This is a genomic window from Plantactinospora sp. B6F1 (assembly GCF_040120695.1).
In the GTDB taxonomy this organism is placed as follows: Bacteria; Actinomycetota; Actinomycetes; order Mycobacteriales; family Micromonosporaceae; genus Plantactinospora.
The window spans coordinates 1-115,343 of record NZ_JBEEAC010000018.1 but is presented as its reverse complement, the minus strand read 5'-3'; the positions used below and the strand labels follow the sequence as shown (position 1 = coordinate 115,343).

General features: G+C 71.2%; 98 protein-coding genes and 1 pseudogene (1 of these 99 running past the window's edge). 46 read left to right on the top strand and 53 right to left on the bottom strand.

Annotated features, from left to right (window positions below):
* Positions 1 to 298, bottom strand: partial view of a glycosyltransferase 87 family protein gene (locus ABNF97_RS22300; RefSeq protein WP_130463883.1) — the 5' portion only. It extends 1,295 nt beyond the left edge of the window; only the first 298 of its 1,593 coding nucleotides appear in the window; the start codon lies at positions 296 to 298; its stop codon lies beyond the left edge, outside the window.
* Between the two features lie 751 nt (positions 299 to 1,049).
* Between ABNF97_RS22300 and ABNF97_RS22295 the strand changes: the two genes are divergently transcribed.
* Positions 1,050 to 2,210 (top strand): CorA family divalent cation transporter, encoded by a 1,161-nt coding sequence (locus ABNF97_RS22295; protein ID WP_130463884.1) that lies wholly within the window; start codon positions 1,050 to 1,052, stop codon positions 2,208 to 2,210.
* 176 nt (positions 2,211 to 2,386) lie between these two features.
* A complete protein-coding gene (locus ABNF97_RS22290) occupies positions 2,387 to 2,701 on the top strand; it encodes an SMR family transporter (protein ID WP_130463885.1) in 315 nt (104 codons plus the stop codon).
* Between the two features lie 130 nt (positions 2,702 to 2,831).
* Here ABNF97_RS22290 and ABNF97_RS22285 read toward each other — a convergent pair whose 3' ends face one another.
* Both ABNF97_RS22285 and ABNF97_RS22280 read right to left on the bottom strand, forming a co-directional pair.
* Positions 2,832 to 3,953: a 5-methyltetrahydropteroyltriglutamate--homocysteine S-methyltransferase gene (locus ABNF97_RS22285; RefSeq protein WP_349339670.1), complete on the bottom strand. Its 1,122-nt coding sequence runs from the start codon at positions 3,951 to 3,953 to the stop codon at positions 2,832 to 2,834.
* 159 nt (positions 3,954 to 4,112) lie between these two features.
* A complete protein-coding gene (locus tag ABNF97_RS22280; protein WP_349339669.1) occupies positions 4,113 to 4,874 on the bottom strand; it encodes a FadR/GntR family transcriptional regulator in 762 nt (253 codons plus the stop codon).
* Positions 4,875 to 5,024: 150 nt separating this feature from the next.
* On the opposite strand from ABNF97_RS22280, the gene ABNF97_RS22275 reads away from it, so the two are divergent.
* From ABNF97_RS22275 to ABNF97_RS22245, 7 genes are all read left to right on the top strand, one after another.
* Positions 5,025 to 6,293, top strand: coding sequence for an ABC transporter substrate-binding protein (locus ABNF97_RS22275; protein ID WP_349339668.1), 1,269 nt, complete (start codon positions 5,025 to 5,027; stop codon positions 6,291 to 6,293).
* A 70-nt stretch (positions 6,294 to 6,363) separates the two neighbouring features.
* Positions 6,364 to 7,290: a carbohydrate ABC transporter permease gene (locus ABNF97_RS22270; RefSeq protein WP_349339667.1), complete on the top strand. Its 927-nt coding sequence runs from the start codon at positions 6,364 to 6,366 to the stop codon at positions 7,288 to 7,290.
* The gene (locus ABNF97_RS22265; protein WP_130463888.1) at positions 7,290 to 8,114 is read left to right on the top strand and encodes an ABC transporter permease subunit; all 825 of its coding nucleotides are present in this window, start codon (positions 7,290 to 7,292) and stop codon (positions 8,112 to 8,114) included. Before ABNF97_RS22270 ends, ABNF97_RS22265 begins: the two co-directional genes overlap by 1 nt.
* 64 nt (positions 8,115 to 8,178) lie before the next feature.
* Positions 8,179 to 9,327 carry a galactonate dehydratase gene (dgoD, locus tag ABNF97_RS22260; RefSeq protein ID WP_130463889.1) on the top strand — a complete coding sequence of 383 codons (1,149 nt, stop codon included), beginning with the start codon at positions 8,179 to 8,181 and terminating at the stop codon, positions 9,325 to 9,327.
* Between the two features lie 55 nt (positions 9,328 to 9,382).
* Positions 9,383 to 10,612 (top strand): D-mannonate dehydratase ManD, encoded by a 1,230-nt coding sequence (gene manD / locus ABNF97_RS22255; protein ID WP_130463890.1) that lies wholly within the window; start codon positions 9,383 to 9,385, stop codon positions 10,610 to 10,612.
* On the top strand, positions 10,602 to 11,180 hold the full coding sequence (locus ABNF97_RS22250; RefSeq protein ID WP_130463891.1) for a gluconokinase, GntK/IdnK-type: 579 nt from the start codon (positions 10,602 to 10,604) through the stop codon (positions 11,178 to 11,180). The genes manD and ABNF97_RS22250 overlap by 11 nt, the downstream gene beginning before the upstream one ends.
* A gap of 86 nt (positions 11,181 to 11,266) precedes the next feature.
* Positions 11,267 to 12,403: a DUF5685 family protein gene (locus ABNF97_RS22245; RefSeq protein WP_349339666.1), complete on the top strand. Its 1,137-nt coding sequence runs from the start codon at positions 11,267 to 11,269 to the stop codon at positions 12,401 to 12,403.
* 108 nt (positions 12,404 to 12,511) lie between these two features.
* Here the strand turns inward: ABNF97_RS22245 and ABNF97_RS22240 are convergent, their stop codons facing one another.
* A complete protein-coding gene (locus ABNF97_RS22240; protein ID WP_130463892.1) occupies positions 12,512 to 13,777 on the bottom strand; it encodes an SGNH/GDSL hydrolase family protein in 1,266 nt (421 codons plus the stop codon).
* Between the two features lie 323 nt (positions 13,778 to 14,100).
* On the opposite strand from ABNF97_RS22240, the gene ABNF97_RS22235 reads away from it, so the two are divergent.
* Positions 14,101 to 15,153, top strand: coding sequence for an Atu2307/SP_0267 family LLM class monooxygenase (locus ABNF97_RS22235; RefSeq protein ID WP_130463893.1), 1,053 nt, complete (start codon positions 14,101 to 14,103; stop codon positions 15,151 to 15,153).
* A 279-nt stretch (positions 15,154 to 15,432) separates the two neighbouring features.
* On the opposite strand, the gene ABNF97_RS22230 is transcribed toward ABNF97_RS22235, so the two are convergent.
* The 5 genes from ABNF97_RS22230 to ABNF97_RS22210 form a co-directional block, all read right to left on the bottom strand.
* Positions 15,433 to 16,671, bottom strand: a complete 1,239-nt coding sequence (locus tag ABNF97_RS22230; RefSeq protein ID WP_349339665.1) for a glycoside hydrolase family 1 protein — start codon at positions 16,669 to 16,671, stop codon at positions 15,433 to 15,435.
* Between the two features lie 74 nt (positions 16,672 to 16,745).
* Entirely contained in the window at positions 16,746 to 17,366 is a 621-nt protein-coding gene (locus ABNF97_RS22225; protein ID WP_130463895.1) for a response regulator, read from the bottom strand.
* 107 nt (positions 17,367 to 17,473) lie between these two features.
* A complete protein-coding gene (locus ABNF97_RS22220) occupies positions 17,474 to 18,313 on the bottom strand; it encodes an ABC transporter permease (RefSeq protein ID WP_130463896.1) in 840 nt (279 codons plus the stop codon).
* Entirely contained in the window at positions 18,310 to 19,149 is an 840-nt protein-coding gene (locus ABNF97_RS22215) for an ATP-binding cassette domain-containing protein (protein WP_130463897.1), read from the bottom strand. Before ABNF97_RS22215 ends, ABNF97_RS22220 begins: the two co-directional genes overlap by 4 nt.
* 163 nt (positions 19,150 to 19,312) lie before the next feature.
* Positions 19,313 to 20,161: a hypothetical protein gene (locus tag ABNF97_RS22210; protein WP_349339664.1), complete on the bottom strand. Its 849-nt coding sequence runs from the start codon at positions 20,159 to 20,161 to the stop codon at positions 19,313 to 19,315.
* 242 nt (positions 20,162 to 20,403) lie between these two features.
* Here ABNF97_RS22210 and ABNF97_RS22205 point away from each other — a divergent pair, with 242 nt between their 5' ends.
* On the top strand, positions 20,404 to 21,699 hold the full coding sequence (locus tag ABNF97_RS22205) for an aldehyde dehydrogenase family protein (protein WP_349339663.1): 1,296 nt from the start codon (positions 20,404 to 20,406) through the stop codon (positions 21,697 to 21,699).
* Between the two features lie 125 nt (positions 21,700 to 21,824).
* On the opposite strand, the gene rhaS is transcribed toward ABNF97_RS22205, so the two are convergent.
* The 4 genes from rhaS to ABNF97_RS22185 all read right to left on the bottom strand — a co-directional run bounded on the left by rhaS (position 21,825) and on the right by ABNF97_RS22185 (position 26,553).
* Positions 21,825 to 22,886, bottom strand: coding sequence for a rhamnose ABC transporter substrate-binding protein (gene rhaS / locus ABNF97_RS22200; protein ID WP_349339662.1), 1,062 nt, complete (start codon positions 22,884 to 22,886; stop codon positions 21,825 to 21,827).
* Between the two features lie 76 nt (positions 22,887 to 22,962).
* Positions 22,963 to 23,991, bottom strand: a complete 1,029-nt coding sequence (locus ABNF97_RS22195; protein ID WP_349339661.1) for an ABC transporter permease — start codon at positions 23,989 to 23,991, stop codon at positions 22,963 to 22,965.
* The gene (locus ABNF97_RS22190; RefSeq protein WP_349339660.1) at positions 23,981 to 25,039 is read right to left on the bottom strand and encodes an ABC transporter permease; all 1,059 of its coding nucleotides are present in this window, start codon (positions 25,037 to 25,039) and stop codon (positions 23,981 to 23,983) included. The genes ABNF97_RS22195 and ABNF97_RS22190 overlap by 11 nt, the downstream gene beginning before the upstream one ends.
* Entirely contained in the window at positions 25,036 to 26,553 is a 1,518-nt protein-coding gene (locus ABNF97_RS22185; protein WP_130463902.1) for an ATP-binding cassette domain-containing protein, read from the bottom strand. Before ABNF97_RS22185 ends, ABNF97_RS22190 begins: the two co-directional genes overlap by 4 nt.
* A 315-nt stretch (positions 26,554 to 26,868) precedes the next feature.
* On the opposite strand from ABNF97_RS22185, the gene ABNF97_RS22180 reads away from it, so the two are divergent.
* Positions 26,869 to 27,897 carry a LacI family DNA-binding transcriptional regulator gene (locus tag ABNF97_RS22180; protein ID WP_349339659.1) on the top strand — a complete coding sequence of 343 codons (1,029 nt, stop codon included), beginning with the start codon at positions 26,869 to 26,871 and terminating at the stop codon, positions 27,895 to 27,897.
* Between the two features lie 170 nt (positions 27,898 to 28,067).
* Here ABNF97_RS22180 and ABNF97_RS22175 read toward each other — a convergent pair whose 3' ends face one another.
* The 3 genes from ABNF97_RS22175 to ABNF97_RS22165 form a co-directional block, all read right to left on the bottom strand.
* Entirely contained in the window at positions 28,068 to 29,492 is a 1,425-nt protein-coding gene (locus tag ABNF97_RS22175) for an MFS transporter (protein WP_349339658.1), read from the bottom strand.
* A 124-nt stretch (positions 29,493 to 29,616) separates the two neighbouring features.
* A complete protein-coding gene (locus ABNF97_RS22170) occupies positions 29,617 to 30,354 on the bottom strand; it encodes an isocitrate lyase/PEP mutase family protein (RefSeq protein ID WP_349339657.1) in 738 nt (245 codons plus the stop codon).
* Positions 30,351 to 31,013 carry a hypothetical protein gene (locus tag ABNF97_RS22165; protein WP_130463905.1) on the bottom strand — a complete coding sequence of 221 codons (663 nt, stop codon included), beginning with the start codon at positions 31,011 to 31,013 and terminating at the stop codon, positions 30,351 to 30,353. The genes ABNF97_RS22170 and ABNF97_RS22165 overlap by 4 nt, the downstream gene beginning before the upstream one ends.
* Positions 31,014 to 31,077: 64 nt before the next feature.
* On the opposite strand from ABNF97_RS22165, the gene ABNF97_RS22160 reads away from it, so the two are divergent.
* Both ABNF97_RS22160 and ABNF97_RS22155 read left to right on the top strand, forming a co-directional pair.
* Complete coding sequence (locus ABNF97_RS22160; protein ID WP_130463906.1) at positions 31,078 to 31,776, top strand: helix-turn-helix domain-containing protein; 699 nt, start codon at positions 31,078 to 31,080, stop codon at positions 31,774 to 31,776.
* 95 nt (positions 31,777 to 31,871) lie between these two features.
* Positions 31,872 to 32,918 carry an SEC-C metal-binding domain-containing protein gene (locus ABNF97_RS22155; protein WP_349339656.1) on the top strand — a complete coding sequence of 349 codons (1,047 nt, stop codon included), beginning with the start codon at positions 31,872 to 31,874 and terminating at the stop codon, positions 32,916 to 32,918.
* 3 nt (positions 32,919 to 32,921) lie between these two features.
* On the opposite strand, the gene ABNF97_RS22150 is transcribed toward ABNF97_RS22155, so the two are convergent.
* Positions 32,922 to 33,500 (bottom strand): TetR/AcrR family transcriptional regulator, encoded by a 579-nt coding sequence (locus ABNF97_RS22150; protein WP_349339686.1) that lies wholly within the window; start codon positions 33,498 to 33,500, stop codon positions 32,922 to 32,924.
* A gap of 209 nt (positions 33,501 to 33,709) precedes the next feature.
* Here ABNF97_RS22150 and ABNF97_RS22145 point away from each other — a divergent pair, with 209 nt between their 5' ends.
* Entirely contained in the window at positions 33,710 to 34,639 is a 930-nt protein-coding gene (locus ABNF97_RS22145; RefSeq protein ID WP_349339655.1) for an alpha/beta hydrolase family protein, read from the top strand.
* Positions 34,640 to 34,693: 54 nt separating this feature from the next.
* On the opposite strand, the gene ABNF97_RS22140 is transcribed toward ABNF97_RS22145, so the two are convergent.
* The gene (locus ABNF97_RS22140) at positions 34,694 to 37,237 is read right to left on the bottom strand and encodes a polysaccharide lyase family 8 super-sandwich domain-containing protein (protein ID WP_349339654.1); all 2,544 of its coding nucleotides are present in this window, start codon (positions 37,235 to 37,237) and stop codon (positions 34,694 to 34,696) included.
* A gap of 168 nt (positions 37,238 to 37,405) precedes the next feature.
* Positions 37,406 to 38,641 (bottom strand): beta-ketoacyl-ACP synthase II, encoded by a 1,236-nt coding sequence (locus ABNF97_RS22135; RefSeq protein WP_130463910.1) that lies wholly within the window; start codon positions 38,639 to 38,641, stop codon positions 37,406 to 37,408.
* A gap of 69 nt (positions 38,642 to 38,710) precedes the next feature.
* On the opposite strand from ABNF97_RS22135, the gene ABNF97_RS22130 reads away from it, so the two are divergent.
* The gene (locus ABNF97_RS22130; protein WP_130463911.1) at positions 38,711 to 39,304 is read left to right on the top strand and encodes a TetR/AcrR family transcriptional regulator C-terminal domain-containing protein; all 594 of its coding nucleotides are present in this window, start codon (positions 38,711 to 38,713) and stop codon (positions 39,302 to 39,304) included.
* Positions 39,305 to 39,316: 12 nt separating this feature from the next.
* Here ABNF97_RS22130 and ABNF97_RS22125 read toward each other — a convergent pair whose 3' ends face one another.
* Positions 39,317 to 40,708, bottom strand: a complete 1,392-nt coding sequence (locus ABNF97_RS22125; RefSeq protein WP_349339653.1) for an FAD-dependent oxidoreductase — start codon at positions 40,706 to 40,708, stop codon at positions 39,317 to 39,319.
* Positions 40,709 to 41,183: 475 nt separating this feature from the next.
* On the opposite strand from ABNF97_RS22125, the gene ABNF97_RS22120 reads away from it, so the two are divergent.
* Positions 41,184 to 42,521 (top strand): cytochrome P450, encoded by a 1,338-nt coding sequence (locus tag ABNF97_RS22120; protein ID WP_349339652.1) that lies wholly within the window; start codon positions 41,184 to 41,186, stop codon positions 42,519 to 42,521.
* A 180-nt stretch (positions 42,522 to 42,701) separates the two neighbouring features.
* Here ABNF97_RS22120 and ABNF97_RS22115 read toward each other — a convergent pair whose 3' ends face one another.
* Positions 42,702 to 44,231: a family 43 glycosylhydrolase gene (locus ABNF97_RS22115; protein WP_349339651.1), complete on the bottom strand. Its 1,530-nt coding sequence runs from the start codon at positions 44,229 to 44,231 to the stop codon at positions 42,702 to 42,704.
* A gap of 443 nt (positions 44,232 to 44,674) precedes the next feature.
* On the opposite strand from ABNF97_RS22115, the gene ABNF97_RS22110 reads away from it, so the two are divergent.
* A complete protein-coding gene (locus tag ABNF97_RS22110; protein WP_349339650.1) occupies positions 44,675 to 46,177 on the top strand; it encodes a family 43 glycosylhydrolase in 1,503 nt (500 codons plus the stop codon).
* Positions 46,178 to 46,232: 55 nt separating this feature from the next.
* Positions 46,233 to 47,750 (top strand): family 43 glycosylhydrolase, encoded by a 1,518-nt coding sequence (locus ABNF97_RS22105; protein ID WP_349339649.1) that lies wholly within the window; start codon positions 46,233 to 46,235, stop codon positions 47,748 to 47,750.
* An 84-nt stretch (positions 47,751 to 47,834) separates the two neighbouring features.
* Here ABNF97_RS22105 and ABNF97_RS22100 read toward each other — a convergent pair whose 3' ends face one another.
* Positions 47,835 to 49,121 (bottom strand): endo-1,4-beta-xylanase, encoded by a 1,287-nt coding sequence (locus tag ABNF97_RS22100; protein ID WP_349339648.1) that lies wholly within the window; start codon positions 49,119 to 49,121, stop codon positions 47,835 to 47,837.
* A 109-nt stretch (positions 49,122 to 49,230) separates the two neighbouring features.
* Between ABNF97_RS22100 and ABNF97_RS22095 the strand changes: the two genes are divergently transcribed.
* A complete protein-coding gene (locus tag ABNF97_RS22095) occupies positions 49,231 to 50,115 on the top strand; it encodes an ABC transporter substrate-binding protein (protein WP_349339647.1) in 885 nt (294 codons plus the stop codon).
* A 34-nt stretch (positions 50,116 to 50,149) separates the two neighbouring features.
* Here the strand turns inward: ABNF97_RS22095 and aceB are convergent, their stop codons facing one another.
* Both aceB and aceA read right to left on the bottom strand, forming a co-directional pair.
* Positions 50,150 to 51,751, bottom strand: a complete 1,602-nt coding sequence (gene aceB, locus ABNF97_RS22090; protein ID WP_349339646.1) for a malate synthase A — start codon at positions 51,749 to 51,751, stop codon at positions 50,150 to 50,152.
* Positions 51,751 to 53,118 carry an isocitrate lyase gene (gene aceA / locus ABNF97_RS22085; RefSeq protein ID WP_130463925.1) on the bottom strand — a complete coding sequence of 456 codons (1,368 nt, stop codon included), beginning with the start codon at positions 53,116 to 53,118 and terminating at the stop codon, positions 51,751 to 51,753. Before aceA ends, aceB begins: the two co-directional genes overlap by 1 nt.
* A 243-nt stretch (positions 53,119 to 53,361) precedes the next feature.
* Here aceA and ABNF97_RS22080 point away from each other — a divergent pair, with 243 nt between their 5' ends.
* Positions 53,362 to 54,759 (top strand): short-chain fatty acyl-CoA regulator family protein, encoded by a 1,398-nt coding sequence (locus tag ABNF97_RS22080; protein ID WP_349339645.1) that lies wholly within the window; start codon positions 53,362 to 53,364, stop codon positions 54,757 to 54,759.
* A 22-nt stretch (positions 54,760 to 54,781) separates the two neighbouring features.
* On the opposite strand, the gene ABNF97_RS22075 is transcribed toward ABNF97_RS22080, so the two are convergent.
* Positions 54,782 to 56,365 carry a phospholipase D-like domain-containing protein gene (locus ABNF97_RS22075; RefSeq protein ID WP_130463927.1) on the bottom strand — a complete coding sequence of 528 codons (1,584 nt, stop codon included), beginning with the start codon at positions 56,363 to 56,365 and terminating at the stop codon, positions 54,782 to 54,784.
* A 171-nt stretch (positions 56,366 to 56,536) separates the two neighbouring features.
* Between ABNF97_RS22075 and ABNF97_RS22070 the strand changes: the two genes are divergently transcribed.
* From ABNF97_RS22070 to ABNF97_RS22060, 3 genes are all read left to right on the top strand, one after another.
* Positions 56,537 to 57,001 (top strand): hypothetical protein, encoded by a 465-nt coding sequence (locus ABNF97_RS22070; RefSeq protein WP_165436816.1) that lies wholly within the window; start codon positions 56,537 to 56,539, stop codon positions 56,999 to 57,001.
* A 123-nt stretch (positions 57,002 to 57,124) separates the two neighbouring features.
* A complete protein-coding gene (locus ABNF97_RS22065; RefSeq protein WP_130463930.1) occupies positions 57,125 to 57,643 on the top strand; it encodes a SigE family RNA polymerase sigma factor in 519 nt (172 codons plus the stop codon).
* On the top strand, positions 57,643 to 58,251 hold the full coding sequence (locus ABNF97_RS22060; protein WP_130463931.1) for a hypothetical protein: 609 nt from the start codon (positions 57,643 to 57,645) through the stop codon (positions 58,249 to 58,251). Before ABNF97_RS22065 ends, ABNF97_RS22060 begins: the two co-directional genes overlap by 1 nt.
* 92 nt (positions 58,252 to 58,343) lie before the next feature.
* Here ABNF97_RS22060 and ABNF97_RS22055 read toward each other — a convergent pair whose 3' ends face one another.
* Positions 58,344 to 58,907 (bottom strand): MarR family winged helix-turn-helix transcriptional regulator, encoded by a 564-nt coding sequence (locus tag ABNF97_RS22055; RefSeq protein WP_349339644.1) that lies wholly within the window; start codon positions 58,905 to 58,907, stop codon positions 58,344 to 58,346.
* Between the two features lie 155 nt (positions 58,908 to 59,062).
* Here ABNF97_RS22055 and ABNF97_RS22050 point away from each other — a divergent pair, with 155 nt between their 5' ends.
* Together ABNF97_RS22050 and yaaA are read left to right on the top strand one after the other, a co-directional pair.
* Positions 59,063 to 59,722 (top strand): FMN-dependent NADH-azoreductase, encoded by a 660-nt coding sequence (locus ABNF97_RS22050; RefSeq protein WP_349339643.1) that lies wholly within the window; start codon positions 59,063 to 59,065, stop codon positions 59,720 to 59,722.
* 86 nt (positions 59,723 to 59,808) lie between these two features.
* Positions 59,809 to 60,606, top strand: a complete 798-nt coding sequence (gene yaaA / locus ABNF97_RS22045; protein WP_349339642.1) for a peroxide stress protein YaaA — start codon at positions 59,809 to 59,811, stop codon at positions 60,604 to 60,606.
* Here the strand turns inward: yaaA and ABNF97_RS22040 are convergent.
* The 4 genes from ABNF97_RS22040 to ABNF97_RS22025 form a co-directional block, all read right to left on the bottom strand.
* On the bottom strand, positions 60,593 to 61,918 hold the full coding sequence (locus ABNF97_RS22040; RefSeq protein WP_349339641.1) for an adenylosuccinate synthetase: 1,326 nt from the start codon (positions 61,916 to 61,918) through the stop codon (positions 60,593 to 60,595). The genes yaaA and ABNF97_RS22040 overlap by 14 nt on opposite strands.
* Positions 61,915 to 62,877, bottom strand: coding sequence for a hypothetical protein (locus ABNF97_RS22035; protein ID WP_349339640.1), 963 nt, complete (start codon positions 62,875 to 62,877; stop codon positions 61,915 to 61,917). The genes ABNF97_RS22040 and ABNF97_RS22035 overlap by 4 nt, the downstream gene beginning before the upstream one ends.
* Before the next feature lie 29 nt (positions 62,878 to 62,906).
* On the bottom strand, positions 62,907 to 63,884 hold the full coding sequence (locus ABNF97_RS22030; protein ID WP_349339639.1) for a protein kinase family protein: 978 nt from the start codon (positions 63,882 to 63,884) through the stop codon (positions 62,907 to 62,909).
* A gap of 131 nt (positions 63,885 to 64,015) precedes the next feature.
* Positions 64,016 to 64,768: an NUDIX domain-containing protein gene (locus tag ABNF97_RS22025; RefSeq protein WP_130463937.1), complete on the bottom strand. Its 753-nt coding sequence runs from the start codon at positions 64,766 to 64,768 to the stop codon at positions 64,016 to 64,018.
* 202 nt (positions 64,769 to 64,970) lie between these two features.
* Between ABNF97_RS22025 and ABNF97_RS22020 the strand changes: the two genes are divergently transcribed.
* Positions 64,971 to 65,789 (top strand): SAM-dependent methyltransferase, encoded by an 819-nt coding sequence (locus tag ABNF97_RS22020; protein WP_130463938.1) that lies wholly within the window; start codon positions 64,971 to 64,973, stop codon positions 65,787 to 65,789.
* Between the two features lie 310 nt (positions 65,790 to 66,099).
* Positions 66,100 to 68,889: an AfsR/SARP family transcriptional regulator gene (locus ABNF97_RS22015; protein WP_349339638.1), complete on the top strand. Its 2,790-nt coding sequence runs from the start codon at positions 66,100 to 66,102 to the stop codon at positions 68,887 to 68,889.
* Positions 68,890 to 68,916: 27 nt separating this feature from the next.
* Here the strand turns inward: ABNF97_RS22015 and ABNF97_RS22010 are convergent, their stop codons facing one another.
* Entirely contained in the window at positions 68,917 to 70,176 is a 1,260-nt protein-coding gene (locus ABNF97_RS22010) for an epoxide hydrolase family protein (protein WP_349339637.1), read from the bottom strand.
* Between the two features lie 117 nt (positions 70,177 to 70,293).
* Entirely contained in the window at positions 70,294 to 71,133 is an 840-nt protein-coding gene (locus ABNF97_RS22005; RefSeq protein ID WP_349339636.1) for an amphi-Trp domain-containing protein, read from the bottom strand.
* A 255-nt stretch (positions 71,134 to 71,388) separates the two neighbouring features.
* Between ABNF97_RS22005 and ABNF97_RS22000 the strand changes: the two genes are divergently transcribed.
* Positions 71,389 to 72,405 (top strand): NAD(+)/NADH kinase, encoded by a 1,017-nt coding sequence (locus tag ABNF97_RS22000; protein WP_130463942.1) that lies wholly within the window; start codon positions 71,389 to 71,391, stop codon positions 72,403 to 72,405.
* Between the two features lie 52 nt (positions 72,406 to 72,457).
* Here ABNF97_RS22000 and ABNF97_RS21995 read toward each other — a convergent pair whose 3' ends face one another.
* Positions 72,458 to 73,942 (bottom strand): DivIVA domain-containing protein, encoded by a 1,485-nt coding sequence (locus ABNF97_RS21995; protein WP_130463943.1) that lies wholly within the window; start codon positions 73,940 to 73,942, stop codon positions 72,458 to 72,460.
* Positions 73,943 to 74,206: 264 nt separating this feature from the next.
* Here ABNF97_RS21995 and ABNF97_RS21990 point away from each other — a divergent pair, with 264 nt between their 5' ends.
* The 9 genes from ABNF97_RS21990 (at position 74,207) to ABNF97_RS21950 (ending at position 82,369) form a co-directional block, all read left to right on the top strand.
* Complete coding sequence (locus ABNF97_RS21990) at positions 74,207 to 74,752, top strand: SigE family RNA polymerase sigma factor (RefSeq protein WP_130463944.1); 546 nt, start codon at positions 74,207 to 74,209, stop codon at positions 74,750 to 74,752.
* Entirely contained in the window at positions 74,749 to 75,918 is a 1,170-nt protein-coding gene (locus ABNF97_RS21985) for a TolB-like translocation protein (protein ID WP_349339635.1), read from the top strand. The genes ABNF97_RS21990 and ABNF97_RS21985 overlap by 4 nt, the downstream gene beginning before the upstream one ends.
* Positions 75,919 to 76,231: 313 nt before the next feature.
* Positions 76,232 to 77,275: a calcium:cation antiporter family protein gene (locus tag ABNF97_RS21980; protein WP_130463946.1), complete on the top strand. Its 1,044-nt coding sequence runs from the start codon at positions 76,232 to 76,234 to the stop codon at positions 77,273 to 77,275.
* Positions 77,276 to 77,367: 92 nt separating this feature from the next.
* Complete coding sequence (locus ABNF97_RS21975; protein WP_349339634.1) at positions 77,368 to 78,177, top strand: SAM-dependent methyltransferase; 810 nt, start codon at positions 77,368 to 77,370, stop codon at positions 78,175 to 78,177.
* A 109-nt stretch (positions 78,178 to 78,286) separates the two neighbouring features.
* Positions 78,287 to 78,445 carry a hypothetical protein gene (locus ABNF97_RS21970; RefSeq protein ID WP_349339633.1) on the top strand — a complete coding sequence of 53 codons (159 nt, stop codon included), beginning with the start codon at positions 78,287 to 78,289 and terminating at the stop codon, positions 78,443 to 78,445.
* Between the two features lie 114 nt (positions 78,446 to 78,559).
* The gene (locus tag ABNF97_RS21965; protein WP_349339632.1) at positions 78,560 to 79,522 is read left to right on the top strand and encodes a phosphatase PAP2 family protein; all 963 of its coding nucleotides are present in this window, start codon (positions 78,560 to 78,562) and stop codon (positions 79,520 to 79,522) included.
* Positions 79,523 to 79,545: 23 nt separating this feature from the next.
* Positions 79,546 to 80,238, top strand: a complete 693-nt coding sequence (locus ABNF97_RS21960; RefSeq protein ID WP_130463949.1) for a response regulator — start codon at positions 79,546 to 79,548, stop codon at positions 80,236 to 80,238.
* Complete coding sequence (locus ABNF97_RS21955) at positions 80,235 to 81,743, top strand: ATP-binding protein (protein ID WP_349339631.1); 1,509 nt, start codon at positions 80,235 to 80,237, stop codon at positions 81,741 to 81,743. Before ABNF97_RS21960 ends, ABNF97_RS21955 begins: the two co-directional genes overlap by 4 nt.
* Positions 81,740 to 82,369, top strand: coding sequence for a hypothetical protein (locus tag ABNF97_RS21950; protein WP_349339630.1), 630 nt, complete (start codon positions 81,740 to 81,742; stop codon positions 82,367 to 82,369). The genes ABNF97_RS21955 and ABNF97_RS21950 overlap by 4 nt, the downstream gene beginning before the upstream one ends.
* Positions 82,370 to 82,375: 6 nt before the next feature.
* Here the strand turns inward: ABNF97_RS21950 and ABNF97_RS21945 are convergent, their stop codons facing one another.
* From ABNF97_RS21945 to ABNF97_RS21930, 4 genes are all read right to left on the bottom strand, one after another.
* Positions 82,376 to 83,380 (bottom strand): D-alanine--D-alanine ligase family protein, encoded by a 1,005-nt coding sequence (locus ABNF97_RS21945; RefSeq protein ID WP_349339629.1) that lies wholly within the window; start codon positions 83,378 to 83,380, stop codon positions 82,376 to 82,378.
* Positions 83,377 to 84,735 carry an alanine racemase gene (gene alr / locus ABNF97_RS21940; protein ID WP_349339628.1) on the bottom strand — a complete coding sequence of 453 codons (1,359 nt, stop codon included), beginning with the start codon at positions 84,733 to 84,735 and terminating at the stop codon, positions 83,377 to 83,379. The genes ABNF97_RS21945 and alr overlap by 4 nt, the downstream gene beginning before the upstream one ends.
* A 168-nt stretch (positions 84,736 to 84,903) precedes the next feature.
* Positions 84,904 to 85,728, bottom strand: a complete 825-nt coding sequence (locus ABNF97_RS21935) for an SAM-dependent methyltransferase (protein WP_349339627.1) — start codon at positions 85,726 to 85,728, stop codon at positions 84,904 to 84,906.
* 55 nt (positions 85,729 to 85,783) lie between these two features.
* Complete coding sequence (locus ABNF97_RS21930; RefSeq protein WP_130466159.1) at positions 85,784 to 86,638, bottom strand: Sco1979 family transcriptional regulator; 855 nt, start codon at positions 86,636 to 86,638, stop codon at positions 85,784 to 85,786.
* A 391-nt stretch (positions 86,639 to 87,029) separates the two neighbouring features.
* Between ABNF97_RS21930 and ABNF97_RS21925 the strand changes: the two genes are divergently transcribed.
* Positions 87,030 to 88,445: a substrate-binding domain-containing protein gene (locus ABNF97_RS21925; protein ID WP_130463952.1), complete on the top strand. Its 1,416-nt coding sequence runs from the start codon at positions 87,030 to 87,032 to the stop codon at positions 88,443 to 88,445.
* Between the two features lie 42 nt (positions 88,446 to 88,487).
* Here the strand turns inward: ABNF97_RS21925 and prfH are convergent, their stop codons facing one another.
* The 5 genes from prfH to ABNF97_RS21900 all read right to left on the bottom strand — a co-directional run bounded on the left by prfH (position 88,488) and on the right by ABNF97_RS21900 (position 92,556).
* Positions 88,488 to 89,180, bottom strand: coding sequence for a peptide chain release factor H (gene prfH, locus ABNF97_RS21920; protein WP_130463953.1), 693 nt, complete (start codon positions 89,178 to 89,180; stop codon positions 88,488 to 88,490).
* Entirely contained in the window at positions 89,177 to 90,370 is a 1,194-nt protein-coding gene (locus tag ABNF97_RS21915; protein ID WP_130463954.1) for an RNA ligase RtcB family protein, read from the bottom strand. Before ABNF97_RS21915 ends, prfH begins: the two co-directional genes overlap by 4 nt.
* 217 nt (positions 90,371 to 90,587) lie before the next feature.
* Entirely contained in the window at positions 90,588 to 91,706 is a 1,119-nt protein-coding gene (locus ABNF97_RS21910) for a Gfo/Idh/MocA family protein (RefSeq protein ID WP_130463955.1), read from the bottom strand.
* The gene (locus ABNF97_RS21905) at positions 91,676 to 92,386 is read right to left on the bottom strand and encodes a ThuA domain-containing protein (protein WP_130463956.1); all 711 of its coding nucleotides are present in this window, start codon (positions 92,384 to 92,386) and stop codon (positions 91,676 to 91,678) included. Before ABNF97_RS21905 ends, ABNF97_RS21910 begins: the two co-directional genes overlap by 31 nt.
* Before the next feature lie 2 nt (positions 92,387 to 92,388).
* Entirely contained in the window at positions 92,389 to 92,556 is a 168-nt protein-coding gene (locus tag ABNF97_RS21900) for a hypothetical protein (protein WP_349339626.1), read from the bottom strand.
* Between the two features lie 15 nt (positions 92,557 to 92,571).
* Here ABNF97_RS21900 and ABNF97_RS21895 point away from each other — a divergent pair, with 15 nt between their 5' ends.
* Both ABNF97_RS21895 and ABNF97_RS21890 read left to right on the top strand, forming a co-directional pair.
* Complete coding sequence (locus ABNF97_RS21895) at positions 92,572 to 93,267, top strand: fibronectin type III domain-containing protein (protein ID WP_130463957.1); 696 nt, start codon at positions 92,572 to 92,574, stop codon at positions 93,265 to 93,267.
* Between the two features lie 290 nt (positions 93,268 to 93,557).
* Positions 93,558 to 95,657, top strand: a complete 2,100-nt coding sequence (locus tag ABNF97_RS21890; protein WP_349339625.1) for a cellulase family glycosylhydrolase — start codon at positions 93,558 to 93,560, stop codon at positions 95,655 to 95,657.
* Here ABNF97_RS21890 and ABNF97_RS21885 read toward each other — a convergent pair.
* The 4 genes from ABNF97_RS21885 to ABNF97_RS21870 form a co-directional block, all read right to left on the bottom strand.
* Entirely contained in the window at positions 95,612 to 97,609 is a 1,998-nt protein-coding gene (locus ABNF97_RS21885; RefSeq protein WP_165436819.1) for a beta-L-arabinofuranosidase domain-containing protein, read from the bottom strand. The genes ABNF97_RS21890 and ABNF97_RS21885 overlap by 46 nt on opposite strands.
* Positions 97,606 to 98,520, bottom strand: a complete 915-nt coding sequence (locus tag ABNF97_RS21880; protein WP_349339624.1) for a carbohydrate ABC transporter permease — start codon at positions 98,518 to 98,520, stop codon at positions 97,606 to 97,608. The genes ABNF97_RS21885 and ABNF97_RS21880 overlap by 4 nt, the downstream gene beginning before the upstream one ends.
* Before the next feature lie 3 nt (positions 98,521 to 98,523).
* Positions 98,524 to 99,456 (bottom strand): carbohydrate ABC transporter permease, encoded by a 933-nt coding sequence (locus tag ABNF97_RS21875; protein WP_349339623.1) that lies wholly within the window; start codon positions 99,454 to 99,456, stop codon positions 98,524 to 98,526.
* A 120-nt stretch (positions 99,457 to 99,576) separates the two neighbouring features.
* Positions 99,577 to 100,878 carry an extracellular solute-binding protein gene (locus tag ABNF97_RS21870; protein WP_130463959.1) on the bottom strand — a complete coding sequence of 434 codons (1,302 nt, stop codon included), beginning with the start codon at positions 100,876 to 100,878 and terminating at the stop codon, positions 99,577 to 99,579.
* Between the two features lie 1,074 nt (positions 100,879 to 101,952).
* On the opposite strand from ABNF97_RS21870, the gene ABNF97_RS21865 reads away from it, so the two are divergent.
* The 3 genes from ABNF97_RS21865 (at position 101,953) to ABNF97_RS21855 (ending at position 106,767) form a co-directional block, all read left to right on the top strand.
* A complete protein-coding gene (locus ABNF97_RS21865) occupies positions 101,953 to 103,530 on the top strand; it encodes a pectate lyase family protein (protein WP_349339622.1) in 1,578 nt (525 codons plus the stop codon).
* A gap of 685 nt (positions 103,531 to 104,215) precedes the next feature.
* Positions 104,216 to 105,937, top strand: coding sequence for a hypothetical protein (locus ABNF97_RS21860; protein ID WP_349339621.1), 1,722 nt, complete (start codon positions 104,216 to 104,218; stop codon positions 105,935 to 105,937).
* A 47-nt stretch (positions 105,938 to 105,984) separates the two neighbouring features.
* The gene (locus ABNF97_RS21855; RefSeq protein ID WP_207230582.1) at positions 105,985 to 106,767 is read left to right on the top strand and encodes a nucleotidyltransferase domain-containing protein; all 783 of its coding nucleotides are present in this window, start codon (positions 105,985 to 105,987) and stop codon (positions 106,765 to 106,767) included.
* Between the two features lie 181 nt (positions 106,768 to 106,948).
* Here the strand turns inward: ABNF97_RS21855 and ABNF97_RS21850 are convergent, their stop codons facing one another.
* The 5 genes from ABNF97_RS21850 to ABNF97_RS21830 form a co-directional block, all read right to left on the bottom strand.
* Positions 106,949 to 107,503, bottom strand: a complete 555-nt coding sequence (locus tag ABNF97_RS21850) for an ATP/GTP-binding protein (protein ID WP_130463962.1) — start codon at positions 107,501 to 107,503, stop codon at positions 106,949 to 106,951.
* Positions 107,504 to 107,519: 16 nt separating this feature from the next.
* Positions 107,520 to 107,885 (bottom strand): DUF742 domain-containing protein, encoded by a 366-nt coding sequence (locus ABNF97_RS21845; protein ID WP_130463963.1) that lies wholly within the window; start codon positions 107,883 to 107,885, stop codon positions 107,520 to 107,522.
* Positions 107,875 to 108,312 (bottom strand): roadblock/LC7 domain-containing protein, encoded by a 438-nt coding sequence (locus ABNF97_RS21840; protein ID WP_349339620.1) that lies wholly within the window; start codon positions 108,310 to 108,312, stop codon positions 107,875 to 107,877. The genes ABNF97_RS21845 and ABNF97_RS21840 overlap by 11 nt, the downstream gene beginning before the upstream one ends.
* Entirely contained in the window at positions 108,309 to 110,687 is a 2,379-nt protein-coding gene (locus ABNF97_RS21835; protein ID WP_349339619.1) for a sensor histidine kinase, read from the bottom strand. Before ABNF97_RS21835 ends, ABNF97_RS21840 begins: the two co-directional genes overlap by 4 nt.
* A gap of 592 nt (positions 110,688 to 111,279) precedes the next feature.
* A complete protein-coding gene (locus ABNF97_RS21830; RefSeq protein ID WP_349339618.1) occupies positions 111,280 to 112,140 on the bottom strand; it encodes an alpha/beta fold hydrolase in 861 nt (286 codons plus the stop codon).
* Positions 112,141 to 112,611: 471 nt separating this feature from the next.
* Between ABNF97_RS21830 and ABNF97_RS21825 the strand changes: the two genes are divergently transcribed.
* Together ABNF97_RS21825 and ABNF97_RS21820 are read left to right on the top strand one after the other, a co-directional pair.
* Positions 112,612 to 113,139, top strand: a complete 528-nt coding sequence (locus ABNF97_RS21825) for a hypothetical protein (protein WP_349339617.1) — start codon at positions 112,612 to 112,614, stop codon at positions 113,137 to 113,139.
* Positions 113,140 to 113,343: 204 nt separating this feature from the next.
* Positions 113,344 to 113,871: a GNAT family N-acetyltransferase gene (locus tag ABNF97_RS21820; RefSeq protein ID WP_130463966.1), complete on the top strand. Its 528-nt coding sequence runs from the start codon at positions 113,344 to 113,346 to the stop codon at positions 113,869 to 113,871.
* A gap of 123 nt (positions 113,872 to 113,994) precedes the next feature.
* Here ABNF97_RS21820 and ABNF97_RS21815 read toward each other — a convergent pair whose 3' ends face one another.
* Positions 113,995 to 114,396 carry a DUF805 domain-containing protein gene (locus ABNF97_RS21815; protein WP_130463967.1) on the bottom strand — a complete coding sequence of 134 codons (402 nt, stop codon included), beginning with the start codon at positions 114,394 to 114,396 and terminating at the stop codon, positions 113,995 to 113,997.
* 270 nt (positions 114,397 to 114,666) lie between these two features.
* A pseudogene (locus ABNF97_RS21810) lies at positions 114,667 to 115,212 on the bottom strand (helix-turn-helix transcriptional regulator); the annotation flags it as partial.
* Positions 115,213 to 115,343 lie beyond the last annotated feature (131 nt).

Genomic DNA, 115,343 nt, shown 5'->3' with positions numbered 1-115,343 from the left:
TGGCGGCGACCGCCGCGCAGGTCAGCGCCAGCCAGCAGAGTTGGAGTACGCCCTCGGGCAGCAGGCCGATCGGCGAGAGGACCAGTGCGGCGAAGGGCGGGTACGTGAACGGTCCGCCGTTCTCGGCGACGAATTCGTAGAGCGGCTGGCCGGCGTGCAGGTGCCGGATGGCGCCGTAGTAGATGTGCAGGTCCGACAGGCGCTCCCAGGGCGGCCGGCGGAGCACGAGCATCGACGAGACCGCGGCGATGGCGGCGAAGACTCCCCAGAGCGCGATCGTCCCCCTGCGACTGCCCATCGGGCGAGTCTAGACAGCCGGGCTCCGGCGGGAGATCGACCGACACCGTACGGAGTCCTTGTCGTGACCGAGGCGATCCCTCGCCACCCGCGTCCGAACTGCGGGTTTTGTCGGTGCCGCTCGGCATACTGGCCGGCGGAGATCAACGGCGTACGTCCGATCGGAGAAGTGATCACTGCGTCCGGGCCGCGGAGGTCTGAGCGGATGGTCACCGTCATCGTGCCCGCCGCGCTGCGCGGCGAGACGGCCGGTGCCAGTCGGCTCGACGTCGCCGCGGCGGGCACCCTCCGAGCCGTCTTCGACGAGGTGGCCGCCGAGTGGCCCCGGTTGATCCGGCGGATTCGGGACGAGCAGGGACAGCTACGCCGATACGTCAACGTGTACGTCGACGGCAAGGACCGCCCGCTCCGGTACCGGCGGCCTCGACACGCCGGTACCGGAGCGGGCGGAAATCCGGGTCATCCCCTCCGTCGCCGGAGGCTGACCAGCCGCCCCGCCGTTCCCGCTCGGTCGACCCGGTTGGCCGGCCGGCCCGGCGTTGTCCGCGACTCGGGGTGCGAAGGGTCGCGCGGACGCCTACCGTGGGGGTTGGTCAACATTTCCGTGCTGTTGGCCAGCGGTCGGTCGTGCTCGGCCGGGGGCGGGCGTGGGATGGGACGACGGCCCGAGGGTCCCGTCGACCGGTTGTGCGATCCACTGTTTCGTGGGGCCCCGCACGTGTCGCTCGACGGTTTCGCTGTGGAGGCTGCCCATGTCCGACTGGCGTTCGCGCGCCCTCCGTCCGGCGAAGCGGGCCCTGCGCCGCTCCCAGGACCGGTACCCGCAGTCGCCGCCGGAGTTGTCGATGGACCCGAGGGCGGCCGAGGAGCCCAGCGTGCCGCCTCCGGCGGAGGAGAGTGTGGTGACCTCCGCGATCTACCGGGACGGTCACCGGGTCGACGGCTCGCCGAACCTCGCCGAGACCTGTCAGCGGCTGCGGGAGCACCCCGGCACGATGGCGTGGATCGGCCTGTACCGGCCGACCGAGGGGCAACTGCTCACCGTCGCCGAGGAGTTCGGGCTGCATGAGCTGGCCGTCGAGGACGCCATCGTCGCGCACCAACGGCCGAAGCTCGAACGGTACGGCGACACGCTCTTCGTGGTGCTCCGGGCCGCCCGTTACCTGGACGATGTCGAGGAGGTCGACTTCGGCGAGGTACACGTCTTCGTCGGGGCCAACTTCGTGCTGACCGTACGGCACGGGCAGGCGCCCGACCTGAATGCCGTACGTCGCCGGATGGAGAACGACCCCGACCTGCTGCGGCGCGGCCCGGAGGCGGTGCTGTACGCGATCCTGGACAGCGTGGTCGACGGGTACGCCCCGGTCGTCGGCGGGCTGCAGAACGACATCGACGAGATCGAGACCGAGGTCTTCCGCGGTGATCCCCGGGTGAGCCGGCGGATCTACGAACTCTCCCGTGAGGTGATCGAGTTCCAGCGGGCCACCCGGCCGCTGCTGGACATCCTCCAGGGGCTCACCGCCGGGTTCGAGAAGTACGGCACCGACGAGGAACTGCGGCGCTATCTCGGCGACGTGGCCGACCACGCCACCACCGCCTCGGAGCGGGTCAACGAGTTCCGCCAGATCCTGGCGGACATCCTCACCCTGAACGCCACCCTGGTGTCACAGGCGCAGAACGAGGAGGTCAAGAACCTGACCGTGGCCAGCTACACGCAGAACGAGGAGATCAAGAAGATCTCCGCCTGGGCGGCGATCCTGTTCGCGCCGACCCTGATCGGCACGGTGTACGGGATGAACTTCGACTACATGCCCGAGCTGCACTGGGTCCTCGGCTATCCCTTCGCGCTCTTCCTGATGCTGGTGGTCTGCACCACCCTCTTCGTGATCTTCAAACGCCGCGACTGGCTGTGATCGCCGGTGATCGGCGCGGCAGTCGCAGGCGCGCCGTGAATCCTGTGCGGTGCATGCCGCCCGCCACATCCGTGAGCTAACCTCTAGGACGATGCCGCGCCGAAGCGGACATCCCGGACGAGGACGTGTCGTACCCGGCCTGCAAAGACGACCGATGTGGAAGGCGGTCGATCGTCGTGGCGTGGTTGGTCCTCATTCTCTCCGGACTCCTGGAGTCGGTCTGGGCGCTCGCGCTGAGCCGCTCCGCGGGCTTCACCCGGGTCGGCCCGTCCGTGGTCTTCACCGTCGCCCTGGTGCTCAGCATGGCGGGCCTCGCCTACGCGCTGCGGAGCATCCCGGTCGGTACCGGCTATGCGGTGTGGGTCGGCATCGGGGTTGCCGGCACCGCGCTGGCCGGCATCCTCCTGTTCGGCGAGTCGGCCAGCGTGCCGCGGATGCTGTCGCTGGTGCTGCTGCTGGCCGGGGTGGTCGGCCTCAAGGTGTTCCACTGAACCTTTTTCAACCTCCCCTTGCGGTCCGACGGACTGCAAGGTCGGACGCGGTGCATGAGCGCCGCGCGGTTCAGGTTGAAAAAGGTTCACTGACCGACCGGCCCCGGCGCGGACCTCGGTGTGCCGGTGGTCAGTCGCCCCAGACCTCCTGCGCGGTCTCCACGATCAGCCGCAGCTTCGCCATCTGCTCCTCCCGGGTCAGCGCGTTGCCCTCCACGGTCGAGGAGAAGCCGCACTGCGGCGAGAGGCAGAGCTGTTCCAACGGTACGTAGCGGGCCGCCTCGTCGATCCGGCGCTTGAGCGTGTCCTTGCTCTCCAGCTCACCCCGCTTGGTGGTGACCAGTCCGAGCACCACCCTCTTGCCCGGCGGGACGAACCGCAGCGGCGCGAAGTCGCCGGAGCGCTCGTCGTCGTACTCCAGGAAGAACCCGTCGACGTCGAGCTGGCCGAAGAGCGCCTCGGCGACGAAGTCGTAGCCACCCTCGGCTGCCCAGGAGGACCGGAAGTTGCCCCGGCACATGTGGGTGGTCACCGCCAGATTCGCCGGCCGGCCGGCCAGTGCGGCGTTGATCTGCCGGATGTAACGCTCGTGCTGGTGCTCCGGGTCGCCGCCCTGGGCGGCCACCATCTCCCGCTGCCGGGGATCGTTCAGGTACGCCAGGCTGGTGTCGTCGAACTGGAGGTAGCCGCAGCCGAGGTCGGCGAGCCGGCGCACCTGCTCGGCGTAGGCGGCGCTGAGGTCGGTCCAGAACTGGTCCAGCTCGGGGTAGACGGCGGTGTCGATGGCGGCCCGGCCGCCCCGGTAGTGCACCATGCTGGGCGACGGGATGGTCAGCTTCGGCGTGCCCGTCGTGACCTGTTGCTTCAGGAAGGTGAACGCGTCACCGAAGATGGTGTCGGTCAGCTTCACCCGGTCGTGCACCCGCAGCGCCGCCGACTGGAACTCCAGCTTGCCGGAGGCGTTGAAGAACTGCACGGTCAGCTTCTCGTCGGCCGGGTCGATCCCGCCGAGCTGGTAGATGAAGTCCATGTGCCAGGAGGTACGCCGGAACTCGCCGTCGGTGACGGTTCGCAGTCCGATGCTCTCCTGCAGGCGTACCACCTCGCGGATCGCGTCGTCCTCGACGGCGCGCAGTTCCTCGGCGGAGATCCGCCCGGCGGCCCGGTCCGCCCGGGCGGTCAGCAGCCGCGCGGGGCGCAGCAGGCTGCCGACGTGGTCGGCGCGGAACGGCGGACGGGATGGTGTGTCCATGGTGGTCCCCTCTGTTCCTGGTACGGGCGCTCGGTCGGCACGCGCCGCCGTCGGTACCGCCACGGCGCGGTCCCGGCCAACGATAGTCCGCCGGCCCGGCCCGATGATCTAGGAACGACACCGCCGCCCGGGCTGACCGTCCATTGACGGAAATCGGTCTCAGGAGGCCGGATCGGGGCCGGTCTGCGCCCAGATGGCGCTCATCTCCGTCATCGCCTGCTCCATGATCTGCACCATGGCGGTCTTGGCCCGCTCGCCGTCGCGCCGCTGGATCGCCTGGGCGACGTCGGCGTGCAGTTGCAGCGCCTCCTCGTGCGGATAGTGCGGCATCAGGTCGTAGTGGTGCCGGCCGGCCAGCACCTCGGCGACCAACTCGTGCAGCTTGACGAACATCTCGTTGCCGGAGTCGACCAGCACCTGCCGGTGGAACTCGATGTCGAGCCGGAGGAACTCCGGCTCGTCGCCGGCCTTGCCCGCGGCCCACATCTTCGCGGCGAGGCCGACCAGCTCGCTGGCCTCCTGCGGGGTTGCCCGCAGCGCGGCGAGCGAGGCGGCCTGCGGCTCGACGGCGGTACGCAGTTCGGTGATGGAGCGGAGCTGGGCGATCCGGCCGGCCGAGGCGAGTCGCCAGCGGATCACCTGGGGGTCGAAGACGTTCCAGTCGCCCGCTGCCCGGATCAGGGTGCCGACCCGCCGACGGGACTCGACGAGTCCCATCGATGCCAGCACCCGCAGCACCTCGCGGACCACCGACCGGGAGACGGCGTACTGCTCGACAAGATCGTCGATGTAGAGCACGGAGCCGGGCGCGAGCTGGCCGGCGCAGACGGCCGTGCCCAGTTGATCGAGCAGCTGGGCGTGCAGCCCGGACTCGCCGGCGTCGAGCCGGACAGACGTGACCTCGGGTGACGGCATGGCCATAAATAAAGCCTATCAGTGAGTAGCCTGGTATTGCTTAAGTCAGGTTTATCGGCCTAGCATCCGGCATTAGGCGGACGTAGGAGTCCGCGGGCGGCGCCCCAACGGCGGGTCGTCGCGAGGGAAGGGGAGATGGACGTGTTACGTCGCTCAGTGATCGGAACATCTCTGGCCGTGGTGGCTGCCCTCGGCCTGTCCGCCTGCGGAGGCGGCGGCGATGACAGCGGGTCGGACACCCTGCGGGTGACCCTGGTGAACCACGTCTGGACAGACAACATAAAGCAGGTCCTGTCGGAGTTCGAGCAGCAGAGCGGCCTGAAGGTCGAGGTCACCCAGCTCGGCGAGGACCAGCTCTCCGACCAGTACAACGTCAAGCTGAACGCTGGCTCCAGCGACATCGACGTGATGATGTACCGGCCCCTCCAGGAGGGGAAGCTCTTCGCGAAGAACGGCTACCTGACCGATCTCACCGACAAGGCCAAGGAGGACTCGGCGTTCGACATGGCCGACTTCCAGGCGCCGCCGGTGCAGGCCACCACCTACGAGGAGAAGCTGGTCGGCATCCCGATCATCACCGAACAGGAGGTCCTCTACTACCGCAAGGACCTGCTGGAGAAGTCGGGCTTCAGCGCACCGCCGAAGACCCTGGACGAGCTGAAGACGATGGCTGCCAAGCTCGAGGCCGACAACCCGGGCACCGCCGGCTTCGTGGCCCGGACCGGCAAGGCCGCCGCGGTCACCCAGTTCTCCAGCTTCCTGTACAGCTTCGGCGGCGACTTCGTCGACGGCAGCGGCAAGGCCAGCGTCAACACCGAGCAGGCCCGGCAGGCGTACGAGTACTACGGCGGACTGCTGCGCGAGCACGGACCGGCGAACATCAGCACCGACATGAGCTGGTCCGAGGCGATGGCGATCTTCACCCAGGGCAAGGCGGCCTTCTACACCGAGGCCAACTCGCTCTACAAGAACGCCACCGACCCGGCCAAGTCCAAGGTCTCCGACACCGTCGGGTTCGCGCCGTTCCCGGCCGGCCCGGCCGGCTCCAAGCCGTACAACATCCCGTCCTGGGCGCTCGGCATCAACGAGGGCTCGAAGAACCAGAGCAACGCCTGGAAGTTCATCCAGTGGGCGGCCGGCAAGGACCAGACGCTGGCGCAGCAGAAGGGTGGCGTGCCGGGGGCCCGTACCTCGGTCTGGGCCAACCCGGAGGGTGTCGCGACCTACCCGACGGACCTCGCGGAGGCCATCAAGGTCAGCACCGAGAACGGCGTCGGCCACGACCGGCCGCTGGTCGTGAAGGTCGCCGAGGCCCGGGAGCTCGTCGGTCAGCCGATCGTCGACGCGATCACCGGCAAGGACGTGGCCGGCTCGGCCGCGGCGGCGAACGAGGCGTTCCAGAAGCTCCTCGACGACGAGAAGTAGGCCATCGCGCGGGGTGACGGAGCGATCCGTCACCCCGCGCGGCGGATCCGCCGACCGGAAAGACCACCCCATGGCATCTCTGGCATCCCCCCAGCCGTCCGGCGAACTGACCGGCTGGACCCGCTGGGCGAACAACCACCGCAAGTGGCTCTTCGCCGCACCGGCCATGACGTTCGTCGGTGCGCTGATCATCTTTCCGCTGGCCTGGACGATCTACCTCAGCCTCACCGACGCCGAGGGATCGGTACGGGCCGAGTCCGAGTTCATCGGCTTCGCGAACTACCTCGAGGTGCTCTCCGACACCAGCCGGTTCTGGCCCGCCGTGCTGCGTACGGTCGGCTTCACCGGGGTCGCGCTGCTCTTCGAGGTCGTCCTCGGCATGGCGATCGCGCTGCTGCTGTGGCGGCCGTTCCGCGGGGAACGCTGGGTCCGGGTGGCGATCCTGCTGCCGCTGGTCGCCACCCCGGTCGCCGTCGGCATGATGTGGCGGCTCATCTTCGACCCGAACATCGGAATGGCCAACCAGATCCTCAGCTGGGTCGGGATCGGACCGCAGCCCTGGCTGGCCGGTCAGCACAGCGCGCTGCCGACGACCATCTTCATCGACGTCTGGCAGTGGACCCCGATGGTGACGCTGATCCTGCTGGCCGGGCTCACCTCGCTGTCGAACGAGCCGGACGAGGCGGCCCGGGTCGACGGGGCGAGCGCCTGGCAGCGGTTCCGGCACGTCACCCTGCCGCTGCTGATGCCGACGGTGATCGTGGCGATCCTGTTGCGCGGCATCGACGCCCTGAAGACCTTCGACATCCTGTACGCGACCAAGGGGCGCGGCGGCGGCTCGTTCCACGAGGTCGAGACGCTGAACGTCTACGCGTACGGGCTGAGCTTCGACTACAACGAGTACGGCGTCTCGTCGACCGTGCTCATCATCTTCTTCCTGATCATCATCGGTTCGATGTGGGCGTTGACGTCCCGCCGCAAGAAGGGCGCACAGTGATGGCCCGCCGCAAGCGTCGCACCCCGTACCAGGTCTTCCGGGCGGTGGCCCTGGCCGTGGTGGTGGTCTCGCTGATCGCCCCGCTGCTCTGGATGGTCGCCGCCTCGTTCAAGACCAACGTCGACATCTACGACTCCGGCAGGGCGTTCGTGTTCACGCCGGTGCTGGAGAACTACTCCAAGGTCCTCGACCAGGCGAACTACCTCCAGTTCGTCGGCAACAGCCTCTGGGTGGCGTTCGCGGCCACCGTACTGTCGCTGATCCTGGGCGTGCCGGCCGCGTACTCGATGAGCCGGTTCAACATGCGCAAGTCGGCGCTGGTGGTGCTGATGGCCCGGGTCATCCCCGGCGTCTCGCTGCTGGTGCCCTGGTACTACGTCTTCTCCAACCTGCGGCTGGTCGGCGGTTTCACCGTGCTGATCCTCAGCCACATGTTCGTGTCGCTGCCGCTGGTGGTCTACATCCTGATGGGCTTCTTCGACAGCCTGCCGCTGGAGTTGGAGGAGTCGGCGCAGGTGGACGGGCTCACCCCGATCGGTGCTTTCCGGCGGATCACCCTGCCGCTCTCCGCGCCGGGCATCGCGACCGCCGGCATCCTGTCGTTCATCTTCTCCTGGAACAACTTCATGTTCGCCCTGGTGCTCTCCGGCGCCGACACCAAGACCCTGCCGGTGGCGATCTTCGACTTCGTCGGCTACGCCAGCATCGACTGGGGTGGCCTGATGGCCGCGTCCACCGTGGTCACCCTGCCGATCATGCTGATCGCCCTGTTCGTGCAGAAGTACGTCGTCTCCGGCCTCACCGCCGGCGCGACCAAGGGCTGAGGACGGACGGCGTGCCGGAGATGCCGAGGACGGAGACCGTGACAGAGATGCTGAGGCGGGCGGCGTGACGAAGATCGAGCGGGTGGAGACCTTCCTCGTGCCACCCCGGTGGCTGTTCGTGCGCATCGAGACCGCGGACGGGACCGTCGGCTGGGGCGAGGCGACCTGCGAGGGCCGGTCGGAGACCGTACGCACCGCCGTGCACCAGCTCAGCGAGTTGCTGATCGGCCAGGACGCGCTGCGGATCGAGGACCACTGGCAGGTGATGACCAAGGGGTCGTTCTACCGGGGCGGGCCGATCCTGGCCAGCGCCGTCTCCGGCCTCGACCAGGCGCTCTGGGACATCGCCGGGAGGCACTTCGCCGCTCCGGTGCACCAGTTGCTCGGCGGCCCGGTCCGGGACCGGATCCGGATGTACGGCTGGGTCGGCGGCGACGAGCCGGCCGAGGTCGCCGACCACATTGCCGCGCAGGTGGCGGCGGGGCTGACCGCGGTCAAGATGAACGCCTCCGGCCGGATGAGCCCGGTCGCCTCGGTCGCCGAACTCGACGGGGTGGTCCGCCGGGTCGCCGCCGCCCGAGAGGTGCTCGGCGAGCACCGGGACGTCGCCGTCGACTTCCACGGCCGGTTCACCCTGGCCAACGCCCGCCGGGTCGCCCCGCTGCTGGAGCCGTTCCGGCCGTTCTTCCTGGAGGAGCCGGTCGTACCGGAGAACTCGCACCTGCTCGGCGAGTTCGTCCGGTCGACCAGCACCCCGGTCTCCACCGGAGAGCGGCTCTACAGCCGGCAGGAGTTCCTGCCGGCGCTCCAGGCCGGCATCGCGGTCGCCCAGCCTGACCTGTCGCACGCCGGTGGGATCACCGAGGTCCGTAAGATCGCCGCGTTGGCCGAGGTGTACGACGTACAACTCGCACCGCACTGCCCGCTCGGACCGATCGCGCTGGCCGCCTGCCTCCAGGTCGGTTTCGCGACCCCGAACTACCTGATTCAGGAGCAGAGCATCGGAATCCACTACAACGCCGACGCCGAGGTGCTGGACTACCTGGTCGACCGGACCCCGTTCGGATTCGCCGACGGGTACATTCACCGGCTCACCGGTCCCGGGCTCGGCATCGAGATCGACGAGAATGCCGTACGCCGGGCGGACGAGCGCGGGCACAGCTGGCGCGGACCCGTCTGGCGGCACCCCGACGGCTCCTTCGCGGAGTGGTGAGCCGGCCCCTCGGTCCGCCGCTCCCGTCCACCACCCCAGCGCAGAAAGGCATGTCGTGAAGATCGTCGCGGCAGACGTGATCGTCGCCAGCCCCGACCGCAACTTCGTCACACTGAAGATCACCACTGACGACGGGATCACCGGGCTCGGCGACGGCACCCTGAACGGGCGGGAACTCTCGGTCGCCTCCTACCTGGCCGACCACGTCGTACCGCTGCTGATCGGACGGGACCCGCACCGGATCGAGGACACCTGGCAGTTCCTCTACCGATCGGCGTACTGGCGGCGCGGCCCGGTCACCATGGCCGCGATCGCCGCCGTCGACGTGGCACTCTGGGACATCAAGGCGAAGGCCGCCGGGATGCCGCTCTACCAGCTCCTCGGCGGGGCGTCCCGGACCGGCATCATGGCCTACGGGCACGCGTCCGGCCGGGACGTCCCGGAGCTGTTCGACTCGATCCGCCGCCACCTGGAACTCGGCTTCAGGTCGATCCGGGTGCAGACCTCCGTCCCCGGCATCAACGCGGTCTACGGGGTCGCCACCCAGCCCAGTGTGGACGGGAAGCGTTACGACTACGAGCCGGCGCAGCGCGCACCACTGCCCGCCGAGGAGGACTGGGACACCCGGGCCTACCTGCGGCACCTGCCGGAGGTCTTCGAAGCGGTCCGCAACGAGTTCGGCCCCGAGCTGCCGCTGCTGCACGACGGGCACCACCGGATGACCCCGATCCAGGCCGCCAAGCTCGGCAAGGCGCTGGAGCCGTACGACCTGTTCTGGCTGGAGGACTGCACCCCGGCGGAGAACCAGGAGGCGCTGCGGCTGGTCCGGCAGCACACCACCACCCCGCTGGCGATCGGCGAGGTCTTCAACACGGTCTGGGACTACCAGACGCTGATCCGGGAACAGCTCATCGACTACGTCCGCTCCGCGGTGACACACACCGGCGGGATCACCGCGATGCGCAAGCTGCTCGACTTCGCCGCGCAGTACCAGATCAAGTCCGGGATACACGGGCCGACCGACATCTCCCCGGTCGGGATGGCCGCCGCGCTCCACCTGGACCTGGCGATCCACAACTTCGGCATCCAGGAGTACATGCGACACGGTCCGTTGACCGACGAGGTGTTCCGGCAGTCCTTCACCTTCACCGACGGCTACCTGCACCCTGGAGAGCAGCCCGGCCTGGGGGTGGAACTCGACGAGGAGGCGGCCGCCCGGTTCCCGTACCAGCCGGCGTACCTGCCGTTCAACCGGCTCAAGGACGGCACCGTCCATGACTGGTGAGGGCGGCTCCGGCCCGTCGCGCGGCGCCGGGCCGATTCGGTCCACCCGGCACGTGGTGGTGATGGGAGTCTCCGGATCGGGCAAGACCACCGTGGCGGTGGGGATCAGCGAGCTGACCGGGCTGACCTTCGCCGAGGCGGACGAGTTCCACCCTGAGTCCAACGTGGAGCTGATGCGGGCCGGGGTGCCGCTCGACGACACGCACCGCTGGCCCTGGCTGCGCGAACTCGCCGGCTGGATGGCCGAGCGCGCCGCCGAGGGGGTTTCCACGGTACTGGCCTGCTCGGCGCTGCGGCGCTCCTATCGGGACGTACTCCGGCAGGGGCCGCCGAGCGTCGACTTCGTCTTCCTGGACGGGGCGGCGGAGGTGATCCGGGAACGGCTTTCCCAGCGGGCCGGGCACTACATGCCGGCCAGCCTGCTCGACTCGCAGATCGCCACGCTGGAACGGCCGGCACCGGACGAGCGGGTCCTCACCCTCGACGTCGCGGCGACCCCGGAGGAGCTGGTCGAGGCAGCGGTCGAGGGCCTCGACCTGGACCGGCAGGCGGGTCAGCGTACGTCGTGACCGAGCGGAACGCTCCCGTTCCGTCCCCGCTGGCAGGTGCACCGGGCCGCTAGGCTGACGCAGCAGCCGGATCGATCTGGGGGGACGTGTTGTTCGGGATCGTACGGCCGTGCCGGCACCGGATGTGCGGGAAGCTGCACGCAGCCTGGCTCGGCCACCTCTGCGGGCTCTGTCTGACCCTGCGCGACGAGCACGGACATCGGGCCCGGCTGGCCACCAACTACGACGGCCTGCTGGTCTCCGTACTCCTGGATGCGCAGCGCCCGGCCCCGGCCTCGTACCGCCCGGCGGCGCCGTGCGCACTGCGTGGCTTCCGGCGCGGCTCGGTGCTCTCCTCGGACGATCCCGGCGCCCGGCTGGCGGCCGCGGTCTCGCTGGTCCTCGCCGCCGGCAAGACCCTCGACCACGTCGCCGACCGGGACGGCGCGTTGCGGGTCCCCGCCCTGGCCGGAGTCGCCGGCCGGCTGGCCGACGGTTGGGCCGAGGCCGGCGCCCGGACCGGTGACGGCGTCGGCTTCGACACCGGCGTGCTGTTGGCCGCGGTGGCCCGGCAGTCCGAGCTGGAGTCCAGGATCGTGCCGGGCGTGCCGGTGCTGCTCGCCACCGAGCCGACCGAGACCGCCGTGGCGGCCGCGTTCGCGCACACCGCGACGCTGGCCGGCCGGCCCGGCAACGCCGCCGGGCTGGCCGAGGTCGGCCGGTACTTCGGCCGGATCGCGCACCTGCTCGACGCGGTCGAGGACTACGCCGACGACGTCGCGCGGGAGGCGTTCAACCCGCTGCGGGCCAGCGGCACCGACCTGGCGCAGGCGCGCCGGTTGTGCGAGGACGCGCACCACGGCCTGCGACTGGCCCTGGCCGACCTGGAGTTGCGGGACCGGAGGCTGGTCCGGGCACTGCTCGACCGTGAGGTCTCCGACGCCATCGAGCGGACCTTCGCGCTGGCGGGTGCGCCGATGGACCGTCCGGCCACCGAACACGGGGTGCCGCTCGTCCCGCAGAATCGGGCGGCACAGCCGGTGTGGCATCCGGAGTCGAGGCCGGACGGCTGCGGCGGACGGCTGGTGATCGGCGGTGCCTGCGTCCTCACCACCTGCACCTGCGGGCTGTGGCAGCCGCGCTGGAGCAGGTACCGCCGCAGCAGCCGCGGCGACCGCTGCTGGTGCACCAGGCACTGCGACTGCGACTGCTGCAGTTGCTGCGACTGTTGCGACTGCTGCTGAGCCGGTGCCGACAACCGCGCTGCCCCGGCCGCCGGTGAGACGACGGTCGGGTCCGCACCGGGATCCCGCCGCCGGTGCGGACCCGACCTGCCGGATGGGCGGCCCGACTCAGCTGACGGTGATCACACCGGTGCCGGAGCGGACGCACGCCACGGCCCGGTTCGAGGTGGCCGCCGCCCCCGCGAGGCACCGTCCGAGCACCGCGTGCCCGGCCGCGTTCGGGTGCCAGGACTCCTGGCAGGTCTGGAAGTACGTGACGCAGGCGTTGGCGATCCGCTGAATGGCAATCTTGTCGTAGCCGGAGAGGCTGGTCACCGGGACCCCGGTCGGGCCGTCCTGCAGGCGGATCGGGGTGGCGAGCGCGCCGGTCGGGCTGGACCCCGTCTCGCAGAGCCGGGCGCCGTCGAAGGCCCGCTGCACGTTCAGGTAGACCAGGTCGTCTCCGGGGAACTCGGCCCGCATGGTGCCGTGCACCGACCGGACCAGGGTGCCAAGATTGGCGGAGAAGAGATGCCCGGCCGCCAGGCTGGCCCGGTGCACGGGACAACCGGCGGCGTACCGCTCGGCGCCCAGGGCCCGGAACTTGTCCCGGCTGTCGTTGCGGTTGTCCTCCTCGTGGAACCGGGACTCGAAGTCGAACGGCAGCGGGTTGGTGTAGTCCTGGAAGACGATCCGGTGCTGCCCGTCGGCGTCGACCTGGTCCAGGGTGGTCAGCAGTTGCCGCACCGCGCTGGTGGTCTCGGCCGTCGCCGCCGCGAACTCGGCCTGGGTGCCGAGGTCGTCACCGGCACACGGCGACTGCTCGACCGGCCCGCCGAGGTACGCCCAGAACTCCCACCAGCCGGTCCAGGCGTCCGCGATGAACCGGTTGGCACAGTCCGAGGCGACGTCGCCGAACGTGAACGAGCTGTTGTTGGAGCCGAGCCCGAGCAGTACCAGGTCGATGTCGTGGGTCTGCGCCACCGCCCGGAGCTGGTCGAGCTGGGCCGCCACCGTACGCCCCTTGGCCCGGCTGGCGGAGGCGTTGGCGATGTCGTACGGCTGGCCGCCGGAGCAGGCGAGGTTGAACCGGGCCGAGATGCCGGGCAGGTTCGCCTGGTGCAGCGAGGCGTTCGCCGACCGGTGGCAGAAGAAGGCGTTGCTGTTCGGCGCGGACCAGCCGGGGAAGCTCTGCGGGGTACCGTTGACGTCCACCACCGGCTGGTATCCGCCGGCGCCCTCACCGCTGACGAAACTGTCCCCGAGCGCGACCGCGGCCGTCGGCAGCGCGGCGGTAGCCGTACCCGGTGCGGTGGCAATGCCCGACAGCGTGCCGGCGGCGGCGAGGGTGAGCGCCAGCGCCGCGGCGAACGCGGGTCGACGGAATCCGACCATCTCCGACCCCCAAGGTCTGATCGAAATATCGAAGCTTCTTCGCGTTCGGGCATCAGATCACGCACCCGAACCGGGGTCAACGGATGGCACGGATCCCGGCCGGCAACCCACGACCGGAAGTCGTACCTGAGTCCCGCGGCGGGCCGCGTCACCGTACCCGGAGCAGCAGCGGACCTGATAAGCCCGTCCGAGCGACCGGCGTACCGGTCAGCGGTGGCGTTTCGCACCCGCGCGGGCGGGAATGCCGCCCTCGGCAGCGCCGTTACCGCCCGGAGAGCCGGTCGCACGGGTACGACGACCGGCAACCGGTGAAGGAGGACGACATGGCGACCGCCGTGGAATTCGGTCTGGACAGCTTCGGCGACGTGACCGCCGACGCCGAGGGCAACCCGGTGCCGTACGCCCAGGTGATCCGCGACGTGGTCGAGGAGGCCGTCCTCGCCGACCGGCTCGGCATCGACGCTTTCGGGCTCGGCGAGCACCACCGGGACGACTACGCGGTCTCGGCCCCCGAGATCGTACTGGCCGCCATCGCCGCCCGGACCGAGCGGATCCGGCTCGGCACCGCGGTCACGGTGCTCAGCTCCGACGACCCGGTACGCGTCTTCGAGCGCTTCGCCACCCTCGACGCGCTGGCCCGGGGCCGGACGGAGATCACCCTGGGCCGCGGCTCGTTCATCGAGTCCTTCCCGCTCTTCGGGTACGACCTGACCGACTACGACCGGCTCTTCGAGGAGAAGACCGAGCTGATGTCGCACCTGCTCACCGAGGACGCGGTCACCTGGCAGGGCACGGTACGCGCATCGCTGGAGAAGCAGCACGTCTATCCGAAGACGGAATCGGGTCGGATCCGGACCCGGATCGGTGTCGGTGGCAGCCCGGAGTCGGTGGTCCGCGCCGCCCGGTACGGCTTTCCGCTGGTGCTGGCCGTGATCGGCGGCGAGCCGGCCCGGTTCGCCCCGTACGTGCAGCTCTACCACCGCGCGCTCGCCGAATTCGGCCGGCAGCCGCTGCCGGTCGCGGTGCACGCGCCCGGCTTCGTCGGCGAGACCGACCAGGCGGCGGCCGACCTGCTCTGGCCGCACGTCCGGGTCCTGTTCAACCGGATCGGTGCCGAGCGCGGCTGGCCGCCGATGACCCGGAGCCGCTTCGACGCCGACATCGCCAACGGCGCCTGGCATGTCGGCTCCGTCGAGACCGTCGCCCGCAAGGTCGCCCGAACGGTACGGGTGCTCGGGGTGCAGCGCTTCGACCTGAAGTACTCGGCCGGCACGCTGCCGCACGAGCACCTGATGGAGACGATCGAGCGGTACGCCACCCGGGTGGTCCCCCGGGTCCGGGAGCTTCTCGCCGCGGACGGCGATCCGGCATCCTGACCAGGGGCGGCACCGCTGGGCACCACCGCGGGCGAGGCGGGAGCCGGGTGCCAACCGCCGTTCTCCGGGTAATGGGCACCTCTGCTCGACCTTGCTTCGATCAGGCGTGCCCTGGCCGAGGACGAAGCGCTCGGGTACGCGGCCGAGCACGCCGGCATGGACTTCGTGGGACTCGCCCAGGCGTATATCGGCCACCCAACCGTCAACCCGCATCACGGCCTCGGCACCGCCATCGCGCAGCCCTGCCTGGCTCCGCGCTCGTTGCGGGCGGGAGCCGACTCAGTTCAGGCTCCGGCTGGCCGCGATGGCGGCGTACCTGCTCGTGCTCGGTTTCGGGGTACGAGCGAACGTCTTCCTGTCCACCGTGTGTAGCCCGAAGCGGAAGGCATCGTAGCCGGCGGCCCACTCGAAGTTGTCCAGCAGGGTCCAGTGGCAGTAGCCGAGCACCGGTACGCCGTCGTCGATCGCGTCGAGCAGGCCGGCCAGCGACGATTCGATGAAGGCCGCCCGTAGGGCGTCGTCGTCGGTGCCGATGCCGTGCTCGGTCACGAAGACCGGCACACCGCTGATCTCGTGTGCGTACCGCACGGCGCCGCCGAGCGACTCCGCGTCGATCGTCGAGCCCAACTGGTTGAGGGTGGCCCCCTGCGGCGGCGGCAACAGCCCCTCGGCGTCGTAGACCGCGCTCTCGTAGTTCTGGATGCCGATGAAGTCGTCCCCGCGTGCCAGCCGCAGCCAGTGGTCGTACACCTCGGCGCGCTTGCGGTCGCGCAGCGTCGCGTTGCCGCCGGCCACACGGTCGTCCACGATGGCGATGGACAGGCCCACGGGCAGGTCGGGCCGCTCAGCCTTGAGCGCTGCCCGGGCGGCAAGGTGGCCCGCCGTCATGCCATCCCGCATGGCGTCAAACTCTTCCGGCAGCATGATGTTGCTGACGCGGTAGCGGGGCACGCCCGCGGCGGCGCTCGCCGCCTCCAGCATGGTCCGCTCCAACTCCCTGACGGATGCCGGCGTGCCTGCCCAGGACAGTAGCTGCGGCAGGTTCGGTTCGTTGAGCGTGACGACTGCGGTGATCCGGTCACCGAAGTGGTCCATCATCTTGGCGCAGTACCGGGCGAACAGCGCGGGTGCGGCGGCATCGAGCCAGCCACCACGCTTGGCGAACCAATGTGGACAGGTCATGTGGTTGACGGTCACGACCGGAGCCACACCCCGTTGCGAACAGCTGTCGACAACCGCCGCATAGTGATCCAACGCCTCGGTGGAGAAGCTGCCCTCCCGCGGCTCGACCCTGGCCCACTCCACGGAGAACCGGAAGGCGCCAAGTCGCATGGACTCAACCAGATCAAGGTCCTCCCGCCACCGGGTCCAACTGTCGCAGGCACGACCGGAGCGTTCGGCGAAGACCGTCGGCCGGACGTTCTCCAGGAACCAGGTGTCGCTGCTGGTGTTGTCCCCCTCCGTCTGGTGACCGGAGGTGGCGACACCGAACAGGAAGCTGTCAGGGAAGCGCCTCATGCGGTCAATCATCCCTCGACCGCCCAGAATCGAATGTACTGAGTGCGGACCGTTGACCACGGCGGGCGGTACAGCTACCCGAGCAGCCCCAGACCCATCGCGGTGGTCACCGCGGCGGTCCGGTCGGAGACGTCGAGCTTGCTGAAGGTGCGCAGCAGGTGCGTCTTGACCGTCGCCTCGCTGATGTGCAGTGCCCGGCCGATCTCGGCGTTCGTCCGTCCCTCGGCGACCAGGCCGAGCACCTGCACCTCCCGGGCGGAGAGCGCCGGGGTGGCCGGAGCCCGGACCCGCCGGACCAGCCGACCGGCGACCGACGGCGCGAGCGTCGTCTCGCCCCGGGAGGCGGCCCGGATCGCCGCGGCGAGTTCCACCCTGGTGGCGTCCTTCAGCAGGTAGCCGATGGCGCCGGCCTCCACCGCCCGCAGGATGTCGGCGTCGCTCTCGTACGTCGTCAGCACCACCACCCGGCTGGACCGCGACTCGCGCAGAATCTCCCCGGTGGCCTGTACCCCGTCCATGCCGGGCATGCGCAGGTCCATCAGGACCACGTCCGGCCGGTGCACCCGGGCCAGCGCGACGGCCTCCTGGCCCGACCCGGCCTCGCCGACCACCTCCAGGTCGGGCTCGGTGTGCAGCATGCCGCGCAACCCGTCCCGGACCACCGGATGGTCGTCGACCAGCAGCACCCTGATCACCGGTCCACCTCCCGAGCCACCGTCCACCACCCGCACCGGACGCCGGTTCCCGTCGCGCGGGCCCGCCGAGGGTGCCGGCACCCCGCGGGGGTCTCCGGACCGCACGGTCAGCGGCCTTCGCGTCCGCTCCACCGAAACGTGAGCAGGCAGAGCAGCAACCCTCCCACGCACCAGGCACCGAGCACCAGGGCCGTCGTCCCGTGCTCCCACGAACCCGCCGGCTCCCGCGCCATCATGCTGTCCGGCAGGAACACCGACCGGAACCCCTGCCCCATCCACTTCACCGGAAAGAACGATGCCACCGTCACCATCCGGTCCGGCAACGCGTCGTTCAACACGAAGATCCCGGAGACGAACTGGAGCGCGATGGCCGGCAGGTTCAGGACCGCCGGGGCGCTTTTCGCCGAGCGGGCCAGCGAACTGGCCGCGATGCCGAGCAGCGTACAGGCGACGACGGAGAGCACCAGCAACCAGCCGAAGGTGAGCCACCGCCCGGGATCGGTCGGCAGCCGCAGGTCGAACAGGAGTACCCCGACCGCCAGCAGCAGGGCGATCCCGCCGGCGGTGGAGACCGCGACCAGCAAGATCTTGCCGAGGAAGTACCCGACCGAGGTGGCCGGCGTGCCGCGCAGCCGCTTCAGCGTGCCGTCCTCGCGGTCGAGCGCGATCCCCACGCCGACACTGATGAAGGCGGTGGAGACGATCCCGTACGCGATCATCCCGACCACGAAGACCTGGCTGATGACGACCCCCGGTGCGTCGTGCACCGGCTCGTCGAAGATCAGCCCGAGCATCAGCGCGATGAAGGCCGGGAAGGCGAAGGTGAAGACCACGGCGTCGCGTTGCCGGAAGAACTGCTTCAGCTCGACGGCTCCGCGCGCAAGGCCGACCCGGAGGGTGGACGGCAGCCGTACCGCCGAGGTCGGTGCGCCGGTGGTGGCGGTCATCGGTCTTCTCCGATCAGGTCGAGATAGATGTCTTCGAGGCTGGGCCGGTGCACCCGGAGGTCGGTCAGGGTCCCGCCGGCCCGGGCGGTCAGCCGGGCCACCAGGGCGACCGGGTCGGCGGTCTGCTCCCGGTGGTCGCCGTCGGCGTCCCGCCAGCTGACGGTGGCCGCCACACTCGCCCGGCCGCCGATGGTCTCCGGGGTGCCCTCGGCGATGATCCGGCCGGCGGCGAGCACCGCGAGCCGGCCAGCCAGCGCCTCGGCCTCGTCCAGGTAATGGGTGGTGAGCAGGATCGTGCCGCCCTCGTCGGCGAGCCGGCGGATCAGCGTCCAGAACTGCCGGCGCGCCTCGGGGTCGAATCCGGTGGTCGGCTCGTCCAGGAAGAGCAGTTCGGGCCGACCGACGATGCCGAGGGCCACGTCGAGCCGGCGTCGCTGGCCGCCGGAGAGGGTACGGATCCGGGCGCCGGCCTTCCCGGTCAGCCCGCACACCTCGATCACCTCGTCCGGGTCACGGGGATCCGGGTAGTAGCCGGCGAGGTGCCGCACCATCTCCCGCACGGTCAACTCGGCGGCGTCGGTCGCGGTCTGCAACACGATGCCGAGCCGGGCCCGCCACCGCCGGCCGGCCGTACCCGGGTCCTCGCCGAGCACCGAGACCGTGCCGCCGTCGCGGCGCCGGTGCCCCTCCAGGATCTCGATCGTGGACGTCTTGCCCGCGCCGTTCGGTCCCAGCAGCGCGAACACCTCGCCACGGTTGACGGTCAGATCGATACCGTCCACCGCCACCCGGGCGCCGTACGTCTTGCGCAGCCCGTGCGCACTGATGACTGTCATGCCTCGATGCTTCCGCCGGCCGGATCGGCCGGGGACGACCACAGGACGGAATCCGGCTGTCCACCGATCGGTGGACAGCGACGGCGCGATGACGGGCCAGCCGTGGTTGCCCCGACCCGGGCCGCTGCGTCACCGCTCGGGAAGGGGTCGCCGGGGCCCGGGGTCAGGTCCGGCCGGCCACCCCGGTGGCGGCCAGGTAGTCACCGATCGAGGCCGGTGCGACGAGGGCGATCCGGCACCAGTCGACGAGCAGCAGGTCCGCCTCCCGCATCGCCTGCTCCAGCGCGGCCGCCAGCCGCGGCTCCGGCTCGGTGTCCGGTCCCGGCTCACCCTGCACGGCCAGCACGGCCAGTACGGCGAGCGCGTCATTGTCGGCCAGGCCATACAGCAGCACCCGTCCGACCGTCACCGCGAACGAGCTGGGCACGATCCCGCGCTGGCCTCGGAGGCCGATCCCGCCCCGGTTCCGGGCGCCGGGCGGCAGCAGGCCGAGCAACCGGCTCCGGGACACCGGCCCGGACAGCGGTCGGACCGGCTGGCTGCGGACGTGGATGCCCTGGAAGCCGTAGACCCGGCCGTGCTCGTCACGGCGGGCGTGCTGCTCGAAGCTGCGGCGTACCGCCCGGAGTTCGGCCTGGACCTCGTCCGCGAGGTCGGCACTGACCAGCTCCACCTGGCGCCAGTCGTCCTCGTGCAGTTCGACGCGGTCGGCACCGGCCGGTGCCGGGGCGACCGCGGGCAGGGCGGCACAGAGCGTCGGCAACGAGTAGAGGATGCCGCCGGGCGGAACGGACTCGATCCGCCGCAGCGTCAGGGTGAGGGTGCCGGTCGCGCCGAACTGCGCCGCCGTCGGCGGCTCGGCCCGTTCGACCGACCAGGTGGCGCCGGACATTTCCAGCGTTGTCGTCGGCTGGAAGCTGTCCGGAAGTTGCCCGAGCGGCAGTTCGCTCCCGCCGATCCGGGCTCCGGTGTCGGCGTCGAGGAAGGCGACCCGCACCCGTTTCTTCGACATGGCGGGACCCTATCCGTACGCCGACCATGCTCGGCCGGAGCCCCTCGGCAGCCGGCCGGGCGGCGTCGACGGGCCTGCACGCCAGACCCGGCCGCCCGGGACGCGGGCGTACGACCCCGAGCGGTCCTGAATAGCGGACACCATTGCTCACTCGTTGAACAAACGTGCCAGACTCGGTGGCCGCTGCCACCGGCACCCGGCATACGATGGCGGCGGACGAGAACGGCGAAGGAGACCGGCAGATGGTTTCGATCGAGGCGACCGACGCAGTTCCGGACGGGCCGGACGACCGCGTGCATGCCCTGGTCGCCGAGTGCGGCCGGCGAGCGCGGGCCGGATCCACCGGGTTGACCGAGGCACCGGACTCGGTGATCGACGCCGCGCTGACCGCGATGGCCGACCGTCTGGTCGCCGCCGAGAGCGAGATCCTCGCCGCCAACCAGCAGGACGTCGAGGCGGCCAGGGCCGCCGGGATGAGCCCGGCGCTACAGGACCGGCTCCGGCTCGACGCGGCCCGGTTGAAGGGGATGGCCGACCAGCTGCGGCTGCTCGCCGAGGCGCCGTTTCCGGCCCGCGAGACCCCGCTGCGGTCGCTGCCGGGTGGGCTGCGGCTCTCCGAGCGCCGCCGGCCGGTCGGGGTGATCGGGGCGAACTTCGAGGCCCGGCCGAACGTGACCGTCGACGTCGCCTCCCAACTGGTCAAGTCCCGTAACGCCGGCGTGCTGCGAACCGGGTCCGCCGCGCTCACCTCGGCCAACGCCCTCCACCAGCACGTCATCACCGCAGGGCTGCGCGACGTCGGCCTCGATTCGGACGCGATCCAACTGCTGCCGGACGCGAGCCGGGCGAGCGCCGTCGCCCTGGTCCGGCAGACCGACCTGATTCCCCTGGTGATCCTCCGGGGCAGCGGCGACGCCACCCGCTCGCTCGGCGCCGAGGCGGCCCGGCATGGTGTCCGTACGCTGGCACACGCCGACGGCGGCGGAGTGCTCTACGTCGACGCGGCCGCCGACCTGGACCGGGCGACCGAACTGCTGGTCGCCGGGCTGGACCGGCTGGGCGTCTGCAACCGGGTGAACCTGCTGCTGGTGCACCGGGACGTCGCCGGAACGGCGCTCCCCCGCTTCGAGACCGCCCTGACGGAGCGGGGCGTACGCGCCTCGCTGCCGCCGTACGACCATCCGCTCGGTTACGAGTGGGCGCTGGACGGCGGCCGGGAGGCGACGGTGACCATCGCCGAGGTGGCCGACCTGGCCGAGGCGGTGACGATCGCCAACACCGAGACCTCGGGGCTCGCCGCGACGATCGTGACCGAGGACCGTGCCGCCGCCGAGCGGTTCATCGCCACCGCGATCGGCACCGGCGTCTTCTGGAACGCCTCGACCCGGCTGCTCGACGGCTTCAAGCTGCACGGCGTACCGGAGACCGGGATCAACGTGGACCATGTGCCGGGCCCGCGCGGCCCGGTCACCTTCCAGGACCTCTACCTGCGGCAGTACGTCGTCGTGCCGGAGGACGTGCCCGGCGTCCCCGGCTGACCCGGCGCCGCGTCCATCGGTGCCGAAGCCGGCGCCGCGTCGATCCGTGCCGAAGCCGGCGCCGCCGCCGGCCGGCTGGGCGGGTGGACCGCCGGCGGCCGACGGCGGTGCCGGGACGGTACCGCCTAGAAGTCGAACTGGTCGATGTTGGACGCGTCGAAGACGGTCGGCGGACCGAGCACCACCACACCGTCGGCGCCGACGGTGTACTCACCGAGCTTGCCTGCGGTGAAGGTGTCGCCCTCCTTACCGGTGATCATCCCGGAGGCGAGGGCGGCACCGGCGTACGCGGCCAGGTAGCCGAGGTCCGCCGGGTTCCAGAGCGCGAAGCTCTGCACCGTGCCGTTCTTGACGAACTCGCGCATCTGATTCGGGGTGCCCAACCCGGTCAGCGCCACCTTGCCCTTGTACCGGGAGCCGGAGAGGTAGCGGGCGGCCGCCGCGACACCGACGGTGGTGGGCGAGACGATGCCCTTCAGGTCGGGGTGGGCGGAGAGCAGACCCTGGGTCTCCTGGAACGACTTCTCGTCCTTGTCGTCGCCGTAGACCGTGGCCACCAACTGGATCCCGCTGTACTCCGGCTTCTTCAGCTCGGCCTTCATCAGCTCGATCCAGGCGTTCTGGTTGGTCGCGTTGGCGGTCGCCGACAGAATCGCGATCTTGCCCTGCCCGCCGATCGCGTCCGAGATCAGCTTCACCTGGTTCTCCGCGATCCCCTGCCCGGTCACCTGGTTGACGAAGAGGTCCCGGCAGTCGGGGTTGGTGTCGGAGTCGAAGGTGACCACCTTGGCACCGCCCTGCCGGGCCTGGTTGACCGCGCCGCAGATCGCGTTCGGGTCGTTGGCCGACACGACGATCACGTCGCTACCCTGCTGGGTCAGGGTGTTGAGGTAGCTGACCTGTGAGGACGCGCTCGCCTCGGAGGGACCGACCTCCTTGTACTCGCCCTTGAACTCCTGCACCGCCGCCTTGCCACCGTTGTCCGCGACGGTGAAGTACGGGTTGTTCACCTGCTTGGGCAGGAAGGCGACGCTCAGCCCCTCCTTGATCGAGCCGCCGCCACCGGCGGAGGAACCGCCCGACGGGGTGCCGTCGTCGTCGCTCGCGCAACCGGCGCCGAGCAACAACGCGGTGAGCGTCGCGGCGGCGGCAGCCACCCGTACGCCTCTGGATCTCATGACGGTCATGACCGGTCCTCTCTCGGATAGAACTGCCCATCTCGCGGGCCGGTGGGAATCGGGGTGGTTACAGGGGTGGGAGTGGTCAGGCGCCATCGGCGCCCGCCACCGGCGGTGCGGCAGGTCGTCGCCGTCGCATCCGCGCCCGGAGCATGCCGGCCGCGTTCGGCCCGACGACGGAGATGATCAGCAGGGTGCCGGTGACCACGGTCAGGGTGTCGGCCGGCACGTCGGCGAGTTGCAGGGCGTTGCGCAGGGTCATCAGCAGCAGTACCCCGGCGAGGACGCCCATCAGGGTGCCCCGGCCGCCGAAGATGGAGACGCCGCCGAGCAACACCGCCGCCACCACCGACAGTTCGAGCCCGGCTCCGTTGTCGGCGCGGGCGCTGGCGTACCGCATGGTCCAGAAGACTCCGGCGAGGGCGGCCACCGCGCCGGTGACGACGAGAAGCCAGAACTTGGTCCGGGCCACCGCGATGCCGGCGAAGGTGGCGGCCTGGTCGTTGTTGCCCATCGCGTAGAGGCCGCGACCGATCGGGGTGGCGTGCAGCAGTACCCCGAACCCGATCGCCAGGACGGCGAGCGGCACCACCACCCACGGCACCGTCGTGCCGGGCAGCGCCTCGATGGACTTGCCGGTCCAGCCGATCGGGAAGTCCGCGACCGCCCGGTCGCCGAGCACCACGTACGCCAGTCCCCGGTACAGCGCGAGGGTGCCGATCGTCACCGCCAGGGACGGCAGCCCGAACCCGGCGACGAAGAGCCCGTTCACCGCGCCGAGCAGGGCGCCGAGCAGCACCACCAGCGGTACGGTCAGCGCCAGCGGCAGGCCGGTCACCCAGAGCTGGCCGAGCACCGCGCTGGCCAGTCCCAGCGTGCTGGCTACCGACAGGTCGATCTCGCCGGTGATCACAACAAGCGTCATCGGCAGCGCGATCAGCGCGATCGGGACGACATCCAGCAGCAGGAAGCCCCAGAACCGGGCGGTGGCGAAGCCCTCGACCAGTACCGATGCGCCGATCACCACCACGGCCAGCACGACGATCACCAGCACGTCCCAGGTGCCGAACGTGGAAACCCAGCGGGCCGGCCGGCCCGTTCTCTCAGGCGCCACGGGCCTTCCTTCCTCGTAGCCGGCGGGCCACCCGTGCGGCGAGCGCCCGGTCCAATCCGATCGCGGCCAGGATCAGCGCCCCGACCACCGCCTGCTGCCAGAACGGATTCACCTTCAGCACCGGCAGGGCGCTGCCGATGGTGCTCAGCAGTACGGCGCCGAGCGCCGCCCCGTACACCGAGCCGCTGCCGCCGAAGATCGCCACTCCGCCGACCACCACCGCCGCGACCACGTTCAGCTCGATCCCGCTGCCGGCGGCCGCGTCGAGGGTGCCGTACCGGGCCGCGTAGAGCACCCCGGCCAGGCCGGCGAGCCCGCCGCTGACCACCAGCGCCCCGAACACCCGCCGGCCGACCGGGATCCCGTGCAGCCGGGCCGCCACCGGGTCGGAGCCGATCGCGTACAGTTCCCGGCCGCTGCGGTAGGACCTCAGGTAGAAGCCGGCGACGACCAGCACCGCCACCGCGAAGAGGGCGAGCAGGGGGATTCCGAGCAGGTCGGCGGTGCCCATCGACTTGAAGCCGTCGGGCATGTCGGCGGCGTTGATCTGCTGTCCCGCCGCCCACGAGTAGTCGACGCCCCGGAAGACGTAGAGGGTACCGAGGGTGACCACCAGGGCCGGCACCCGGGCCACCGCGATCAGCGCCCCGTTGACCACGCCGCAGAGCACGCCGAGTCCGACCCCGACCAGCACGGCGAGCGCGATCGGCGCGTCCGGCATCGCCAGGAACAGCTTTCCGGTCGCGAACGCGGCCAAGCCGAGCACCGACCCGACCGAGAGGTCGACGTTGCGGGTGATGATGACGATCGCCTGGCCGACCGCGAGCACCACCAGGATGGTGGCGCCGAGCATCAGGTCCCGGCGGCCCTGTCCGGAGAGGAATCTCGGGTTCACCGCCGTGGTCACCGCGATCAGCAGGATCAGCGCGAGTCCGATGCCGACCTCGCGGGCCACGAAGAGCCGGTGGCCGAGCCGGGTCCCGGGCCCGCCACCGCGGGCCCCGACCGCGGCGTCCGGCCCCGGGTCCGGGCGGGTCGTGGTCGTCACGGCGTCCCTCCCTGCCCGGTCGCGGCCAGCATCACCGACTCCTCGGTCGCCGCGTCCCGGGCAATCTCGCCGACCACCCGGCCCTCGTGCATCACCAGCACCCGGTCCGCCATGCCGAGCACCTCGGGCAGCTCGCTGGAGACCATCAACACCGCGACCCCCTCGCTCGCGAGCTGCGACATCAGCCGGTGCACCTCCGCCTTGGTACCGACGTCGATCCCCCGGGTCGGCTCGTCGACGATCAACACCTTCGGCATCGTGGCGAGCCACTTCGCCAGTACCACCTTCTGCTGGTTGCCGCCGGAGAGCGTGGAGACCGGGTCGTCGAGCCGTCCCGCCTTCACCCGCAACCGCCGCGTCCAGGTCCGCGCGGCGGTTCGTTCCGCGCCCCGGCCGAGCAGACCGCACCGGGCCAGCGGCCAGCGCCGGGTCAGCGTGGCGTTCCGTTCGATCGACAGCTCCATCACCAGCCCGTGCTGGCGGCGGTCCTCGGGCACCAGCGCCACCCCGGCGGCCATCGCCGCCGCCGGCCGGCTCCGGGGCAGCCGTACGCCGTCGACAAGCACCTCGCCCGCGTCGTACGGATCGATGCCGAAGACCGCCCGGACCACCTCGCTACGCCCCGCCCCGACCAGGCCGGCCAGCACCACGATCTCGCCCCGGCGTACCTCAAAGCCGACATCGGCGAAGACGCCGCGCCGGGTCAGCCCGCGCACCCGGAGGATGACCTCGCCGGCCTCGGTCGGCTGTTTCGGGTAGAGCTGCGAGATCTCCCGGCCGACCATCCGGCGCACCACTCTGGCCACGTCGAGGTCCCCGGTCGGGTCGGTCGAGACCCAGCGCCCGTCCCGCATCACGGTGATCCGCTGGCTGAGCGCGAAGACCTCGTCGAAGCGGTGCGAGATGAACAGGATCGCCGCGCCTGCCTCCCGCAACGACCGGACGACCGCGAAGAGTCGCTCCACCTCGATCCCCGACAGCGCCGCTGTCGGCTCGTCCATCACCAGCACCCGGGCCTCGAATGAGAGCGCTTTGGCGATCTCCACGAGCTGCTGGTCGGCGATGGAGAGCCCGCGCGCCGGCCGGTCCGGATCCAGCGGTACGCCGAGCCGGGCGAACAGCTCCGCCGCGCGTCGGCGCATCGCCGCGGAGTCGATCCGGCGCAGACCGCGCAGCGGTTGCCGACCCATGAAGATGTTCTCCGCCACGGACAGGTCCGGAAAGAGCGTCGGCTCCTGGTAGATCACCGCGATCCCGGCCGTCCGGGCATCGGCCGGACCGGTCAGGGCCAGCGGTGCACCGTCCATCGTCACCTCTCCGGCGTCCGGGGCGTGCACCCCGGCCAGGATCTTCACCAGGGTCGACTTGCCCGCGCCGTTCTCCCCGACCAGCGCGTGCACCTCGCCGGCCCGCAGTTCGAGGCGTCCGTCGGCGAGCGCCTGCACGGCGCCGAACGACTTCCGTACGCCGGACAGGGCCAGTCTCGCCGTACCCGGATCTGCGCGCTCGGGCATCCGGCCCTCCAGCCATGAAACGTTTCATCTCCAATGTGATGAAGACGCTAAGGGCCGACTTCCCGGCCGGTCAAGTCCCTGAAGGCGGTTACCGAATCGTTACTCCGAGGTAAGGCCTTTCCTTGCACCGAAACACCGCCCTGGACTGCACCGATGCCACGAGCGCCGACCCCGAACTCCCGGTCGGCGTCGAACGTCGGCGCCGGACAGGCCAGATTTGGTCAGGTACCCCCCGCCGCCAGAGCCGCCAGGAGTCCTTGACACGATTCAGTCGAGCGCGTCGACGCGGAGGAGGACAGCCGTGCGGGAGACCTCGTGGTGAGCATCCGCGACGTCGCCAGCCACGCGGGGGTCTCGATGGGCACCGTCTCCAACGTGCTCAACCAACCCGACCTGGTGTCGAGCGCGACCCGGGCCCGGGTCCTCGCGACGATCGACGAACTCGGCTTCGTACCCAACCACGCCGCCCGGCAACTGCGCCGGGGCCGGAGTCGGACCGTCGGCCTCGTCGTACTGGACGTGGCGAACCCGTTCTTCACCGACCTCGCCAAGGGCGTCGAGGACACCATCGGCACCGCCGGGATGGCACTGATCTTCTGCAACAGCGACGGCGACCAGACCCGGGAGGACGCCTACCTCGACCTGCTCAGGGAGCAGCGGGTGCGGGGCGTACTCATCACCCCGGTCGACGACGCCAGCGCCCGGCTGCTCCGGCTGCGCGACCGTGGCGTCCACGTCGTACTGCTGGACCGGCGGTCCCGCAACGCCGACCTCTGCTCCGTCTCAGTGGACGACCGGCTCGGCGGCGAACTTGCGGTACGTCACCTGCTGGAGGCGGGGCACCGACGCATCGCCTTCGTGGGCGGCCCGGTCCGGCTGCAACAGGTACGCGACCGGCACGCCGGTGCGATCCGGGCGATCACCGACGGCGGACTCGACCACGACAGCCTGCTCTGGCTCGACACCTCGGCCTCGACCGTCACCGCCGGCCGGGACGCCGCGGCCCGGCTGCTCGGCGCACCCAGGGAGAACCGGGCCACGGCGGTGTTCTGCGCCAACGACCTGCTGGCGCTCGGCGTCCTCCAGGAGCTGACCCGGCAGCGCATTCGGGTCCCCGAGGACATCGCCCTGGTCGGCTACGACGACATCGAGTTCGCCGCCGCGGCGGCCATACCGCTGACCTCGGTACGCCAACCTCGGCAGCGGCTCGGCCAGACCGCCGCCGCGCTGCTGCTCGGCGAGGTCGACGAGGCGGCCGCACACCGGCACCAGCAGGTCGTCTTCGAACCCGAACTCGTCGTCCGGGAATCCAGCCACCGCCTGGCCGGCCGGTCTGGCGGGTGACCGCTGTTGATCTTCCACGTCGCGTCCACGGCCGGTGTGGTTCGATGCTGCTCACTCGTCGACGGGTAACACCAACGGCGCGGTGCGGCGCGTGCTCTGAGATGCGCGCACGGCGACGACGCGACCGGTCGCCCCGGGGTCAGCCACGGCCTCCGGGTGGCCGGTCGCCGCTACGGGGCGACGCCGGACGGATTCAGCTCCGGCTCGCCCGACCGCGTCCCGGTCGCCGGCCCCGCCATGAACCGCCGGCTCAACCGCCGGTACGGGCCACTGCGCAGCGCCAGTCCGGTGGCGACCAGGCCGACGATGCCGGTCAGCACGAACACCAGGGCGAGTCCACGGTCGGCCCCGGTGCCGAACCAGTCGCCGATCAGTCGGGCACCGGACCCGTCGGTCATGAACGGGATGAAGACGAACTGTGCGATCGGAGAGATCAGGAACGCGGTCAGCGGCGAGGCGGCCTGCTCGACGCTCTGCGCGAAGCCGAAGACCCGACCCTGCCGCTCGTACGGCACCACCTTCTGCAGGATCGTCTGCTCGGCGGCCTCCGCGTACGGGACGACCAGCATGTAGACGTAGAGCCCGACGACGAGCAGCACGATCGAGGATCGCAGTGGGAACAGCATGGTGACCGCCCACAGCACCAGGTTGACCAGCAACAGCAGCCGGAGCGGGTTCCGGCCCAGGCCGGTCCGGGCGATGAGCAGCCCGCCGACGATGAAGCCCGTGCTCAACAGCCCCCAGAGCAGCCCCCAGGTCTGCACCGAGACCAGCGACAGCCCGTACGCGTCCATCAACGCCATGAAGACGCCACCCAGCAGGTTGTTGAAGGCCGAGAAGAGAATCAGGGCGGTCAGCCCCGGCACCTCGCGGACCACCCGGACGGTGCCGCGCAGGTCCACCGCGCGCTTCGGCGCGGCCGCCGGCTCGGCGGTGACCAGCGGTTCCCCGGGTACCGCCGGCCCGGCGGCGGGGGCCGGCGCCGACGGCCGGTCCGGTACCGGGACGAGGGCCAGGTGCAGTACGGCGAGCCCGATCACCGTCAGTGCCAGGACCAGCACCCAGAACATCCCGCCGATCGCCACCAGTACGCCGCTGATCACCGACGTCACCAGGAAACCCACCCCGGTGGTACTGCCGACCAGGCCGTTGGCCCGGTCCCTGGTCTCCTCCTCGATCAACACGGTGACCAGGGTCGGCAGGGCGATGGTCCGGATGTTGCCCGCGATGACCCCGATCATCACCAGCACGACCAGGATCCAGAGCGGCACGCTCGCCGGGTCGCCGAACGAGCCGTGCGGGGCGAGCCGGTACACCACCATGGCCACGGTGTACAGCGCGAGCGACACCACCGCCGACGCCTGCATCACCGTCTTCTTCCGGTGATGGTCGACCAGGCTGCCGAACCAGATGCCGGTCAGCGCCGTCAGTACCAGGAAGATCCCGGAGATCACCCCGGTGGCGAAGACCGATCGGGTCTCCAGGTAGACGTAGAAGGTGATCGCGAACCAGACGGTGTAGTTGACCACCGACACCAGCAGCGTGTTGCCGAGTAGCTGGTAGAAGGTGGTTCGGTCCCCCCGGATCGCGCTCATGCGGACGACCCTACGATCTGAACCTAACTTGATGTCGAGCCTTTTCCGACCGCTCCGGCCCCGAGCCGCCGGCGTCCGTCACCCCGCCGCCGGCCCGGCGTTCACCCTGCCGCCGGCCCGGCGTTCACCCTGCCGCCGGCCCGGCGTTCACCGCCGCGTACGACGGCAGGTCCGATCGGACGGCGAGGCCGTCGCGAACCGCCACCGCGGTCTGCGCGGAGGCGGCCAGGGCGGCCCGGAAGATCAGCGAACCGGTACTGATCCGCCGTACCCCCAGATCGGCCAGGGCGGTGACGGTGTGCCGGCCGGGCAGGAAGAGGACGTTGACCGGCACGTCGACCGCCGCCACCACGGCGGCGATGTCGGCCGGCTCGGTGAGGCCGGGAACGAAGACGCCGTCGGCGCCGCTGTCCGCGTACCGCCGCACCCGGCGCAGCGTCTCGGCCAGGTCTCCGGGCCGCTGCCAGAACGTGTCGGTCCGGGCGTTGACGAACAGGTGCGGCACCTCCCGCTTCACCGACCGGATCAACGCGGCGTGGTCCGCCACCGGGCCCATGGCGTCCTCCAGGTTGACCCCGACCGCCCCGGCCTCGGCCACCGCGGCCGCGGCACCGACCGAGCCTCCCTCGAGGTCGACGCTGAGCAGTACGGGAAGCGCCGCCAGGCTGCGGGCGAGGCGCAGCGTCCCGGCCTCGGTGGCACCGAGCCCGTCCGGCAGGCCGGCCGCCGCCGCGACGCCGAGACTCGTGGTGCCGATCGCGGAAAAGCCGGCGGTGACCAGGGTACGGGCCGAGGCCACGTCCCAGGCGTTCGGCAGCACGAGCGGGGCACCCCTGCGGTGGAGTGCGGCGAAGCCGGTCACCGCAGGGCCGCCTCGACGAGGGCGAGGGCGTGCGCCCGGCCGGGGCAGCGGCGCGCTCCGGCGCCGAAGGCCAGGTCGCCGGCGAGGCCGACCCACACCACCTCGCCGGCTTCGATCGTGACGCCGCCGACGGTGGTGGTGACCAACGCCTGCCGCCTGGTCTGCGGAACCGGCGGCTCGTCGCGCAGTACGTCCTCGACCCGGCGGTGCCGGGCCCGTTCGGTCAGCGCGACGGTGGCCTCGCACGCCTGCACCAGCACCCCGATGCGGGCCGCGGTCGGCTCGTCGCGGAGACCGCCAAGCAACGTGACCAGCCGGTCGACGGCGGCGTCGGCCCGGGGCTCGTCTCCGGTGCCCGGCTGGTACGCCTGCGCGACGTCCCGAACCAGCTCGACCACCGGCCCCTCGATGCCCATCCCACGGGCGAGGATGGCAACCGGATGCGCCGGGCCGGCGGCCCGGAGGATCTCGGGCGGGATCGCGTCCAGGATGGCGACGGCCAGTGCCCGCCGTCGCCGGTGTGCCTCGCCGGTGCTGAACCGGCCGACCGTGGCGCGGAGCCAGCCGACTCCGGTGCGGGCGGGCGGGACCGGTGGCACCACGAAGGTCGGGTCGGTCAGGACTGCGAGGGCGGCGTCGTGGCCGCTGATCCGCTGCATGAGCCGCAACCTACGGCCACCATCGTTCGGCGGCGGCCGAAGTATCGCCGCCTAGACTGGGTGGGTGATCTCGGCCTCGAACCTGGCGTCGCTGGCGGGACTGCTGGCTGACGAGACCCGGGCCGCCATCTGCCTGGCGCTGCTCGACGGCCGCGCGTGGACCGCCGGCGAGCTGGCCGCGCACACCCGGGTCGCGCCCTCCACCGCGACCGGGCACCTGCACCGCCTCGTCGACGGCGGCCTGCTCGTGCAACGGCGCCAGGGACGGCACCGGTACGTGCAGCTCGCCGATCCCTCGGTCGCACATCTGCTGGAGAGTCTGGTGGCCGGGCTCGACCTCCGCCCGGCCCCGCCGCGAGGTCTGCGGGCGGCGACCGCGAGCGCCGCACTGCGGCGCGGCCGGACCTGTTACGACCATCTCGCCGGACGGCTCGGCGTCGCGGTGACCGACGCGATGACCGGGGCCGGGCTGCTGGACCAGCGCGGCGGTTTCGCCCTGACCCCGGCCGGGCTCGGCTGGCTCACCGAAACGCTCGGCGTGCGTCCGGCAGCGCTGAGGTCCGGCAATCGGCCCCTCGCACGTGGCTGCCTGGACTGGACGGAACGGCGGCAGCACCTCGCCGGGTCGGCCGGGGCGCGACTCTGCGAGACGTTCCTCGGCAACGGCTGGATAGCCCGGATCGGGTCCGGCCGCGCGGTGCGCCCCACCCCGAGCGGCCGGGCCGCGCTGCGGGACCTCCTGGGGCTCACCGACCTCGACTGAGGTGGTCGTCCCGCCGACACCCCGCCCGCCTCCCGTGCGGCGGGTTACACCCTGACCAGGCCGGTCGTGGCGTCCTGCCGCAGTACCGTGAAGCCGTGCCGACGAAAGACATTCTCACCAGTGCAGACCTGAGCGATCTGCGACGGTCCGCGCTCGGCTCGGCCGACCCGCTGGGCATCGCCGCCGAGTTGGCCGAGGCGGTCGAGCAGGGGCGGCTCGCGGATCCGGCGGACGCCGGTCGGGCGCTGACGCTGGCCGCCGAAATCGCCGAGACCCGGGCGAAGCTCGACGCCGCGCGGCGGTACGCGGACCGCGCCGTCGCGGCGTACCGGGACAGCACCGAGCCGGACGCCGGTTTCGCCCGGGCGCTGCACGCGCGGATCCTGTTCCGGACCGGCCGTGCCGACGAGGCGCTCGCCGAGCTCACCTCGCTACGGCCGCTCCTTGATTCCCAGCCCGACGCGGCCGCGTACCTCAGCGCGGCGCTGGACGTCGGCGGCCGGACCGACCTGGCCGAGCAATGGCTGACCGAGGCGGTGGAAACCGCGCTGCGCAACCGGGCCACCCCGAACGCCACCGCGACCGCCGAGGCCGACGACACCACCGCGACCGCCGAACCGGGCATGCGGGAAGCCTCCGGGCTCCTCTTCTTCCTGTTGCAACAGCGCCACCGGGTACGCCGTGAACTCGACCTGCCGCACGACCAGAACGACAACCTGGCCGACCGGCTGGAGAACGAACTGTTCCGCGAGGCGACCACGGCGGCGGAGTCGGGCCCGGAGGCCCGGCTCTTCCTGCCCGAGGGCGAGTTCGACCTCCTTCGGTCGCGCTGGCCCGAGCTGGCCGAGAGGCTCGGCCAGGACTGGGCTGGGCACCGGGCCCGGGTCCAGCGGGAACTGGTCCGGCTGACCGAATCGGGCCGGATCGGACTCGGCCCGCTGCGCGGCTCGACGGAGGGACTGGCCGGATACGCCGAACGCACCGGCGCGGACCCGACGAGCGAGCCGGCCCGGGCCGGCTACGCGGCGGAACTCGCCGGGCGGGGTGACGAGCTTCCCTGGCCGCCGGAACGGAACGAGGCGTGCTGGTGTGGATCGGGCAGCAAGTACAAGAAGTGCTGCCTGCCGCGTAGCCGCGGCTGACGGTCAGGTAAGGCGCAGCCCGGCGAGGAGAACCTCGACCATCCGACGGGCGTCGTACCGCGGGTCCCGGTCCGCGCCGATGCAGAGGTTGCCGACCCCCCGCATCAGGGCGAAGGCCTCGATGCCGGAACCGATCTCCCCTGCCCTGACCGCGGCGTCGAGCAGCTCGGCGCAGACCGGCACCAGCCGGTCGAGGAAGTAGGCGTGCAGGGTCGCGAAGGCGGCATCGTCGGACTGCAGCGCCTCGGCAAGCCCGTGCTTGGTGACCAGGAAGTCTACGAAGAGATCGATCCAGCGGACCAGGGCGCCGTGCGCCGAGCCGCCGCTCGCCAGCAGGGCCGGGCCCGCCTGGACGCATGCCTCGACCTGGTGCCGGTAGACCGCGACGATGAGATCGGCCCTGGTCGGGAAGTGCCGGTAGATCGTGGCGACGCCGACGCCGGCCCTGGCCGCGATGTCCCGTACGGGCACGTCGACGCCGGAGGCGACGAAGGCCGCGGCGGCCGCTTCGAGCAGGGTCCCCTCGTTGCGCCGGGCGTCGGCCCGCTTCGGACGGGCCGCCGATGCCGGTCCGCTGCCGATCTCAGTCACTGCGCCGTTGCCTCCGTCACTCGGCTTGCTAATCGGAACACTGTTCCGTATCGTCTAAACGGAACATGGATCCGGTACCCATGCTGCCAGAGCGGCCCTCCCCTGACCAACCGGGCCTCGCAGCGTCACCACCGACCGCACCCCTCGAACCGCACTCCCCGCACCTCACTCCCCGCACCTCGGCTCGCAAGGAGAATCCCATGTGCCACCCCGACGAACTCGTCAGCGTGCCCGTTCCGGTCGTCTCGATCCGCCCGGTACCGCTGCCGGCCCCGGGCCGCGACGAGGACCTCCGGGTGCGGGTCTCGGCTCCCACGACCGGCGACGGACTGCCCGTCATCGTCTTCTCCCATGGCTTCGGCGGATCGCTGGACAGCTACGCCCCGCTGGTCGACTTCTGGGCCGCACACGGTTTCGTGGTCGTCCAGCCCACCCACCTCGACTCGCGGACCCTGGATGTCCCGCCGGACGACCCACGCCACCCGCTGATCTGGCGGTTCCGGGTCGACGACCTGATCCGCGTCGTCGACCACCTGGACCGGATCGAAGCCGCCGTTCCCGGCCTCGCCGGACGCATCGACCGCAGCCGCGTCGCCGCAGCCGGCCACTCGTGGGGCGCCCAGACGGCCAGCATGCTGCTGGGCGCACGGGTCCTGGACGCCCGGGGCGTGCCGGGCGAGGATCTGGCCGACCCGAGGATCCGGGCGGGCGTACTGCTCGCCGCACCCGGCACCGGTGGCGCCGACCTGACGCCGTTCGCCGCCGAACACCTCTCCTTCATGAACCCGGACTTCACCGGGATGACCACACCGGCCCTGGTGGTCGCGGGCGACAAGGACCGGTCCGCCCTGACCGTCCGGGGGCCCGAGTGGTTCACCGATCCGTACTTCCTGAGCCCTGGCCCCAAGAGCCTGCTCACCCTCTTCGGCGCGGAGCACTCGCTGGGCGGAATCTCCGGGTACGACTCGACGGAGACGACGGACGAGAGCCCCGAACGGGTCGCCCTGGTCCAGCGGCTCAGTTGGGCCTTCCTCCGCAGCACGCTGTACCCCGCCGACCCCAGCTGGTCGGTGGCAAGTGCCAAGCTGACCGAGCGCACCGATCCGCTGGGCCATGTCGAAGCCCGGTGACGCTCGGAGCGCCCGGACGGGGCCGATCCCGGAGGCAAGCGCGCCCGACGTGGGTCAGCGCAGCTCAACCCGGAGGCTGCGGCCGTACGCCTGCCGGGTGTGGGCCTCGATCCGGGTGCCGCCGGCAACCCGGCGGATCCGGATCCCGTCGTCTGCCGAGACCACCCGGCGCCAGCGACCGCGCAGCGTCACCGAGACCGTGTCGCGGTCCGTGGTCGGGTCCGCGACCGCGACCGCGACGCTGCCGTCCCGGGCCTGCCGGAACAGCACCGAGGCCGGGCCGTCGACCACCAGCCGGTCGGCGGCGTGCCGGCCGGGCGTGAAGGCGTTCGCGGCGACCAGTCCCAGCCCGGCGTGCCGGACGGCCTGGAATCGGGTGTCGTTCGCCAGCACCCGGACCGGCCCGCCCCGGTACGCCCGCAGCCGGTGCTCCGAGGCGTTCGGCACCAGGGCGTACGCCAGCGAGCCGAGTGGCGCACCGGCGGCCTGCTCCACCGAGACGGAGAAGACCCGCTTGCGCACCATCGTGTCCGGGTTGGCGGTCCGGACCACCCGGCGACTGCGGGTCACCACCTCGGTGCTGACCGTCGGCGGCGGCCCGGCCAGGAAGACGTAGCCCACCGAGGCCTGCCCGGCGGCGTTTGCGTAGCGCAGCCAGGCCAGCGGGGCGGTACCGGTGCCGGTGAAGGGCCGGCCGTCGCGCAGCCGCCCGCTCACCGTCACCGGATCGGACTCCTCGGCGATCCGGCTGTCGATCGTCGTGCTGACCGCCCGGCCGGCCGGATCGCCGACCCCGGCGGCGAGCACCACGATCTCGTCGTCGAAGAGGAACCACGACTTGGTGGCACTGGCGTTGCGGTACGCGACGAAGTCGTCCGGGAGCTGACCGGCCCGCTTCGCGGCGTACGCGGCGTCGTCGGACTGGACCAGCCCGGCGGCCCCGTAGCTGTCCAGGGTGGCGCCGCCGGAGTAGCGGTTGGTGCCGCGCGGGAAGTAGACGTAGGTGTTCTGCGACTCCGACGACGCGGTGAAGCCGCGCGCCGGGTTGTCGTACCAGGCGGTGCCGTACAGCTCGGGGACGGTGTGCCGGTGCTCGACCGGCGCGGTGACCCCGGCCAGCCGGTACGGCGAGACGGTGGTGAAGTAGTCCACCCCGTACGCCTGGGTCTGGTCCTGCCCGGCGAGGTAGAGGTAGTACGCCCCGTCCCCCTGGAACCACGGCCTCAGGTTCTCGCCGCTCATGTACTCGTACTTGCTGATCCGGTCGGAGCTGCGGGCGAGCGCGAAGGCGTAGCCGGGGCGGCGGTGCACGGTCCGGTCCATGGCGTTGAACGCGACGCTGCGCCGGGCGGGGTTCAGGTCGGCCGCCGGGATCGCGGCGTCGGCCATGATGTCGGCGTACCGGGCGATGCTGACCGGGGAGACGAAGGTGCTCGGGTCGAGCGCGGCCCGCGAGGTCTGCCGGACGAACTTGACGTAGCCGGCCAGCGCACGGGCGTCGGCACCGCTGGCGTGGCCGGAGAGGTCGACGACCGCCTCCAGCACGCCCGCCACGTCGGCGTAGCCGGTGGTGGTCCGGGAGACCGCCCGGCCCTTGACGATCTCCATCATCCAGCCCTCGAAGATCAGCGGGGCGAACCCGTCGACCACCCAGCCCCGGACCACGTCGACCAGCTCCGCACCCTGGACGTAGCCGGTCCCGTGCAGGATCTTGACGGTCTGCACCACCCGGGCCAGCAGGTTCCGGCCGTACGAGCCGGTGTAGGCGACCGAGGCGTGCTGGATGAACGACCCGTCGGCGTAGTAGCCGTCGGTGACGCCGTGCACCAGGGCGTACGGGTCGATGGTGGCGAAGACGGTGAACTGGTCGGCCAGTGCCTTGCTGATCCGGGCGTCGTCGCCGAGGACGGCGCCCTGGAGGACCCGGTTGGTGGTGATGTCGGCGAGGTTGGCGCCGGTGTGGAACCGCGAGTCGAGGTCGACGTCACCGTCCTTCCCGTTGCGCAGGTACGCGTCCATGGCGGTCACGTAGGCCTCGACCAGCTCCGGCCGGTACGCCGCCATCTCGTCGGCGAGCAGCACGAGGGTCCGGCTGACGTGGTTGGAGATCCCGATCTCCCAGCTGTACCAGTTGCCGTAGTAGCCGGCCGCCTGGTCGCCGTAGTAGCGCTCGTACAGCCAGCCGAGTCCGTCGACGACCCGGCGTCGCAGGGCGGTGTCACCGTCGAGGCTGCCGCCGGGGACCCGGGTGGCAAGGGCGATCTCGTAGAGGTACCGGAACGACGTGGTCAGGTTGGGATCGCTGCTGCCCAGCGGTACACCCTGGAACAGCTCCCCCGGTCCGGCGCCCGCCCAGGCGTCGAGCCTTGCCCGGGCCGTCGAGTCGATGGCCGCGAGCTTGGCGGCGACCTCGGGCCGGGTGTTCGAATCGGCGGTACCGGCGAAGATCGCGACCGTGTTGCCGAGCAGTACGTCGTGCTCGGCCGCGGCGGGCCCTCGATCCGGCGGGGTCGCGGCTCTCGCCCGCAACGGCGTGACCAGCGCCAGCAGGCCGGCGGCGGGGATCGTCGACAGGACGGCGCGGCGGGAGACTGGCACGGCGAACGCTCCAAGATCGACGGTAAAGTCTTGCCGAATTCAACCAACCTCCGTGAAACTTTTCAACCTTCCGGGGTCGCGTGGTTGCCGTCGTTCGACGTGGGGGCGTGTCCGTCAGACGGCAGGTTCGCCATGCACGGTCGATGTCCCGTCGGCCGGAGCCGACGGTCAGTTGGCGGTGAACAGCAGCGAGACGTTCTGTCCCCCGAACCCGAACGAGTTGCAGATCGCCGCGTCGAGCCGCTGCTCACGCGGCCCCTCGCTGGCCACCTCCAACCGGACCTCGGGATCCTTGCGGTCCAGGTTGAGCGTCGGCGGGATCACTCCGTTGGCGACCGAGAGCAGGGTGAGGATGCCCTCCACGGCGCCGGCCGCGCCGACCAGGTGACCGAGGCTCGACTTCGGCGCGGTGAGGATCACGTCGTCGCCGAGCGCCTGCTGGATCGCGCTCGCCTCCCCGACATCGCCGACGACCGTGGAGGTGGCGTGGCAGTTGACGTGCCCCACATCGCCCGGTCGCAGCCCGGCGTCGGCCACCGCATTGCGGATCGCCCGGATCTGCCCGGCACCGGTCGGGTCAGGACCGGTGATGTGGTGCGCGTCGGCGGTGATGCCGTAGCCGGCGAGCCGGCCGAGCACCCGGGCATTCCGGCCCGCCGCGAAGTCCGCCCGCTCCAGGACCATCATTCCGGCCCCCTCGCCGAGCACGAAGCCGTCGCGGTCCACGTCGAACGGTCGGGAGGCCCGTTCCGGCTCGTCGTTGCGCTTGGACAGGGTGCGCGCCTGGGCGAAGCCGGCGATGGTCAGTGGGGTGATCGCCGCCTCTGCACCACCGGCGATCACCACGTCGGCCTCGCCGGAGCGGATCAGCCGGACGGCCAGCGCCAGGGCCTCGGCGCCGGACGCACAGGCCGAGACGGTGGTGTAGACGCCGGCCCGGGCGCGGAACTCCAGGCTGACCCAGGCCGCCGGCCCGTTCGGCATCAGCATCGGCACGGTGAGCGGGGAGATCCGGGCCGGACCTCTCTGCTCCAGCAGGTCATCCTGGTCGAGCAGGGTGTTGACGCCACCGATCCCGGTGCCGATCACCACGGCCAGGCGGAGCGGATCGACCTCCGGACTGCCGGCGTCGGCCCAGGCCTGCCGGGCGGCGACCAGCGCGGCCTGCTGACAGCGGTCCATCCGGCGGGCCTGCACCCGGGTCAGCGCCGAGTCCGGCGAGACGGTCATCGGAGCGGCGATCCTGGTCGGCAGGTCGTCGCTGTGCGCGAACGACGCCACCAGGTCGTCGATCCGGCGTACGCCGGAACGCCCGTCGAGCATGCCCTGCCAGAGGGAGTCGACGTCCCCACCGAGCGGGGTGGTGGCGCCGAGTCCGGTGACGACCGCCTCCCGGCCGCTCATGCTGACTCCTCCTCGTCGTCGCGGTGTGCCGGCTTGCCTGCCGTTAGTTGTATCCCATACAACTATGACATGGCCACCGAGCCGCCCCGGGCCCGTGGCCGGCGCACCCGGGCACAGATCCTCGATCACGCCGCGGCGCTCTTCGCCGAGCGCGGCTTCGACGCGGTCAGCGTGGCCGAGATCGCCGCCGCCGCCTCGGCCCACCCGCACCAGATCACCTACTACTTCGGCTCCAAGGACGGGCTGTTCGTGCATGCCGCGTTCATGCTGCTGCTCCGGGACGCCGAACGGCTGGAGCCGGTCGGCCGGCGCCGGCGCACCCCCACCGCATTCCGAACCGCACTGGCCCGGAGCGCGCTGACCCTGCCCGCGGTGCCGATCGCGGTGCAGGCGATGTCGATCACCCGACGCCGCCCGGAGCTGCGACCGGTGGCCGAGCAGAGCCTCACCGTGCTGTTCCGCAAGGCGCAGAGCTATCTCGTCGCGATCCTCGACCGGCACGGCTGGGTGATCGACCGTCCCGCCGACGTCGAGGCCCGCACCTTCTGGAGCACCGTCCTCGGCGCCCGGCTGATCTCGGAGTCCGGCTTCGACGGCCGCGCCGACGACATCGACCTGGCCGGTGTGCTCACCGTCCGGGCTCCGGCCGACCCGGCACGGTGACGGCCAGGCCGCTCACCCTCCGGATGCCGGCCGATCCGGCACCGTGACGGGCGGGGCCGACAGTGGCGGGCGGGTCGGGCCGCGTAGCACCCGCAGCGCCACCCTCGGATGCGCCAGCGCGGCCGGTGGCCGGACCAGGTGCTGCACGTCGGTCAACACCCGCAGCACGTACGGGTCACGGTCGGCTACGTCGGAGGCCCGGTCCAGATACCAGTGGGAGAGCCGGCCACGCCGCCCCGGCCGGACGGCGTCGGCCGAGAATCGCAGGTCGCTACCGGTGGCGATGGTCCAGGCGGTGGCGCTGCACCCGGCCACGGCGGCCTGGGCGGCCCGGCCGAACCGCCCCCGGTGAGCCCGCAGGTGCTCGCCGAGCACCACCGCGGTCTGCGCGGCGACGCTCATCCCCTGGCCGTAGACCGGGTTGAAGGCGCAGGCGGCGTCCCCGACCACCAGGAACCCCTCCGGCCAGCGCGGCATCGTCTCGTAGTGCCGGCGGTGGTTGCCGGTCCGCCGGAACCCGTGGATCGGTCCGTCCGGCTCGGCGTCCCGGATCGCCTCGTAGATCAACGGGCTGCGCAGGTTGCGGGTGAACTCCAGGAAGCCCGCTTCGTCGGTGGGCGGGGTCTCGTCGCCGAACCCGCCGAGGGTGACCATCCAGCGGCCGTTCTCGATCGGATAGAGCACCCCGGCCCGGGAGACCTGCGGCGGCTTCGGCATCACCATGATGTTCTTCCAGCCGTCGGCGACGCCCGGCGCCAGCCGGTACCGCCGGCTCGCATAGCCCAGCCCGGCATCGATCCTGGTCTCCTCCGGCCGGCCGTAGCCGAGCGCGGCCAGCCACTCCGGGGTACGCGAGCCGCGCCCGCTCGCGTCGACGACCAGGTCGGCCGCACACCGGTGGACCTCGCTCCCGCCGTTGCGGACCCGCAGTTGCACCCCGGCAACCGAGGCGCCGTCCGCACCGGAGCAGAGTCCGACCACCTCCCGGGCGGTCTCGAACCGGATCCGCCCGTCGGCGGCGAGCCGCTGCCGGATCGTCCAGTCCAACAGCTCCCGGCTCGCCCCGACCAGGGTGTGCGTGGCCGGGAAGCGCTCCCGCCAGCCGTTCGGGCTCAGCGACAGCAGGTCGGTCGGGGCGGCGACCGGGACGGCGCCGCGGTCGTACAGCTCGGCCATCAGGCCGGGAAAGAGCCGGTCGAGCGCCCGCTGGCCCGAGGTGACCAGGACGTGCAGGTGGCGTGCCTGCGGAATGCCCGTACGCAGCACCGGCCCGTCCGGAAAGCGGTCCCGGTCGAGGACGGTCACCCGCTCGACGAAACCGGCAAGGGTACGCGCGATACAGAGGCCGGCGAAGCTCCCTCCGATGACCACGGCATGACGGGGCTTGGACAGTGGCGAAGGCATGCCTCCATCCTTACCGACACCGGCGCTCACCAGGCGAAACTCGTTCGGCAAGCTGCCGGTTAGTCAGGATCACGACTCTGCCGCGCGTCGGCGTACGCCACGCCCGGCCGACCGGTGTCGCTGAGTCACGCCACGCCCCCTGTCCCGAACGAATCCGCACAGATCCGAACGGTGAATTGATCACTCGGACCAGCTCCGGATGGCAACGTGAAGGTCACTCGCGACGTGACTACGACCGGGGGAGGTGAAGTGCGATGGCGAAGCTCGCTCTGATGAGTCTTGCCCGCCTGGTGCGGCTCGACCGCGGCCGGATGGGCGGACGCTACCCGTGGGAGCCCTGATCCAAGGAGGACGGTGGCCGGCCGGCCAGGCGGCCACCGTCGCGGGTACGCCGTGTGGCGCGGGCCAGCACCGCGGCGGCCGGACCGCCGCCGCCCAGACAGTCCGGGTTGTCCAGACGCGAGGGATCACGAACATGTCCACAGGCGGGTACCCGGCCGGTCCGCGCGGGCGGCGCCTGGTCGGCAACCGGTACGACTACGAGCAGGACCGGATCGGGTTTCTCCGACGGTGCCAGCACGAGTACGGTGACGTGTTCGCGTTCAGCCCTCGGGCGAGCGTGGTGGCCGACCCCGTCCTCGTGCACGAGATCCTGGTACGCACGAACACCGACTTCGGTATCGAGGTCGCCCTCTTCGACGACGCCCCGCCCGAGGAGATCGCCCGACAGACCCCGACGGCGATGGCCGGGCGGAAGAAGAGCCGACCAGGTGTGAGCCGGGCGGCGGTCGACGCGCACAGCCAGCGCCTGGTGGACATTTTCCATGCCCAGCTGGGCCGGATACTCGACCGTGAGGTCGACGTCGCGGCGGTGATGAGGTCCTTCATCATCCACGCGACCACGGACTACTGCCTCGGCGGCGAGGTCAGAAAGGTCAGCGCCGGGGAGAGCGCCGACGTCGACGCGGTAGCCGCCGCCGAGGAGGTTGCCGCTGCGGTCGCGGCGGCAGCGGAGCGCTCGACCGCCCTGATGTCGAGTTCGCTGTCCCTGCCGAGTTGGCTGCCGGTCCGCGCGGTCCGCTCGGCGAAGGCGGCCAATCGGCGGCTCGCCGAACTGCTCCATCACCTCATCCGGCAGCGGCGCGCCCAACGCCGGGACACGGTCGACGATCTGCTCGACACCATGCTCGACGGCGACGTCGAACCGCTTGACGACGAGGCCGTCTACCGGACCCTCTCGGTGATGCTGCGGACCTCGCACGGCGTACCAGGCACGGCCCTCGCCTGGGCGGTACTGGTGCTCGCGCGGGAACCGGGAATCGCCGCCCGGATCCGCGTCGAGGCGGAGGTACTGGCGGAGCGGGCGCACCGCGCGATCACCGTCGACGACCTCCCCTACACCGAAGCGGTGGTGAAGGAACTGCTGCGCGCGTACATCCCGACCTGGCTCCTGGGCCGGGAGGTGCGTACCCACACGACACTCGGCCGGTGGACCTTCCAGCCCGGCCAACAGATCATGATGCCCGTCTATCTGATGCACCGGGACCCGAGGTGGTGGGAGAGCCCGGAGGAGTTCCTGCCCGACCGGTGGCTCGGAACGCAGCAGCCGCACGCCCGGTTCGCGTACCTGCCGTTCGGGGCCGGACCTCGGATCTGCCTGGGCAACCAGCTCGGTCTGCTCCAACTGGTGCTCGCCGTCGCCGCGCTGGCACGCGACTACGACGTCTCGGTGGTCGATCGGGAGACGGTGGTCATGCGGCCGGAGGCGCTGTTGGTACCGGCCGGGCTGCGTGCCCGGTTCGTCCGCAGATAACACCGCCCTCCGCTCCAACCGACATCCGTGGGCCGAGGTGGAAGGTCCAGTTGGTCCAGCCACCGTTGGCTACGGGCTGGACCGAGAGGCCAGCCCACTGCGGGAACCGGTCGGCAACAAGCCGACGCACCTGATCGACGTCGACGGCAATGCGTTGGGGCCAGGGACCGAGGTGGTGTCTCATTCGAGGTGGAGGGTGGCGGACGCCTGCTCGGCGGTGGAGGTCACCGGCTCGATGTAGAGCAGACCGGAGCGGTGCCGCAGGTACCGGCCGGGAAAGTTCTGCGCCTCCAGCGAGATGCCGGCGCTGGCGGCCAGGCCGGTACGCCGCAGGAAGCTGGCGTCGGCCCGGAACTGCGCCGAGCCGTCGTTGCGCTCGACGTAGACCTCGTAGTTGCGGTGCCGGAGGTAGTAGCCGGGGAAGTTGGTCGACTCCAGCGACACCGTGCCGGAGCCGGCCAGGCCGGTCACGATCCGGAACTGCGAGTCGGCCAGCGGTGCCACGTCGGCGTCGACCCGGACCCGGTAGTCGTAGTGCCGCAGGTAGGAGGCGGTCAGGTCGTGCGGGCGGAGCCGGACCGGGGTCGCGCCGTCCGGCACCGGGATGCCGAGGTTCGGGGTGCCGTCGGAGTTCCAGTACAGCTTCTGGATCCGGGTGCGCCGGTTGGGGTCGTTCAGCGGGTCGCCGTTGATGTCCCGGTAGTTGCGGTCGTGGTAGACGAGGATGTCGCTCTGACCGTCCTCGGAGACGGTGAAGGAGTTGTGCCCGGGGCCGTACTGGCCGGTCGCGGCGTTGCTGGTGAAGATCGGGTTCGGGCTCTTGGTCCAGGCGGACGCGGAGAGCAGGTTCGCGGTCGCCGAGGCGGTCAGCATGCCGAGGCAGTAGTTGGCGTCGGTGGCGCTGGCCGAGTAGGTCAGGAAGATCCGGCCGTTGCGCTGGATCACCGCGGGTCCCTCGGCCACCCGGTAACCCCGGGTCTCCCAGTCGTACGTCGGCACGGTCAGCCGGGTCACCGTGCCGGTGATCTGCCACGGGTTGGCACCCATCCGGGCCAGGTAGAGGTTGGAGTTCGTCGAGATTCCCGGTTCGGACTGGGCCCAGACGAGATAGCGGACGCCGTTGGCGACGAAGGTGGAGGCGTCCAGCGCGAAGGTGTCCCATGGGGTGCTGATCCGGCCGCGTTCGGTCCACGATCCGGTCAGCGGGTTGGCGCTGGCGTTCTCCAGTACGTACATCCGGATCCGCCAGATGTCGTCGGTGCGGCCGGCGGCGAAGTAGACGTACCAGCGGTTGTTTATGAAGTGGATCTCGGGTGCCCAGATGTGCGCGCCCATCTCGCCGCTGGTGTGCCGGCGCCAGATCGTCGTCTCGGCGGCGCTGGCCAGCCCGGACAGCGTGGTCGCCCGGCGCAGCACGATCCGGTCGTACTGCGGCACGGTGGCGGTGAAGTAGTAGTAGCCGTCGGTGTGTTTGAAGATGTGCGGGTCGGCGCGCTGGTTCGCCAGCGGGTTGCTGTAGTTGACCGCCGGCGAGGCGGCAACGGCCGGCACCGCCGGCAGCAGGCCGGCCAGCAGCGCGAAGACCGTGGCCAGCGCGGCGAAGGCCGGCGCGGCCAGCCCTCGGTCGGGGCGGCGGGCGGTCGACCCGGCGCCCTCGGCCGGGCCGATGCCGGGCATCCGGAGCGACTGGCGGAACATCCTGCGCGGCATCGGCTTCATTACCTGCGACCCTTCGTCGATCCCAACGGGCGTCAGCGGTTACGGCGGTCGACAGCGGCCGGTCCGTGTCGGTCACGAACAGGTGCTAGAAGGCATAGTGTGATCGTTAACATAGATGCTCGTCAAGACTTGTCCGGTGGATGAGGAAAGCGTATTCCACCTTGACATCGACCGATGTTAGCGTAAACATCATCGATACGCCCGGGCCGAGCCACCCGCACAACGCCGGCCGCGCGTACCGGGCATCCGGGCCCTGCGGCAGGCGCCCGCCGGCACGCTGTTCCGAGCCGGCGGCCAGCGCTACCCCACCGAACGCAGGCCGATCCAGCACCACGACCGCACTGTCAACCCGCGGGACCGTCGTCCCACCGCACCGTGGGCTCTCGGCACCATCCACCTGACGGATCCCGGACCGGACCGACGGAAGGAAGACGATGGGAACACCTGCTTCCCCCCGAACCGCAACGCCGGGTCGTACCCGGCTCGTCCGTACCGCCCTCGTGACCGCGGTCGCCGCCACCCTCGTCGGCGCCGCCATCGCCGTACCGGTCCGGTCCGCCTCGGCCGCGACCGTCGACCCGAACGCCTGGTACGTCCTGGTCTCCCGGCACAGCGGCAAGGCCCTCGACGTCTACGACCGGTCCACCGCCGACGGTGGCCGGATCGTGCAGTGGGCCCGCAACGACGGTGCCTGGCAGCAGTGGCAGTTCGTCGACTCCGGCGCCGGCTACCACCGGCTCCGGTCCCGGCACAGCGGCAAGGTCCTCGACATCCGGGACTCCTCCACCGCCGACGGCGCCGAGGTGATCCAGTGGACCGACCAGGGCAGCACCGACCAGCAGTTCCGGCTCGCCGACTCGGACGGCGGGTACGTCCGGTTGATCAACCGGAACAGCAACAAGGCCCTCGACGTGTGGGAGTGGTCCACCGCCGACGGCGGCCGGATCAGCCAGTACACCGACTCCGGCGGCGCCAACCAGCAGTGGCAGTTGGTCCGGGTCGGCTCGGACGGCGGGCCCGGGACCCCGACCCCCACCCCCGGCACGCCGCCGGCCGGGTACCCGGCACCGATGCGGGTGACCGGGGACGTCGGGGTGCACGACCCGACCATCGTCCGCCGCCCCGGCGGCGCCTACCTGGTGGCGCACACCGGAAACAACATCTCGCTGAAGACCTCGACCGACCGGGTCGCGTACCGCAACGCCGGATCGGTCTTCCCGAACGGCGCGCCGTGGACCACCGCCTACACCGGAGGCAGCCGCAACCTCTGGGCGCCGGACATCTCGTACCGGAACAACCAGTACTACCTGTACTACTCGGCCTCCACCTTCGGCTCCAACCGGTCTGCGATCTTCCTGGCCACCAGCCCCACCGGCAACTCCGGCAGTTGGACCGACCGGGGGCTGGTGATCGAGTCACAGAGCTCCGACAACTTCAACGCGATCGACCCGAACCTGATCGTGGACGACCAGGGCCGCTGGTGGCTGGCCTTCGGCTCGTTCTGGTCCGGGCTCAAGCTGGTCGCCCTGGACCCGGCCACCGGCAAGCGCTCGGACAGCACCATCCGGGCCATCGCCGGCCGGGGCGGCGGCGCGATCGAGGCGCCGACCCTGGTCAGGCGGGGTGGCTACTACTACCTGTACGTCTCCTTCGACCGCTGCTGTCAGGGCGCGTCCAGCACCTACCGGGTGATGGTGGGGCGCTCCACCAGCGTGACCGGACCCTTCGTCGACCGGAACGGCACCGCGCTCACCTCGGGCGGCGGCACCCAGGTGCTCGCCTCGCACGGCGACATTCACGGGCCGGGTCACCAGACGGTGCTCTCCGACACCGACGGCGACCTCCTCGTCTACCACTACTACGCGAACAACGGTGCCTCGCTGCTCGGCATCAACCGGATCGGCTACGACGCCGCCGGCTGGCCGTACGTCTACTGAGCCGGCTGGCCGTACGTCTACTGACCGCATCCCCATCCACCGTAGGGAGCATCCCGTGACACCCTCGCATCCGCGTCGGGTCCGCTGGCAGGCCGCGCTCGCCGTCGGCGTCACCGCCCTGGTCGCCGGCACCGGAGTCCTCGTCGCCGCCGGACCGGCCTCGGCGGCCACCGCCGACCCGAACATCTACTACGTGTTGGTCAACCGGCACAGCGGCAAGGCCCTCGACGTCTACAACCTGGCCACCAACGACGGCGCCCCGATCAACCAGTACGCCCGCAACGACGGCAACTGGCAGCAGTGGCGGTTCCTGGACGCCGGCGGCGGCTACTACCGGGTGCAGTCCCGGCACAGCGGCAAGGTGCTGGAACTGCCGAACTCGAACGACGGCGTGCAGTTGGTGCAGAACGCCGACAGCGGCAGCAGCCGGCAGCACTTCCGGCTCGCCGACTCGGCCGGTGGCTACGTACGCCTGATCAACCGGGCCAGCGGCAAGGCGCTGGACGTCTGGGAGTGGTCCACCGCGGACGGCGCGATGGTCTCGCAGTACCAGGACCTGGACGGCGCCAACCAGCAGTGGCAGATGGTCGACGTCGGCTCGGTCGGCGGCGGCAACCCGACTCCCGGCACCTTCACCAACCCGATCAAGCGGAACGGGCCGGACCCCTGGCTCCAGCACCACAACGGCTACTACTACCTCGCCACCACCACCTGGAACTCGACGATCACCATGCGCCGGTCGGCCACCCTCGCCGGCCTGGCCAGCGCCCCCGACCAGGTGGTCTTCAACCTCGCCAACCGGCCGAACGGCTGCTGCAACATGTGGGCGCCGGAGTTCCACCTGATCAACGGACCGAACGGCAACCGGTGGTACCTGTACTACGTGGCCGGGCAGAACGTCAGCGACTTCAACCCGACGCAGCGGCTGCACGTACTGGAGAGCGCCGGCACCGACCCGATGGGCCCGTACACCTTCAAGGCCGACCTGGGCGGCGACTGGCAGCTCGACGCCAGCGTGCTGCGGGTGAACAACAGCCTCTACCTGCTCGGCACCTACAACGCCGGCGGCAGCTACGGGCAGAGTCTGTTCATCACCCCGCTGAGCAACCCGTGGACGATCAGCGGGTCGCGGGTCCGGCTCACCTCGCCGACGCTGAGCTGGGAGCGGCAGACCCACCCGGTGACGGAAGGTCCCGAGCCGCTCTACCGCAACGGCCGGACGATGGTCGTCTACTCCGCCAGCGCCTGCTGGGGACCGGACTACAAGCTCGGCCTGCTCACCCTGACCGGCAGCAACCCGCTGAACGCGTCGTCCTGGACCAAGAGCCCGAACCCGGTCTTCCAGCGCAGCGACGCCAACAGCGTCTTCGCGCCCGGCCACAACGGCTTCTTCAAGTCACCGGACGGCACCGAGGACTGGATCGTCTACCACGCCAACGACTCGGCGGGCGGCGGCTGCGACATGAACCGCTCGACCCGGGCCCAGAAGTTCACCTGGAACAGCGACGGCACCCCGAACTTCGGCACCCCGGTCCGGCTCGGCGTGCAGCTCACCGCACCGTCCGGCGAGTAGTCGGGCGACCCGCCCGGGGAACCGACGCCGTCCGTCGGTTCCCCGGGCACCGGCACCGGTCCGGGCGGATTCGCGGCCGGACGGTCAGAGCGCCACCTCCAGTGCTGTCGCCCCCGGCTCGTCGAGCCGGAACGTCGCGGTACGGCCGCCGGCCGTCACCTCGTACTCGCCGAGGAAGCCGGTGAACCCGACCCGCCCCTGCGGGTCGGTGCCCAGCCGCGTCGGCGGGAGCCACCACTCCCCCCTGACCAGCGCGCGCAGCGCCTCGTAGGAGGGCTTCGGCGTACCGTCGGCCCGGACGAAGCCGCCCGGCGCGCCGAGCCAGCCGCCGTCCACCATTCCCCAGTAGGTGCTGGCCCGCACCGCCGGGTGCGCGAGCAGGGTCTTGTAGTGCCGGACGATCTCGTCGGCCTGCCGCTGCTCCCCCTCCGGGGTACTGGGCCACTCCGGGACCTGGTAGTCGTTCAGGTCGACGATCTCGGCCGGCATGAGCTGCCCGGAGAGCAGGGTCGTCTCGGTGAAGTGGATCGGCAGGCCGTACCGGGCGAACCGGTCGATGATGCCGAGCGTCTTCTCCTCGCCCCAGTAGCCCTGGTGCATGTGGCTCTGCAGGCCGAGCGCGTCGATCCGGATCCCCGCCTCCAGCACCCCCTCGATCAGGCACTCGTACGCGGCCGACATGTCGAAGTCGTTGAGCAGCAGGGTGGCGCCGGGATTCGCCTCGCGGGCCGCGTCGAAGACCATCCGGACCAGGGGGATCCGCCCCAGCTCCCGGCAGATCCGGGTGAGCCCGTTGTCGTACTTGTCGAAGATCGGCATGATCACGACCTCGTTGATCACGTCCCAGGTGTCGATCACCCCGGCGAAGTCGGACACCTCCCGGCGGATCCGGTCCAGTTGCACCCGGGCGATCTCCGGGTTGGTCAGCTCGGTCAGCCACTCCGCGCTGACCGTGTGCCAGGCCAGCGGGTGGCCCTTGACCTGGCAGCCCCGGTCGGCGAACCAGCGTGCCGTCGCCTGGAGGCGCCGGGTGTCCGGCCGGCCGCGCTCGGGCTCGAACCGTCCCCAGTAGAACGGCAGGGTGGCGAAGTTGAACAGGTCGAGCCAGAGCTCCGCCAGCCGTTCGACCCGGGTGATGTCGGCCTCGCCCAGCGAGCCCGGCTCGCCGCCCGGGCCGCTCGCCGAAGCCGCCGTCAGCTCGCCGTTGGCCAGCGGGATGAACTCGAATCCGGTGCAGCCGAACAGGAACGCGTGGTCGCGCTGGGCGATCGTCACCTCGCGGTCGGCGAGCGGCGCGCCGTCCTCGGTCACGGTCAGCGTGACCTGCGCGGTCCGGTGCTGCCTGATTGCCGGGTCGGGGTCGGATGGCATCGAACATCCTCCAGCGGTCTGGGGTGGGCGGCGTGGAAGATGCCACCGTACGCGGGATGCCCCGGTGCGCGGTTTGCCGCGGGTGGCCGGTCGTCGGGAGGATGGCGGTATGCGCATGGTGTCGTTGCTGCCCTCCGCGACGGAGATCGTCTACGCCCTCGGACTCGGCGACGACCTCGTCGGCGTGACCTTCGAGTGCGACGAGCCGCCGTCGGCCCGGACCGACAAGGCGGTCGTGGTCGGCGGTCGGGACACCCGGGGGATGACACCCGCCGAGATCGACGACTACGTGAAGGCACAGATGTCGGCGGGGGGCGACCTCTACACCCTGCACGCCGACGCCCTCGCCGGGCTGGAGCCGGAGCTGATCCTGACCCAGGACCTCTGCCGGGTCTGCGCACTGCCGTCCGAGCACGTCGAGGACGCCCTCGATCATCTCGGCTGCCGGGCCGACGTGCTGTCGCTCGACCCGTACTCGCTGGAGGAGGTGCTGGGGACGATCCTGGCGGTGGGCGCGCGGGCCGGCGTGCCCGATCGGGCCGAGGCGCTGGTCGGCGCGCTGCGGGACCGGCTCGCGGCGGTGGCCTCGGCGGTCCGGGGCCGGCCCCGCCCCCGGGTCGCGGTGGTGGAGTGGGTCGAGCCGCCGTTCACCGCCGGACACTGGGTGCCCGATCTGGTACGCGCGGCCGGCGGCGAGCCGGTGGCCGCCCGCCCCGGGGCGCGGTCGGTGCAGACCACCTGGCAGGAGTTCGCCGACGCCGAGCCGGAGATCGTGCTCGTCACCCCGTGCGGCTTCCACCTGGACGGCGCCGCCCGGCAGGCCGAGGTCGTCGCGCGCCGGCTGCCCGGGGTCGCGGTCTGGGCGGTCGACGCGGACGGTCTGGTGGTCCGCCCCGGTCCGCGCCTGGTGGACGGGATCGAGGCGATCGCCGCGATCCTGCACCCGGGCACCGTGCCCGAGCCGCCCGGCGGAGCCGTCGCCCGGATCGCCTGACCGACGACCCGGAGCATTCGCGGGCGCCGATCCGCTACCGGGCGGACACCGCCGGGGTCACCAGGTGCCGGGCGTACGCCTCGGTGGTGAAGAAGGCCGGCAGCTCCTCGCCGAGCGCGGTCCGGACGAAGATCTCCGCCGCCCGGGTCAGCCGGTCCCGCTCGGTGACCGACCGCTCCGCGGCCAGCCGGGTCACCTCCTCGACCAGGATCGACCGGACCAGTTCCTCGGTGACCCGGCCGCCCTCGGCCAGCGGTGTCGCGTGGTGCAGCCACTGCCACACCTGGCAGCGGGCGATCTCGGCGGTGGCGGCGTCCTCCATCAGGTCGAAGATGGCCGCCGCGCCGGTACCGCCCAGCCAGGCGTCGAAGTACCGCAGCGCCACGGCGACGTTGCCGCGCAGTCCCGCGCCGGTGACCCGGCCCGGGGTACGGTCGACCGACAGCAGATCGTCCGCGCCGACGGTGACCTCGGGGCGACGCCGGTCGAGCTGGTGCGGACGGTCGCCGAGGACGGTGTCGAAGGCATCCCGGCAGATCGGGACCAGCCCGGGGTGGGCCACCCAGGAGCCGTCGAACCCGTCGGCGGCCTCCCGCTCCTTGTCCGCCCGGACCCTGCCGAGTGCGACGGCGTTGACCTGCGGATCCCGGCTCGGGATGAAGGCGGCCATCCCCCCGATCGCGTGCGCGCCCCGCCGGTGACAGGTTCGGACCAGCAGTTCGGTGTACGCCCGCATGAACGGCACGGTCATCGTCACCTCGGCCCGGTCCGGCAGTACGAAGTCGTCCCGCCAGCCGAAGTTCTTGACGATGCTGAAGATGTAGTCCCACCGCCCGGCGTTCAGCCCGGCGCAGTGCTCGCGGAGTTCGTACAGGATCTCGTCCATCTCGAACGCGGCGGTGATGGTCTCGATCAGCACGGTGGCCCGGATGGTTCCCTGCGGGATGCCGAGGTAGTTCTGCGCGAACCGGAAGACGTCGTTCCACAGCCGTGCCTCGCGGTGGCTCTCCAGCTTCGGGAGGTAGAAGTACGGGCCGCTGCCGGCGTCGAGTTGCCGACCGGCGCAGTGGAAGAGGTAGAGCCCGAAGTCGACAAGGGTGGCCGAGATGGCCCTCCCGTCGACCACGATGTGCTTCTCGACCAGGTGCCAGCCGCGCGGCCGGACCACGATGGTGGCGAGCTCCTCGCCGAGGACGTAGCGCTTGCCGCCGGGCGCGGTGAAGTCGATCCGGCGGTCGATCGCGTCGACCAGGTTGAGCTGCCCGCCGATCACGTTCTCCCAGGTCGGCGCGAGCGCGTCCTCGAAGTCGGCCAGCCACACCCTCGCGCCGGAGTTCAGCGCGTTGACCGTCATCTTCCGGTCGGTCGGCCCGGTGATCTCGACCCGCCGGTCGTGCAGGCCCGGTGCCGGCGGCGCCACCCGCCAGCTCGGGTCGGCTCGGATCGCCTCGGTCTCCGGCAGGAAGCCGGGGAGCTGGCCGTCGGCGTAGCGGGCCCGGCGGGCCCGGCGGGTGTCCAGCAGGGCCACCCGGCGGGCCGCGAACTCGCTGTCGAGCGCGACCAGGAAGTCCAACGCCTTCGGGCTGAGAATCTCGTCGTACCGCTCCCGCAGCGGCCCGGTCACCACGATCCGCATCAGAACTGCTCCTCCTCGGTGGAACCGCGCAGGGCGGTGGTCTCGGCGGCCGGGTTCAGCACCGTACTGACCAGGTCGAAGTAGCCGGTGCCGACCTCGCGCTGGTGCTTGACCGCCGTGTAGCCGTACGCCTCGGCGGCGAACTCCCGCTCCTGCAACGACACGTACGCCGGCATGCCGTCGGTGGCGTAGCCCCGGGCCAGGTCGAACATCGAGTAGTTCAGCGCGTGGAAGCCGGCCAGGGTGATGAACTGGAAGCGGTAGCCCATGTGCCCGAGCTCGCGCTGGAACTTGGCGATGGTGGCGTCGTCGAGATGCCTGCGCCAGTTGAACGACGGCGAGCAGTTGTAGGCCAGCAACTGGTCCGGGTACACCGCCCTGATCTCCTCGGCGAACCGGCGGGCCAGCTCCAGGTCCGGGGTGCTGGTCTCCATCCAGAGCAGGTCGGCGTGGGGGGCGTAGGCGAGTCCCCGGGCCACGCAGGCGTCGAATCCGTTGCGGACCCGGTAGAAGCCCTCGGCGGTCCGCTCGCCGGTGACGAACGGGCGGTCCCGCTCGTCGACGTCGGTGGTGAGCAGCGTCGCCGCCTGCGCGTCGGTACGCGCGATGATCACCGAGGGGACCCCGGCGACGTCGGCGGCGAGCCGGGCGGCATTGAGGGTCCGGATGTGCTGTCCGGTCGGCACCAGCACCTTGCCGCCGAGGTGCCCGCACTTCTTCTCCGATGCGAGCTGGTCCTCCCAGTGCACCCCGGCCGCGCCGGCGACGATCATCGCGCTCATCAGCTCGTACGCGTTCAGCGGGCCGCCGAACCCGGCCTCGGCGTCGGCGACGATCGGTGCGAGCCAGTCGATGCCGGCGTCGTCGCCCCCGCTGCCACGACCGTCCGCGGTCCCGATCCGGCCCTCTGCGGTCCCGATCCGGCCCTCTGCGGTCCCGATCCGGCCCTCTGCGGTCCCGATCCGGCGCTCTACGGTCTCGATCTGGCCGGCGCGCAGCAGCGCGTTGTTGATCCGGCGTACCACCGCCGGCACCGAGTTGGCCGGATAGAGACTCTGGTCCGGATAGGTCTGCCCGGAGAGGTTGGCGTCGGCGGCGACCTGCCAGCCGGAAAGGTAGATCGACTTGAGTCCGGCCCGGACCATCTGCACCGCCTGGTTGCCGGTGAGTGCACCGAGCGCCGGGACGAAGTCCTCCCGGTGCAGCAGTTCCCAGAGTCGCCGAGCGCCCCGGTCGGCGAGGGTGTGCTGCTCCTGCACCACGCCGCGCAGCCGGACGACGTCCTCGGCGCGATAGGTGCGCTCGACGCCCCGCCAACGCGGGTCGGTGGCCCATTCGGTACGCAACCGCTCTGCCGGCGTGCTCATGGAAGACTCCTCCGAGGTTCGGTCGATAATCGACGACTCACCGTCCACCAGGACTTGTCGAAACTGTGGCATGGGCGTGACTGACGGGTCGAGACACGGAAGCAGCCAACTATTGAAAAGTCCCGGGCGCATTTTGCGAAGTTGCAAATGGGCTTCTTTACAGGTGTGTTAATGTGACTGGATCCGGCGGCGGCGGCGCCGGAGGAGGAGGAAGGGCAGGACGGGACGGGGAAGGGAGATGCCGTGGCCAAGACGTTCGCGGGTGCGCGGCTGCGTCGGTTGCGCGAGGAGCACGGGATCAACCAGATCGAGCTCGCCCGGCAGCTCGCCATCTCGCCCAGCTATCTCAACCAGATAGAGCACGACTCCCGCCCGCTGACCGTCCCGGTGCTGATCCGGATCACCGAGGTCTTCGGTGTCGACACCACATACTTCGCACCGCACGACACGCCCCGGCTCGTCGCCGAGCTGCGCGAGGCGCTGCCGACCCGGGCCAGCCTGCCCGATCTCACCGAACTCGCCGGCAAGTTGCCCGAGGTGGCGGAGGCGGTGCTCGACCTCTACCGGCGTTACCGCCAGGTCGACGACCAGCTCGCCGAGGTGGTCGGCGACCGGGGGCTGATGCCCGGTCGCAGTCCGCACGACCAGGTCAGCGACTTCTTCTACCGGCGGCAGAACTACGTCCCCGAGCTGGACGAGGCGGCCGAGGCGCTAGCCGGGCAGATCGGGATCCGCCGGGGCGAGACCCGGGCCGCGCTGAGCGACCGGCTGGCCGGCCGGCACGACATCCGGATCGTCCGGCAGGACCCGGACTCACTCGCCGGCGACCTGCACCGCTACCGCCCGGAGACCCGCACCCTGCACCTGTCGACATCGCTGCGCTCGGGCCAGCGGGCGATCCGGATGGGTGCGCAGATCGCGCTGCTGGAATTCGCCGACGTCATCGACGAAATCATCGAGGAGGAAAACGTCGCCGACCTCCAGACGCAGATTCTCATGCGGGTCGGGTTGGCGAACTATTTCGCCGCCGCGCTGATTCTGCCGTACCGGGAATTCCTCACCGCGGCCGAGACGATGCGCTACGACATCGAGCTGCTGACCGACCACTTCGCGATGGGCTGGGAAAGCGTCTGCCACCGGCTGAGCACCCTGCAACGGCCGAGGGCGCGCGGGGTGCCCTTCTCGTTCGTCCGGGTGGACCGGGCCGGCAACATGTCCAAGCGCCAGTCGGCGACCGGCTTCCCGTTCTCCCGCTCCGGCGGCACGTGTCCACTCTGGAACGTCTACGAGGCGTTCGGGGCGCCCGGCCAGGTGATGACGCAGGTGGCGGCGATGCCCGACGGCCAACGCTACCTGTGGATCGCCCGCACCGTGACCCGGCACCATGGCGGGTACGGCCAGCCCGGCAAGACGTTCGCGATCGGGCTGGGCTGCGAGACCCGGCATGCCGGCCGGCTCGTCTACTCCGCCGGGATGGACCTGCACGCCACCGAGGCGGCCACCCCGATCGGGCCCGGTTGCAAGACCTGCGAGCGGATGACCTGCCCACAGCGGGCCGCCCAACCGATCGGCCGGCAACTCGACCTCGACGAGAACCGGAGCACCTTCATCCCGTACCCGCTGCGGGAACGGGACGGCTAGTCCACAGCGGGCATGGTCTGGTCTACCAGTTGCCGGCGCGGCGGTCCCGCCAGGCTCGCCCGTCCGGGTCGTAGACCAGCCGGTACGCCGGGACGGCCCAGAGCCGCTGATGCCACGGTAGCCGGCTGGTTTCGTGCGGAACCAGCCGGCCCGGCGGCCGGGAACCGTGCCGACCACCCGCGTGCCAGTCCCGCAGCGCGTTCGCGGCGGCGTCGATGGCGCGGATCGCCGAGTCGGGGTCGAGCAGATCCCGGTCGTCACCGGACGCCCGGTCCAGGTGCTCGCGGAGCAGAGCCAGCCGCAGGTCACGTGGGAAACGCCGGGCGCCGTCGCCGAGGCCGGCCGGGTCGCGGGGCTCCCGCTCGTCCCGAGTGTCGTCGAGAACGGCGCAGGAGAGCTCGCTGTCGTGGGTCCAGGACCGCCGGTTGAAGTTGTCGCTGCCGACGCTGCACCAGACGTCGTCCACCACGCAGACCTTGGCGTGCACGTAGACGGGAGTGCCGGCGTGGTTCTCCACGTCGTACACGTGCACCCGGTCCGCGGCGGCCTCCCGGCAGAGCGCGATGGCCTGCTCCCGGCCGACCTGGTTGGGCGGCAGCGCGAGCCGGCCGTCCACGTCCGGATGCCGGGGCACGACGGCGACGAGGTGCAGGTCGGGGTTGTCGCGCAGCGCGTCGGCGAAGAGCTTCGCCACCTCCCGGGACCAGAGGTACTGGTCCTCCAGGTAGACCAGCCGGCGGGCCCGCTTGATCGCCTTGGTGTAGCCCCGGGCGACGGTCTGCTCGCCGAGCCTCGCGAACTCGTAGGCCGGGCGCATCGCCGGATAGGTCCGGAGCACCTGGACCCGGTGCGGGCCGCAGGGCGGCGGGTCGGGCGGCTGCGGCGGTAGCCGGTCGGCATGCAGGTCCGCGCCGCGCAGCCTGTCGCGTACGGTGCTGACCGGCCCGTGCTGGTCCAGCGGCGCCGGGTCGGTCCAGCGCTCCCGGAAGGTGAGGTCGAGCGCGCCGACGACCGGGCCGCGCAGCGCGAGCTGCACGTCGTGCCAGGGCGGACGGTCGCCGTACGCCCCGGCCATCCGCACCGCCTGCGGGTCGCCGCGATGCTCGGCGTCGTCGCGCCGGCTGTGGCACAGGTCGATGCCGCCGACGAACGCGACGTCCCGCTCCGGCTCGGCCGGATGCCGGAGTACGACCAGCTTCTGGTGATGCGAGCCGCCACGCCTGACCCGATGGTCGAGCAGTACCTCGCCACCGGCCGCCTCGACCGCCTCGCCGAGATTCCGGTTCTCCTCGTGGCTGTAGGCGAACCGGTCGAGGTGGGAGCGCCAGATCAGCCCCTTGACGACCACGCCGCGCCGGGCGGCGGCGCAGAGCAGCTCGGCGATGGTGGGACCGCCCTCCCGCAGCCGCTCGTCCGGATCGCCCCGCCAGTCGGTGAAGAAGAGGTGGTCACCCTCGTCGAGAGCCTCGACCTCGGTGACGAGCCGGTCGAAGTAGGTGGCACCGTGGATCAGCGGCTGGACCAGGTTGCCCTCGGTCCAGACGGGGAGGGCGGAGTCGGGGTTGTCCCGCTCCGCCTCGGTGAGAAACCAGCCCTGAGCAGGCACACGGCACCTTCCGGTAGGCGATCACCCCACGGTAGGACGGACGCCGCCTCCGTGCATCCCGCACCGTCTCGACGAGTCATCGAGAATTTTCTCGGCCGGCGGCAACCTGCGGGGCTCGGATCGCATGTACCCGGATGTAAGCAAACACCATCACCATCAGGGAGCTCGAAAATGTCCGCACGTCACGGTCTGCTGCCCGTCGCCGCCATCGCCCTCGGGCTCACCGCCTGCGGTTCGACGTCGGCTTCCGCTCCAATCTCGACTACCCCGCCCCCGGCGGCTCCCGCCTCCGCCGTGGCAGCTCCGGCCTCGGCTGCTCCGGCGGAGCGTGCTCCCGCCTCGGCGCGCCCCGCCGGCACCGAGTCGCCGGCCGGAGCCGGGGCCGGGAAGTGCCCCTCGGCCAAGACCCTCGAGCGGCTCGTGGACCTGCCGAAGGGCTGGCACTTCGTCCCGTCGAGTGTGGAGTGCTGGAAGGGTTGGGCGACGGCCGACCCCGAGGGTCCGAGCGTCGGCGACGGCGTCTACCTCTTCCGGTACGAGGCCGGCACGGGCTGGCGGTTCCACAGCGAGGGCAGCGGTTACCACTGCCGGGACCTCGGCATCCACGAGGATGCGCCGTTCTGCCAGTACCCCTGAGCTCGGCGACCGAGGGGGAGCGCGATGGTCCGCACCGCCTACGGTGTACGGCACGGGCAGCCGGAGGTGCCGACATCGCCGCCGCCTGGGCGAAATTCGGCGCATCGGGAGCAGGAGCCGAGGATGTCCAACTCCATAGACGACCTTTTTTGCGAGTTTGTTCGGACCCGGTCGCCCGCGCTGCTGCGGACGGCGTTCCTGCTGACCGGTGACCGCCACCTCGCCGAGGACCTGGTGCAGGATGCGCTGGCCCGTACCCATCGGGGCCGACATCGGCTGGATGACCCCGGCCATTTCGAGGCCTACACCCGTACGGCCATGTACCACCAGCACGTGAGCTGGTGGCGACGCCGCAAGGTGGCCGAGTCCCTCCCCGGCGACCTCACCGACGTGATTCAGCCGGGCAGTGACCACGCCCGCCGTACCGATCTCAAGCTCGCCCTGCATCAGGCCCTCGACCGGCTCACCCGGCGGCAACGTGCGGTGCTGGTGCTGCGCTTCTTCGAGGATCGCAGCGAGGCCGAGGCCGCGGACCTGCTGCAGTGCTCGGTCGGCACGATCAAGAGCCAGACCAGCAAGGCGCTGGCCCGCATCCGGGAGATGGCGCCCGAACTGCTTTCGGCCGTAATGGAGGAAGCCTGATGACCGACAACCTCGGGCCGCTGCGTCAGGCCATGTCCGATCTGGCCGAGCACGGTGGCAGCGCCGACATGTACGAGCGGTCCCTGCACCGGTCCCGGCAGGTGCAACGACGCGCCCGGGTCGCCACGGCCGCCACGGCCGGGGTGGCGGTGTTCGCCATCGGTGGTGCGGTCGCCCTCGCCACCGCCAACCGGCCGAATCCGCCGGCCCCGGTGGCGACCCAGGCACCGTCACCGAGCGTCGGTCCGACCTCGGCGGCGCCCAGCGTCGCACCGACTCCCGCGGCCCCCAGCAGGACACCGCAGTCACCGTCGCCGGACCCGTCCACCCGTACCAGTAATCGGCCTCGATATCCGGACTGCCCCTCCGCGAAGGCCCTGGAGAGGCTCGCCGACCTGCCGAAGGACTGGCATTTCGTTCCCTCACGCGTGCAGTGCTGGCGGAACTGGGCGACGGCCAGCCCGGAGGGTCCGACCGTCGGCGACGGCATCTACCTGTTCCAGTACAGGGCCGGCACGGGCTGGCGGTACCACAGCCAGGGCAGCGGATACCGCTGCGAGGACCTGGGGATCACTACCGGCAACCCACCGTTCTGCGAGATGGGTTAGCTGGACCAGCACGATCTGACGAAAGTCGATGTGACGGTCACGATGCGGACCGTGACGACCGGCGCCGGTCGGATCGGATCGGGCCGTCGATCTCAGCGCCGACGGCGGCTTCGGGTGTCCCGCTCGTTCAGTTCCTCGACCACCTGGCAGGCGTTGTACATGGGGTCGAGCCGGTCCGCGTGGATCGCGACGCGTTGCAGGAGCTCCTTGAAGGCCGACTCGTCTTTGCCGAGTACGCGGAGGATCTCGGCTTCGGCACCGGCCAGGGCTGCCTGCCGCTCCTGCCAGAGCGCCTTTCCGGCGTCGGTCGCGACCACCCGGCGGCTGCGCCGGTCGGCCGGGTCGGGTTGCCGGGAGACGAGTCCGGCGTCCTCCAGGTCGTCGATCAGGTAGGTGAGGACCGTCCGGTCGATGCCCAGCTGGGCGGCCATCGCCCCCTGGTTGGTGGCCAGGTTCTGGCTCGCCGAGGCGACGACCTGGTAGCCCCGGGGGCCGCCCGGCACGTCCTTGACGACCTCCTCTGCCGCACGGAGGTAGCGCCGCATGATCACCCCGAGCGCCCAGGCGAAGTCGTCCTTGAGCAACTCCGCCGCGAGCCGTCCGCTGCCGTCCCCGGGACTGGCGGCGGATGGTGCGGGAGCTGCGGCGTCGGGCACCTGACCAGCATACCCGCCGGAAAGATCATCGCTCCTGAGATGTTCTGTGAGACCGAAATATTTTTCAGGAGATAATATAAGTCACAGTTGTGCTGTTGTGTCGCTGGTCTGCGATTAGTTTGGTCGCGATCGCAGAACTTCTCTCGGAGGTAAGAGTGAGCCTCTTCCGACTCGACGCCAGCATCCGCGGCGAGCAGTCCGTCAGCCGGGCCGTCGCCGACACCGCCGAAGCGGCGTGGACCCGTACCCACCCGTCCGGGCTGGTCGTCCGACGCGACCTGTTCGCCTCGCCGGTCCCGGTCGACGCCTGGCCCGCGGCGGTGACCGCCGGATTCGTCCCGGCAGACGAACGCACCGAGGCCCAGGCCCGGGCCGTCGGCCTCGCCTCGACCTACGTCGACGAACTCGTCGCGGCCGACGCATACCTGCTCGCCGTGCCGCTCTACAACTACGGCGTCTCCCAGCACGTCAAGTCCTGGGTCGACCTGCTGCTCACCGACCGACGGCTCGCTCCGGGCCAGGAGTCGCCGCTGCGCGGCCGCCCGGCGGCACTGATCATCACCCGGGGCGGCGGCTACGGCCCGGGTACGCCCCGGGAGGGCTGGGACCACGCCACGCCGTACTACCGCCGCATCTTCGGCGACCTGCTCGGGCTGGACCTGCATCTCTGCGAGGTCGAGCTGACCCTGGCCGAGGTCATCCCGGCGATGGAGCCGCTGCGTGACCTGGCCCGGCAGCACCTCGAAGCGGGCCACGCCTCGGCCGACAAGCACGGCGAACTGCTGGCCCAGCACGCCCTCGACAAGGTGGCCTGACTGCCGCGCCGACCGGTACGCGTCCGGGGCGGCCGTCCGGCCCGCCCCGTACGCGTACCGCGGCCCGCTGCGTAGGCTTGCTGGTCGTGCTGATCCTGCTGCCTCCCTCCGAGGGGAAGACCGCGCCCCGCTCCGGTCGGCCGGTCGACCCGGACGCGCTGAGCCAGCCGGCGCTCGCTCCCGGCCGGGAACGCGTCCTCGACGCGCTCGTCACGCTCTGCTCCGTCCCGGACCGGGACCGGGCGCGGGAGGTGCTCGGGCTCAGCCCCGGGCAGGACGAGGAGGTGGACCGCAACGCCCGGCTGCGTACCGCCCCGGCCCAGCCGGCCGCCAAGGTCTACACCGGGGTGCTCTACGACGCGCTCGGCCTGGTTACCCTGCCCGGTCCGGCCCGGGCCCGGGCCCGGCGCTCCGTACTCGTCCTCTCCGGGCTCTGGGGGGTGCTCCGGACGGACGACCGGATCCCGGCGTACCGCTGCGCGATCGGGGTGAACCTGCCCGGGGTGGGCGGGCTGGCCGCGTACTGGCGCGGGCTGCTCGACCCGGTGCTCACCGAGGCGGCCGGCGGCGGGCCGGTGCTCGACCTCCGCTCCAGCGGATACGCGGCGACGTGGCGGCCCACCGGCCGGCTGGCCGAGCGCACCGTGACGGTCCGGGTGCTGCACGAGCAGGTGGTCGGCGGCGAGGTGCGGCGGTCCGTGGTGAGCCACTTCAACAAGGCCAGCAAGGGTCGCCTGGTCCGCGACCTGCTGCTGGCCGGCGCGGCGCCCCGGTCCACCGGCAGGTTGGTCGAGGCGCTGTGCGACCTGAAGTACACCGTCGAGGAGCGGTCGGTGGCCGTTGGCCGCCCCCGCCAGCTCGACCTGGTGGTCACCGAGCTGTGACGCCGGCCGGGACCTTCCGGCCGCGGAGCCGCCCGCCGGGCGACGGCGACCGGGCAGCCCGCCCCGGACCGGGAGACCTGTCGGTGGCCCGCGGACCGTACGAGGTCACCAGGACCGGCAGGTCGAGCAGCGCACCGATCGTCGTCGGCCAGTCGTCCGGCCGGAACAGCACCGCCGGCCGGGCCCGCCGCAGCAGGGCGGTCAGCTCGGCCTGGTGGGCCAGATTCCGCGCCGGCCCGGGAACCAGCCGGAACAGCGGCGCCCGGTCCACCTCGTAACCGGTACAGACCCGCAGCGCCGGCTCCCGGTCCGGCGCGTCGGCGTGGGTGACGGCCAGCGCGTCGACCCCGCCGCAGACCTGGACGGCGTACCGGTGCGCGACCGCGTCGAAGTGCCCGACCCGGAACGGGCCCTGCCAGGGTCCCGTGCCGTTGTGCGGCTCCGGCAGGCGCAGCGTCGGATCCTCGGTGACGAACGGCCCCGCCCCGTGCCGGGTGGTGTACGTCCGTACCACGCCGAGCCGCAGCGCCGACCGTTCCGCCTCGGCCAGCAGCGTCGCCGCGTTGTCGAAGGTCGTGGTCGACCAGGTGGTGTACGGGTGCCAGCCCCGCCACTCGTCCAACAGCACCCCCTGGGCGCCCTCGAAGACGCACGGCCCGTCGCGCAGCAGCCGCCGCCGGACGGCAATCCCGTCCACCACCTCGACCGCCTCGCCGAACGCCCGGAATGCCGCCAGTACGTCGTCGACCGGCGGAGCCCCGCCCGGCGCGGCGTCGAGCGGACCGAGTTCGTCGGTGAGCCGGTCGCGCAGCCGGGTGAGCCGCCGGCGCAGGCGTACCGGGTCACCGGCGTCCGCCGCCCGTGGGGCGTCGGGGTGCTGTTGGGCGTACCGGATGGTTTCGCCGACCCCGACCCCGCACGAACCGTGCCGGTCGGCGCCGCGCCGCAGCTCCCGGAGCTGGTTCGCGGCGCGGTGCCACGGGGTGGCCAGCAGCGCGTCGCCGTCGACGGTCAGCAGCCCGAACGGATCCGGTACCCCCGACCGGGCCAGCGCCGCCGCCTCGGCCGCCAGGGCCAGCGGGTCGACCACGACGAACCGCGACAGGTGGGTGGGCACGCCGCGCAGCGTGCCGGAGCCGAACTGGGCGAAGGTGTGGTGCCGCCCGTCCGGCGCCACCACGTTGTGCGCGGCCTGCGCGCCCCCGTTGAACCGGATCACCGCGGTGACCGGTGCCCGCGCGCAGAGCCAATCCACCGTGCTGCCCTTGCCCGCGTCCCCGTAGCCGAGGTCGACGACGACGGTGTGGTTCACAGCCGGAGGTTCCCGCCGGTGCCGTGGTCGAGGCCGGTCAGCGCGACCGAGCTGTCGACCGGGTCGCGGCGGATCGTGGCCAGCGCCCGGCCGACGCTGGCGCCGACCGCCGAGCCGACCTCGTCGAGATCCCGCAGCCCGGCGTCGAGGTCGATGGCCTGCTCGCCGAGCCCGACGGTGAGCGCGATGGTCTCGCAGACCGCGTCGAGGTCGTCGAGTTCCAGGACGTTCTGGCCGAGCAGCTTCCGCCAGGCGTTCAGGGTGCGGGGGTCGCCGGCGTAGTTGGACCCGCCCGGCAGGATGTAGTAGGTCTCGAAGCTGCGCCGCAGCTCGCGGACGATCTCGGTGACCGCGATCGGCTCGGTGAGCTGGTCCCCGATCACCCGGCGGACCTCCGCCGGCTTGACCCGGTCGTACGGCATCTCGTCGCCGATCAGGAAGAGATAGCCGGTCCGGCCGCGCCCGCGTACGCTGTCCAGCTCGGTGTGCCGGGCCATGAAGTACATCGCCAGCTCGTACGACTCGGTCTGCTGACCGCCGCCGCCGCCCTCCAGGACGATGTTGGCCAGTTGGTCGTCCATCCGGTTGTCCGACTCGAACTGGCCGATCTGCAACGGCACCCGGTCACAGGTGGCGTCGCCGACCGCCCCGAACAGGATCTGCGGATCCTGGGCGTAACCCTTGCGCCGCAGCAGCCCCAGCAGTTGCGGCAGCTTCGCCTGGAGTACCCGGGGCACGTTGCGCATCGACCCGGTGACGTCGAAGAGCACGGCGATCGGGGTCGAGTGCGGGTGTTCGTCGCTGTCCCGGCTCTCCCGGGCGGTCACCCGGTAGGGGCTGAGGTCGGGATGCGCGGTGCGGGCACCGCCGTCGCTGTAGGCGAACGGACTCGCCCCGGTGGCCGCGCGGTAGCTCGCGGCGGCCGAGTACACGTCGGTGGACCAGCGTCCACTCCCCATGGTGTGTCCCTTCGGTCGGGCCTGACGGGTCAGGCCGGCATGGCGAACGGTCGGAATCGGCGGGGGCCGTAGAGGTCGTACAGCAGGTCGTCGAGTTCGGCGAGGAGCCGCCAGGCGTCGTCGGGGCGCATCGTCGGGCGCTCCAGGCGGCAGCCGTCGGCGAACCGGCGCAGCGCGGGCGGCAGCCGCGGGCCGATCAGCCGGGCCATCAGCTCGGCGGCGGCGTAGATGTCGGTGGCCGGGGTGGCGGGCCGGCGGCCGGGCACCTCGGGCGGATAGGCGTCGCGGTGCCGGGCGACGAGCGCGGGTATCCGCTGGCCGGGCGGTACGGAGTAGCACCAGTCGACCAGGGCGAGGCCGTGCTCGGCAGGGTGGATCAGGACGTGCTCGGGGAGTACCGCGCCGTGCACGAGACCGGCCCGGTGTGCCCAGCCGAGCCCGACGAGCAGCCGGCGCCACATCCAGGCGGCGTCCCGCGGGTCGACCCCGCCGGGGTACCGGCGGGCCACCTCGGCGAGGCTGACGAACCCGTTCAGCCGTTCCAGCACCGGCCCGGTGCGCCGGATCCCGGTCGCCGGGTCCTCGTGACTGACGGTGTCCAGCAGTTCCGGGGCGTAGGGCCGGAACCGGTGTTCGCCACGGCGGCAGAGCCGGTCGAGGGCGTCGATCTCGGCGCGTGCCAGGTCGCCGTCGGCCGGGTCGCGGGGCAGTTTCAGCAGGCCGCGCAGCGGCCCGTCGGTGACCTCCCGGAGGGTGCCGATGTCGCCGCTGGCGAAGTCGGCGCCGACGGCCCAGCGGTGGCGCCGGGTCCGGATGACCAGGTTGGTCGCGGCCCAGAGTGCGCCGAGCCGGGCCAGGGCCGCCGTCGCGGTCGCGGTGCGTCCGGCCGGCGCGACGTCGGGGTGCAGGATCTTGACCAATCCGCGGTACGTCGTCGCGCCGTCGACGAATATCTCGGCCGGGGTTCGCGCCCGCTCGACCAGGGCGACCGCCTCGTCGAAGTCCATCCCGCCCTCCCCTTCCGGCCGGCTTGCGGGGCTGCTCCGCCGACCAGGCCGGGTGTGCCGGCAGCCGCCGTCGCGGCCCGGCGGTGCCGCCCGGTCGGGTCGGCGCCCCGCTGCGGAACCGTGCGGCTGTTTCACCGGACCTGCTCCTCCCGAGTGGGCCGGAGCAGGGCCGGATGCAGCAGCGTGGCGTCGCCGGCCCGGTAGAGCCGGGCCCGTGGCCCGCCCCGCTCGCCGCCCCGGCTGGTCGTCCCGCCGGTGCTCTCCACGAAGCCGGGCACCGACAGCACCTTGCGGTGGAAGTTGCCGGGGTGCAGCGGCTCGCCCCAGACCGCGGTGTAGACGGCGCGCAGCTCCCCGATCGTGAACTCCGGCCCGAGAAACGCCGTGCCCAGCGGGGTGTACTCCAGCTTGGCGCGGGCCCGTTCCAGTCCGTCGGCGAGCACGATGTCGTGGTCGAAGGCCAGGTCCCGAACGTCGTCGACGGGCCGCCACGCGGCGCTGGCGGCATCGCCGCCGGCCAGGGGGTCCGGCAGGCTCGGCGCGAACCCGAGGTATGCCACTGACATCACCCGCATCCGCGGGTCTCGCCCCGGGTCGCCGTAGGTGCGCAACTGTTCGAGGTGGACCCTGGCCAGGGCCGCCTCGCCGGGGCGCAACCCGGTCTCCTCGGCCAGCTCGCGGCGGGCCGCCTCGGCCAGCGTCTCGTCCCGGACGAACCCGCCCGGCAGGGCCAACCGCCCTCGGTAGGGGTGTTCGGCCCGCTCGACGAGCAGCACGTGCAGCGCACCGTCCCGGATGGTCAGCACCACGATGTCGACGGTGACCGCGACCGGGGGAAACGCCGTCGGGTCGTAGCCGGCCAGGAACGTGGACTCCGCGCGCATCGTCGCCCCCCAAGTTATTCTCAGACTGAGTCTTTCTCACTTCGAGAAGAAGGTACCGCGCGGCGGTCGCCGGTTCAACCCCCTTTCCCATGGCCATCCGCGGGGCGACTCGACCGGACGGATTGGCTAGGATCGGCCCGCCACCCGCACTACTCCTGCTCGCCGTTCGCAGTCCTCGAACCCCCAGAACCCGGGAGCGCCCGTGACCGATCAGGACCCGATCTCGTCCGGGATCGACACCTCGCAGATGAGTCACGCCCGCGCCTACGACTACGTGCTCGGCGGCAAGGACAACTTCGCGGTGGACCGGGAGGCGGCCAGGCAGGTCATCGCACTCGCCCCGGATCTGCCCGCCCTCGGGAAGGCACAGCGGAAATTCCTGCTCCGGGTCACCCAGATGTGCGCCAACGCCGGCATCAGGCAGTTCCTCGACGTCGGCGCCGGCATTCCCACCGCGCCGAACGTGCACGAGACCGCCCGAGCCATCATCCCGGACGCCCGGGTGATCTATGTGGACAGCGACCCGATCGTCTTCATCCACAACCGGGCCCTGCTGGCCACCGACGAGAACGTGGCCTCGATCCAGGCCGACGTCCGCCGGCCGGACGCGCTCCTCGACGACCCGCAGGTACAGCGGCTGATCAACTTCGATGAACCGGTGCTGCTGCTCTTCATCGGCCTGTTTCACCTGGTCACCGACGCCGAGGATCCGGCGACGCTGATCGCGCGGTTCCGCGACCGACTGGCCCCGGGCAGCTACGTCTGCATCTCGCAGTTCTGCCTCGACGGCAGCGACCCGGCGGCCAGGGCGAAGCTGGAGGAGATCTCGGTGAACTCCCCCGCGCCGATGACGTTCCGGCGCCGGGATGACATCGAGCGGTTCTTCGACGGCTTCGAGTTGCTCCCGCCCGGCGTCGTCGACATCCAGGACTGGTGGCCGGACGAGAAGTCCCCGCCGACCATGCTCAAGGTCGCCGCCGGGGTCGCCCGGAAGCTGGCACCGACGACCACGCGGCTTTGACCACGGGATGACGGGCATCACCGCTCGGCGGCGGAACGGTCGGAATGCAGATCAGGCAGCGGTCACGGCGGCGGTGCCGGGCCGCTGCGTCACGAACGAGCCACGGTAGGTGCCCGGGGCGAGGTGGATGCGCTGGCCGGGTGTAGCGGCCGCGAGAACTTGATCCGCAATGGGTCAAACAATTGATCATTATCGCGTCGGGAAATCGATACCCTTTCTCTCCGCGGCCCTGTATGTGTACTTCAGGCTGCGTATTTTCTGTTGCCGGCCGCTGTGTCAACCTACGAAAGACACGGGGGCGGAGAGGGCGATGACCAACGGGGTGGAATTCGGGCTGCTCGGGCCCATCGACGTGCGGGTGGCGGGCCGGTCGGTGCCGGTCCGGTCGCCGAAGTGCCGGGTGTTGCTGGCGACGCTGCTGCTCGAACCGGGCCGACTCGTCTCGGTTGGACGGCTGACCGAGGCGATCTGGGACACCGCGCAGCCGGACAACCCCCGGCGGACCGCACAGCTGCACGTCACCCGACTGCGCGCGCTGTTCGACAAGGCAGGCCTGCCACCGCTGATCGCCACCGGTTCCGACGGCTACCTGATCGAGGTCGGCACCGATGTGGTGGACCTCGGGCGGTTCCGGCACTGGTTGCTGGCAGCCGACCGGGCGGCCCAGCGGTCCGATCTGGAGGGTGAGTCGACCGCGCTGCGCGCGGCGCTGCGACAGTGGCGCGGTGACGCGCTCTCCGACGTACCCTCCGAACTGCTGCACCGGGAAAGCGTCCCCGGCCTGTGTGAACAGCGACTCCGCACGCTGGAGCGGCGGATCGACGCGGACCTCCGGCTCGGCCGGCACGCCGAACTCGTCGAGGAACTACGCGGGCTGACCGCCCGGGACCGGTTGCGGGAGCGGCTGTGGCTGCAACTGGTCACCGCACTGCACCGCAGCGGGCGCCGGGCGGAGGCACTGGACGCCTACCACGAGGGTTGCCGGCACCTGGCCGAGGAACTCGGACTCGATCCGGGCGAGGATCTCCAGCGGCTGCACGCGCAGGTGCTCGGCTGCAGCCCGACCGCACCCGGCGACGGGGTGCGGCTGCCGCCGGTGCCCCGGCAGCTGCCGCCGGAGGTCTCCGGCTTCACCGGCCGGGCCGCCGAGGTGGAGCGGCTGCACACCCTGCTGGACCGCCGCGACCTCCGCCCCGGAGGCGCGCCCGGCGTCGTGGTCCTGATCGGCACGGCCGGGGTCGGGAAGACCTCGCTGGCGCTGCACTGGTCCCGACGGATCGCCGAGCACTTCCCGGACGGCCAGCTCTGGGTGAACCTGCGCGGCTACGACGACCGGGCGAAGGTGACCCCGCAGCACGCGTTGACGCTGTTCCTGCGCGCGCTCGGGCTGCCCGCCGCGCAGATCCCCGCCGATCTGGACGGGCAGACCGGACTGTACCGGTCCCTGACGGACGGTCGCCGGATGCTGGTGGTACTGGACAACGCCGGCGACACCGAGCAGGTCCGGCCGCTGCTGCCCGGCGGAACCGGGTGCCTCGTGCTGGTCACCAGCCGCAGCGAGCTGTCCGCGCTGATCGTGACGGAGGGAGCCCGGGCGGTACGGCTCGAACCGTTCACCGCGGACCAGGCCCGGCAGATGCTCGGCTCCCGGCTCGGTCAGGCGCGGGTCGACGCCGAACCCGAGGCGGTGCGCCGGATCGTCGACGCGTGCGGCCGACTACCGCTGGCGCTGGCCATCGTCGCCGCCCGGGCCGCCGCCCGTCCCGCCTTTCCACTCGCGGCACTGGACCGGCAACTCGCGGACGCCGGGCACGGGCTGGACGGGTTCGCCGTCCCGGACACCGCCGTCGACGTACGGGCGGTCTTCTCGTGGTCGTACCGCACTCTCAGCACACCGGCCGCCCGGCTGTTCCGGCGACTCGGCCTGCACCCCACACCAGAGCTGTCCGCCCCGGCGGCCGCGACCCTGGTGGGGGCCACCGAGCCGCAGAACCGGGTCCTGCTCGACGAACTCGCCGCCGCGCACCTGGTCAGCGAGCATGTCCCGGGGCGGTTCGCGGTGCACGACCTGCTGCACGCGTACGCCGCCGAACTCACCGCCGATCAGGACACGTCACAGCTGCGGATCGCCGGCCAGCGCCGGCTCGTCGACTGGTTGACCCGCAGCGCCCTGCAAGCCCGGCCGCTGCTCCAGCCGAGTGAATCCGAGGTGACGGTGCCGGAACCGGCCCGGGACGTCACGCCGCTGACCTTCTCCGGCGAGCGCCAGGCCCGGGAGTGGTACGAGATTGAGCGGCACAATCTGATCGCCGCCGTGGAACTGGCGCAGGTCCGCGGCTTCGACGACCTCTGCTGGCGCCTCGCCTACGCCACCTGGGTCCACCTGCACCTGACCCGCGCCTGGGATGACCTGATCCGCACCCACCGGGCCGGATTGCGCGCGGCCGAGCGGACCGGTGACCGGATCGGCCAGGCGCACATGCTCAGCGGGATCGGCACCGCCTATCGGTCGACTCGACAGACCGGGCTGGCGGTGCAGACCCACCAGCGGGCGCTGGAGATCTTCCGGGAGGTGGCCGACCCGGCGGGCATCGCGACGGTGCTGAGCAACCTCGGCGCCGCGTACCGGGACACCGGTGAACACCACCGCTCGCTGCGGTGCAGCCGGCAGGCGTACGCGCTGGAACGGGCGCACGGCGAGCTCGGAAACATGTCGATCTCGCTGTACCAGATTGCCCGGACGCTGACCGTCGCCGGGCGACCCGCCGAGGCGGTACCGGTGATCACCGAGTCGCTGGAGATCTTCCGGTCGCTCGGTCATCGACGGGGGGAGGCCCGCGCGCTGCAGGCCGCCGCGACCGCGCACGGCCGGCTGGGCCGGCACGGCGCGGCGATCGAGCACTACCGGCGGGCCGTCGAGATCTACCGGGACCTCGGCGACCGCTGGTACCAGGCCGCCACCCTGGGTCGGCTCGGCGACGCCCTGCACGCGGCCGGACGCCGCCAGGATGCCCGGGCGGTGTGGCGACAGGCCCTCGCCGGCTACGAGGAACTCGGTGCGCCGGACGCGGCGGTCCTGCGCGACAAGCTCCGGGAGTGACCGCCGCGCCGGGCCGGAAGGCGCCCGTCAGCGCAGCTGCCGGAAGAACTCCCGGACGTCGGCGACCAGTAGCTCCGGTGCCTCCATCGCCAGGAAGTGCCCGCCCCGGTCGAGTTCGGTCCAGCGTACGACGTGGTGGTCCCGCTCCGCCCAACGCCGGATGGTGACATCGTGGGTGGAGACCAGGACTCCGGTCGGCACGGTACCCCGCGCCGGTGCTGCCCAGCCCTCGGCGCCGGAGCCGGCGCTCCAGTCGGCAGCGTCGTCGGCGCTCCCGTCGACAGCGCTCCCGTCCTCGGCGCTCCCGTCCTCGGCGCTCCCGTCGACAGCGCTCCAGTCGCCCGCCGAGATCGCCTCGTAGTAGACCTGCGCGGCCGAGCCGGCGGTGCCGGTCAGCCAGTAGAGGCTGACCTCGGTCAACATCCGGTCCCGATCGATGCTCTGCTCCGGCAGGCCGTCCGCTGGATCGGTGAGCTCCTTGAACTTCTCCACGATCCAGGCGAGCTGGCCGACCGGCGAGTCGTGCAGCGCGTACGTCACCGTCTGCGGGCGCTTGGAGTTGCACTGCAGGTACCCGTCGTTGAAGTCCTGCATCGCCTGCCAACGGCGCTGCTCGACCTCGGTGAGCCCGTCCATCTCCCCGTCGACACCGGCCGGAAAGGTGAGCAGGGCGTTGACGTGCAGCCCGATCACCCGGTCAGGGTGCAGCCGGGCAAGCTCGGGACCGACCCAGGCGCCGGTGTCGTAGCCCTGGACGCCATATTGCTGGTAGCCGAGTCGGGACATCAGCTCGGCGATCACCCCGGCCATCCGGGCCGGACTCATTCCCGGGCCGGCCAGCGGGGTCGAGAAGCCGAACCCGGGCAACGACGGTATGACCAGGTGGAACGCGTCGGTCACATCGGCACCGTGGGAACGCGGCTGGGTCAGCGGCCCGATCACGTCGAGGAAATCCACGACCGAACCCGGCCAGCCGTGCAGCAGAACCAGCGGGGTGGCGTCCGGCTCGGGTGAGCGTACGTGCAGGAAGTGCAGGTTCTGCCCGTCCACGTCGCTGACGCACTGCGGGTACGCGTTCAGCGCCGCCTCGTGTGCCCGCCAGTCGTACGTCGTCCGCCAGTACTCCGCGAGCTCTCGCAGGTACCCCAGCGGTACGCCCCGACTCCAGCCGACCCCGGGGAGTTCGTCCGGCCAGCGCGTGTTGGCCAGCCTCGCACGCAGGTCGTCGAGCTTCTCCTCGGCGATGTCGATGTGGAAAGGGCGGATATGGTGTGCGGTGTTGGTCATGGGGCCACGGTAGGCAGTACTGCGGTCAGTTCCTGGCCGGAATTCCAGCTCGACGCCGCCGGGTGGGCCGGTCCGGAGATCCGGGTGACCCACCCGGCGGCCGTCCCGCTGGGAGGGTCAGGCCGCTCCGCCGGTCCGACCGTAGCCCCAGGGGTCGGTGGTGCCGGACGGCCGGGTGTTGCCGGAGGAGTCGGCGTCGCCGGACGGATCGCTGCTCTCGGACGACCCGGCGCCGTCCGACGACCCGGTGCTCTCGGACGACCCGGCACCGTCCGACGACCCGGCGCTCTCGGACGACCCGGCACCGTCCGACGACCCGGCGCTCTCGGACGACCCGGCACCGTCCGACGACCCGGCGCTCTCGGACGATCCGGCGCCGTCCGACGGCCCGGTGCTGCTGGTCAGCTCGGCCGTGGTGGTGGCCGGCGTGCTGGCCGGCTCGCTGGCCTCCTGCGCCGCCCAGGAGGCCGTCGCCGGGGCGTGCGTCGACTCGGCAGACACCGGCGGGCTCGGCTGCGTCCGGTCGTCGCCCGACTCGGCGGACACCGGCACGCCGGCCTGCACCGGCTCGGTGGACGCCGCCGCCCGGCTGGGCTCCTCGTCCTCTACGGACCCGCCCTTCTCGTCGTCGTCTTCTCCTCCTCCTTCTTCCTCGTCTTCTTCCTCCTCGTCCTCCTCCTCGTCCTCCTCCTCGTCTTCTTCCTCGTCATCGTTCTCGTCGTCGGCGCTGGCGGCGGCCGGGTCCCGCCAGGAGAACTCGATCTCGACGGAGATCTCCGCGCCGTCGCGCTCGATCTCCAGTTCGCAGTCGACCTGCTCGGCGACGGTGACCGCGCCGGCGGCACCAAAGAAGATCTTTCCATCGGATTCGAGCTGGTTCGCCAGATGACGCAGCCAGCCGGCCAGGTCCGCGCGCGGCACCGTACGCTCGTCCTCGTAGATTTCCATGGCGGCCATGCTCGCACTCCATACCGGGGTCAGCCACGCCTGGGTGGGCCGTGCGGGGCGGCTACGGTGCCGGTTCGCCGCGGAGGAACGACACTCCGGACATCGGCGCCGGAAAGTCGGCCAGGCAGGCCTACCGGACGCCCCGCGACACGGGGAATCGCTCCGGGCTGGGCGACGGTGTTCGTGGTAGGCAGTGGCCGGGACCGCGACCAGACGATTACCCCCGCGGGCCGGTGGCGTGCGCGCCAGGTGGGAGACGAGAGTATGACGGATCAGCGGATCGGCTTGGTGGTGCACGAGGGCCGGGCGGCGGCGGTCGAGGCGGCCGGAACCGTCCGGCGCTGGGCGGCCGACCACTCGATCGGGGTCAGCGACATCGACGTCTGGGAGCCGTCCTGGGGGCAGCGGCAGCGCCGCAACGCGGGTGACGAGGCCGAGGCCGCCGGCCATCCGGCGCTGGTGGTGACGATCGGCGGGGACGGGACCTTCCTGCGAGGCGCTCGGATCGCCGCCAAGGACGGCGTACCGGTGCTCGGCATCAACGTCGGCCGGGTGGGCTTCCTCACCGAGATCGAGCCCACCGAGATCGACACCGCGCTGGACGCGTTCTTCTCCGGCCGGGTCCAGCTCGACGAGCGGCTGATGCTGACGCTCTGCGCCTCGCGACCGCTGGAGATCCCCGGTGGGATGGCGGCGCTGCTGCGCTACGGGCGCGGGCCGCTACTGCCGCCGCCCCCGCCGCTGCCCCGTACCGCCGAACCGGTCGACCAGCCGGGCGTGGCGCTGGACGTCACCGCGTTGAACGACATCGTCTTCGAGAAGCTGGCCCGCGACCGACAGGCCAGCCTCGGGGTGTACCTGGATCAGACGCTCTTCGCGTCCTACTCCGCCGACGCCCTCGTGGTGGCCAGCCCGACCGGCTCCACCGCCTACAACTTCGCCGCCGGCGGCCCGATCCTCTCCCCCCGGCTCGCCGCGCTGGTCTTCACCCCGGTCGCCCCACACATGGTCTTCAACCGCAGCCTGGTGATCGCCGCCGAGGAGGCGGTGACGGTACGCGCCCTCGACCAGTCCGGGCAGGTGGCGGTCAGCGTGGACGGGCAGTTGCGCGGCGTACTCGATCCCGGGGACTGGGTGACGGTGCTGCCGGCGCGCGAACCGGCCCACCTGGTCCGGCTGCGCCCGTCCCGGTTCTACTCCCGATTGCGGGAACGGTTCTCCCTCGCCGACGCGCCTGCGGCGGTGGCCGACAGCCGGTGGCCCGACCAGGCCGGCGGCTGAGCGCCCGGCCGGCCGACGAGGGCCGGCCGGTGACTACGCGGGCTGCCGCTGACTAGTAGCGGGTGGGGTCGCCGCCGTTCGGGCTGTACACGGGCGGCGCGTGCCCGTGTTGCGGGTGGTGCGGTGGCTGCTGCGGCTCGAACATGTGCACGGGCGGCTCGGGCGGCTCGAACATCTTCACCGCCGGCTCCGCCCGCTCCGGCGGCTCGAACATGTTCACCGCGGGCTCTGCCTTGTCCTGCGGCTCGAACATGTTCACCGCCGGCTCCGGCTGCTCGGGTGACTCGCGCAGCTCGGGCGGCTCGCGCAGCTCGGGTGACTCGCGCGGCTCGGGTGGCTCGCGCAGCTCGGGCTGCTCCGGCTGCTCGATCGGTTCCGCGAGCACCTCGGCCGGCCCTCGGTCGGCCTCCTGGCGCACGGCCACCATCTGGTACTCGCCGGTCTCGCCGCTGATCGCCGCTGCCGCCATCACCGCGGCGGCGGCCCGGTCGGCCAGCCGCTTCGCCTCACGCCGCGTCCGGGCGCGTACCTCGGCCGCCTGCCGCTCGGCCTGCTCCGCCGCCCGCCGGGCCTCGTCCAGCCGGTTGAGTTCGGCGGTCAGGTCCTGGCGCACCTCGCCGAGCCGCTGCTGCAACTGGGCGAACTCCTGTTCTGCGGCAACCCCCTCCTGGCGGGCCTGCGCCAGGCGCTGCTGCGCGGTTTCCTGCGCGGCCTGCAACTGGCTGAGCGACTGCTGTCGCGTCTCGATCTCCTCCTGGAGGGCCGTCAGCTGCTGCTGCTGCGCGGTGGCCTGCTCGTCCGCCCGCCGCCGCAGTTCGGCGGCGTACTGCTGAGCCTCCGACCGCAGGTTCGCGTTCTCCTCCTCGACCTGCTTCTGTTGCCGGGTCAGCTCCGCCTCGGTGGTGTTGCGCAGCTCGGTCAGCTCCCGCTCCACGTTGGCCTGCCACTGGCCCAGCTCCTGCTGGGTACGCGCCCGGGCCGCCTCGATCTCCTGCTGGATCTGGTTGCGCGCCGTCTCCAGCATCGACTCGGCCTGTGCCTGGGCCCGCTCGGCCTGTTGGGCACTCCGCTCACGGACCTGCTGCGCGTCCTGCTCGGCCCGTTCCCGGCTGGCCTCGCCCTCGGCCACCAACTTCTCGGCCTGCTCCCGGGCGTCGGCGAGGAGCTGCTCCGCCTCGTTCTGGTGCTCGGTCGCCCGCTGGGCGGCGGCGTCGACGATCACCCCGGCCTGCTTCTCGGCCAGCGTCATGATCTGATCCACCATCGGACCGAGATCGCGGAACGACGCCCGGTCGACCTGTGGCGGACGGTCCCGCAGCTCGGTCAACTCGGTCTGCACCTGCTGGAGATGGACGGTCAGCCCCTGAATGTGGCTGAACGCCTGCTCGCGTTCGGACACCAGTTTCGAGAGCTCGTTGGCAGTCTGCGCCACGTACTGCTCCACCTGCCGCTTGTCGTAACCGCGCAGTGTGGTCTCGAAGCTGGGTCGCGAAGTCTTGTCCTCGTGCAGGTCGAATAGCTCCTGGCCTTGGGACATGCGCCATCCTCCATATGGTCGCGAGCCCGGTGCCGGCGTCCGGGGCACACGCCGCAGGGGTAGGGCTCAACCGGCGGATCATACACCTGAAGGCCACTGAGCGGGGTGGCCGGGACGATCAGTACCCGGCGTCCCAACCCTCCGGCGGGGCCGGGCCCGCGACCTGGCGCCGTCCCCGGCCCGCGGCCGACAATTCCCGGTGCGGTACGGGCAGCGGATGTCGGCGGGTTGGCGTTGGAATCGGTATGACTGACAGGCACAACCGTGAACGCTGATCTCGAACGCGAGTTCCGCGAGTTCATCGAGGCCCGGTCCCACACGTTGTTCCGCACCGCGCTCGCCCTCACCGGCCATCGCCAGCAGGCCGAGGACCTGTTGCAGACGGTGCTGGTCCGCGGGGTGCGGCACTGGGCCCGGATCCGCACCGGCGCCCCCGAGGCATACCTGCGGACGGCGCTCTACCGCGAGCATACGAGTTGGTGGCGCCGCATACGGCGACGTCCGGCCGAGGTGAGCGCGGAGCGGTTGCCGGAACCCGCCACCGCCGACGACACCGCTCGGGTCGACCTGCGGCTGGCGCTGCGGCAGGCATTGGCGCAACTGCCGGCCAAACGCCGCGCCGTGCTGGTGCTGCGCTACCTCGAGGACCGGCCGGACAGCGAGATCGCCAAGATCCTCGGCTGCTCCGAGTCGACCGTGCGCAGCCAGGCGGCCCGAGCCCTGACCCGACTCCGCGAGCTCTCCCCCGAGCTCAACCTCCAGCCGAAGGAAGAGCCCAACCTCCAGCCGAAGGAAGTTGTGAAGCGATGAACTCCCAGCTCACCGGAGCTATCCGGAATGTGTTCGAGGAACTCGCCGACTCGGCACCACCGCCGGACGGGCTGGCCGGGGCCACACTCGCCCGGGCCCGGCGGCAGCGGATCGCCCGGCTCGGCCTCGGGGGTGGACTGGCCGCCGTCCTCTGTGCCGCGATGGTCGGCGTGGTCGCCGCTATCGTGCCGGCCGGCGACGGAGCTCCCGACCAGGCAGCCGGCTACCGCCGTACCTCGGTGGTCACGTCCTACAGCGGGATACGGGACGTGCGGGTCAACGACCCGAGCCCGGCGTTCAACTATTCCCTGCTGTTGAACCCGACGACGGGCAGCTACGACCGGCTTCCCTACAGCTACGCCAGGCCAGATCCGGCCGGGGACCGAGTCCTGGTACGACGGGGTGACAACAGCGCCGCCCATCCGTCGCAGGTCGGCATCCTGAACCGGGCCAGCGGCGACGTGCGATGGATTCCCGACCCCGACCTCGAGGCGGCCAACGTCTGGGGTTACACCGACATGGGGAGCTGGTCACCGGACGGTCGGCAGCTTCTCTTCACCTATCGGCCCCGCTTCGGCGACCAGAACGGATTCCTGCTGGTCGACGCGGCGACGCTGCGGACCCGTCTGGTGGCGCTGCCGGACGTCGCGACCGACAACGCGCAGGGCCTGGGCCTGATCTGGAAGCCCGACGGTACCGGACTCGCCATGACCGTCAGCCACAGTGCCGGCGAGGCCGTGCCGGACCAGGTCACCGAGATCCGCTTTTACGACCTGAACGGGCGGCGAGTGGGTTCCGTCCCGGCGAGCGCATCGCTGGTGGACGCCACCGGAATCTCCCCGGACGGCAGCCGGCTGGCGTTGGTGGATCGGAGCCGCAGAGCTTCGGTGGTGACGATCGCCGACGCGGCGACCGGGGCCCTGCAGGCAACCGTCGACCCCGGCCGACCGGCCCAGCTGATCGGCTGGGTAGGCGACGACCACCTGCTGGTCCGGGTCTACGGCGACTCCGCCCCGGAGGGCGCGGAGCAACGGGACCTACTACAGGTGCTGGACCTGACCGGGCAGGTCGTCCGGGAGATCGTTCCGGTGGACGACGAGCCCCAGCAGACGTTCATCGGCTCGGCGGACCCTCTGCCGCCCGGTAAGGATGATCTGACCTTCTGACCACTACACCGGGGACCGCATCCCGCGAGGGCGGGGCAACGACGCCCTGTCGGACGATCGACCGCTCACCGGCGGCGCGGACGAATCCGCGCCGCCGGTTCGTCCCCTCGGCAATCGGCCGGTACGGCGTCGCCGGACCGGCGGCCGGACCGCGCGACTGCGGCGGCAGCCTGGCGCACCGGTACGTGACGAACAAGGACGAACTGCCCGACGCCGAGTTCACCGTCCGGCCGCCGACCACCCCCAACCGGTACCGAGACACCGGTCCCCCGGCGGCACGCTTCGGAGCCGGTAACCCGGGAATACCCGCCCGATGCTGGGATTCCTCCCCGCCACGCCCTGGCCGCTCGGACCGAGCGTCGGCGTCTTCGCCGTCGCCGGACTGATCACGATCCTCGGCAGCATCCGACTCGTCGCCCTGGGCGACGCCCTGGCCGACCGGACCGGCTGGGGCGAGGCCGTCTTCGGGGTGGTCTTCTTCGGCGTCGCGACCGGACTCTCCGGAATCGTGATGACCGCCGTCACGGCGGCCGGTAACCATCCCCAACTCGGCTACAGCAACGCGGTCGGCGGGATCGCCGCCCAGACCACCGCGGTCGCGGTCGCCGACGCCTTCCACCGCCGGGTCAACCTCGAACACGCCGCCGCCTCCTCGTCGAACCTGCTCTTCGGCTGTCTGCTGATCGCCCTGCTGGCCCTCGCCCTGCTGGGCAGTTACAGCCCGAACGTCACCATCGGCGGCGTCCATCCGATCTCGGTGGTGATCGTCGCCTGCTACCTCGGCGGGCTCCGGCTGATCCGGACCGCCGGCACCAGACCGATGTGGCAGGCCGTCGGCACCAAGGAGACGCAACCTGACGTACCGCAGGACCACGGTGCGCTCGACAGGCAGCGCATGGGCACGCTATGGGGGCGGTTTGCGCTGGTCGGAGTCGTCGTCGCGGCCAGCGGCTGGGCGGTGTCGCTGGCCGCCGAGAGCGTGGTCGAGACCACCGGCCTCACCACCGGATTCACCGGTGGTGTCCTGCTCGGCATCGTGAACGGGCTGCCGGAGACGGTCACCGCCATCGCCGCCGTGCGGCGCGGTGCGGTCACCCTCGCCATCGCCGCCGTCCTCGGCGGGAACATCCTTGACGTGATCACGCTGGTGGTCGGCGACATCGCGTACCGGCAGGGCTCCATCTATCACGCCGCCGGCAGCGAGGACCTCTTCATCACCACCAGCGGGCTGTTCATGACCGCGATCCTGCTCGCCGGGCTACTCGTCCGGCAGACCTGCGGCTGGGGGCGGCTCGGCTTCGAGGGCGTACTGCTGCTCGCCACCTACCTCGGGATGACCATCATCCTGGCCACCTGAGCCGTACCCGGCTCGGCCGGAGGATGCGGACGAAACATCGACAGCCTACGGTGGAACCGGCCGCGTTCACTACGGGAATCCTGGGGAGCCAGGTGACGAAGGAAGCCCCGCCGCCACACCGTGCATGGCCGGACGGACTCGACACCGGCGTGCCACACTCCGCCCGGATCTGGAACTACTGGATGGGTGGCAAGGACAACTTCGCCGCCGACCGCGAGGCCGGAGACGCCTACCGGCGACAGTTCCCGGGCATCGTGCCGCTGGCCAAGCAGTCCCGGCAGTTTCTGATCCGGGCAGTGCGCCACCTCGCGACCGAGGAGGGGGTCCGCAACTTCCTCGACATCGGCACCGGCCTGCCGGTCCTGGACAACACCCACCAGGTGGCCCAACGAGCCGCTCCGGAGTCCCGGGTCGTCTACGTCGACAACGACCCGCTCGTGCTGACGCACGCCCGCGCCCTGCTCAGCAACACCACTCCGGAGGGGGTCACCGACTACGTCGACGGAGACTTCCACGACCCTGACCAGATCGTCGCCGACGCCAAGAACATCCTGAACTTCACCCAGCCGATCGCGGTCATGTTCATGGGGGTACTCGGGCACGTCGCCGAGCACGACGAGGCACAGTCCATTGTGGCCCGGATGGTGGCGGCGGTGCCCAGCGGCAGCTACCTGGTGCTCTGGGACAGCACCAACACCACCGAGGGATTCGACGCGGCCCAGCAGGGCTACGACGACACCGGCGCCGTCCCGTACGTGTTACGCAGCCCGGAGCAGATCGAGCGCTGCTTCGACGGACTGACCCTGCTGGAGCCCGGCATCGTCTCCATCTCGCAGTGGCGATCGGACAGCGCTGACCCCGAACCGGTCGACGGGTACGGCGGCGTCGGACGCAAGCCCTGACGTCCGGGCTCGGCGATTCCGCTCCCGGGCACACCGGGCGTCGACGGCGCCGGCCCCCCTGACCGGTCCGCCGGCGCCCGCTCGGCTCCCCGGGCCGAAGGCGGTCAGGATGCGGTTCCGCAAGGGAGTCCATCCGCCAGACTCGCAGGGCATCGTGTACGGGGTCGCACCCGCGGCCACCGGCATCGGCACCGGCACCGGCATCGGCATCGGCATCGGCATCGGCATCGGCATCGGCATCGGCATCGGCACCGTGACAGAACCATGACAGGACCAGCATGGTTTCCGGACCGGGGCGATCCATCCTTGGCTCGTGCATCCGGTATCGCCGTACCCGTCCACGACACCGCTCCGGCCGGCGGGGCGGCACGACCGCCGGTCGGTGCCCGTCGACCGAGGGCCGGCCCGCCGGCTACGCCGCGCCGGGCTCGGGTACCTGCTCGCCTTCGTGCTGACCGCCGCCGGATCCGTCGGCACCGTCGCCGGTCAGTTCCTCGATGGCAGGCTGCTCCCGCCCCGGGCCGAGCGGGGCGGCGGGTACGAGCAGCCGACCGCCCTGGTCGAGCCGGCGAGGAGCGTACTGGCCTGGTTCGGCGATCCGGTCGTACTGGGTCTGCTGCTGGTCACCGTGCTGCTGCTCGCTGTGCTCGGCCGGCGACTCCGGGCAGGAGTGGCCGGTGTCGGCCTGGTCGGCGCCGCGGTGCTCGGGGCGAGCGTCGCCAAGCAGCTGATCCCGCGGCCGGACCTCGGGGTGGCCACCTCGACGACGCACAACAGTTTCCCCAGCGGTCACGTCGCCGCGGCGACGGCGCTGCTGCTCGCGGTCCTGCTGGTGGTCCCCGCACCGGCCCGCCCGTGGTGCGCCGTCCCGGGCACGGTGGGCGTCTGCACGGTCGCCGCCGCCACGATGATCGCGGGTTGGCACCGGTTCAGCGACGTGCTCGGCGGCGTGCTGCTGGCGGCGGCGCTGTTCTGCCTGGCCGCTGCCGTGCTGGCCCGGTCCGGCGCGGGTGCTGCCGCTCCGGCCGGTTGCGTCACCGGGCCGGTCACCGGGTTACCCGGCGGGGTGTCGCTGTTCGGGCTGTTCGGGCTGCTCGGGCTCGGGCTGTTGGTCGGCGTGCCGTCACTCACCCCGCACGCCACGCTCGGCGATACCCGCGGGCTCTTCGTGGCGATCGCGGCCGGAAGTGGGCTCGTCCTCCTGGTCGTCGCCACGATCCTGGTCCTGGTGCGTTCGGCGGATTTTGCCGGCCCCGTCCCCGGCTATCGGCCGGTAACGGAATCGGACAGTACGCCAGCCGAGGCCCGATCCGTGCCGAACACCATGATCGACAGGGCAACATGAGCGGGAATGCGATAGTTGGTGACATGTCTCGGGTGTTGTTGATCGAGGACCACCAGACCGTGCGCGAGGGCCTCCAGCTGGCCCTGACCCGCCAGGGTCACACGGTGGACGCGGTGCCAACCGGCGAGCAGGGCCTGGCCCGGCTGGCTACCGACAGCGCCGACGTCGTGGTCCTCGACCTCATGCTGCCCGGTATGGACGGCTTCGAGGTGTGTCGCCGGATCCGATCGGCGGGCGACCTGCCGATCATCATGCTCACCGCCCGCAACGACGACATCGACGTGGTGGCCGGACTGGAGGCCGGCGCCGACGACTACGTGGTCAAGCCGGTGCAGGCCCGGGTACTCGAGGCGCGGATCCGCGCGGTGCTGCGGCGGGCCGGCGGCGACTCCCGGCGACCCGGCCCGGAGCCGGCGGTGGAGCGGTACGGCGCGCTGACCATCGACCGGTCGGCGCTGGTGGTCAGCAAGGCCGGGGCGCCGATCGGCCTCGCCCCGACCGAACTGCGCCTGCTGCTCGAACTCTCCAGCGCCCCGGGCCGGGTGTTGAGCCGGCAACAACTGCTGGAGGCGGTCTGGGAGCACGGCTATCTCGGCGACTCGCGGCTGGTCGACGCCTGCGTGCAGCGGCTGCGGGCGAAGATCGAGGACGAGTCGGCCAGCCCGGTCTACGTACAGACCGTCCGCGGCTTCGGCTACCGGTTCGGCCCGCTGTGAGCCGCGCCCGGTTCGTGACGCGGCCGGTACTGCTGGACCGGCTGCGCTGGCGGGTCGGCCTGCGGGTCCGGCTCCTGCTCGCCTTCGCCTCGCTCGGCCTGACCACCACGGCGGTGGTGGCCGGGGTCAGCTACGTGCACGCCCGGAACGTCATCCTGCAACAGGCCCAGGACGCGGCCGTCCTCACGCTCACGGAGCAGATCGCCCAACTCACCCCGATCCGGAACCTGCCGCCGAGCCAGGCCGACCTCGACGCGATCGCCGCTGAACTGTCCGACCACGACGACGCTGTGATCGCGACGTACCAGGGGTACAGCTCCAGCCGCGACCAGGTCTCCGCCGTACTCACCCCGGAGTTGCGGACCGCGGTGGCTGGGGGCCGGGTCGTCTGGCAACGGCAGGCCACGCAGGGTTTTCCGTACCTGGTGATCGGGACCCAGGTGATGCTCAGCCAGCCGGACGGGACGCGGCGACCGTCCGGTCTGGAGGTCTACCGTCTGCACGGCCTCCACGCCGAGCAGGCCAGCATCGACCAGCTCGCGATGGCTGCCTGGCTGACCGGTGGGCTGTCGCTGGTGCTCGCCGTACTGCTGGCGCTGCTCGCCGCCCGGGGCGTGTTGCGGCCGGTCCGGGACCTCGGCCGGGCGGCCCGCCGGCTTGGTGAGGGTGATCTGAGCACCCGGCTGGCCGTACGCGGTTCCGACGAGCTCGCCGGGGTCGCGCGTACCTTCAACCACACCGCCGAACGGCTGGAACGGCAGGTCGGCGAATTGCGCCGGATGGAGGCGGACGCCCGGCGCTTCGTGGCCGACGTCTCGCACGAGCTGCGTACGCCGCTGGCCGCGATGACCGCGGTCACCGACGTACTGGACGAGGAGGCGCCCCGGCTGCCCGGCGACGCCGGTCGGGCCGCCCGGCTGGTCAGCCAGGAGACGCAGAACCTGACCCGGCTGGTCAACGACCTGATCGAGGTGACCAGGTTCGACAGCGGCACGGCGGCGCTCACCCTGGACGAGGTCGACGTGGCGGCGGCGGTACGGGCGACCCTGCGGGCTCGGGGCTGGGCCGAACGGGTGGTGGCCGACCTGCCGCCGGGCGTGCTGGCCCGGCTCGACCCGCGCCGGCTGGACGTGATCGTGGCGAACCTGGTCGGCAACGCGCTCCGGCACGGCGCCCCGCCGGTGTCGGTACGGCTGGGCGCCGAGCCGGACTGGATCGTGCTGTCGATCGGCGACCGTGGTCCGGGGCTGGACCCATCGGTGCTGCCGCACGTCTTCGACCGCTTCTACAAGGCGGACAGCGCCCGGAGCCGTTCCGAGGGCAGCGGCCTCGGCCTCGCTATCGCCTGGGAGAACGCCCGGCTGCACCGGGCCGGCGCGCGCTGGGGCAGCCTGGTCGCGGCGAACGATCCGGCCGGCGGCGCGGTCTTCACGCTCCGGCTGCCGCGCCGCTGTGGCGATCCGGCGCCGCCCGGCGGGGACCGGCCGGAGAGGGGACGGAGGTGACCCGCTTCCGGCGGCGGGTGCCACTCCGCTCCGTCACGCTGACCTCGCTCGTCGCCGTCGCGCTGCTGAGCACGCTCGTCGCCGGGTGCGGCGTACGCCCGAGCGTGGTCATCTCCGGCAACCCCGCCCCGGTGGGGCCGGTCCGGGGAGTCGGCCTCTTCTTCGTGGCGGAAGACCGGCTCGCGCTGGTGCTGCGCCCGTCCACGCCGCCGGATTCGGTCGCCAGCACGCTGGCGCTGCTGCTGGCCGGCCCGAGCCCGACCGAGCGGGAGCAGGGCTACCGCACCGAGCTTCCGGCGGACGCCGGGCCGGCGACAGTGACCAGGTCCGACCGGTCGGGCACGACGGTACGGCTCGGTACCGACGTGACGGGACTGTCGGCAGCGGCGGTCGACCAGATCGTCTGCACCGTCCGGTACGCGCTGCCCGTCGGCGGGCCGGTGGACCGCTCCTTCATCACCGTCACCGTCACCGGCCCGGACGGCAGCCGGGAGTCGCGCGGCTGCGCCGCGATGGACTGCCCGGATCAGACCGAGGCGGTCCCCCAGGACCTCTCCGGTCCGGTCCGGTGCCCGCCACCCGGCCTCAGGCCCGCCATACCCTGGATTACTCCCTCGGACAACTGAGCCCCATCAGCGCGTGACCGGGTTGCTCCGGGCCCCGTCGATCAGGATGTCGAGCAGGCTCGGGAAGGCGATCCCGGCCCGGGCCCAGATCTGCGGGTACTGCGACACACTGGTGAAACCGGGAAACGTGTTGACCTCGTTGACCACCGGTTCCACCGGGGTGCCGGGTGACCCTGCGGCCGGGTCCGGGTCGGGCAGGAAGAAGTCGACCCGGAGCAGCCCTCGACAGCCGAGCGCGTGGAAGGCCCGGACCGCCCGGTCCTGCAACACCAGGGTCGTGGCGGCGTCGAGCGGAGCCGGAATCCGGAATACGGCGCCGCCGTCGTACTTGGCGGTGTGGTCGAAGAAGGCGGCCGTCGGCGGGACTTCGATCTCCAGCGGCGGCCCGGCCTCGACCCGCCCGTCCGGGTACTGGAGCACACCGACGTCGATCTCCCGACCGGGTACGGCCCGCTCGACCAGGACCTTCGGGTCGGCGTCGCGGGCCAGTCGGAGCGCGGTCGGCAGTTGCCACCACTTGTCGACCCGGGACACGCCGAGGCTGGAGCCCGCCCGGGCCGGCTTGACGAAGACCGGCAGGCCCAACCGCTGCTGTTCGGTCCGGGACAGGTACTCGCCGGCCCGCAGCGTCACGCCCGGCGCAACCCGCAACCCTTCGGCACCGAGCAGCTTCTTGGTCACCTCCTTGTCCATTCCGGCCGCACTGGCGAGGACCCCGTTACCGACGTACGGGACGCCGAGCCAGTCCAGCATCGACTGGACGGTGCCGTCCTCGCCGTACGGGCCGTGCAGGGCCGGGAAGACCACGTCCTGGGCGGCGAGGGCGCGCAGCGCCGCCGGCAGTGTGGCCGGTACGCCGTCGACCTGCCACCGGCCGTCCCGTTCGACGAGTACCTCGGTCACCCGGTAGGCGTCCCGGTCCAGGTGGGCGAGGATGCTCGCCGCCGACCGGCGGGACACCTCGTGTTCACCGCTGCGCCCGCCGTACAACACCGCCAGCCGGACACTCATCCCCGACACTCCCCTTCGCTCCCGGCGGTCGTCCGGCGCGATCGCACCGGAGCCACCGACCCACCCGGTCGGTCCGCTGCCTCCCCCGCCGTCCGGTACCGCCGGGCGATCCGCGCACCGATGCCGGTCAAGATCTCGTGTGGGCTGGTCCGGGCCCACGCCGCCCACTCCGCCACCGTCGGCCAGCCGGCATCGGCCGCCCGGTCCGAGCCGCCGTCGACGGCGCCGTCGTCCAGGTCGGTCCCCCGGAGCGGACCGAAGACCACCGCCGGATCGCCGATCGCCACCGGCAGGTCCCCGGCGTCGACCACGCACTGGTCCATGGCGATCCGCCCGACGACCGGCCGCCGGGTGCCGTGCAGCCACACCTCGGCCCGTCCCTCGGCTGCCCGGGGCAGCCCGTCCGCATAGCCGAGCGGCAGCAGCGCCAGGGTGGTCGGCCGCTCGGTGACCCGGTCCGGGCCGTAGGAGACGCCGGTACCGGCCGCCACCCGCTTGACGTTCACCACCGTCGAACGCAGGGTCATCGCGGCCCGCAGCCGGTACGCCCCGGCACCGGTACCGCCGAACGGGTCGACGCCGTACAGCGCCAGTCCGATCCGGCAGAGGTCGTACCGGGTCGCCGGGGCGGCCAGCGCCGCCGCCGAGTTCGCCAGGTGCGCGAGATCCGGCCGAAGTCCCGCCGTCCGGGCGATCCGCAGCGCCTCTTCGAAGGCCGTCACCTGTCGGCCGACGCACCGGCAGTCCGGCGTCTCGGCATCGGCCAGGTGCGACCAGATCCCCCGCACCCGGACGCTCCCCGCGACCTCGTACCTGCGGGCCCAGCCGACCAGATCGGGCCAGTCCTCGCGGTTGGCACCGTTGCGGGACAGCCCAGTATCGGCTTTGAGCTGCACCGTCGCCGGCCGGCCAGACCGGCTCGCCGCATCGGCGATCGCGTGCAGGTGCGGCACGGTCGAGACGCCCAGGTCGACATCGGCGGCGATCAGCCGGCCGAAGTCGTCGTCCGGATGGTGCAGCCAGCTCAGGACGGGCGCGGTGAGCCCCGCGGCGCGCAGCGCGAGCGCCTCGCCGGTCGAGGTCACCCCGAGCCAGCTCGCGCCGGCCGCCAGCGCGGCCCGGGCGACCGGAACCGCGCCGTGCCCGAACCCGTCGGCCTTCACCACCGCCATCAGCCCGGTGCCGGCGACGTCCGCGACCGTGGCCAGGTTGGCGGCGACGGCCGTCAGGTCGACCTCGGCCTCGGCCAGCGTGCTCGTCCGGGCCACCCCGGCGGTACGACGTCGGCCCAGCGTTCCCGGGGGCGCCGACCGGACGGCGCCCGGCCGGGCTGGCGGGCAAGGCTCCGAACTCACCCGGACGAAGCTGCCACCGCCATGTCCGGAGGCGGTCTGCGCATTGTCACGGCCGGGTAATAGCCACCGCCGTCGCCGACCGCACGCCCACGATCCGGGTCGCCCGGTGGTGGACCCGCGACCCGGGCCCACCACCGGGCCCGGATCGGTGCACCGTCACGTTCCGGGTCAGCCCGGCTTGCGGCCGACGCCGACGAGGTTGTCCAGCGGGCGCGGCGGTACGTCGGTGCCGGGGTCGGGCCGCCAGCGGGTGACGTCGACCAGCCCCGGCTCGACCAGTTCCAGACCGTCGAAGTAGCTGGCGATCTCCTCGGGCGTACGCATCGCGTACGGCGGATTGGCCGACTCGTTCCAGATCTTCATGACCTCGTTGAGTTCCGGGTTGGTGTCGGCGCCGTCAACGGCCACCAGGTAACTCCCGACGGGCAGCGCGTCCATGATCCGGCGCACGACCGCCCGCGCCTCCTCCACGGTGGACAGGTGGGCCAGGATCCCGGAGAGGATGAGCGCGACCGGCTTGGTGAAGTCGAGGGTCCGGCCCGCCTCACGCAGGATCGTCTCGGTGTCCCGGATGTCGGCGTCGATGTAGTCGGTGGCACCCTCCGGCCCGCTGGTCAGCAGGGCCCGGGCGTGCACGAGGACGAGTGGGTCGTAGTCGACGTACACGATCCGGGACTGCGGGGCCACCGCCTGCGCCACCTCGTGGGTGTTGTTGGCGGTGGGCAGCCCGGTGCCGACGTCCAGGAACTGCCGGACCCCGGCCTCGCCGGCGAGGTAGCGCACCACCCGGTTGAGTACCGCGCGGTCGGCCCGAGCGATCTCTACGATGATCGGAAACGCCTTGGCGATCTCGTCGCCGAGCGCCCGGTCGACGGCGTAGTTGTCCTTGCCGCCGAGCCAGTAGTTCCACACCCGAGCCGTCTGCGGAACGGTGGCGTCGAGATTCGGCTTGGACGTCTGGTCCTCGCCGGGCACGGAAATCTCCTCGGTCACGGGCGAAACCCTCCGGTCGGCCGAACAATGTGGCGGTGGCCCAGGATACCTGCGGTCACCGGGGCGTCTCGTCGAGGTCGCGGATGATCCGATCCAGGATCTGGAATGTGTCCTTGAGGGGCGCGGCCTCGACGAACAACCGGTTCACCGCCTCGAAGTAGCGGTCGACGTCCTCGCGCTTGTCGAGGTAGAGCGCACTGGTCAACTGTTCGATGTAGACGAGATCGGCCAGTTCCTGCTGAGGGAAGCGGAGAATGGTGAAGGCACCACCGGCGGCGGCGTGCCCCCCGGCGGCGAGCGGGATCACCTGCAGCCGCACGTTCGCCATCTTCGTGACGGTGCAGAGCAGCGACTCGAGCTGGTCGCGCATCACCCGCGTGCCGCCGACGGGGCGGCGCAGCGCGGCCTCGTCCACCACCGCCCAGAGCATCGGCGGATCCGGCCGGCTCAGCAACTGCTGTCGCTCCATCCGCAGCCGCACCCGGCGCGCGACCTCGTCCTTCCGGGCGGAGCCGTGACCGAGCCGCACCACCGCCCGGGCGTACTCCTCGGTCTGCAGCAGCCCGGGAACGAACTGGACCTCGTAGGTCCGGATCAGCGTCGCCGTCGCCTCCAGCCCGAGGTACCGCTGGAACCAGTTCGGCGTGACGTCGCTGTACGGGTGCCACCAGCTCGACGTGTTGGCCTCGCGGACCCGGGCCAGCAGCGTCGCCCGTTCCCGCTCGTCGTGTATGCCGTAGAGCGACAGCAGATCCAGGACGTCTCGCTCCTTGAGGCCGACCCGGCCCAGCTCCATCCGGCTGATCTTCGACTCCGAGGCGCGAATGGGCTCGGCCGCTTCCGCCCTGGTCAGTCCCCGTTCCTCACGCAGTCGTCGCAATTGGGCTCCGACCAGGATCCGTACGGCCATCGGGCCGTCGCCGGATCCGTCCGGTTGTGCCGATCCGCTCACCCCACACCTCCGGGTTGCTTCCCGACGCCAAGCATGCCATTGCGGAAACGCCAGAGCTACCGGTCGGCCACCTCCGGAGATCACCGACCGGATGGTCCGTCCCGGTGGTCTGAGCATTTAGGAATCCGATTCGAAAGTGTTCGGATCAAAACCCGCCGGCACACCAGAGCGTCGACGGCCGAGGTATCGGCGATCGCCCGCGCCAGGCATGTCGTACTGACCTGGGGGAAATCCCGCTGCCGCAGCCTCACCCGAGGACGTCGGATATTCGCGCACGTCAGTTCAGGTGGAGCAATTCGTGGAGCCAGATCCGTCAATTGAGGAGCAGGATTTCTGCTAGCCTAGCTCCATGCCGGCCCCCTCCTCGCCACGGCGCGCCCGCGGCGAAGTCGAGACGCTGCCCAGTGGGTCACTCCGGGTGCGGGTCTACGCCGGGCTCGACCCGGTCACCAGGAAGCGGCGCTACCTGGTGGAGACGGTCCCCGCCGGCCCGACCGCCGCACGCGACGCCGAGGCGGTCCGGGCCCGACTGCTCGCGAAGGTCGACGAATCCCGCCACCGCCCGGCACCGGCCGGCACGGACGGGCCAGCCGCGTCCGGACGTCCGCGCGGTGCTCCAGGCCGCCCGGATCACCCGGTCGAAGCCGGTTCCAGCCATCGGCTCACCGACCGGCGGGCAGCCGCCGAGATCGCCGACACCATCCCAACCGTCCCGCCGGGGCGGGGCAAGCCGGCGCCGGGCCGGCAGCGCGGGCGCCGGCAGGGCGAGTTGACGGTGGCCGCGATCGCGGCCCTCGCCGGGGTCTCCGCACCCACCGTCTCCAAGGTGCTCAACGGGCGTCGTGACGTCGCGCCGGCCACTCGGGCCCGGGTGGAGACGGTGCTGCGCGAGCACCCCTACCGCCGCCCGGAGAGCGGCGTCCGGGCCGCCAGCATCGAGGTGCTCTTCTACGGCATGCAGAGCCACCTGGCGGTGCAGATCATGCAGGGCGTCGAGGAGGTGGCCGGCCCGCACCGGCTGGCCGTCGTCTTCAGCGACGTGTTCCACCAGGTGTCGACCGGTCGCTCCTGGGCGCAGGACCTGCTGGCCCGGCGTCCCACCGGCGTGGTCGCCGTACACCTGGGCTTCACCCCCGAACACCACGCCACGCTGGCCGCCAGCGGCATTCCGCTGGTCGCTCTCGACCCGACCGGCGAGCCGGAACACCCGGTCCCGTCGGTGGGTGCGACCAACTGGAGCGGCGGCATCGCCGCCACCCGGCATCTGCTCGACCTCGGTCACCGGCGGATCGCCGTGATCACCGGACCGACCGAACGCCTCTCCGCCCGGGCCCGCCTGGAGGGTGCCAGGGCCGCGACCGACGCCGCCGGGGTACCGCTGGACGACCGGCTGGTCCGCACCGGTCAGTGGTTCGCCTTCGAGGACGGCCTCAACCACGGCCGGGAACTGCTGCGGCTCCCCGACCCGCCCACCGCCGTCCTCTGCGGCAACGACCTGCAGGCCCTCGGCGTGTACGAGGCGGCCCGCCAGGCCCGGATCCGGATCCCGGAGGACCTCAGCGTCGTCGGCTTCGACGACATCTCCTACACCCGGTGGTGCGGTCCACCGATGACCACCGTCCGGCAGCCGCTCACCGAGATGGGCGCCGCCGCGGCCCGACTCGTCCTGGCGCTGGCCTCGGGCGTACCGCCGGCGCAGACCCGGCTCGAACTGGCGACCACCCTCATCGTCCGGGAGAGCACGTCGCCGCCACCGCAACCCTGACCGGTCCGGTCACCGAGCACCAGGCCGGGAATGCCGAAGATCTCATCCTGGCCGAAGAGGTCGGCGGCGGCGTTGCCGGTGCGGTCCGCCGGCAACCGCGCCGGCCCGGGAGTCCGGTCGTTCGACCCGGACCGGGTCGCCGCGGACGAGTTCGTCGTGGATGCGCCAGCGGGCGGTGTCGACGGCCCGGCCCGCCGCCTGGTCGCCGTCCGCCAGGCGCTGCCGGATCAGCTCCAGGGCGATGCGACGGTTCTGACTGAACTGCCGCTCGGTGTCGACCACCACGACGATCCCGGAGGGACGGTGGGTGGCCCGTACGGCGGTGCTGGCCTTGTTCCGGTGCTGCCCGCCCGGGCCGCCGGTGCGGCAGCCGACGATGTCGACGTCGGTCTCCGCGAACGACGTCCGGGGAACGTCGACCTCGCAGGGGCGGGCGATCACGTACCAGTTCTTCCGGCCGGTGCTCGCCCGGTAGGGGCTCGGCGCCTGCCAGCAGAGGGTGCCGGTCCACGAGCCGGCGAACTGCCCGGCACCGGCTCCGGAGATCCCCAGCAGCACCGACCGGTAGGTGCCGGGTCGGTCGCCGGGGACGGTCTCGACCCGGGACGTGTCCAGACCCTGCCGGCCGGCGTCCGCCTCCAACCGGTGCAGGAACTGGGCGACCGCCCAGGTGCACTCCTGCGGGCCTCGTCCGGCCGATATCAGCAGATGGTGTCGGTGCCCCGCCGCGCTCACCACCGCCCCCTGCCCCGGCGGTGGTCGTTCCGGTCCCGCCGGGGGCGGGCGTCGCCACCCCTGTCGATCGTCTTGTACGTCACCAGCGGAACCGTCGTGGCGGCCGGGGTGGCGAGTCCGTGTTCGACCAGGTCGGCGATCACCTGCTCGATCCGCTTGTAGGCCGTCGGCGCCTCCTCGAACAGCAGTTGACGGTCGCCGCACACCACCAGCGACCCGACCGGGGTACGACGGAGTTCCGCGACGGTGTGCTTGGTCCGCCCCCGGCGCAGCGCGTCGGCCCGGGACATCTTGCGACCGGCGCCGTGCGCGACGGAGAAGTTGGCGTGCGGTCCGGCATGCGCGGCCACCAGATAGGAGCAGGTGCCCCGGGTACCGGCGATCAGCACGTCCCGGCCGTCGCCCGGCGCGGCTCCCTTGCGGTGCAGGTAGGCCCCGTCGCGGAACTCGACGAGGTTGTGGCACTGGTCGACGATCGGGTCGGTCGGCTCGGCGCCGAGGGCGTGCAGCACCCGGGCGGCGAGAAGTCGACGGTTGATCGACCCCCAGCGTACGGCGGCGTCGTGCAGTTCGAGGTAGTCGGCCGGGTCGGTGGCCGGGCCGGCGCCGTGCCGCTCGGTGTGTGCCCGCAGGATCCGTTCGCCCAGCCCTCGCGAGCCGCTGTGCACGATCAGGACGAGGTCGTCGGCGGCGAGCCCTAGCCGGGCCGTGTGGCCCGGGTCGAGGACGGTCTGGATCCGCGCCAGCTCCACGAAGTGGTTGCCCCGACCCACCGTTCCCAGGCCGTCGAGGTAGCCGGCCGGAATCTCGGCGTCCACGGCGGCCCAGGCCGGGTCGTCGGCGTCCCGGTCCGGGTCCAGCGGGACGTCGAGGTCGGGAAACCGGCGGGCGATCTGCTCGGGTACGACCCGCTTCAGACCGACCGGGAACACGGCGATGCCGCAGCCGATGTCGGAGCCGACCAGGAACGGGTAGAGCACGGTCGAGGCCATCGCGGCGCCGATCGGGGCGCCCTTGCCGGGGTGCAGGTCGGGCATGCCGGCGACGGAGACCATTCCGTCGAGCGCGGCCACCTGGTGGCACTGGTCGACGGCGTCCGACTCGATCCAACTGCGGGCGGAGGCGAAGACGGTGACGGTGGCGGGCCTGGCGGACGCTGCGGAATCCGGCCGGGACTTCTGCTGGGACAACGACGCTCACTTTCCAGCGGGGAGGGACGGACGGCGCTACGGCTCCCCGGGGTGCGACGGCACGGCGGGGGCACGGAGCTTCACTCGACCGGGGTAGTGCCCGTCAGAACGTCATGCCCCCACCCTGCTGCCGCCCGCCGGCCACGGCAACCGGTTTTCGGCGCCGGTCCCGGCGCCGGAGCCTGGTCGGCCGGCGTGCCGCCGCCGTCCGCCCGGCTCAGTTCGCGACCGCCGGCTGTCCCCGCCAGTCCTCGGCCCGGGTGTAGCCGACCGGTATCGGCCGTTCCACCACCGTCGTCAGCTCGATGCGCCGGCCTTCGGCGGCCGACCGCAGCAGCGCGGTCATCGTTTCCAGCACGTGTAGCGCGACCTCGCCGCCGGACCGTGGCGGACGGCGGTCGTCGGCTCCGACCAGGTCGATCAGGCCCAGTCCTCGGGAGCCGTCGGCGTAGCCGGCTCGTGGTTCGAGCGTCCGCCATCCGGCGCCGCCGAGCGGGAAGAGCCGGACCTCGCCGTCGAAGTGGTTCGGGTCGGGTACGGCGAGGCTGCCCGTCTCACCGTGCACCTCGATCGGCGCGGCCGTCGTCGCCACCCCGTCGAAGCTCGTCGTGATGGTGGAGAGGACGCCGTTGACGTGTTCGAGCACGCCGGTCACGTGACTGTCCACCTCGACCGGGATCCGCTGGCCGCCGCGCAGGCCGGCCCCGATCACACGCTCGGCGCGCAGCCGGCTGCCCGCGCCGACCACCGCGCGTACCGGCCCGAGCAGGTGGAGCAGGGCGGAGATGTAGTACGGGCCCATGTCCAGCAGTGGACCGCCGCCGGGGGCGTAGTAGAAGTCGGGGTGCGGGTGCCAGCGCTCGTGCCCCGGCGTGACCATCACGGCCGAGGCGGAGAGCGGGCGCCCGATGAGGCCGTCGTCGATCGCCGCGCGGGCGGTCTGGGTACCCGTGCCCAGCACGGTGTCGGGCGCGCACCCGAGGCGGACCCCGGCCGAGCCGGCCCGCTCGACGATCGAGCGACCGTCCGGAAACGTGACGGCGAGCGGCTTCTCGACGTAGACGTTCCGACCCGCGTCGATCGCGGCGAGCGAGATCTCGGCGTGCGCGGCGGGGATCGTCAGGTTGAGCACCGTCCGCACCTCGGGATGGTCGATAAGGGCCTCGACGCCGAGCGCCTCGGTGCCGGGCAGCGCGGCGGCGACCGCCGCCGACCGGGCGGCGTCCAGGTCGGCCACCGCGACGATGCGCAGCCCGGGAAGGTCGGCCAGCGTGCTCAGGTACGCCCGGGCGATGACCCCGAGCCCTACGATGCCGACGCCGTGCGGGTCGCCCACAGCATCCCCCTCTCGATGACGGTACGCACGCTCGGGTGCTCCAGCACGTCGAGGCTGTGTCCGGGGGTCGTCACGACGATTCGCCCGGCACCCCAGTGACGGGTCCAGATCGCCGGCGAGGTGACCGGCCGGGGCCACGGGTGCCACTCCCGGGTCGGGTGTGTCGTGGTGGCCAGCACGTCGATCAGGTCGTCGTGCAGCACCCAGTACTGTTCGGTGACCAGGTCGAAGTCCTCGATCCCCGCGGTGACCGGATGCTCCCGGCCCAGTTCGGTGATGTTCACCCGGTACGGCAGGAAGTTGTCCTGCTCCCCGCCGTGCCGCTCGCAGGGCTCCTTCCCCGGGTGGGTGGCGAACTGGCCACCGACCAGGTGCAGGTAGTCGGAGGAGGCCCGGAACGAGTCCGCGATGCCGCCGTGCCAGCCGGTGAAACCGGTGCCGGCGACGACGGCGGTGCTCAGCCCGGCCAACTGCTCCGGGGTGATCTGTGACATCGTCACGCACTGCACGACGAGGTCGGTGCCGGCCAGCTCGGCGGCGTCGGCGTAGATCTCGGTCGTCTCCTCGACCCGCACCGCGTAGTCGTTGCGTTCGAGGAACGGGATGAACAGCTCCGTCGCCTTGACCGGTTGGTGCCCCTCCCACCCGCCGCGGACCACCAGTGCCCTGCGCTGTGCCACGTTCACTCCTCTTCCGGCCCGTCGCCCGGGCGGATTCGTGCCGCCACCGTGCCGGCGCGCCGCCGGTGCCCGGCCTTGTCGATCGATGAAACCGTAGCCCGCCCGGTCTGCGTGGTCACGGTGATTCCGGCCCCGGCGGACGGGGGACGGTTGCCGTTGACATCGAACATTATTAATGTGTTCCCATGACGATCCTGACGCGACGCCGGGCGGGTGCGGTGGCCCTGGCGGCGGCACTGACGCTCGGCGGCGCGATGCTGCCGCCTCCCACGTCCGCCCGGGCGGCCATGGATGTGCCGGGCTCCGACGGCGGGCCGGACGTCAGCCCGCCGACCATCCCGGCACACCCGCGCAGCGTGTTCGGGAGCCAGACCCTCACCCTGCTCTGGGACGCCTCGTCCGACGACCGGGGCGTGACCGGGTACGAGATCTTCTCCAACGGCAGCAGGATCGCCACCACCACCGGCACGAGCCACACGATGCCGGTCCCACCGCCGATGATCTTCACCTTCGGGATCCGGGCGGTCGACGCCGCCGGCAACTCCTCCCCGTTCGCGATCGTCAAGCTGGGCTCGTTGCCGGACAGCGATCCCCCGACGGTTCCCACCGGCCTTCGGCTCACCAGGCCACAGGACGGCTACTTCCGGCTCACCTGGAACCCCACCCGGGACAACGTCTTCGTCGCCGGATACGAGGTCCGGCAGAGCGGAAGCATCTCCCGGGTCACCCTGGTCGGCCACCCCGTCGCCTACGGTGTCTACAGTGGCTACGGCAGCTACCAGTTCGAGGTGCGGGCCTTCGACAGCTCGGGCAACTTCTCCGCCCCGGCACGGATCGGGATCGCGGTGGACTCACTGCCGCCGCCGAGCCCGAGGCTCTGACCGACAGCCCCCGGCCGGTCACGTCCGGCATCCGGTGCCCGACAAATCATGACGTTGTCGACTCCGGGTCGACGGTCCAGTCCTCGGGTACCGGCGCCGACGGTCCGGACGCCTGACCCCGGATGCCGAGCGTCGCCGTGCCGGCGCCCCACCCACACCGGGAGCCGGATAGGCGTACGCCAATTGACAAAGTTTGGCATCTAAACTTAATGTCGGCTCTCCGAGCACTGCGGCGTCCGCGGCCCGTACCCCGCATCTTCCAGCCGCGACATCCCGGCAAGGAGACCATTGTGAGTCTGTGGAGCAGGGCGCGAAGCGCCCGATGGCGGGTCGGTCTGGTCGCGGCGAGCGCCGCCGCACTGCTGGTATCCGGGGTGACGGTGGCGGTCAGCGCCCAGGCGGCCGCCGGCTGCCGGGTGGCGTACTCGACCTCGGCGCAGTGGCCGGGTGGCTTCACCGCCAACGTCGGCATCACCAACCTCGGTGACCCGGTCAGCGGCTGGCGCCTGGTCTGGACGTTCCCGTCCGGGCAGCGGGTCACCCAGGCGTGGAACGCGAGCGTCACCTCCTCGGGCAGCCAGGTGACCGCGACCAATGCCGGCCACAACGGCACGATCGCGACCAACGCCACCGTGTCGTTCGGTTTCAACGGCTCGTGGACCGGCACGAACACCGCGCCCACCTCGTTCACGCTCAACGGCGTCGCCTGCACCGGCGACGTCGGGGGTACCCCCGGCACCCGACCGCCGACCAGCGCGCCGCCGAGCACCCGGCCGCCGACCACGCCGCCGCCGGCCGGCAACGCGATGGCGGCGGTGGCCGCGATGCAGCCGGGCTGGAACCTCGGGAACTCCTTCGACGCGGTCGGTACCGACGAGACCGCCTGGGGCAACCCCCGGGTCACCCAGGCGCTGCTGGACAACGTCCGGGCCCAGGGCTTCAACAGCATCCGGATCCCGGTCACCTGGAGCAACCACCACGGCGCGGCGCCGAACTACACCATCGACGCGGCCTGGTTGAACCGGATCCGCGAGGTGGTCGGTTGGGCGCTCGACGACGGCTTCTACGTGATGATCAACATTCACCACGACTCGTGGCAGTGGATCAACACGATGCCGACCGACCGCGCGAACGTCCTGAACCGCTACAACGCGCTCTGGACGCAGATCGCCGCCGCGTTCCGGGACGCCTCACCCCGGCTGACCTTCGAGAGCGTCAACGAGCCGCAGTTCACCGGCAGCTCCGGCGACGCCCAGAACGCCGAACTGCTGCACGAGCTGAACGCGTCGTTCCACCGGATCGTCCGGCAGTCCGGCGGTGGCAACGCCACCCGGCTGCTGGTGCTGCCGACCCTGCACACCTCGGCCGACCAGGCCCGGGTGGACGAGCTGGTCGGCACCTTCGACACGCTGAACGACCCCAACCTGATCGCGACCGTGCACTTCTACGGGTACTGGCCGTTCAGCGTGAACGTCGCCGGCGGCACCCGCTTCGACGCCACCGTGCAGCAGGACCTGACCGGCGTCTTCGACCGGGTCCACGACGCGTTCGTCTCCCGGGGCATCCCGGTGATCATCGGCGAGTACGGACTGCTGGGCTTCGACCGGCACACCGGCACGGTGCAGCAGGGCGAGAAGCTGAAGTTCTTCGAGTACCTCGGCTACTACGCGCGCAACCGTCGGATCACCACCCAACTGTGGGACAACGGGCAGCACTTCGGCCGCACCTCGTTCCGGTGGAGCGACCCGGAGCTCTTCGCGCAGATCAGGTCGAGCTGGACCACCCGCTCCGGCACCGCGTCGAGCGACCAGGTGTACGTGCCGCGTACCGGCGCGATCAGCGGCAAGAGCCTGACGCTCAACCTGAACGGCGGCACCTTCCAGGGGCTGCGCCACGGCAACACCGAGCTGGCGAACGGCGCCGACTACACGGTCTCCGGCACCACGCTGACACTCACCGCCGCCGCCGTCACCCGGCTGGTCGGCTCCCGGGCGTACGGCGTCAACGCGAACATCCAGGCGCGGTTCTCCCAGGGCGTGCCGTGGCGGATCAGCATCATCAGCTACGACCCACCGGTGCTGGCCAACACGACCGGGCCGACCGGCTCGTTCGCGATACCCACCCAGTTCCGGGGCGACCAGCTCGCCACCATGGAGGCGAAGTACGCCGACGGCAGCAACGCGGGCCCGCACAACTGGACCTCGTTCAAGGAGTTCGACGTCGCCTTCGCCCCGAACTACGACGCGAACTCCATCACGCTCAAGCCCGAGTTCTTCGCCGAGGTGAACGACGGGCAGCGGGTCACCCTCACCTTCCACTTCTGGAGCGGCACGACCGTCACCTATCACGTCACCGAGTCGGGCGGAAACGTCACCGGCACGACCTCGTGACCCGGCAGCTGCCGGTTGTCCCCCCGTCCGGGCAACTCTCCGCTCGTCGGGATCCAGACCCGCATGGTGGAGGGCCCACGGTTCGCCCAGGCGTGGTACGCGACCAGCGGAACCTCGACCGGATCCCGCTCCGCCTCGTCCGCCGTCCCGTGGTATGGCCAGTCCCGGTCCGACGGGTCGATCCGCACGCAGTGCAGCACGACCCGGTCGCCGGCCATCGTGGGCGGCCTGCTCGGGTCGACCCGAAGGTCGTCGACGCTTTCGCCGCCCGGCACGTCCACCGACTCCACCGCGTACACCAGCGGGCCACGCTCCACGGCGACGCAGCCGCGCACCGCGTCGATGCGCGGGTCCGGGTACGTCAACCGGGGCGCCATGGGCAGGCTCAACACCACCTCGTCGCCGGCCCGCCACACCCGGCGTTCGGTGGCGTAGCCGGGGCGTACCGGCCGGGTCTGCCCGTCGACGGTCAGGGTCGCACCCTGTTCCGCCCAGCCCGGCACCCGCAACGCGAGCATCCACGGGCGGTCGTCGGCGCCGTCGATCCGTACCCGGATCTCCCCGTCGACGGGATAGCCGGTGGCCACGGTGATCCGCCGCCCGGGTCCGTCCACCCGGCGGTCCGTGATCGTCCCGGGCACGTACTGGTGGATCTGCAGGCCCTCGTCGTCGCCGGTGGCGACGTAGGCCGTCAGGCTGGCCAGGGTGCGCGCCACGTTGGTCGGGCAGCACGACACCTCGTACCACGGCGCCCGCTGGGCGGCGGCGGCCCGGATGCTGGGCCGGTCGGCGTCCGGCACGGTGCCGGGCTCCCGCCGGTGCAGGGTGTTGGTGTAGAAGAAGCTCCTCCCGTCGGCCGCCGGTGAGGTCGACACCACGTTGAACAGCGTCCGCTCGATGAGATCGGCGTACCCGGAGTCGCCGCAGGCGAGCAGCAGCCGCCAGGCCAGCATCACGGACGCGACCCCGGCGCAGGTCTCCGAGTACGCCCGGTCGGGCGGCAGTACCCAGTCCTCGCCGAACGCCTCGTCCTGGTGCCGGGAGCCCTGCCCACCGGTGAGGTAGGTGCGCCGGGCCACCGCCGTGCGCCACTGGTCGCGTACCGCCTTCAGCAGGCCGGGGTCGTCCGTCTCGGCAGCCACGTCGACGGCGCCGGCGGCGAGGTAGTTCGCCCGGACCGCGTGCCCGCGCAGCACCGTCGCCTGGCGTACCGGGATATCGTCCTGGAAGTACTCCCGGCCCCACTCCACGTCGCCGAGCCGGCCGTGGCCGCGCCGCTCGACGAAGAGCGCCGCCTGGTCGAGGTAGCGGTCCTCCCCGGTGACGCGGGCGAACTCCACCAGCGCGGGCTCGATCTCCGGATGCCCGCAGAGCCCGTCGACGCCGTCCGGTCCGAAGGTCTCGCAGACGTTGTCGGCGGCCCGCCGGGCGATCGCCACCAGCCCGTCGTCCGCGTCCGGCCGGGTACGGGCCCGCGCGACGGCCGCCTGCAGGAGATGGCCCACGCAGTAGAGTTCGTGCCCCCATCGCAGGTCGGACCAGCGCGGTGGCTGGCCGGCGTGCCCGAACATGGTGTTGAGATAGCCGTCTGCGTCCTGCGCCCGGGCCACCCGGTGCACGACGGCACGGTACCTCGCCTCCAGTTCCGGGTCGCCGCCGCGGCCAATCTCCCAGGCCATCGCCTCCAGGAACTTGTAGACCTCCGAGTCGGAGAACTCGCGGCCCCGGCGCTTCCCGGCCACGTCGCCGGCGGCCACCAGGTCGAAGTTGCGGATCCAGCCCGCCCGTTCGAGCCAGTGCGCGATGTGCCCGAGGCTGGCCGTCGCGTTGACGGACTGCCGTTCGGCCCAGAAACCGCCGGTGATACGGACCTCGTCCAGTCCGAGCGGCCGGAGCCGCCCGCGGCTCGGCAGGACGGGTGCCGCCGTGGAGGCGCTGGGTGCCATGGTCATCCCTTCAGCGCGCCGGACATGAATCCGCGCACGTAGTGTCGTTGGAGCAGCAGGAACAGCACGACGCACGGCAGCGCGAGGACGACGACCCCGGCCTCCGTCGCGCCGTAGTCGACGACGCCCTGGACCTGGCCGCGCAGGTTGGCCACGGCGAGCGGCAGCGTCATCCGCTCGGAGTCGTTGATCAGGATCAGCGGCGCCATGAAGTCGTTCCAGGCCGCGAGGAACGCGAAGAGTCCCACGGTGATCAGGCCGGGCTTGACCGCGGGTACCAGCACCCGGCACAGCGCGCTCAACGACGAGCAGCCGTCGACCTTCGCCGCCTCGTCGAGTTCCCGCGGCACCGCCTCGAAGGAGATGCGCATCAGGAAGGTGGAGAACGGCAGCTGGAACATGGTGAGCACCAGGGCGACACCGACCAGCGAGTTCTGCAGTCCGACCTGGTTGAGCAGGACGTAGAGCGGGATGAGCAGGGTGGCGTAGGGAACCATCAGGATGGCCAGGGTGAGCAGGAACAGGATGTTCCGGCCCGGGAAGCGGAACCGCGCGAAGGCGTACCCGCCGAGAAGCGAGATCAGCAACGTGAGCGCGACGGTCAGCAGGGAGACGAACGCCGAGTTGGCGAGGTAGCGCCAGACGCCGGCCTGGTAGTCGGCGAGGGTGGTGTAGTTGCCGAAGCCCCACCCGGAGGCCTGGTTGGTGCCCGCCTGCGGGGAGACCGAGGCGACGGCGGTCCACACCAGCGGGAAGAGGAAGACCACCGCCACGGCTCCGGTGAAGACCCAGTAGGGCGTCCGGTACGCGACGCCGGCGATGGTGAGGCCGCGCGGCCCCGGTCTGGTCGGCACCCTCCCCGGTGGGCGGGGCGGGCCGGCGACGGCGGCCCTGGTACGGCTGGAGTCCACGGTCATGGCTCAGTTCTCCTCGGACCGGAAGGCGCGCAGTTGCAGCGCGTTGATGAGGACCAGGGCCGCCAGCACGATGACCGAGAGCGCCGCCGCGACGCCGAGGTCGTTCTGCCCCTGGAAGGCGATCATGTAGATGAGCTGGACCACCGTGATGGTGCTGTTGTCCGGGCCGCCCTTGGTGAGGATGTAGAACTGCTCGAAGGCGAGCAGCGAGCCGGTCACGCAGAGCACGGTGGTCAACGCCAGCGTCGGACGGAGCAGCGGCAGGGTGACGCTGCGGAAGGTCTGCCAGCGGGTGGCGCCGTCCGAGCGCGCCGCCTCGAAGACGTCGGCCGGGATGCTCTGCAGCCCGACCAGCATCAGCACCATGTAGAAGCCGGCGTAGCGCCAGACGATGAGGAACACCGTCGAGAAGAGCGCGGCGTTCGGCGAGCCGAGGAACGTGATGCCGAGGCGCTCCACCACCGGGGCCAGCGGACTCGCGTACGGCGAGTAGAGCACGTAGAACAGCAACGACGCCGAGGCAAGTCCGAGCGCGCTGGGCACCAGGAACGACGCCCGGAGCAGGTTGTTCCACCGGCTGGACTCCTGGACCAGCAGGGCCATCCCCAGACCGAGGAGCAGCAGCAACACGGTCGTGATCACCGTGTACTTGAGGGTGAACACCACCGAGTCGGTGAAGAATCGATGCTCGACCGCCTTGCTGAAGTTCTCCGGCGCGTTGAGCCCCTGGTCGCCGCCGAGCAGCGGCCATCGGGACAGCGACATCCTGACCACGAGCAGCAGCGGCACCACGAAGAGCGCCACCACGAACGCCGCGGTCGGGGTGGCGTAGATCCAGCCGAGCAGGGCCTGTCGCCGGCCGGACCGGAGCCGACCGGGACGGAGCCGACCGCGGATCGCCGCACTGGGTGGGCCTGCCGGTGCGCTGACGTTCATCTCAACTCCTCGATCGATCGGCGACGGGCCGGATCGGCGGCGCGCTGGCAACGCCGTGTGGCCGGCGTACACCGGTCCGCGCGGGGACGGCGGCCCGGCGTACGCCTTCGGCGGCGCTGCCTACTGTTGGAGTACCGTCGTGATCTCGCCGTTGTCCTTCTGGAGGTCACCGCCGCCGTTGAGTACCTGGTTGCGCACCAGGGTCAGCCAGGGGCTGCCGGGCGCGTTGAAGGCCTGCTGGAAGTTGAGCGCGACCGGGGTGTCGCCCTTGCCGGCAACCTGGTTGATGGTGACGAGTCGGGGGTCCTGGGTGGCGTACCTGTTGTTCGCCAGGTCGGAGCGGGACACCACATCCTTGTTCTTGGCCAGCACCTCCACCTGGGCCTCCTCGGACATCATCCAGCTGAGGAAGTTCCAGGCCTGCGCGGCCTTCTTCGAGTCCTTCGACACGCCGATGCCGTCGCCGCCGACAAAGGTCGAGGCTCCGCCGTCCGGGCCTGGGATGCCGGCGACGCCGACGTCGAACGGGGTGGACGACAGCAGTGTCGCCGGGTAGAACATCAGCCCGACCTTGCCCTCGGTGAACGCCGCCGTCCAGGTGGGGCCGGTCTCGCTGGCCGAGGCCGGCAGGACGGCGCCGGACTTCCACAGGTCTGCCCAGGTGCGGTACACCTGCTGCGCGACCTCGTCGGCCAGCTTCGACTCGGTGCCGTCGTCGCTGAGCACCTCGCCACCGGCGGCCCAGATGGACGGGAACCAGGTGAAGACGAGGCATCCGCCGCAGTTCAGCCCGGCGGCCGTACCGTAGACGCCGGGCTTCTTCGTGGCCTGGACCGCCTTCGCCGCCGCGGCGTACTCCACCAGGCTCGCCGGTGCCTTCTCCGGGTCCAGCCCGGCGTCCTTGAACAGCTGCTTGTTCCAGAAGAGCATCGACAGGTCGAGTACGAAGGGCAGCACGTACGACCTGCCGTCCCGGGTACCGGCCGAGAGGTGGCCCTTGTTGATGGAGTCCTTGAAGTCGAGGCCGTCGATGTTGCTGGTCAGATCCTGGAACAGTCCCTGGTTGACCCAGTTCGGCACGTAGACGATGTCGGCGGCGAAGAGGTCCGGCAGGCCGCCGGAACCGGCCGCCGCGCCCACCTTCGCCACGTAGTCGTCGTTGGGTACGACGGTCAGCTTGACCCGGTTCTGGTGACCGGCGTTGTACGCCTCGACGAGAAGCTTCGCCTGCTTCTCCAGCGGGGCCCGGGTCCAGAGCGTCAGCTCGCTGCCGTCGTCGACTCCGGTGGGCCCGGCCTCGGCCACGTCACCCTGGCCGCCCGGCCCGTCGTCACCGCAGGCCGCGGAGCTGAGGATCAGCGCCGTCGCGAGGATTCCGGCCAGCGATCGCAGGGCGGTCCGCCCGCCCGATCTTCTCTTCATGATTCTCCTCGGGTTCGTCTTCAGATGTGAGCGTTCTCCCCGTGGTGCGGTGAACCGGGCGGCCACAGCCGCTGCGCCAGCCGGTGGGTTGCCGCTTTTCCAGCACAGGCGGTGGCGAACGAGCGGTGGTCGGTCGCGACGTCGACCACGAGCCGTCGACATCGGACAGCTCGGCGATGGAGACGTCCAGCATCGCCTCGGCGCCGACCTTTGTCGCCGTCGGTCACGGCGACGTCCCGGAGAGGCCGGCGATCCACATCCTCGCCGGGGAGAACGGGTACAGCCAGGCGACGCCGGCAGGCCATCGACGAGCTGCCGGCACACCTCGCGGGACTGTGCGGCGACCTGTTCGGGTACCTCCTCGTCGTAGCACGATGCCCACCTGCGTCACCCCCGTTCCACCCCGACCGGCCGGGCCTGCGGTCACCGGCCTCCGCCAGGTTCCGAAAACCTTTTCGGAGGATTCTGGTTGCCGACTACGGCCGTGTCAACAGTAGATTTCTGGCCGGTCCACGGATCATCGACCGGGATCGACAGCCCGACGCTCTCTCCCGACCCGCCCGCCAGCGCGCCAACGTCACGCGCGACTCCCGCCGTACCTCGACCGGTTCCGCGCCGGTCGGGAGCCCGTATCGCAGGGACCACCCTGAAAGCCTTTTCGGTCCGGCTCCGAGCCGGTGGTCCCGACTTGGATCGCACGGCGAAGACCATGCCGACCGGCCTGCCCGGCCGGCACTCGCGCTCGCTCGGAAGGAACCCTGGCGTACTCCACCGCAATCCGGGCACGATCTTGCCAGATCGATAGACGATTCCCTATCCTTGCACTGGAAAGCGCTTTCCATGCGCCTTGACGTCGACGTCCCACCCGCCGGCGTCAGTGAGCTGGCGGCGGGCGCGCCGCCGGCGAAAGTCCGGGCCGCCGCGGGAGCGTGCCCCGATCCGCGCGTACGCAAGAGCCCGCCCATCTCGGCTGACCGGCGACGGGCGGCGGGGCGGCAGCCGGGAGGGCCCGGCGGGCCGCATCCGGGATGTACCTGGCAACACCCAGCAGTTGGAGACGAAGGTGAGGCGAAGATGAGACGACGACCAGTCCCGGTACGACTCCAGGCGGCACTGGCCAGCACGGCCGTCATGGCCGCGCTCGGCGTCGCGCTGCCGACGCCCCAGGCATCGGCGGCGTCCGGCAGTGCCACCGGCTACGCGACCCAGAACGGTGGGACCACCGGCGGTGCCGGTGGGCAGACGGTGCGGGCCAGCACGGGAACCGCGATCCACGCGGCCCTGTGCGGTCGGGCCAGCAGCAGTACCCCGATCGTCATCGAGGTCTCGGGGACCATCAACCACGGGAACACCAGCAAGGTCTCCGGCGACAGCTGCAACACCGCCGCCGACAAGATCGAGCTCAAGGAGATCAGCAACGTCACGATCGTCGGGGTCGGCGGCGGGGCCCTCTTCGACCAGCTCGGCATCCACATCCGGGACTCCAGCAACATCATCATCCAGAACGTGACCATCCGGAACGTCAAGAAGTCGGGCTCGCCCACGTCCAACGGTGGTGACGCCATCGGCATGGAGAGCGACGTGCGCAACGTCTGGGTGGATCACGTCACCCTGGAGGCGTCGGGAGGCGAGTCGGAGGGCTTCGACGGGCTCTTCGACATGAAGGACAACACCCAGTACGTCACGCTGTCGTACAGCATCCTGCGCAACTCCGGCCGCGGCGGCCTCATCGGGTCCAGCGAGAGCGACCGCTCGAACGGCTTCATCACGTTCCACCACAACCTGTACGAGAACATCGACTCCCGTACTCCGCTGCTCCGTGGCGGCATCGCGCACATCTACAACAACCACTACGTGGACCTCCACGAGTCCGGGATCAACTCCCGGGCCGGGGCGCGCGCCAAGGTGGACAACAACTACTTCCGGAACTCGAAGGACGTGCTCGGCACCTTCTACACCGACGAGGCCGGCTACTGGCAGGTCAGCGGCAACATCTTCGACAACGTGACCTGGTCCAGCCCGGGCGGCGACACCAACCCGGCCGGCCCGAACCCGCAGTCCAACACCACCGTCAGCATCCCGTACTCCTACCGCCTGGACGGGGCCGGTTGCGTGCCGGACATCGTCCGCCAGACGGCAGGCGCCAACACGGGCCTGCGGGTGTCGGACGGCAACTGCGCGCCCCAGGGGCCCACCCCGACGCCGACCCAACCGACGCCGACGCCGACGCCGACGCGCCCCACGCCGACCCCGACCGCCCCGACGCCGACGCCGACGCAGCCCAGCGGAACCAACCTCAGCATCGGCGCCGGCTCCGACGGCTCCAGCAAGGCCAGCGGGACGAGCTACGGCAACGTGCGGGACGGCGACATGGGCACCCACTGGTCGCCGGTCGGCTCGACCGGTTCGATCTCGATCAAGTGGGGCTCGGCCACCACGGTGTCCAGGATCAACATCCGTGAGGCGTCAGGTGCGACGGGCGCCATCGGTTCCTGGCGGGTGCTCAACCACGACACCGGCGCCGTCCTGACCTCCGGCAACGGAGCGGGCGTCATCACCTTCCCGGCGACCTCACTACGCAAGATCACTTTTGAGATCACCAGTTCCTCGGGCACGCCGGCCATCGCGGAGTTCGAGACCTACGCCGGGTAACGCGCGGTAGCGCTGCCGGGTTCACCGACAGCGACATCCACCCGGCGCGGGCGCCGCCGGTCACCGATCGACCGGCACAGCGGCGGGGCCGTCGGACATGACGGTCCCGCCGCTGTGCCTGCCGGCCGACCACGACTTGCGAGCCGTAAGCGATTCCGACCGGCCAACGGGGGTTGGAATCGACAGACAATCCCCTTTACGCCGTCACCGCACGGGCCTGCGGATCCCATTGTGACAATTGTCTCACTCGACAGAACATCGCCTATCTCCGCATCATGCGACCCACTGGCATGGCCCTCGAAACGACCTTCGCACGCACCGATTCTCGGGATGCCCACCCTCGGCCACCGCTCGGCGGGCACGGCCGCCTCGACATCCGCGCGCCGGCGCCCGGGACCGCTTCAGTACGGCCCTGCTCACCTTCCGATCTCCGGCGACGTTGTTCGCTCTCGGTGATCGACCCCATACCGGCAATCCTTACCACCAGCAACCGGATGCGGCATGTGCGCACCTCACAGAAAGGTTCACCGCCACGCAGAGAAGTATAGGGACTCGCCAATGTTACGCTGCGCGATAATGGGCGACGCCTCGGCCGGGTCTTATGCTCGGGGAGCTGCCCTGCTACATGCTTGAAAGCGTCTTCTTCACATTGACACCCAGGGTTTACTGGGTCACCCTATGCCGCATGAAGTCGGATCATCGGCCGGACCGGACGGTGACCGTCCCGTGGTCCCAGGGCTGCCGCGTGCCAGATCTGCGGTTCGACGAGTTCCTGTGTGGACTGTGGATCGGCGCGTGCGATGCGCTCGCCGTGCCGACCGAAGAGGCCGCGCGCACCACACAGGAGTTGCGCGAGATACTCCCCAGCTGGGCCAGCGATCGAATCGGCGCGGTGCCCCGCCAACCATCGTTCGTCGCCGCCGACGGGTTCCCGGCCGAGATGTCACTGAACTGGTCGGAGGGGCGGCCAGAGATTCGGATGCTCTTCGACTGCCTGTCCGACGCGGATGGCCCGACCGTGACGGCGCGGCGCTTCCGCCAGGTGCACGAGATCTTCGCGACAGCACCGCTGTGGTACTCACTGGCATGGCGCCCGCCCGACCGAGTCGTTCACAAGGCGTACTTCGGTCTGTACACCTGGCCTGCCGAACAGCGGTTCGCCGCACTGGCGCGGGCAATGGAGCGGCTGGGCATGGCGCAGGCGTGGGACGACGCCCGTCGGCGGGTGGACGAGGACGGCCGGAGCGACCGGCGCGAGGTCGAGTTCCTCGGTCTCGACCTGACCGACTCGGTGGAGTCCCGGGCGAAGATCTACTACCGGAACCATGGAGCCGACATCCACGAACTGAACCGCATGGCGTCGGTGGCGCTGGACCACAACGCCGACCAGGCGCTGATCGCGTACCGGACACTGACCGGGGAGCGGGCCGACGCCGGCAGGGAGGCCCTGACCTGCCTCGCGTTCCGGTCCGGGCTACGCCGGGCCGCCGAGTCCGCGACGTACCTGCGGATGTCGAGCCTGGCCTCCGGTGACCAGGAGGCAGTGGGCCGCGCCGCGGACCTGCTACGCCGTCAGGGGATGGATCCGGGACCGCTGTACGCCGTCACCGCCGCCCTGGCCCCCACGGGCCTGGCGGAGAGCCAGGGCCTGCTGGAACTGATCAGCTACCGGGCCGCGCGCCGGCAGGCCGACCTCACCACCTACTTCCGCTTCCCCGTCTATCCGCAACCCACGCCCCTGCCGGTCCCACCCGCCGACCTCGTGGAGAGGAAACCTGTGTTGACCCATCCCGACGTGCAGCGCGTCGCCGACTACAACGCCGCGCGGCAGGAGGAGTACGAGGCGTCGAAGCTCATCCGGCTGTTGACGGACGAGACGACGCCGGACATCACCAAGAAGAGCGTCCTGACCTACCTGCAACCGTGGTCGAACGCGTTCCAGCGCATGATCAGCGCCCGCGTCACGTACGAGTCCGACCCGGCCCTGCGGGCGATCGCCCTCGAACACCAGAAGGAGGAGATTGGCCACGACGAAATCCTGGCTCGGACCCGGGCCGAGGACCAGCGGGTGGTCTGGGATCCGGTCATCGAAGCCGGCGCGTCCTGGTTCGTCGATCAGTTCGCCACCCTTCCGGGGGTGCAGCGCGCGATCCTCGCGCACCTGGCCCTGGAGGCCGGCAGCCTCGCCCTCAGCAAGGCCGGTGTCCGTGCCTTCCCCAACGACCCGTACTTCTCGCTGCATGACGAGGCCGATGTCGAGCACCTCGAGATGGGCTACCAGATCCTCCGGCAGCGCACCGACTGGACCGTGGGCGAGATCGTCGCCGTACTCGACCGTGCCTGGCAGGTGATCACGCTGGTCTCCGACCGCATCGCCGAGTGCGCCCTTCGCGACACCGCCACGTGAGCGCTGTCGCAGGGTCCGATCCGGCCGCTGCGGCGCGGGCGGCAGCGTTGGAGGCTGCACACACCTACCAGACGGTGTTGGCCAACCGGTTCGTCGCCGCCTACGCGTTGGGCAGCCTCGCACATGGCGGCTATGCCCCCGCCGTCAGCGACATCGATCTGGCGGTGATCCTCACCGACACCCGTGCCGGCGACGCCGACACCATCGCCGAGACGAGCCAGGGCCTGCGTGAGCGTGCTGAACTGCACCGCAGGCTCTCGGTGTTCTGGGGCTCCCTGGCCGCGCTCCGCCATGGCCTCGACGACGGACGGTTCCCCGCCATCGACCGCCTCGACCTGGCCAGTCACGGTCTACTCCTGCTCGGCTCCGACGTGGCCCGGCAGGTCGCCATCCCCACCGCGGGCGAGTTGCTCGTCGACAGCGCGCGGTTCGCCGTCGACGTCCTGGCCACCAACGAGGTAATCGCCGAGATCCATCGACCCCGCCGGCTTCTCGACGACCCGGTGTGGTTCACGAAGGCGGTACTGTTCCCGGTCCGCCTCCTCTACAGCAGCGCGGTGACCATGGGGCGGGCCGCCACCAACGACCACGCCATCACCTGGTATCTGGCTCAGCCCGACGTCCCGGCGACATCCCTGGTCCGGCTTGCCGCCAGGGTGCGGGCAGGAGCGCCGCTGGACCCGGCGGAGGCCCGCCCGCTCCTGGTGACGGGTCTGCGCCACCTCTACCGGCGGTACGCCGAGGGCCAGGCACGGCGTCTTCAGGAGGCCGGCGCACCGGCCGACCTGGTGGCCGCCTTCGCCCGGTGGTCCGGGCAACTTGGTGTGTGAGCCCGATCCGGGGCCGTCGGCCCAGGTCCGTCGCACACCGCCGGGAAGTCGCCGGGTGACGCCCACATGACTTCGTCACCGGAAACTGGCCGCCCAGGCCCCCCGACCCGCACCCGGCACGCGGTGGATGCCCGACCGCCAACGGCCGGTCGATCCGCTCGAAGCGACTCGACCGGCTGCGTCAGTTGGGGACCGGCATCCGGGCGAGCGCGTGCCGGACCAGTCCGATCAGCGCCCGCTTGCTGGACTCCCGGTCCCGGGCGTCGCACCAGAGCAACGGCACCGCCTCGTCGAGCTTCAGCGCGGCCCGGATCTCCTCCTCTGTGTAGAGACACTCGCCGAAGAACCGGTTCACGGCGGCGACGAACGGGATGCCCCGTCGCTCGAAGTAGTCGACGGCGGGAAAGCTCGTGTCCAGCCGCCGGGTGTCGATCAGCACGACCGCGCCGACCGCGCCCTGCGCAAGTTCGTCCCAGATGAACCAGAACCGGTCCTGCCCCGGGGTGCCGAACAGATAGAGCACCACGTCGTCGCTGATGGTGATCCGTCCGAAGTCGAGCGCGACCGTCGTACGCGTCTTGCCCTCCACCCCGGTGATGTCGTCCACACCGACGCTCGCCTGCGTCAGCACCTCCTCGGTGGTCAGCGGCGGAATCTCGCTGACCGAGCCGACCAGAGTCGTCTTGCCCGTACCGAAGCCGCCCGCCACGACGACCTTGACCGACTTGCGCTCCACGTTCGAGTCCCTTTGCCTAGAGTCTCTCGAGACCAGCGAGAACCGTTTCCAGCAGCCGCCGATCCGCGATCTTCTGCTGTGCTGGCGCGCCGACGCGCAGGTAGCCCTGCTCAAGCATCACGTCCACCATGACTTTGGTGATGGTGAGTGGTCGGTGCAGGTAGGCGCCGATCTCGGCAATCGATATCCAGCGTGCGCAGCGGTCGAGGATCTCCCGGTACTCCTGCTCCAGCCGACTCGGATCGACAGGCAGGGCGATCACCTGGGTGGCCAGGTCGAGGTTCGTGTTGCGCGGGCTCGTCCGCCCGTTCACGAGGATGTACAGCGGCACTAGCCGCCCGGCCTGCGCCTCGTCATCGCCGTCCCACACGTCATACGCCATAACCCCTGCCCTGCTGGCCGTTGGCGGCCGTCGCGGTCCCGCGTACCTCGGCACCGAGGTGCTCGCCGATCCGGGTCACCAGCCGGCTCATCTCGTACGCGACCGTTCCCATGTCGACGGTTTGCTCACAGAGTACGGCCAGCCGCGCGTTCTGGCCGGCGGCCGCCACGAAGAGGGTTCGGCCGTCGTACTCAATGATGACCTGCTGAACCTGCCCGCTGTCGAACCGCCGGCCCAGCCCGGCGGCGACGCTGTGCAACGAGGATGAACCGGCGGCCAGGAGTTCCGCCGAGTCCTGGGTCAGCGATGTGGACTTCTGGACGACCAGCCCGTCGGTTGACAGGACAACGGCGTAGACAACGTTGGGAACCTCTACGAGCTCGTCCAGCATCCAGGTGAGGTCGTTCCCGGAGATCGAGTTGGTCACGCTTTCCCGCCTTGGTTGTTGTCTCTGGTTGACGCGTCGTTGTTGCCGCCCGCCTTGCCGGCGGCCCACGCCTGCTGGTACCTGGTGAACCGGTCCCGGGCCTCCTCCGGAGACCTCGCCGTGCCGGCCATCGGAGCCGCACTACCCGACGCCTTGGTGTCGTCCCGCAGCTCGGGCGCGATGTGCTGTTGCGGTTGCCGGCTCGGCAGGGGCGGACGGGCTGCACCGGGGTCGGCCGCGCGGGGAGCGGCGGTCCTCGGCGTGCCGGCGTTGCCGTTGGCGTGGCGCTCGCTCATCATTTCGCCCGCCCGGTCGGTTTGTCGGTTGTCGGCCGTTCGAGGGTCGCGGCGTGCCTGTGTCGACCCGTTCGTGGGCATGCCGGAGCCGGCGCCCCGGGGGCGCGGCGCTCGTTGACCGACGCCGGGCCGGGCCGGAACCGCGCCGGCCATGGCCGGCAGTTGAAGATCGGGATCGGTCCGGTCCGCGCCGGAACCGACGGGTTCGGCGGTGATCAGGCGATCGGGCAGCAGCACGATGGCGAGCAGGCCGCCGTAGGCGGAGGTACGAAGGCTCACCTGGATGCCCTCCCGCTTGGCGAGCTCGGCGACAACGTGCAGACCCACCTGCGCACCGTCCTTCAGTGCTGCCACGTCCGGGGTGGGCGCCTTGGCCAGCAGCTCGTTCGCGCTCTCCAGCGCGTCGGCGTTCATCCCCACGCCGCCGTCCTCGATCTCGACCGCGACGCCGTGCTTGACCTCGTTGCAGGTCACCCAGACGGTCGTCTTCGGCGGGGAGAAGGCGAGCGCGTTGTCCAGCACCTCGGCCAACAGGTGGATGGTACCGGCGACCGCACGGCCGGCCAGCGCCACGTCGGGCGCACCGCGCAGGGTGATCCGCTGGTACTGCTGCGCCTCGGCGAACGCGGCCAGCAGCACCCGGCGTACCGGGACGGGGTTCTGGAACCGGCGGCCGATCTGACCACCGGCGAGGATGACCAGGTTCTCCAGGAAGCGCCGGGTCTGAGTGAGCTGGTGGTTGATGTCGAAGAGCTCGGTCAGCAGCTTCTCGTCGCCGACCCGGTCCTGCAACTCCTCGATCACCTTCAGGCCGCGCTGCAACGGACGTTGCGGGCGACGGGCCACCCCCATCAGCATCGCGATACTGGCGGCCCGGGTCTTCGCCTCGTCGATCGCGGCGGCCGCGGCCGCCTTCAGGGACCTGTTGATGACCGCCGCCACCTGGCCGATCTCGTCACTGCCGTAGTCGTGACTGGGCAGTTCGACGGCCAGGTCGACCTGTTCCCGGCGTCGAAGCCGCGCCATCATCAGCGGGAGCCGCTCGTCCACGATCGCGGCGGCGTCCTGCCCCAGCTTGGCCAGCCGGACGGAGAGGGCCTGGTCCACCAGGATGTGCGACTGGCGCAGCGCCCACAGAATGGCGGCGATCGCGATCGACAGTGCGAGCAGGCTGCCGAGCGACGCTGTCAGCAGCTGGTTGTTGCCGGTACGGAGGGCCTCGGCGGAGACCCCGTCGGCCTGTAGCACCGCCAGGCTGATCAGCTCGTCGGAGACCTGCCGGGTGACTCCCTCCCAGCGGGTCCGGTTGACCGGCAGTCCACCGGGGACGCCGTCCTCCCATGCACCGGCCGCGATCAGCGCGTTCTCCGCAGCAACGAGCTCCTTCCAGGGACCGCTGGCCGTGATGCTCTCGTAGTGCGCCCGGGCAGCCGGTTCGAGGTGCGGTGCGATGTTGGTGAGGGCGGCACGGTAGGCACCGACCAGGGCCACGAACTCCAGGTGGCTCTGTCGGTTGAGCGCGCGGGCACTGAACGCGGCGTCAATCGTGGAGCCGGCCCGCGACATCTGGTCGCTGACCCGGAACGCCTCCGTCGCGGTGACACCGCCGAGACTCGCCGCGGCGTCCGGCACCACACGGGCCTGCGTGTCGAAGAGCGTGGTCGCGGCCGCCAGGAGCCCGTTGTAGAAGTCGTAGACCCGGGGGCCGCCGGCCGTCCTGGAGTCGATCGTCGCACGCACGTCGGGCAGCTGGTCGAGCTGGTCCGTCAACGCCTGCCAACGGGTGGTGATGGACTGCGGGGCTGCGGACAGCGCATCGCTCGCGGCGCTGCGCAGCTCGGCCAGTCGCTGGTCGGTCTGCTGCCGCTGGTCGGCCAGCGGCTGCAGGTCGCGCGCAGGCTGGGCCAGATAGACGACGCTCAGCCGGCGCTCCTGCTGAAGCGAGGCCAGCGCGGGCACCGCCGGGATCGATACGTCACGGACGCTGTTGGCGACCTCGCGGTTGTAGAATCCCTGGAAGACAAGGTATCCGGAGGCGACGAGCCAGATGACGACGGCGACGACACTGGGAATGAGCACCAATCGGATGACGCGTCGCCTGATCGACTGCTGCCGCCCACGCCGACGGTTTGCCGTCGACTGACCCCGCACATCCGGATCGGGTTGCCTGCTCATGCCGTCGGCTTGCTTGTCCGCCAACTTCGATCCAATCGTGGGCAGCGTGGAGGAGCCAGCGGCTGAGGCACAGCCGGCCGGTACCGATGTGTGTGCAACACTACCAATCTGTCCGGTCTCGCACTAGCCGCCGGCAGTGTAGCGAATTACCTGTTACTCCCCGCCCGCCGCACCGATGCCACCCCGACAGATCCGGCGCCGCCGACCACGGCATCCACGGTGGATGGCCGGGTCGGCTTCACCGGATTGGGAGGCTACACGCCACCCGTCATCCCGGCGGCGGCAGCCACCGAGACCAAGTACCGGTCTGATCGACTGGCGTCGTGCCGGGTTCACGCTTCACAGCCACCTGCCCGCGTACGCGGGTCTTACGGTCGGCTCCACGTGCCGCCACCGGGCCACTCCCGGCGGTCGCCGCCGCAAGGGCGGCGAGGTTGAGAATCCCCGCACTGACCGCGCTGCCGGACAAGCATGGCTGCGTCGATAGCGCCATCGGTCATGCGAGGAAGCGGTGCAGTACGTCTGTCAGGTCGTCAGGATTTTCCTCGGCGACATGGTGTCCGGACAGGATTGGTTCCCCGCGCAGATCCGCGACCCAGGGCCGCCAAACGGCGAGGGGGGCACCATAGAGATCTTCCATGTCGTCACGGGTCGACCACAGGAACAACGTCGGACAACGGACGATGCGGCCAGCACGCCGGTCGGCCTCCTCATGCTCCCGATCCACCCCAAGACCGGCGCGGTAGTCCTCCAACATCGCCCGCACGGTCGCATGATCGTGGATAGCCTCCCGCAGCTCCCGATAATTCTCGGCTCCCATACGTTCGGGCTCCACACTGTCGTACCAGGCGTCGGGATCGGCCATGATGGCACGCTCCGGCTTCTCCGGTTGGGCGAAGAAGAACCAGTGGTACCAGTCCTGAGCGAACCGCGCGTCGCAACGGGCGAGGGCCTCGCTGATGGGTACACCGTCCATGACCACCAGCCGGCCGACCGCGTCGGGATGATCCAGCGCCAGGCGTAACGCCACATAGCAACCGCGGTCGTGCCCGACCGCGGCGAACGTCGGATGGCCAAGCGCGTTCATCAGCCGGAGCATGTCCCCTGCCACCGCGCGCTTGGACTGTTGGGAGTGGTCGGGGCGGATGTGCGCCTTTCCGGACTGTCCGTAGCCGCGCATGTCCGGGCAGACCACCGTGAATCCATGATCCACTAGTCGCGGCGCGACCCGGTACCACGTCGATCCGGTACGCGGATGCCCGTGAACGAGCAGGACCGGGGGCCCCTGTCCGGCGTACCGGACACGTAGCTCCACCTCTCCGACGTCAATCCACCGGTCTGTGAAACCTTCGAACATGCGCGGAAGGTACCCGAGCCCGTCATGCCTGCAACATCCACTCGTCGGCATGGCGGCGTGCCGCAAGCATGCTGGGTCGTCACGGCGCGTAGCTCGCAGAGAGCATGGCCGTGCCACGCCCGACGACAGATCCTCGCGCCCGACCTCGGAAGATGCGCGGACCGGCCTTCGGTGGCGCAACCTCCAGGAGCCCTACGGCAGTGCTCGGGAGGGTGAGGAGGCTCGATGAACAGACTCGGATGCTCCGGCGCGCTCGGGGAGTCGGCATGCTAGACGGGAGCGTTCAGTGCGCGTCCATTCGCCGTCCAGTTGGCCTGCTTAGCCTCGGCGCATCGTCGCCCGTTTCGTCCTCGGCCAGTGTGACGGTGGCCGACTCAGAGGCGAAAGGGCACCACAGCGGTGGAGGTACACGCTATGAACACCAGTCGTTCCACAGGGCTCCTCCGGCAGCTCGTCGTGGCACTCGGTGCGGTGGTCGCCGTGACGGCATTCGCGGCCGGTCCTGCCTTCGCGATCGTGCCGACGTCGGAATCCGACCCGAGGACCGGCAGCCTCACCGCGGCCGATCTGGCGGCCGGGGGTCTGACGGCCAAGGGCCTGGCGCCGTCCGGGGCCGGTGCGGCGGTGCACCTGCTGTCGCAGTCCGACGGCGCCGCTCATGGCGCGCTCGTGGCGGCCACGACATGCACGGTCAGCATCAGCCCTCCGGTCAGGGCCGAGGCGGTCTCGGTAGCCGTGGACTACTCGGTCCATTGCGACGAGGAGGTGAACAGCATCTACGGCATCATCGGGATCTTCCGTGGCAACGACTCCACGCCGCTGGGCAACACCATCGACCAGTTCGACCTGGGGCGCTTCGGCGGCGGCTTCCAGATCGAGCGCACCTGCGCCACCGGCACCCTCTACGCCTTGATGCGGGTGATCGTGAACTTCAAGACCGGCTCGCCGGCGACGATCGACAGCACCTTCGCCGGGCCGGCGGCCGCGATAACCTGCTGATCACGGTACGCGTTGGGTCGGCGCCCGCTCGGGCACCGGCCCTACACGCCTGTGGGCGTCCGTGCCGGCTTCGCCACCGGGTTGCCCGCAGGTCAAGCATCGCCCGCCTATCCACCGACTGTCGGACGCTATTGGTAGGTTCGCCCTTGTTGATCGAGGCTGGACCAGGTTTGGGGACGCTTATGGCTGAGGTGGGGGACGCTTGTGGCTGAGGTGGCGCTGCGACCGGTCGATGACTCCGACCTTGACGCGTTGTACGAGCAGCTGCGGGATCCCGAGTCCGTCCGGATGGCAGCCTTCACCGCCAAGGATCCCGACGATCGCGCCGCTTTCGATGCGCACATGGCGAAGGTCCGGACCTCACCCGACGCAACCAACCGCGTCATCACGCTCGATGGACGGCTGGTCGGTAGTATCGCCAGCTTCGTAATCGACGGCGACACCGAGGTCACCTACTGGATCGACAGATCGTTCTGGGGGCAGGGCATCGCTTCCCGGGCTCTGGCCCTCCTCCTGGAATCCGTCCATGTCCGGCCCTTGTTCGCTCGCGCGGCAAGTGACAACGCGGGGTCGCTGAAAGTACTGCAGAGGGCAGGGTTTGTGATCACGGGCACGGAGATTTCCTTCGCCAACGGACGCAACACAGAGGTCGAGGAAACCATCCTGCGCCTCGATGAACCCCCGGCGACCGCGCCATCCGATATGTCGAGCGCCAAGAAGCGGGCTCACTGATCTCGACAGATCCGGCCCTCGGCCGACGCAGGAGGCAGGCCACGGAGCGCGACGCCTCCCAGTTGGGTGTCGCACCGGGCGGCGCCAGAAGCGATCACGGATACCGATACGCGGACACCATCGTCAGGCGGCCCAGCCGGGTACGGCGTCGTACTTCGGGCTGGGACCGAAGCGGTTCGGGCCGGGCGTGCCGTCCTGCACGAAGAACACCAGCAGGACAACCGCACCGACAAGCGGGATCAGCCCGATCAGGATCCACCAGCCGGAACGGTCGGTGTCGTGCAGGCGCCGCACGGCGACCGCCAGCGACGGCAGGAGGAGCGCCAGGCTGGCGAGCAGGTTCAGCAGGCCGCCAGACCCACTCGACCCTTCGAAGTCGGTACCCAGCGCGGAATCGAGGATCGAGGTCGCGATGCCGACGAGGATCGAGAAAAGGAAGAACCACCAGTACTCGGAGCGGCGAGCCCGCCCGCCGAACCCGACATACTGGGAAAGCACCGAACGAACGGCAGCGGTAAATGACATGACGACTCCAGCGTCTCGAAAGTGCGGCCAGGCGCGGCATCAGGGTACGCGGCAGCGGCAACCGCACCGCCCAAATCCAACCGGTCGCGAAGAAACCGCGATCGCCAGCGCTATCCGCCCGTCGGCACGACAGGACAGAATGGGATGGGATGCCCCTGCGGAGCCGGTTACCAGCGCGACGGTTGGGCGCCTGTATCCCCGCTTTGAGGGCCGCATCTTCAGCGCCACCGAGGTCGCCACAGCGGGGGAATCCATCGGAACGCCGACGGCTCAGGGCCGGACGGCGGCGCCGAAACGCACCGCGAGGGCGGCGACCGCGGCCCGGAGTTCGGGTCCACCCTCGACCCGGAACCCGAACGGCACGCTCGGCAGCCACTCCTGGGCGTACATGGACGGGTTGCTCGTGCTGCCGAGGAGTACGCACTCGTCTCCCGACGGTTCGAGCCGGCCCATGGGGGGCCGGATCCACGGCGCCACCTCGGCCGCCGGAGCCTCGAAGACGACGCGGGTGGGGAACTCCCAGCCGCTGCCCAGGTTCTCCTCCAGGGCCGCCACCGGGTCCAGCCCGTCGGGCGGCTCGAAGGGGTGCCCGGTCTGCTGGACCGCGCGGACCCGGTCGAGCCGGTAGGTGCGGATCGCCTCCGCACGGTGCGAGTGGCACAGCAGGTACCAGCGGCCGTACCGGACGACCACCGCCCACGGGTCCACCTCGGCGTCCCACTCGGCGCCCGACTCGCTCCGGTAGCTGACCGACACCCGCCGTCGCGCCGCGACGGCGGCGACGAGGGCGCTGGTGATGGTGGGATCCGGCCGGGACGAATACAGAGGTTGAAAGGCTGACGTTCGGGTCGTCACGGTGGTTCGGGGTCGAGGGTCATGCCGGTGTTGACGAAGAAGCCGGCGAGGAGATGGGTCTGTTGCTGGCAGGCTCGTAGTCGTTGTCTGAC

Bases quoted from the DNA above. Each gene is read 5' to 3' on its own strand.
- ABNF97_RS22115 (WP_349339651.1), bottom strand. From the start codon at position 44,231: ATGCCGCGCAGGATGTTCCGCCAGTCGCTCCGGATGCCCGGCATCGGC.
- ABNF97_RS21815 (WP_130463967.1), bottom strand. From the start codon at position 114,396: ATGTCATTTACCGCTGCCGTTCGTTCGGTGCTTTCCCAGTATGTCGGG.
- ABNF97_RS22230 (WP_349339665.1), bottom strand. From the start codon at position 16,671: ATGAGGCGCTTCCCTGACAGCTTCCTGTTCGGTGTCGCCACCTCCGGT.
- ABNF97_RS22030 (WP_349339639.1), bottom strand. From the start codon at position 63,884: ATGGACTTCGACGAGGCGGTCGCCCTGGTCGAGCGGGCGCGAACCCCG.
- ABNF97_RS22110 (WP_349339650.1), top strand. From the start codon at position 44,675: ATGGGAACACCTGCTTCCCCCCGAACCGCAACGCCGGGTCGTACCCGG.
- ABNF97_RS21870 (WP_130463959.1), bottom strand. From the start codon at position 100,878: ATGAAGAGAAGATCGGGCGGGCGGACCGCCCTGCGATCGCTGGCCGGA.
- ABNF97_RS22125 (WP_349339653.1), bottom strand. From the start codon at position 40,708: ATGCCTTCGCCACTGTCCAAGCCCCGTCATGCCGTGGTCATCGGAGGG.
- ABNF97_RS22145 (WP_349339655.1), top strand. From the start codon at position 33,710: ATGTGCCACCCCGACGAACTCGTCAGCGTGCCCGTTCCGGTCGTCTCG.
- ABNF97_RS22070 (WP_165436816.1), top strand. From the start codon at position 56,537: ATGTCCGCACGTCACGGTCTGCTGCCCGTCGCCGCCATCGCCCTCGGG.
- ABNF97_RS22060 (WP_130463931.1), top strand. From the start codon at position 57,643: ATGACCGACAACCTCGGGCCGCTGCGTCAGGCCATGTCCGATCTGGCC.
- ABNF97_RS22000 (WP_130463942.1), top strand. From the start codon at position 71,389: ATGACGGATCAGCGGATCGGCTTGGTGGTGCACGAGGGCCGGGCGGCG.
- ABNF97_RS22235 (WP_130463893.1), top strand. From the start codon at position 14,101: ATGGCGACCGCCGTGGAATTCGGTCTGGACAGCTTCGGCGACGTGACC.
- ABNF97_RS22265 (WP_130463888.1), top strand. From the start codon at position 7,290: ATGGCCCGCCGCAAGCGTCGCACCCCGTACCAGGTCTTCCGGGCGGTG.
- ABNF97_RS22240 (WP_130463892.1), bottom strand. From the start codon at position 13,777: ATGGTCGGATTCCGTCGACCCGCGTTCGCCGCGGCGCTGGCGCTCACC.
- ABNF97_RS21960 (WP_130463949.1), top strand. From the start codon at position 79,546: ATGTCTCGGGTGTTGTTGATCGAGGACCACCAGACCGTGCGCGAGGGC.
- ABNF97_RS22025 (WP_130463937.1), bottom strand. From the start codon at position 64,768: ATGCGCGCGGAGTCCACGTTCCTGGCCGGCTACGACCCGACGGCGTTT.
- ABNF97_RS22250 (WP_130463891.1), top strand. From the start codon at position 10,602: ATGACTGGTGAGGGCGGCTCCGGCCCGTCGCGCGGCGCCGGGCCGATT.
- ABNF97_RS22220 (WP_130463896.1), bottom strand. From the start codon at position 18,313: ATGACCGCCACCACCGGCGCACCGACCTCGGCGGTACGGCTGCCGTCC.
- aceB (WP_349339646.1), bottom strand. From the start codon at position 51,751: ATGCGGATCGTGGTGACCGGGCCGCTGCGGGAGCGGTACGACGAGATT.
- ABNF97_RS21995 (WP_130463943.1), bottom strand. From the start codon at position 73,942: ATGTCCCAAGGCCAGGAGCTATTCGACCTGCACGAGGACAAGACTTCG.
- ABNF97_RS21945 (WP_349339629.1), bottom strand. From the start codon at position 83,380: ATGAGTGTCCGGCTGGCGGTGTTGTACGGCGGGCGCAGCGGTGAACAC.
- ABNF97_RS22210 (WP_349339664.1), bottom strand. From the start codon at position 20,161: ATGTCGAAGAAACGGGTGCGGGTCGCCTTCCTCGACGCCGACACCGGA.
- ABNF97_RS22135 (WP_130463910.1), bottom strand. From the start codon at position 38,641: ATGAGCGGCCGGGAGGCGGTCGTCACCGGACTCGGCGCCACCACCCCG.
- ABNF97_RS22035 (WP_349339640.1), bottom strand. From the start codon at position 62,877: ATGGGGAGTGGACGCTGGTCCACCGACGTGTACTCGGCCGCCGCGAGC.
- ABNF97_RS22205 (WP_349339663.1), top strand. From the start codon at position 20,404: ATGGTTTCGATCGAGGCGACCGACGCAGTTCCGGACGGGCCGGACGAC.
- ABNF97_RS21830 (WP_349339618.1), bottom strand. From the start codon at position 112,140: ATGTTCGAAGGTTTCACAGACCGGTGGATTGACGTCGGAGAGGTGGAG.
- ABNF97_RS22215 (WP_130463897.1), bottom strand. From the start codon at position 19,149: ATGACAGTCATCAGTGCGCACGGGCTGCGCAAGACGTACGGCGCCCGG.
- ABNF97_RS22175 (WP_349339658.1), bottom strand. From the start codon at position 29,492: ATGAGCGCGATCCGGGGGGACCGAACCACCTTCTACCAGCTACTCGGC.
- ABNF97_RS22015 (WP_349339638.1), top strand. From the start codon at position 66,100: ATGACCAACGGGGTGGAATTCGGGCTGCTCGGGCCCATCGACGTGCGG.
- ABNF97_RS22120 (WP_349339652.1), top strand. From the start codon at position 41,184: ATGTCCACAGGCGGGTACCCGGCCGGTCCGCGCGGGCGGCGCCTGGTC.
- ABNF97_RS21930 (WP_130466159.1), bottom strand. From the start codon at position 86,638: ATGGCCGTACGGATCCTGGTCGGAGCCCAATTGCGACGACTGCGTGAG.
- ABNF97_RS21900 (WP_349339626.1), bottom strand. From the start codon at position 92,556: ATGTTCGATGTCAACGGCAACCGTCCCCCGTCCGCCGGGGCCGGAATC.
- ABNF97_RS21925 (WP_130463952.1), top strand. From the start codon at position 87,030: ATGCCGGCCCCCTCCTCGCCACGGCGCGCCCGCGGCGAAGTCGAGACG.
- ABNF97_RS21885 (WP_165436819.1), bottom strand. From the start codon at position 97,609: ATGACCATGGCACCCAGCGCCTCCACGGCGGCACCCGTCCTGCCGAGC.
- ABNF97_RS22270 (WP_349339667.1), top strand. From the start codon at position 6,364: ATGGCATCTCTGGCATCCCCCCAGCCGTCCGGCGAACTGACCGGCTGG.
- ABNF97_RS21895 (WP_130463957.1), top strand. From the start codon at position 92,572: ATGACGATCCTGACGCGACGCCGGGCGGGTGCGGTGGCCCTGGCGGCG.
- ABNF97_RS21860 (WP_349339621.1), top strand. From the start codon at position 104,216: ATGAAGTCGGATCATCGGCCGGACCGGACGGTGACCGTCCCGTGGTCC.
- ABNF97_RS21980 (WP_130463946.1), top strand. From the start codon at position 76,232: ATGCTGGGATTCCTCCCCGCCACGCCCTGGCCGCTCGGACCGAGCGTC.
- ABNF97_RS22065 (WP_130463930.1), top strand. From the start codon at position 57,125: ATGTCCAACTCCATAGACGACCTTTTTTGCGAGTTTGTTCGGACCCGG.
- ABNF97_RS22280 (WP_349339669.1), bottom strand. From the start codon at position 4,874: ATGGCCATGCCGTCACCCGAGGTCACGTCTGTCCGGCTCGACGCCGGC.
- ABNF97_RS21875 (WP_349339623.1), bottom strand. From the start codon at position 99,456: ATGAACGTCAGCGCACCGGCAGGCCCACCCAGTGCGGCGATCCGCGGT.
- ABNF97_RS22095 (WP_349339647.1), top strand. From the start codon at position 49,231: ATGCGCATGGTGTCGTTGCTGCCCTCCGCGACGGAGATCGTCTACGCC.
- ABNF97_RS21985 (WP_349339635.1), top strand. From the start codon at position 74,749: ATGAACTCCCAGCTCACCGGAGCTATCCGGAATGTGTTCGAGGAACTC.
- ABNF97_RS21845 (WP_130463963.1), bottom strand. From the start codon at position 107,885: ATGGCGTATGACGTGTGGGACGGCGATGACGAGGCGCAGGCCGGGCGG.
- ABNF97_RS22100 (WP_349339648.1), bottom strand. From the start codon at position 49,121: ATGCCATCCGACCCCGACCCGGCAATCAGGCAGCACCGGACCGCGCAG.
- rhaS (WP_349339662.1), bottom strand. From the start codon at position 22,886: ATGACCGTCATGAGATCCAGAGGCGTACGGGTGGCTGCCGCCGCCGCG.
- ABNF97_RS21865 (WP_349339622.1), top strand. From the start codon at position 101,953: ATGAGACGACGACCAGTCCCGGTACGACTCCAGGCGGCACTGGCCAGC.
- ABNF97_RS21880 (WP_349339624.1), bottom strand. From the start codon at position 98,520: ATGACCGTGGACTCCAGCCGTACCAGGGCCGCCGTCGCCGGCCCGCCC.
- ABNF97_RS22185 (WP_130463902.1), bottom strand. From the start codon at position 26,553: ATGCCCGAGCGCGCAGATCCGGGTACGGCGAGACTGGCCCTGTCCGGC.
- ABNF97_RS21970 (WP_349339633.1), top strand. From the start codon at position 78,287: ATGCGGTTCCGCAAGGGAGTCCATCCGCCAGACTCGCAGGGCATCGTG.
- ABNF97_RS22285 (WP_349339670.1), bottom strand. From the start codon at position 3,953: ATGGACACACCATCCCGTCCGCCGTTCCGCGCCGACCACGTCGGCAGC.
- ABNF97_RS22130 (WP_130463911.1), top strand. From the start codon at position 38,711: ATGGCCACCGAGCCGCCCCGGGCCCGTGGCCGGCGCACCCGGGCACAG.
- ABNF97_RS22295 (WP_130463884.1), top strand. From the start codon at position 1,050: ATGTCCGACTGGCGTTCGCGCGCCCTCCGTCCGGCGAAGCGGGCCCTG.
- aceA (WP_130463925.1), bottom strand. From the start codon at position 53,118: ATGAGCACGCCGGCAGAGCGGTTGCGTACCGAATGGGCCACCGACCCG.
- ABNF97_RS22165 (WP_130463905.1), bottom strand. From the start codon at position 31,013: ATGCAGCGGATCAGCGGCCACGACGCCGCCCTCGCAGTCCTGACCGAC.
- ABNF97_RS22010 (WP_349339637.1), bottom strand. From the start codon at position 70,176: ATGACCAACACCGCACACCATATCCGCCCTTTCCACATCGACATCGCC.
- ABNF97_RS22005 (WP_349339636.1), bottom strand. From the start codon at position 71,133: ATGGCCGCCATGGAAATCTACGAGGACGAGCGTACGGTGCCGCGCGCG.